This is a genomic window from Saliphagus sp. GCM10025334, from assembly GCF_042663485.1.
Lineage (GTDB): Archaea > Halobacteriota > Halobacteria > Halobacteriales > Natrialbaceae > Natronosalvus.
Window position 1 is genome coordinate 1 of record NZ_JBHTAF010000007.1, and the last position, 114,018, is coordinate 114,018.

Consider the following 114,018-nt stretch of genomic DNA (forward strand, 5'->3'; position numbering starts at 1 on the left):
GAGGAAGACGATCACGCCGATTTGACCGAGGGTTGTGGCGACGAACTCCTCAATCTGCGTGAGTGAGTTGTTGATTTCGTTTTGTTGGGCGGCAGCGACGCCTGTACTTGCGGTGAACACGATCAGGGCGACCAGGGATCGTGCGATACCTTGTCGATAGTGCATGATTCATCCATCTTACCGACGGTACTAATAACCTTAGATAATCTTATTGAAGTATTTCTCTTGGATGCTAGATAGCGGTTTTAATACATAGGAATAGTAAGGAAATTGTATTCAGGCGAGTATTCTGACGCAAGACAGTATCATCTATCCAGTGGTATTCAGACGGTAGCAAAGAGGCCGCGCGCCAGAAACAGGAAACTCGATCGACGCCGCGAGGAGACTGTTTCATCACTCTAATCGAATCGGTTGGAAGGTCCTGACACAATGACTCTAACGCCTCTGTTGAAATCTTTGACCAATGGTGGTGTCTGTGACCGTGCTGAACTCACAGCGCGAATGTGGCACGAGCTGAGAGGCAATCAGTGTGGGAGAGTGAATGCTCGGTGCATAGCGTGTACTGCTCACTAATTGGCCAACCAGCGGTAGATCGATCCCCTGTTCAGATCAGACAATCTTCTACCAGAAATGAACACACGTAAATGAACACACGCGTTTCTTTCTTGTATGCGACCCATACCCTCTCTTATCCGTTACATACTGTTTGAAGGATAGCAATTTAGCCGCTGTTTTTCACTTGCATCTTCCGGGCAAAGCGTACTGTCTATAGGAGCTATTCTATTGTTTGATGTCAAGAAAGCCAGATATGCCGTCCCCACACGGCGGGACGCCCAGACACGAAGAGAGAACGCACGGCGGGACGCCCAGACACGAAGAGCGAGCGACGAGCGATGAGGAGAGAAAGACCACTGATGAGGGGAGATCTCGTCCCCGGCTAATTGATGCAGTCACTCTCATCGGCCTTGGGTACGTGCTCCGAGATTGGGTTGGTCCAGTGAAAGAAAAGTTCAGTTCTGAGGGCGACGATTCCTTGAAACAGGGCCATGGAGTCACTGCCACGATCAAAGGTCGGACGTGGGGGATGACCCACAGCGCGGCCGATCAAGTCCAGCAGAGTGGTCAAAAAGTAGCACAAAAGACGGAGGCGACAACAGAGAACGTCGCCAATCGAATCAGAGAGTCCAGTGAGGGATTCAACGATCAGCTCGAAGAGGGAAGCAAACAGATCGGTGAGATGGTCGAAGAACGCGGTGAACAGGCCGGCGAGGTGCTCGAAGAGGCGGGTGAGATGGTCGAAAAACGCGGTGAAGAGGCCGGCGAGATGGTCGAAGAAGCCGGTGAAATGCTCGAAGAACGTAGTGAAGAGACGGGTGAGATGGTCGAAGAACGCGGTGAAGAGGCGGGTGAGATGGTCGAAGAACGCGGTAAAGAGGCCGGCGAGATAGTCGAAGAGGGTGGTGAAGAGGCCGGCGAGATGGTCGAAGAACGGAGTGAAGAAACCGGCGAGATGCTTGAAGAGGGTGGTGAGATGGTCGAAGACCGTGAAGAGGGTGATGAGATGGTCGACGAACCTCGTGAAGAAGTAGGCGGGATGTTCGGAGAAGGCGGTGAGGCGACTGGCGAAATGAACGAAGAGGGAGAAGACGATGAGTGGGACTCGAAAGAAAAGATGGGGGATGGCGGGACAGAAACAGTCGAAATGACTGATGAGGAAAAAATCGTAGAACGTATCCGTCAGACTCTATCAAAATAGGAAAGTCCTGAGATCCCGAGATTGAATGTGCGCAGTAAGCAGTCGCATGTAGCGGTTGGTTTCGGCCCACACATATGGAATAAATGAGAGTACCGTGCTAAACTCATCCTCTGTATGCAGCAGCCCCGAACTGACAGTGTCACGGTAGTCTGCTAAACTGGTGCTGCATACACAGCGCGAACCTTGCACCGTTGAACGGTTTGTAAACGGTGATGACGGGGTACGCTATGTAACAGCCTTCGGGGGGTACCAAAGTTTCGCTTTCTACGCACCAGTTCTCGTGTAGGTCACGTCGAAATCTACCTGCCAGTCAGCCCCGTCGTCCGAGTATTCCCACGTACCCTCGATCACGTTGCCGTCATCGTCGATGTTGCTCGTGAAGCGTTGTGAGAACTCAGGTGCATCCCTCCACAGTCTCCAGACCTCATCGCTCAAACTCATCTTGTACATCCGGAAGACGTCGCGTGAATCGGCGTAGAGCATCCGAAATTGCTCGCTCGTATCGTCCAAACCGATAATTGAGACGGTAGAGCGCGGCGCGTTCTCGACCCACCCAGGAGGCAATGTCGAAAGATCACTTACCTCCGAACGTTGTACGAGGAACGCTCCGTCTTCTAGCCATTCGAATGTCACGTGTCCACCCTGTACGTTTGCCCATCCAGAGACACCTCGAGTTCCCATTCCCCGATGAGCCGGTTGAGTCGTTCGAGGTCCGGATTTCGACTCGGCGTTCGACCGTTCGCTTCTTCGTTTGACATGGTACTCGTAGTTCGCGAGCGATTTACCTAACTATTGTCCGCGATGGACGATTGGGAAATTGATCTCACCAGTAGGATATTCCGCAGTGTTGCACTCATCTTCTGTATTCAGCAGGCACCTCCTGTCAATTTCTAAGGGCTTCAACAGAGCCACTCTGACCCAAAGCAGAGACAACGAAAATATATAGTGAAACGAAGAATCTCAGCAAATCGCTTTGCTTTATCTATGCGAGACATGATAACTATCGAGTCCAATCTGGATTGAAGCATAGAATTTTAAGCATTGGTACTAGGATGGAAGCATATGGCTGATTCAAATCCACCAGACGAGGAGGGGGCAAGCGGCCGGAACCTTCCATCGACTGGTTCAATTGAATTTTCGACGTATAATATTCCGACAGACCTTACCGCCTTCCAGACCCATCTCCTCTGTCTCATCCACCGATTCGGCCCCGTCGAAGGAGTAAGCCTCCAGAACGCCCTCGAAGACCTCTACCCGGAAGACATCAATCATGGACGGTTGTACCCGAGCCTCGACCGGATGGTCGAGTCTGGACTGATCACCAAGCAAACGAAGGAAAAAGACAAGCGCCGGAAGGAGTACACCCTCACTGGTCGAGGCGAGTGGGTTGCAGAGGAGTATCACCAGTTCGTACGGGAGATGATTACTCCTCCTGCTGAATGAACAACCTGTGAATCCAATTTGTTTGGAGACGCGATAGTCAGGCCATTATTTTCGAATTTCAGTTTCAGTGCATAAAACCAGGGAGTTCTTGGTCGCCAGCCGTGTCGAGGTCGAGTCCCCACTCTTCGAGATCTTCGTCGGTAACCGGATCGCCACCGCCCTCATACAACTCAAGCGCGTCCGCGAGCATGGTTAGTGCTTCGGGCTTCGAATCGCCGAAGGAAGCGATACCCGTCTCGAGGTCGACAGCGGTGATGCTGCCGTCATCCTCGTGAATGAACTTCACCCCCTCTGATCCATTGTCGTGTGTCGCGGTGGCCATCTGGTCCAAAATAGGAGGAAGACGCTGATATGCGTTCGGTCAGTCTTCTCGGACTTGAGCTGATTTACGTCGAGATCAACGTCGCTATTTGCGAGGGCGTTGTTAGAAGTACGAGGACACAATCTGAAGGGAAAACGATGATCGACTCATCACTCATTGAAGGCGATCGAAACGGTGCAGTTCTCAGCGCCGACGGCGTCTACCGCTATCGCCTGTGGCGAACGTGGGACGCCTCGAAGCCGACACTGGCGTTTCTCATGCTCAACCCGAGTACGGCCGACGCGACTGAGGACGATCCGACGATTCGCCGCTGTCTCGGTTTCGCGAAAGAGTGGGGATACGGCTCGCTCGTCGTGGTGAATCTGTTCGCACTTCGAAGCCCCAACCCCGACGCTCTTCGCGAGAACGACGATCCCGTGGGCCCGGAGAACGGCGAACACCTTCAGATCGTCTGGAGGAAGCCGAGATGGTCGTCGCCGCCTGGGGTGCAAATGGCTCGCACCAGGGGCGGGCCAGCGAGGTCGCTGGACTCCTCGAGGGCGATTTCCACGCGCTCGATACGACGAAAGCTGGCCATCCAGTACATCCGTTGTACCAGCCGGCCGATGCTGATCTGATCCCGTGGAGTGCGGACGATCTCGAATCGTGAACCGCCCCAGTATCCACGCTGGCACTCGAGTGCAAGTTCTCGATGGCGGCCTCGGCGCGTCGGCTCGAATGCCGATCGTCGGCCACGATTGGCCTCATGAAACAAGGTCTGGAGGCGCGAATGTCGCACTTGATCCGATTCAGTTTGCGTAGGGTGTTGGTCGGTCAGTACAGAGTTGCTATTGATCACTCTGCAAGTTTCCAGCCGATCGAAAAACCCTGGCGTCGGACAGGGTTTTGCAGGCGATGCCTCAGTACGTCACTGGAGAGCCGTTGGATCGTATGCAGGATGCCACGGCGAGTCTCCAGGACAGGTATTGATACCAGCCCAAATCCGTATAAACCTACATGCTATGTCAAATATTACCACACTTGCGCCAAAAGTTCTGCATTCAGCGGGCAGTATATCTCTGTATTCAGCAGTCAACTCTTGTTATCTACTGGGGGTTTCAACAGAGCGTATTCGCTATACACAAGTGTTTTGGCGTTTCATGGAGTCCTTAAGTTTTTCTCTTCAGAATAGCCTATCGTCGCCGACCAGTGGGATGTATTCCTATTCCTGTATCCTCATTTGTCAGAGTAAGGCCCGTGGCTACTCTATTAGGTTGTTACTCTGAGCTCTCCATCGACCTCATAGAAATACCCACGTTCAAGAAGTCAAGTGAGTGCATGAGACTGTCTCGAAATCCAGTCTATACGGTGCGCAATCGATGTAGAACGAGGGTTCGATCGCCACGCTAACTGCGACGATACATCGTGATACCCACAGCTATTGCCCACAGGTAGAGTACTGGGAGTAACAGCGTCGCAACATCGAAAATCACGTGTCCCTCCGAGCCACCGCCGACGGCAGAGAGGAGCGGATAGAGCGCGGTGATGACCGTGAGCACGCCGAGCCCGACTCCCACCCCAACGACGTACCTAGAGACGAGTTCCGTCCGGCGGAGCGCCCATCCGAACAGCGCGATCCCAGTCCCCAAGATGATCGCGTACATGAGCAAGTGCCCGGCTCCGAAGGGGACGACGATCGAATCGAGAATCAGTTCGCCGCGTTCGGCCTCGCGTGCGCCACGCACGTCCACATACGCCCAGGTCACCCACTGGAGCCCGTTGAGAACGCCCAGTCCGAGGACACCGGCGCTCAGGTAGCCTGCCAACCCCCGTCTGAGCTCGGGAATCGCCCGGAGCAGGGCTACCACCCCGAAGGCGAGAATCGTGATCCCGAGTGCCCAGAATGCGTGGCTAAGCATCCCGAGCAGCGGGGCGCCCGAGGGTGGTGTCTCTGCCTCTATAACGAGTATCCCGCCGACGAAAAACGGAACGCCGGCGAGGATTAGCGCCGCGATCCCGAGCCTCGGATCAGACCCGCCCTCGTCGCTGGGCGGGGCAAACGTGGCCGTAGCCTTTTCGGACATGACTAGTGTTTGAACTCGCCGACCAATTATTGTATCGATTACACGTCTGCCAATCGCCTCTGATATGGATTCGGACGACACGAAATCAAGCAACAGGGCACGGGTGAAGAGTAATTATCGACTGGTAACGGTCTTCAAGCCGACACTGCTTATCTCGAAGTTGCTTTCAGCCTCGGTATCCGAGTCAGAGGTATGGAGATCACCTTCCTCGGAACGAGTGGAGCAGTTCCGACGACACAGCGGAACCCGAGCGCGATCCTGTTACGTCGGAAAGGGGAACGATTTCTCTTCGATGTCGGGGAAGGGACACAGCGACAGATGATGCGCTTCTCTACTGGCTTCGGAATCTCCACTATCTGTCTCACGCATCTTCATGGCGATCACGTTCTCGGTCTTCCCGGACTGCTACAGACGTTAGATTTCAATGAACGAGCTACGCCCCTAGATATCTACACACCAGCAGGCACCTCAGGGGATATCGAAGATTTCCTCGATGCCTCGGGGACGACACCGGACTTCCGCGTCCAGATACATGACGCACCCCCCGGTAATTCGGTCATCGAGCACGAGGAGTACACGATCCGAACTTTCGAAACAGACCATCGAACGCGCTCCGTCGGTTACGCCCTCATCGAAGACGAGCGGAAAGGCCGATTCCATCGTGAGCGAGCTGAGAAACTCGGTGTTCCAGTCGGCCCGAAATTTCAACAGCTCCATGAAGGATCTTCCGTCGAACTCGAGGATGGAACCGTCGTTCGTCCCGAGCAAGTGGTTGGTGAGCCCCGTCCCGGACGTCGCGTCGTCTATACCGGCGATACTCAGCCGACGGACGCTGTCATTTCAGCTTCAGCAGATGCTGATTTACTCATCCATGATGCGATGTTCACACACGACCGGTCTGACCGAGCACAGCAAACGGGCCATGCGACGGCCCAGCAGGCCGCTACCGTGGCCTCTCGTGCCGGTGCTAAACGATTGGCCTTGACGCATATCTCCTCGCGATACGCAAGCAACGTGACGCCTCTCGAGAATGAAGCAATTGAAACGTTCGGTGATGATGCATTCCTCCCCGATGATGGAGATACGATTACGATTCCCTACCCTGAGACAGATATCGAATGATTCGGCACTCGTTTGCTGTCCGAAATTGTTCTCGTAATTGCCTCATGAACCGACGTGGATCGTCATCTGAGTTTTAGACGTTGTTGAAATTCTTATGAAATCATGTGTTTTAGCAGTCATGCTGCAGTCAGCATGAGAAGTTCCCTGAAATCCACGACGGATCGGAAGTTAACACATATATTCGACAATCGTGTGTTCCTCCTTTAGATGCAATTCTGTGACGAATGTGGTTCGATGATGCACACGGAGGACGACACGTGGGTGTGTCGCTCCTGTGAGAACGAGGTGCCGCGGGACTCGCAAGCAGAAGCGGCGATGGCGACCCAGGATGGACAGCGGGACGACGGGGCACCTGCCGTGGTCGACGCGACCCAGGGCTCCACCGAGACGATGCAAGAGCCCTGTCCGGCGGACGACTGCGACAGCGACCGGGCCTACTACGAGATGATGCCGAAACCGGGCGGCTCCTACGAGTTTCGGCTGTTCACCTGCGTCGAGTGCGACCGCAAGTGGCGCGAGTCCTGACGGCGTATTTCGCGAACCCCGCCGCTTACATATGCACAGACCGCCACATCAGACTCTCAACTCTTGGAGGATACTTGGTCTCAAGTGGAGCCAGACATCGACTCCAAACCAACTTCCGCAACGTTCTTGAGGCTATTAACAACCTCTGTCACAAGAGCCTTTGTTGGGATGTTCATTCCCCCCGATTATCGGTGCGGAAATCGTTGGAACACTCCATCTCCAGAAACGGAACCGAAGACAGGGCAGTGTTTGAACTCTTTGGTAACTCAAAACACTCAATTCACAGGCTCAGTGAGCAGCTGATTCCACGTCTCCAGTACGAAGGAAACAACCCTGCCGTGCTGCATGGAACTCTGTATGCAGCACACCCAAAACATCAATTCACAAAGATTTCGACAGAGCCGGATTTTACTATTATGCCACCCTACGTCCTAGTATGAAGTTCACCGTCATCCAGGGAGATATCGCGAACCAAGAGGCAGATGCACTGGTGAACGCAGCTGGGACGAGCCTGCAGATGGGGAGCGGTGTCGCTGGCGCACTTCGGCGGGGTGCAAACGGACCAATCAACGAGGAAGCCGTCTCGAAGGGCCCAGTTGATCTCGGTGGCGTAGCCGTTACCGACGCCTACGACCTCGATGCCGAGTACGTGATCCATGCGGCGGCGATGCCTCATTACGGGGGCGGCCGGGCGACCTCCGAGAGCATTCGCGACGCAACACGAAATACACTCGAGAAAGCCGATGAACTCGGCTGTGAATCCCTCGTCATTCCGATTCTCGGGACAGGAGCGGCCGGCTTCGACTTCGAGTCGGGTGCGCAACTCGTCTGTGAAGAAGTCTGGCTGTACGAACCCACGTCACTCACCGATGTTCGTGTGATCGCGTACTCGGAATCAGAGTATCAGACTGTTACCGAACTCGCAGACCGACTCCACTCGTCGTAGTCAGACTAATCTACCCTCGATGGTTGCGAGATACGTATCTTTTCTAATGGTGAAATCATCTGTGATGCGCTCACGGATCAATAAGATACCATGGAATTCAACCCAGTAGGTCTAATCGTTCCAGTCGGCGTATGATGACAGCAATACTGTCTTCAATTTCTTCTCTCGTTGTCACGCCCGTAATTAGGAGCTTTCCACTCGTGAACAGCAATACAACAGAGTCGGGTTCGTTAAGTCGATAGAGTAATCCTGGAAATTGTTCGGGTTCGTATTCGACAGCTTCGAGTCCAAGGCCGATCGCGATTGCGTTCAAATTCAACTGTTGGTTGAGGTCCGCATTGCTCACGAGATTCTGGATAGTAATCTCCTGATCAGTGGGAATTTCGATCCCGAGATCGTGTAGCGTTTCAAAAACAAGTCGAAGCGCTGTGTCTGCGTTCTCCGCGCTAGTTGCGCCTGTACACACTATTTTTCCGGTTCGAAACAGTAGAACAGTTGCTTTTGGTTCTTGGAGTCGATAGATTAGTCCCGGGAAATGATCCGGATCGTACTGTACGTTATCCAAATCCTGCCCAAGAGCATCAAGTTCTATCTCTTGTCCAATTCCGGTCGATGCAACCACGTTTTGAATTTCGATGGTTTCGACCGCCTTTGTCATTGCAAGACGGTTTCTGTGTATCGTATAAAAACACGAGCATGCTGGCTTAACGATCGTACGATTCGAGAAACTATATCCGCGCCTGTAGTACTTCGGACTATTTGACAGTATGACAGCAGCGCGGACTTTATCGAAGGTACATTGTATTTGGACGATTAGTCGGACATCAGCGAGTGCTTCTCAATCTCTCATCCCCTACATCACAACGACCCGCAAACATCATCCAACAGTATCATTTCTATCTTAAGTGCTGGTAGATGACCGATCATTGCCGTCGTGCATAACTACGCTCAGACAGCTACAGTACCGTTCGTGCGTACAAGGCTAAATCTGATCATAACTCAATTGGGAATTCAAGAGCAGGATCGGCATTAATGATGGCCGATAGATAAGGTTGTAACTGGTCAAACTGATCGGTTGGTCCCGCCAGTTGTCTCTTCGAGTTGTATTCGATGACTCCGGTCTCCTCCATCCTCGGGATATGTGCGTGCTTTAGCTCGATCCCAATCTGTGTCAGGACCTCGGCAGAAACTTCAGTGATAGACTCGTGATGATCGTGTTTGACGATAGCCTTTATGAGGTCGTTCACTGTCAATGACCGCTGTTGATCCGCGAATAGCGCGAGAACGATGCGACGACGTCGGCTCTGACACAGGTCGAGAACTGTGTCAAACTCAATAGTTCTGTTGATCATGATACCGCCCATATCAACACCAGTTGACCCCTCGGCTATACTTAATCCGAGAATTGCAACTGTGGCTGCACAGTGACGTAAGCAGTGATAGTGTACCGCCCTATAAGAGGGCATCTATAGCTCACGCGACTTTTTTGGATGATTTTCCCGACCACCCAAAATTTGTCGTGGCTGAAAGCAGTACTCGCTCAGGACAGGTTTTGTTCCTCGGCGAATCCGGTTTGAGATGATCTAGTGAGAAATATCAAGCTCGTCAGGAAGTTCGCTCATGCTTGATTCGGCGTATCGAAGTCCCTTTCTGATATCCCAGGATGAGTGCCTCTCGCTGTTCCTGCGAATAGGACGAACAGGTAACAGATGGAATCAATGCCTTCCGCGGCAATCTCATCTGTTTTGTTGTCTTTTGCAGCTAAAATCATCTTGGTTATTGTGTTCGATGTCTCACTCGCACATAGTGCAAGTCGGTTTCGTGATTCGGTACAGACTCTGGCGAGCGTCTCGAAAATACGTTTCTTCTTCGATTGCACCAACCGATTCTAGTCGCTCTAACGCAAAACGCACCGTACGCGGAGACAGAAGAGTTTCATCGATGAGCTGTTTCTGGGTCAGTTCTCCTTCTAATTCAAGCACCTTGTAGACGAGTTTAGCGCTCGGAGGCAGGTCTGATAGTTCTGTGTTCGACATTTGATAACCGTACACGATATTCTCTAGCGCGAACCAGCAAATCACCTATGATCCGCTTTTAGTTGAGTGATTAGCTAAACTAGGAAGAACTCATAACTCCTTTCAACTACTGATGAATAGTACTCACATGCGAGTTACTGATGTCGAGACGTTCGTCGTCGATGCGGATTGGCGTAACTGGTTCTTTGTCCAAGTCAAAACAGACGAGGGAATTACTGGCGTCGGTGAAGCGCTCAGTGGAGAAGGATTGACCGCAGCGCTTGAAGCGACTGCTGATGCACATAAGCACTACCTCATCGGAGAGGATCCGCTAAACCGAAAGCAAATCAGCCGGAAATTGCGTCGCTATCCATTTGCGTGGCGCGCAGGAAAACTGATTAACGCCGTTGCGTCTGCGTTCGATATCGCACTCTGGGATATCGCCGGGAAGTACTACGGTGAACCTGTCTGGAAATTGCTCGGTGGCAAAGTTCATGACGAAATCCCAGTGTATGCAAATGGCTGGCATATCGGAAAACGGACACCAGAGAATTACGCCCACCACGCGAAAAAAGCGGTCGAAAAGCAAGGTTATCCGGCGCTGAAATGCGACCCGTTCGCTCACTATGAGTATTCACTGACTAATGATCAGATCGACGAAGTCGCCGAACTACTTGAAGCTGTTCGGGAGGCGGTCGGTTGGGATGTCGGAATTGCTCTCGACTGCCACGGACGATTTTCACGTCGTGGGGCGATTGAGGTCGCAAATGCTCTCGAAGAATATGACATCATGTTCCTTGAAGAGCCCGTCGAGCTCGAAGATCGAGATGTGATGGCCGACGTGGCTCACCACGTCAGTATGCCCGTCGCAACCGGCGAACGCATCTATAATAATGAGACGATGGAAGAGATTGTTCGCAAACAAGCCTGTGACATCGTCCAACCCGACCTAACGAACTACGGAAGCTTACAGGAACTCCAGCACGCGGCAGCCATTGCCAAATCGAGGTACATGACGTTCGCACCCCACAATCCCAACGCTGGTGTGAGTACGGCCGCTGGTTTACACCTCTGTGCCGGGGTCGAAAATCTTGAAGTGCTCGAACATATGAGTCGAGACGTCAAATGGGGCGACGAAATCGTCAAACACGATTTCGAAGTCGAAGACGGGGCGATCGAAGTACCTGACGAACCTGGTCTTGGTGTTGAATTCGACGCAGAGGCTGCACGCCAATACCCTGGAGAAGCGAAAGATAGCCACAGTCTCTTTGACAGCGATGGTGCGCTCAAGCGGCCATAGGGCTGTTTAGTAACGTATTTATTCCGACATAACGGATTTCAGCCTCATTGAAATCCTAAAGCAGTGATATGTTTCGCTGGTCGTGCTGAATATAGAGGATGGATGCAGCATGGAGGCGCTATTCATTTCACGCACTCAGAACGGAACCAACCGCTACATACGGCTGCGAGTGTAACGTCATTACCCGATAACGAAGAACCCCGTCGTGAGGAACGAGGCGACAACCGCGGCGGTGAACACGCCCACCGTTATCCCCAGCGCACGTTGGCGGTCATATTGGCGAACGGCCACAGATGCTGGGAGAGCAGTCATCAGCACAGCGGGCACCACCGAATAAATCACTACACTAGGGACGTATTGATCAAGGCCTGTGGTATCGAAGACGACCAACGAGACGAATTGCCCGAACAGTATTGCGGCGATCGACACGACGCACAGGAGACCGAAGCCGACATCACGCACCCTAATTACGGGGGTTTCGGAGGGGGTTTCCACACGCACATCTCATCAGCGGCCCAATAAATACTTTCCCCGATGCTATGTCTCCGTCAACCGGTAGTTGAACACTCTGTGCTGAGCGACCATCACTTTCGCAAGTCGGCCAAATCTTGTGCAGCATTCGCGCTGTGTATTCAGCAAACCAGTTGTGTCCGTTTCCAATGATTTTAACAGAACCCGGATTTCCTTTTTTGGGACCCGGAGGTACTTACGTTTGGAGCATCAAAGTTCACTCAACCGAAAGAGGCGCTGTCCTTGGCACAGTTGGGACGGAACGTTCGATTAGGCTAGACCGCCAAGGACGTGATCGACGTAATTGCTCACGTTGCCGAACGTTCGTGTTCCTCCACACGATGGCCATTCTAGCTCATATCTGTGCCGTAGGACTGCTATGATCGGGTCTACCAATGGAAATTGAAATTGCGACAATTGGCGGATACGAAGAAGTCGGCCGACAGATGACTGCTGTCCGTGCCGGTGACGACATTGTGATTTTCGATATGGGACTCAACCTATCGAAGGTCCTTATTCACGACAATATCCAAACAGAAGGGATGCACAGTCTCGACCTGATCGACATGGGCGCCATCCCCGACGACCGGGTGATGAGCGACCTCGATGGCGACGTACAAGCGATCGTTCCGACCCACGGGCACCTCGATCATATTGGGGCGATCAGCAAGCTGGCTCATCGGTACGACGCACCTGTCATCGCCACACCATTCACCCTCGAACTGGTCAGAGCGGAACTCGAAGACGAGCAAAAATTCGGCTCTGAAAACGATCTGATCACGATGGACGCGGGCGAAACGATGCGTATCGGCGATCAGGGTTGTGAGCTTGAGTTCGTCAACGTCACCCACTCAATCGTTCAGGCGATTAATCCGGTTCTTCACACGCCAGAGGGCGCGATCGTCTATGGATTGGACAAGCGCATGGATCACACACCGGTCATCGGTGAGCCAATCGATATGAAGCGATTCCGTGAGATTGGCCGCGAGGGTAACGGTGTCCTCTGTTACATTGAGGACTGTACCAACGCAAACAAAAAAGGACGTACGCCCTCCGAAAACGTTGCTCGAGAACATCTTCGTGATACGCTCTATAGTATGGAAGATTACGACGGTGGAATCGTTGCAACGACTTTTTCAAGTCACATCGCTCGAGTAAAATCCCTCGTCGAATTTGCCCGCGAGATCGGTCGCCAACCGATACTACTCGGTCGATCGATGGACCACTACTCTGGGACCGCACAACAGGTGGGTATCGACTTCCCATCGGACGTTCCGATGTACGGATATCGGCATGCCATTGATGAGACGTTCGAACGGATTATGAACGACGGAAAAGAGAACTTCCTTCCTCTTGTGACAGGTCATCAGGGGGAACCGCGCGCGATGCTCACGCGAATGGCTCGAGGCGAGACGTCATACGAACTCGATGACGGCGACAAGGTCGTCTTCTCTGCCCGCGTCATCCCTGAACCGACCAACGAAGGGCAGCGCTACCAGGCCGAAAAACTACTCGGTATGCAGGGTGCTCGCGTATATTCCGATATCCACGTGTCGGGTCACCTCTGTCAGGAAGGTCACTACCAAATGCTTGACGCGCTCCAGCCCCAGCACGTGATCCCTGCCCACCAGGATCTCAAGGGCTTCTCAGGGTACGTTGACCTCGCTTCGAATCAGGGCTACGCGCTCGGTCGTGATCTCCATCCGACGTCGAACGGAAATATTATTCAGCTCGTTTGAATTGAGGCGTAACCCCCACTTGGTCGAGTGATAGTACCTCTGATTTGTGGGGCACCTCTCCTGTGTGGATTACTCGTCGTCCTGTGCTTTTTTTGCTTTGATATCTTCGAGTTGACCGAGTAGATCGTCCGTTGAGCCACCAGTTTCGACAGTAATCGTTCCTTCGTGTTCGTGCTCGTGGACACTCACAGCTGCATCTTCATCGTCTTCTGTATCCTTATTTTGATGCTGTTGCTCAGACTCGTCGTAGCTTCCAAAACCCATAGTAGTAACACTGGGGCCCAGCGGTATAGTTCCAGCGGTTCAACTATCTCGGTATAAAGAGATGTCGTAAGTGAACGAAACCTACTTACGTACCACTAAAAAACTAGAATTCAGCTTCAGTGCGGCTACGTATCTTCACCCTTCATAGCTAGCCTCTATCGGATCTGATCGATCGGGCCGCACATTTGCTTGAAACCGCTTCATGCTCTCACCCCTGAGCGGTTACCATACACGCCCGTGAATCATGACCGTAGAATACGATCTTCCCTGTTCAGCATGCGGGGAGAGGTTCGAAGAAGCGACGGTTGACCCGTTGGAAGCAGGGGATTCAGTGACAACGACTGATTCGATCGTTGTCGCCGTATGCCAATCGTGCGGTGAACGGTACTATCCCGAACAGACACTCCGTACGCTCGATCAGTCATCGACTCCAGAATCGAACAGCTAGCGAACAACCTCAACTTGAAACAGATACCTATGCCAACGCCCGATTCCGAAAAACCACTCCGAGCAATCGATTTCGAGGAACTCCCGAACAGTCTCACCGAGGATTCAGTAATTCTCGTTGCAAAACCTGCGCCACTGGATGAGTACGCCGTCTCGCTACGGATTTTGGATCGTTTTACGTCTCCCGCAGAACGCCGAATTATCGTCACGACGGCTGTTTCTGCTGAACGAACGATCCAACAACAAATATTTCTCGCATCACCAGAATCTGGCCGATTCGGGGTTGTCGATGCGACTCCGCAAAATCACCCCTCTTCTCCATTCCAGAAGTATCCAGTCGTCTCGTTACCGCACTCGGTCGAATTGACTCGGCTCGTACTCGCACTCTGGGAGCTAGAAGCCTCGATGGCGAGCGATAGCCAGAAGACCCATTTTGGGATTCGATCACTCACGCCGCTACTCGCAGACGACGGTCTGGAACGCACCATCAGTGTCCTTAAACACCTCATCGAGGGGCGGACTGACTCGGGGCTCGTCGTCCTTGGTTTCGAGTACACCAAACACGATGAGGACACGCTCTCTGCACTGAAAGAGATCGTCGATGGAATCGTCTGGATCGAAGAACAAACAGTCGGTTCAATTTCAGCGGAGCACCGGCGAGTACACGCACATCTGGATGGCATATGATTGCGTTTTTCGAGCTTTGTTGAAACCCAATTCCCCACACGTATTTTAGAACGAAATAAATGCCCCAATACGAGCGCTTATTGAACATAGTCTTATAGTTAGGGCGATACAGCTAAAGCGGTAGGAATGTCGGTGTCAGAGGCACATCCTACCGTATGTTTCCACAATGGCATGAACAAACAAAGGTCTTTTTCAAATGTCTTGTATATTTCTGGTTTTTAGAGATTAAGCGCGTTTCCTGTGATCACCTATGCTGATGACTGAGGTATTAAACCTATCATCAATTGAGGTGGTCAAGAGGGCTGCTTTCTCCAAGCTGCCACACAGTCGAATGCAGAATCATCTCACGAAACTCCTACAAAACTTTTGCGTGAGCCAACGATAAACTCGAATCGGTTCCTGTTGCTCACCACTTCATGAGCGCACTTCGTCCATGAAAACGTACGAGAATGACGAAAAATGTCGTCACGCCAGTCAGCGCAAACGCACCCCCGACGTAGAAGACCGACGCCATACTCACCTCGACCATCAGCCAGCCGCCGAGCAAGGGAGCGATCACGCTTCCTGGACGCCAGACGAGCTCGCGGATACCGAAACTCGAGGCGACACCGCCTTCTTCGGTGCCTTCGTCGGCGAACAACGCCATGCTCGCTGGTTCGCGGAAACTATCGGCGATGCCGAGGAGTCCGGAGAGGAAAACGAGCGGGAAAAATGCCGGAGATACCTCGCCAATCAAGACGAGTTGATCGCCGGTCGAGTTGTATGGCAGCCACGCAGGGAGCGTGCTCCCAGCGAGTACAGCGGGAATTGCCACGACGAGTTCAGAGGGAAACCCGAGGGCCGCCCCTACCAACGGTGAAAGCGGGACAGCCAACGCGATGAGCCCGTAAGCTGCTCCACCTGCAAAGACGAACAGCGCCCGTCCATATCCGTCCGAGAGCCGTCCGGTAAACGGTTGACAGCACATATTGGTGAACTTTTCAGCAACGACCGTCAGCGCGACAGCGAAGCCGCCGTATGCAAGACCGCCTTCAGCGGCAGAGACGCCAGCGAAAATCGGCACCCACGTCCGAACGAGGGTTACAGAGAACGCGTACTGGAAGCGAAACGTCGAGAGCGTCAAGATGCGCCGATTGAGTGCCAACCCCGAAAACGGGAACCCTTCGATCCGCGTCTCGTCCGGGTTCAGAAACCAGAAGGTTCCGACCCAGGCGACGACCATGATACAGACGATGACGAGGAAAATCGGACCGAACCCGAACGCGTCGTAGAGCGTGCCCGCACTGATGCTGCCGAGAATCGACGCCCCGAAGCTCGCCGCGTTTGCCTTCCCGATGTAGTTTGCTCGCGTTCCCACATCGGCGATCTGACCGACCAACGACAGCGTCATCAGGCCAGTGCCCGTGACGGCGACGCCCTGGAGCGCGCGGATCGCGATGAACGAGGCGCTTGAGTCGACGACTGGGAACAGCGCGTAGACGCCAACGCCGACACCGAGCACGATAAGCAAGACGAGCCGCTTATCGAAGCGATCACCTGCCCAAGCAAGAGGGACGACGGCGACGGTTTGGGCGAGGGTGAACCCGGTCGTATACAGTCCGATGATGAGACCGGCGCTGATCGTTACGCCGAGAACGGTCGTACTCGAGGGATCGAGCGTATTGATGTAGTACGGCAGCAGCGTGATCAAGGTGATAAAGCCAAACCCTTCTGCGAAACGTGTGAGATAAAGTACCCAAAATTGGACTCGTTTGTCGTCCACACTCTGGTTTTTGACGATCCGAGTAAAGATATTTCGATTATCTCAGAGAGCGGAATCCACCGCTGCGAGAGAGCAGCTCGCGAGTACACACTGTTGCCAACGCGTGGGAAGCGGGTGGGTGCTATATTGTGCGGGCCGAAGTGGTATCGACTGATGCCCGAAGAAGAACTTTTCAAAACGGAGGAATCACGATCCCGAGCGGAGATTGCCGAGGTCCTCATTGCCGCTGCCGAACAGATCAAAACCGGCTCTGTCCACCTGGAGAGTGAGACAGAGGAAGAGCGCGTGACGATTCCCGACAGGACGACGTTCGAGATCGAACTCGAGCGACTCACCGACTCCGAAACCGGCGAGAAGCGGTACGAACTCGAGTACGAAATCCGATGGACAGAGTAACGTCGTCATCCTCGGTCAATTGCCACGAGCAAGCGTTCGCATGATGGCGAACGACCGCCCCGTTGCCAGAGATCCGCTAGTGCCCCCTCACTCGAGAACGGGTGTCAGGGAAACCGGAACGTCTCCAAATTCTTCGGCTGATACGTCCTGACGTTGTGATTCTGGTACAGTGCGGAGGAGAGTTGATCTGTCGCCTGTTCGTCGCCGTGAACGCAGAGAATCGTCTCCGGTCGGGGGTTCATCTCGTCGACGTACTGTTCGAGGCTGGCTCGGTCGGCGTGGCCGGAGAAACCGCTCACCGATTCGATCCTGAGTTCGAGCGTCAGGCGATTCGCGCGATCAGCCCGTCCAGGGAGGGAGATTTCCACGTTCCCGCCCTGAATTCTGCGCCCGAGGGTCCCCTCGGCCTGGTACCCGACGAACAGGAGGGTGTTCGTCTGATTCGGTCCGAGCAGTTCGAGCCAGGACATGATCGGCCCGCCGGTCACCATCCCCGACGTCGAGAGGATCACGCAAGGGTCGCCGCTCGCGATCTCCTCGCGCATCTCCTGTCCGCCGTCTACTTGCCGGAACTGGTCTGCGATGAACGGATTCTCGTCTTCATGGAGGATACGCTGTTGTAGCCCATCCCTGAGGTAATCGGGGTACGCCGTGTGAATCGCGGTCGCTTCCCGAATCATGCCGTCCAGATAGACCGGCATCGTCGGAATCGTTCCCTCTCGCATCGCCTCCTCCAGGACCAACATCAGTTCCTGGGAGCGACCGACTGCGAACGCGGGGATGACGACGATCCCGTCCTCCTCGTACGTCTCCCTGATGATTTCGTGGACCTTCGCTTCGCTCTCCTCGGTGTCCGTCTGATAGTCGCCACGGCGACCGTACGTCGACTCCATGACCATCGCCTCCGCGCGAGGGAAATCGTTCACGGCGCCGTTGAACAGCCGCGTCGGCTCGTAGTGAACGTCGCCCGAGAAGAGGATGTTGTAGAACCCGCTTCCGATGTGAAAGTGAGCGGACGCACTTCCCAGGATGTGCCCCGCATTGTGCATCGTCAGTTTGACGTCAGGTGCGATGTCGGTGACGTTACCATACTCGACTGGAATCGTGTGCTTGATCGCCTGTCGGACCTGCTCGCTTGAGTACGGCGGCGTTCGACCCTCCTTCGAGGCCACGGTCAGATAGTCCAACTGCAACAGCCCCATCAGATCACGCGTCGGTTCAGTCGTGTAAACCGGTCCGTCGTATCCGTACTTGAACAACAGCGGAAGCAACGCACTGTGGTCGAGGTGAGCGTGGGTCAGCACCACGGCGTCGATACCCGTCAATGGCATCGCCTCGGGCGCATGAAGGTAGGGAACTTCCCCCTCGGCACCCGGTTTGTCGCCGCAGTCAATGAGAATCCTCGTATTTGGGGTGTGAAGCACGAAACTCGCGCGACCGACTTCGCGACAACAACCCAGCGTCGTGATCCGCACCCACTCGAGGTCCTTTGCGGGTTCGCCGTGTATCTTCTCGCCGACCTTTGCGAGGAAGTCGCGTCGTTCTCCGCGTTCCTGGGTCAGGAAGTTCCTGACGCTGTCGACGGTCGAGGACTCCATCGGCGGCGTTCGAACCACTTCCAGGTTCCAGCCGATCTCTCGGGTGATCTCGCGGAGCGTACTCCCTCGCTGTCCGATGACAAGCCCCGGCTTCTCAGCTTCGACAATCACTTCTCCGATCGTCGGATAGAACTCGAGATCCTGAATGTGGGCCTCATCAGGAGCAATGTCGCGAATTTTCGTTTCTGCGTCCGACGGACTCGACTGTGCCCCCGGCGCTGGCCGTATCGTCACCCGTTTTTGGAGTGACCGTGCGAGGTCCCCGATGAGATCGCTGTTTTCAGCGAACTTGCGAGGGGTCTCGGTGTAGATGACGAGGTCTGGTCCCTCGTACTGGACTTCGGTAACGTCCAGATGTGAGGGCACCTGCGTGACAATGCGTTCGTGTAAGTCTGAGTGGGTCGTATCGTCGCTCATAGAGAGGGGATCGCTGTCTCGTTACAATCTGACCGAGATCGGTTGTTGTGGTCTACGTCGGTGGCGTACTCGGTATCGAGAGACCGACTGGCCAGAATCTCTCGGAAGAATCGGTCAATCGAGTACCGAGCGCTCGGTCAAAGCTGTCGAGAGACGCGATGAACTGGTACCAGTATCTTCGCAACGAGGGTTAAAAACCTTCCCACTGTGCAGCAGGTTATGTTTAGTTTGCCTCATTGCGCCGGTGTGAAGGTTTGTAGCAATGATTCATCGGTTTCTGGTTCAACGTGACTGAAGCAGTTCGAGGGCGACGAGGTTCAGCGTTTGAGTTCTCAGAAAGTTCGTTCGACAGCGTTTCGATTTCCGTGACGATGCATCAGAATCGGAGGCTGGCTCGTTGAAGCGTGGTTTGGAGGGGCATCACCTCATGAACGAGAAACACGGTAGTTTCGATGTGGTGCTTCTGCTGAAGTCCAGTGAGAGGCATCTTGGTGAGTGCGGCGGTTGTCGTCGAAAACAGCCGGGCACGGAGCTGGTCGTTTGTTTAGGGGCAGCAGCGACGTACAGTCGGAGGCTGGTCGTTGATCCGAATCACTGGTTCGTCAAGAGCAATCTGATGCGTGCTCGCCCAGATTCTATCTGTAGATCGGCTTGTTGCACCCAATTGTAGGCTGCTTTCCGACTGCGGTTGATACCCTAGCAACCGAGCAATCCGACGATATTCGGTAGTGGCAACCTGAAACATAGGGTTAAATATCCAGCTCCATTGCTAGCCCAGGTGTCCGCTTGCACTCCACAAATGCTAACTCAATCCGGTCTACATTGCCGCTGAAGTGGGAGGTCTCTGCTATCAATCAGCAAGAATTTCTCCCGTCTTACGCATGACTAAACGTCGGCCATCGTACGAGAGTCCTGTTTACGGGGTGTACTCTGGCGATTGGGACTCGATTGTATCTGCGACATTATCCAATTGCTCACCTATTGTCGCGACGAGGTCATCAAGAGTGACAATTCCTGTGAGACTCCCATTCTCATCAACAACCGGGAAGCGACGAACATTGTTTTCCTTGATCGCCCGGGAGATTTCCATTGCCTCTTCATCCTCTCGTAGCGTCGCTGGATCTTCTGACATCACTTCCTGTACTGAGATGTCTGCAACATCGTCGTGCTGGTGGATTGCCAGAGCAGCATCACGGTCAGTTACGATTCCGGCCGGCGACTCATCTTCTGTGAGTACAATCGCGCCCACGTTTTCGGAGTCCAGCAGCTCAGTGATTTCTCCAAGCGTACTTTCTGGACTTGCCGTTACGACATCGCTTGGTCCGAGGTTGCCAACGGTCATGATTCAAGGTAGCGTACCACACGAGAACTCTTCAAGATGAGGCTTTCAATATGTTCAAAAACATCGTCTTTTTCGTAGTCTGTTAGTATATTATCAATTGATGTTATATAGAAGTAATATGACCAACTGAGGTTTTTAGCTAAAGCACTATTAGCCGCTCTATTGCTGTATAGACAGCATTCGGAACGAGACCGGTTCATAATTTGATTTCTTAGCTAACGGAGAGCAATTATGATGAGTGGGGTATGAATGAGTGTGTATCTCATTCGCAGAGGATATGCCATTCACTGGCGAGCATGCGTATAATGCCCAAATTGAACTTGACGAGGAGACTCTACGCGGCTCGACGTCCTCCATTTCGGCGGTGACGGAATATAAGTAATCTGCTGAAGCAGCGATGCCCTCTTTACAATGGATAGATAAGAGATTCCTGTGCCAACCACGTGTCCCAAATGCGAGAATTTCGTATCAAGATCAGTTGGCAGAGGTCGAGATAAGAACGGAAATCAAATCCTTCGGTTCAAGTGCAAAGAATGTGGCCATGAATGGCAGGTCAATCTCAACTGAGACGTTACTAATACAGTCTCAAAGCTATCGTCCGCACTCGATTGGGCTGATTGGTGTGGAATTGATGGTATAGAAGGTCTCAAGGCAATGAAGCCGTTTTCCAGAAGTGGCGACTCGGCTTCCCGCGTCATCACAAGGGGCTCAGTGGGGTAACCATTCGTCATCGCCGCCGTTCTATAGTAGTATACTCATCCGTATCAAAGGATTGTTTCGTCGGTCGTAGACAACAGAAACGCGGCTAGATCGTTGTGACCGCGTTACGTATCAACACGTCCCGAGAACAACTTCAAACTCCTCGCGGATGGCGTCAACAATCGCCTCTCGGTCATATTCACCGGCAGTTGCGCTCACTAACGCGATTTCTTCTTCATCAATAGGGATCCAAATCTGGAGGAATCCCTGAGCCCCGTCCATATAGTCAACTCGTGAGACAGGTTTCTGCCAGAGGTCAGCCTCTTCGCCCGTGTATTGCGGATGGATACCTTTGGGAAGCTCTTTCGTTGTTTCCAACGTAAATCCTCTGTCCTGTTGAAGAATATCGCGGATCTCCCCAGAAATCGTATGCCGATCTGCTTCCTCTTCGATTTCTGTCTGGAGGGTCTGTACGGTAGAAGTGATGAACTTTTCAAATGTCCTGTCTGGCACGATTTTATCCATATCATCGAAAATCTCTTGCTCTTGCCGTCGTGGGATTCCACTCACGCCAGAGACAATTCGATCGTCAAGAGGATTGTGGCAGATTCCGATGTTGGCCCGCGGTCGTTCACCCATTTGAGGAAGATACGTGTCACGAATTTCGAGTAGAACTGTATTGTTGAGGTCGGTGTATGTCTCGTAATTCTGTTGAAGAAATGATTTGAATAGTGGCATTTCTTCTTTCGCAGGCGATGTGAGAAGTAGCCGTTGAACAAACTCTACATTGGGTTCCTCGTCATGGTAGAAAAACGTGTGATTCTCATACCCCTCAAGCGAAATCCACACGAGATAGTCGACAGGCCCACCGTCAACGAAAATTGCTTCTTCAATAGATCGTCGCTCTATTTTGGAGAAACGATTCTGGAAACGATCAGCGAGACGTTTAATGAACTCGTCTGGATCGAGTCCATATTCAGAAATGAATTCCTGAGCCATGTGAGAGACTACTTTTCCCACTCGATAAAAGTAGTCTGCATAATGCGATTCAATATATGTTCCTGAGAAATCACAATTCGCTTGAGTGGCCAATCTTGATGTGTGTGCGACTAAGTCCCCGATGTGGCCTTCTGATCGCACTTCTTCAGTAGCAGACTATGGGAATGAATCCTTATAGCAGGATATTCAATACAAACTCGATGAATGACGAAATGGCGACTAGTACACTCAATGCCGCAACGCTTCAGGAAGCTGTTGATACAATCGTTCAAATGCTCGACCATCCATCCGATATTTCGATTTCTTATTCATTTAATGGAGAAACCAAGACAACGCTATTCCAGGTTGGAGGGCCAGAGGAAGCGAGCTACGAGTTGGTATATGAGGGGGAAGTCGATGAAAATGAACCGACTATTCAACAAATCGAGTGAGAGGCCTATTTAAATCAGTCAGCAGGGAAGAAAACAGGTTCCTACGTACTTCTCAAGCAGTATCCTCTATGTAGGAGACCTATAAGGCCTTCCGAATATTGTATTCTTTTCCTCTATATCCTTGGTCAAAAAGGCCATTTATAGGATTTCTATAGTTCTTTCCCTCTGTTAATCATTCATCCTGATATTCAGGTTATCGCTGATTGTCTCCTAATTACTGGCCAAATTATAATAAACGGTCCGTTGAAATCTTTTATCAATGATTGATTCTTATCAGGTGTGCTGACTGCAGAGTATGGATGCAGTACATTGACCTCGTTTATTTCAATCACACCGGGTAGAACCAACCGGTACATACGGATGCATACTTATCGACTGATGTACTCAGCGATTCAGCTACCGACCGGACCACTCATCGAATCCCAACGTGCTGAGGTGGTAGTCTACTACGTTGAGAAAGGGTGGCTCCAGTGAACTCGATTCTAATAGGCGTATCGGATGTCATACAACGGTTCTCATACCAGTCCTCTGCTCTCTCGGCTCAAACAGGGAATCGATAGAACGGTTCTCTTGGTGGCTACGACGCTGTTCCAGTGTATTTCAGAACCGTTGGCATCAATAATCCCTGAATCCCGACGCTCAGGACGGCGACACCGAACACCATCGCTCGAATCTCCTCCCTGAACTGCATGGCGTCGGAGAGGCTCAACGCGAGTGCAACAGGGATGACCGTATGGAGACTCCCCCAGACGATGACGTGCTGATACTTCCTCGGTACTGGCCTCGTGAGCACTCGGTTCGCAGCGCTCATCAGGGGATACACCACGACCCCCCGCGCTACGAGAACGAGTACGACTGCACCGCTCACGAGTACAGCGTTATCCAGCAGGAGACCAGGCGCGACGAGTTCACCGATCAAGATGTAGAGGAGAGTGTTGACTAGGAAGACTGCCGTCTGCCAGACTTCCTTCATGAACTCGACCGTCCGCGTCGGCTCCTCGTCCCAGCCACCCGTATGACCGATAACCAGGCCTGCCGTCACGGCTGCAAGGACGCCACTGATCCCGATCACCTGGGAGGCGATGAGGTAGCTGCCGTAGGCAGCGATGACCGTAATCAACAGCGTCGCTTGCCGGTCACGCACCCAGCGAATCGCGGCATTCCCCACAAACCCAACGAGGAGACCGACAAAGAGGCCACCGCCACCAACGACGAGCATCTCGACGAGGAGTCGTCGAATCGTCGCCAGTCCCGTGAGCTCCGTGACCGTCTGGCCTGTCCCTTCCTGTGTTTCCACGAGATCTACGAGAACGGTGAAGAGGACGATGGCGACGAAGTCGTTGAAGACGCTCTCGCCTTTGATGATTGATTCAAGGTCTTCAGGCGCGTCGAGTTGTTGAAAGATTGCTAGGACAGCGGCTGGGTCAGTCGGGACGATAATCGCCCCGAAGAGCAGGCCAACGAGCAGCGGTAGCTCGAGCAAATATGCGACTGAGCCGCCAAGGATGGCGGCGGTCAAGGGTAACCCCGGAATCACCAACAGGAGCGGTGGCAGCGCCGTCTCACGGAGCTGGTCGAGGTCGAGTTCGGCGGCACCTTGGAACAGGATGATTGGCAACAGCCCGATCATGATGATGTCTCGGGAGAGCCGGATACCGAGTTCGAACGGCGTGATGGCAACGATGAGACCGACGAGAACGAGCGCGACGGGATAGACGACCTGTTCGCTCCGCACCGCGAAGATCCGGACGGCCAACCCGAGACAGAAGACCGCTAACACCCGGATGACCAGCGCGGCAACGTCGGACATTGAAATTACTGGAAGGCGGTGTTAGCGTGTTGCGTTACTGGCCGTCGTCGGGTGGTGCGTCAGTTGTCGCTCGATTCTCTGCTTGTACGTACCGAGTGCGTGCTCGATAGAAGAGATAGCTGAACAGAAGAACAAGGGTGCTGCCAAGGGCAAGTCGGCTTACCTCGAGGATGTCGGTGACGGGCTCTCGCAACCCCCAGAAGACGGTGAGCGTTCCCATGAAGATGGCGCCGACGAAGTACAGGACGGGGCGCCAGTACGGCGTGAAATAGAGGCCCAGCCCGGCGAGGAGGGTGAATGCGATCCCAAAGTTGTGCATCGAGGTCGGATCTTGAATGACCCCTGCCGTCAGGCCGCGATACAATTGTACTACTACGAGGGCGAGAACGAGCAAAAGTGTGACTCCATCGACGGCAGACCGATACTGCTCCACTGGTTGAGATTTCCGGCTCGTCTTTCTCACACCAGTAATAGAGTCAGGAGACAGAGAAAAATCTGTCCCTAGGTTTAGAACAGAACCTGAAGTGAAGGTATCGACGACTGCTAGTTCTGTTCGGGTCACCACCATTTTCCGCGTCCGCGTTGTACGACTAGCTAAGATGTGTGAGAGCTTCATATTCACTATGGGTGCGCTCTCTATCGGGAATTGGCTGACCGATATACCCCTGCAATTATCGGCGTCGATGCGGCTGGTATACTTGGTTCTCGGGGCGGCGTTGCTCGTCGCCGCGATCATCGACATTCTGTGGACCACCCTGTGGGTCGACGGTGGGTCTGGCCCGCTCTCCGCGCGATTGACGTCCTGGGTGTGGCGAGGCCTCCGTCGCTCCGGGAGCGAACGGTCGCGACTGCTGGGTCTCGCCGGCCCGATCATTCTCACATTGACGCTCGTGATGTGGGTGGGGTTCATCTGGGCAGGCTGGACGCTCCTCTTCGCCGGCGGCGAAAACGCGCTCATCGCCGCCCGTTCGGATGTCCCCGTAACATGGACAGGGCGGATCTACTTCGTCGCATACACGATGTTCACGATGGGGAACGGCGACTTCTACCCGCCAGCTGGCATCTGGCAGATCGCCACCTCACTCACGACCGCCAGCGGAATGCTCTTCGTCACGATGGGTGTCTCGTACGTCCTCTCGGTCCTCGGTGCTGTCGCCGAGAAGCGGTCGTTCGCCAGCAGTGTGAACGGACTCGGCACGCGGGGCGAAGAGATCGTCGAGAGCAGCTGGAACGGTGAGGACTTCGAGGGATTTGATCTGCCGTTGAACTCGCTCACCTCCCAGCTTGATCTACTCTCGAACCAACACAAGGCCTACCCGATCCTCCATTACTATCACAGCGAACAGTCCCAGGACGCCTCGGCGATGGCTGTCGCCGTCTTCGACGAGGCGCTCACGCTGTTCCGGTTCGGTGTCACGGACGACGCGCAGCCGTACTCGGTGTTGCTAAAGAACGCTCGATCAGCCAGCGATAACTACCTGAAAACGCTCGACAAGGCGTTCATCGACCCTGCCGACGATGTACCGCCACCACCTGATCTCGATCGGCTCGGTGGCGAGGGAATCCCCACCGTCTCCGATGAGGAGTTTGCGGACGCCCTCGACGACCTGGCGGAACGGCGTCGGAAACTCCTCGGCGTCGTGGAAGCAGATGCCTGGCACTGGCCACCGACTGACCAATGACGAGTATCAATTTCTTCTTCGCTGGCTGGGCACCGATCGTTCGAATCGTCGTCGTTTGGATTGCCATGTACGTCGCGCTGATCTTCTTTCTGCGTATCTCGGGGAGTCGAACGTTGTAGAGTATGAACGCGTTCGACTTCATCGTGACCGTCGCCATCGACTCAGTATTCGGGCAGGCGTTGACGGCCAAGAGCGTCGCGCTTGCCGAGGCACTTGTCGCATTCGGGCTGCTCGTCGCGATTCAGTAGATGGTGACGTGGATACAGATCCGGTGGCCGTTTTTCAGCCGCGTCGTTACGAGCCCGCCATCGTTGCTGTATTTCCGCGGAAAGTTCATCGACGAGTCGATGCGCCGCCAGCGAGTGACAAAGTCCGAAGTGCAGATGACTGTTCGCAAGAAAAAGTTCGGCTCGCTCGATGAGGTCGAGACGGTCGTGCTCGAATCGAGTGGAGATTCTCTGTCATCGGGTCTGCCGTGAATGGGATAGTGTTTGGCGAAACACTCGACACGAAGCGGCTGATCGGCTCCACGAGCTGGGCTCCATCGACATCCAGCACACGACGCCGCGAAAATTCACCGTGATATCCGAGGAGACGATCATCCGTATGCTCAAGATGAGACGCGAAAATACGATTACCGAACTTGCGGAGTGTCTGGAGGGGATCGGGCCGGCCCAACCACAACGCGAACAGTTCGGCGTCTGGACGGTGACCGGACGGGAAGCGGTCGCATCTCGTGTCGACGAGTTCATCGCCGAGGCAGACGAGCAAATCGTCTACATGACCATCGATGAACTACTCACCGACGACCATCTCGATCAGCTTCAGGCCGCCAATGACCGGGGGGGGGGGTAGACATCTATCTCGCGGGAATTTCAGACGAGGTCCAAGATCAGATTCAGGAAATGGTTCCGTCAGCCGAGCTGTTCGAAACCTTGTGGGAGTGGCAAGATACATCGGCCGGGAACCTGTTGATCACTGATGAAGAGACGGCACTCGTGAGTGCGCTTATGAACGGTTCCGACGGCGGTGATGAGATCAAAGAAACGGCAATCTGGGGCGCAGGCGATCGAAATAGCCTCGTCGTCGTCCTCCGAGCAATCTTTTCGTGGCGACTCGACGAAGAGCAAGCAGCCTGAACCCACAACGATATTCACTCGAAAAATCATAGTAAGTTTATGAGAGCCATTAGCATAGGCTGGCTATGAGTGAAGACGCCCAGGCGAGCGACGAGTGCAGGTCTGATTCAATCACTATTCACTTCTACAGAGCGTACGAACCGTTGAAACTAAGATCCTCTTTTTGATAAGTTCCCCAGTGCATGGAGGAATCGATGTTGTTTAGCGAGAATAATTCCTTGCTGCTTGATATTCAAACTCAAGGTCGTGGTCAGATCCCTGTGTAACCCAAAGAATCCCATCGACGTGATGCGATAACTCTGCGATCGTTTGCTTATCGTGTTCCGTATAATTGAGACCGAAGAATCCGATTCCGGTTCCGGTTCGCAATCCTGTAATTCGTTGTAGAACTCGACAGACTCGTTTTGACGGTGAACTGCGAAGCAACGGCGTGAGTGAGCGAATAACAAGATGGCGAGTCTCTGTAGTAGGAAGCTTACTTTCGGTTAAATCTGAAAGTGCAATCACGATTCGTTCGAGATCAGCTGATGATGGCGTATAGACCGTAGGTGAGTCTCTATAAAACGAAGACACGTACTGTCTTTCGGAGGTCGTATCAACAAGGCCGATCAGGGGGCGGTCCGTCGAACAGACTCTCTCATAAGCACTGCATGTTTGATCGGCACTTTCGATAGTAGTCACAACGAGAGCAGACTCACTATCGTGGCCATACTGACAAAGAGCCCGAAGTCCAAGCGCATAGTGAGATGGATCAACAGTCCCTGCAACGAGAACTGTTGATCCACTTCCTAGAGTCTCTGGAAACGAAGGAAGAGACATTGAACTGAGGTCTGCCGCTGCATGTGAGAAATCATTCATGGTTACTCAATTATCGCTCCAAGAGTGTGAATCGCTCATCACGTCCCTCAGTTTTGAGAGCGTTTCTTCTGGGTAGTACCGAGCACCACACTTCGGGCACTCAGCAACCACAACAGTTCCTTGCCAATTTGTTGGTATCTCTAACTCTGTTACGTGTGCGGTTTGCTCAACAAGCCTCGTGTCGCAGTCCGAACATGGGAGATCTGTTTCGTGAATCATGATCAGGAGAACGGCTTGGTCCCGCAGGAAGCACCATGTGAAGGGTGCGTGGCTGGGCATGCTATGAGCAATGCCCTATCACCACTTGTTGCAGTGGTGAACCGTGGCGAATAGAGAAAACACGGGACAAAGCCCTATATCCAGCAAAATTTGGAGGTGCATTCACAAATAAGTTTCGCTCGGTGAACTACCAGAAGAGCATATCTTGATATGGACACTGAGTGTGAACAGTTTCTCCCTATACTAGTCAGCCGTTTCGAGATCGCGCAGTGCATACGTTCGAAAATTGAATTGTTGGTAGAGTCTCGATCACACCAGACCCTGCTGAAGCCCTGAAAGCCGATTTTGAGAGGTCATACTGGGTATGGTTTACTCAGCGGATGGTAAACAGATGAAACCGTTCGCTAAAAATAGATCATCCTATATAAATGAATCTGAGCGTAACGACTTATACTCTATTTCATAATGTACTGGACAAATCCAAATTGTTAAGCCCATCGGCTGGTTACTTGTACATGAGATCAGGATATGGGCGTGGGAGGTTCACTCTCTATCCTCACAGGAATCGGCCCGATGAGGCCATTCGGCTGAGGGAATAGTCCGCGGCGTCAGACGCATACGTCTTCCTAGTGGACTCGGGTTCGCCATGCCCGAGGCGGACTAACTTTGTTGTTTCGCCTTTTTTCAACGAGAAATTGACGGTTCGAGGAGTCGATTCTAGATGAAAGCTTAGACCGAACACACGATAGCAACAGCACAATCAGCGTTGCGAATTACGTACTCGGCCCGGTGCCCGAAGAATGCTCGTTGAGAGACCGGACGAAGGCTCGCTCCCATGATGATTAGATCATCCTCGTTCTCACGGGCGAGCTCGACGATCTCGTCTTCCGGCTCCTGTTCTGAGACAATGACGCTTGTCGTAACTTCGGCACCGAGTTGTCGTCCGAGGTCAGCCTCGCCATCGACGATCTCCTCGCCGAGTTGTCGAGCCTGTTCAATGTCGGGCTCTTCGATAAACCGATCACTGACTTGTGATTTATTGACAACGTGGATGATCTCCACGAGCGCATTTTCAGTCTGGGCAATCGAAAATGCGACCTCGGCTGCGTGACGATTGTATTCGGCCCCGACCGTTGGGAGCAAGATTCGTGAGATCCCCTCTCGTTGGAGGACGACACCGTCAGGTTTGGCATTTGCATGGACAACCGTGACCGGGCATGGACTGTCTCGAATGATGCTGTCGATGAGGTCTCCGAATGGAGGATCGTTAGGCCGTGCACCTCGTTCTGCGCTTCCCAGAACGAGCATATCGTAGTCTTCACGAGCTTCTGAAAGAACCGTCTCTTTGAGACTGTCCGTTTCCTGTCGCAGCATCGTTCGAGCAGTTCGATCGCCAGATGGATCGAACTGTTCTTGCATTACGTTAAGACACTGGGTGCCCTCGTTGAGAAGCCCTGGATCATCGGTCTGTACTGACCTACTTGACGGATTTTCTGTATCTTGTCCTCTCTCTCCTGTCGAAGATATCTTCGAGAGCAACAATTGGCGAGTACGGGAACCAAGCGATTGTGACTGAGTTGATGGTGGTCCACTCGGCTGATCAATGTACATATGAGTGACGTCAATCTCGTGTTCGTGCGTAAGTGAACCGAGCATCTGTGCGGCGTATTGCGAGTCAATCCCGCAGCGAGTTGGAAGAAGGACTGTGGTCATCCGACCGAGAAAGCTCTCAGCTTCCTGTTCTTCACGCTCGAGGCGTGTTCGTTCTTCTTCCGACATCGGGACGTGCGGGAGACTCCACCGCAACAACGGCGGAGCCATGAGTGAGGTGACGACGGCTATCACTACAATAATACTATACATCTCGATCGTCAGAACACCAAGCCCGAGGCCGATCATCGCAACGATGATTTCCATGGCTCCTCGAGCGTTCAGTCCGGCACCCAGCGTTACCCCTTCCCAGTGGGACAACCCCGCGACTTTCGCCCCAACGTACGACCCGACGAATTTACCCGCAACTGCGATTCCTAATGCAGCTGTAGCGACGGCTAGTACGGTCGGATCTGCGAGCGTTCTTAAATCGACGCGAAGCCCCGCAGTGGCGAAGAAAATCGGTGCGAACACGCCAATCGTGATCATTTCGAACGTGTGTTCCGTCTCGTAGTCAAACCGTTTGACTTGTCCAACGAGAATGCCCACGACGAATGCTCCGAGTACCGCTTCGAGATGGAGGTAGTGCGTGAACGATCCAACCCCGAGTGAAAGCGCCATCAACGTTGTGAGCTTCGCCACTTGACCTCCGATCGTATCGTCCACGACGCGAATAATCCACGCAACAGCCCGCTGGCCGAGCGTTAGCCCGACCCCGAGAAAGACTGCGAGGTAGAGGATCGTCAGTGCGGTTTCACCGAGTTCAATTTGTCCTGTTCTAGCGAGTCCCGCAACGAGTGCGAGTAGAATCCATCCAACGGTGTCGTTGATCATCCCCACAGCGAGTGAGATCTGGCCGAAGTCACGACGGATTGCACCCATATCCATCAGAATCTTCGCAATGACTGGAATCGCAGAGATGCTGAGTGCTGTGCCGACAAAGAGACTAAAGACAAGTCGCTGACCAGGTCCGGCGATGAACCGATCAGGAAGGTACCAGGCGAAGGCGAATCCCATCACGAACGGAACCACGATGCTCGCAACCGAGATGATCGTCGCATCCACGCCTCGACTGATAATGAGATCGAGATCGGTTTCCAATCCAGTAAGGATGATGAGCATAAGGAGCCCCAGCCACGAAACGACTTCTATGAGATGAAACTGCGGATCGATCGGCGTCTCGGGAGAGAAGACGGAACGGAAGACGATTGAGGTGGCGTCAATTACCGATGGACCGAGCAAGATGCCGGCAGAGAGTTCACCGACGACAGCAGGCAAATCAAAATATTTCGCAACTTCGCCCAGTCCTCGAGCAACAACGAGAAGCACGGTGAGCATGAGAAATAGCCAAAGCAGCTGCTCGTGAGCGATTGGCTCAATGACCTCGGCTTCCGTATTCTGAATGAGGATCATGAATCAGTCTGCGCCATGGAAATCCAGTAGGTCTCGACCCGCGTAGTCAGCTGGACCGAATCCGCGGCCGTTTCACCTCGAAGACGAAATGTCTCTCCTTGTGTATTCACGGTATTAGAGCCTGTTGTGCAGTCAAAAATAAAGGCTGTGGTTGTGTTTGCCCCTACATAGATAATCGTGTCCAATAATATAGCGGTTAAGGAAAAGGTCCTTACGTATATCAGAGTGTTATTGGACATAAGTAAAAATTCCCGTTTGCCAGTTCGTATCAATTTGTGATAATATCCAACCTCGTGTGCGGTGTGCAGCTCTAATGAGAATCTATAGTCCGAACATGCCGTCGTCTCAGTGGTCTAAATTGTTGTTGGGTAAGTACCTCTACGGCCGTTCGTCACGAAATGACCTTCAGGAATGCGTGAGCCAAAGCGCTGAGTGGTGAGTAACTGGTCATCGCGGACGGAGTAAAACTACGAACAACGGGAGCTGGCCACTCAGAAGTCAATATTGAGCGCATCGGTGCTGCGATGTTCTCTAATGTTGTAGGGAGATACGGCCATCGAAAATCCGCCACGTGCCTTCAATCGGATCACAAGGGAAAAGGAGTTACCTCCCAGTCGTGACAAGTCACCATAATCAATCTGCGCGATGCGTACCCAGGGGTTCCGAAATAACAACTGGTATCCCGGGTCTGCGGTATCAGATAAATATGGAAGAAGACCGTCTAGATGTCGAGCTTGATTTCGGTGAGGACGAACTGATTCCCGCGATTGCACAGGACATCGAAACAGGCGACGTCTTGATGCTCGCGTACGTTTCCCCGGAAGCGCTCGCCACGACCCAGAACACGGGGCTCGCTCACTATTACTCTCGAAGTCGTGACGAACTCTGGCAGAAGGGCGGCTCCAGCGGACACGTCCAAGAGGTCAAAGAGATCCGCGTCGACTGTGATGGTGATGCATTGCTCTACCGAATCAATCAGGAAGGTGGGGCGTGCCACACGGGCTATCGGTCCTGCTTCTATCGGACGGTCAAAGGCGAGACCGTCGGCGAGAAGGTATTTGATCCAGACGAGGTCTATGAGTAGCGGAAATAGTGTCTAGACAATAGCGGGAGGCGGACTTGGACCACCGATTTCCTGTTCGCTATCCTGGTTTATCGGCTGGCTATATCCATCGCCAGGTGACCCTGCCGGATGTAGTCGTACATCCTTTGTGATGTGAAATCCGTTGCGCCCCATCCGATTCAAGGGACCATATTTCAAAACGATATTTCGAACCTCGTCGGTGACCTGCCCTTGATCGATGATCGCGGCGTACTCGTCCTTTGTGCTGTCCGCGAGTGGGCGTCACCCATAGGCTAACTAGTGGACTCAGCCTCAAGTGGATTTTACCCAGCGGATTTCTCTCACCGGTTGACGTACGTCGACTAAACCATTTTTACAATTGTGACTCTTCCCACCATATTCTCAGCAAGCTAGATGCTCGAAGTGCCGTATTGCTAAACGCCATGAGTGGCGTGGAGTACGAATCGAGTACTGAGTTGAGGCGTATGTTTTTCAACTGTGTGTTCTATAATCTAACCAATGGCTATGGAAGTGGCGAATTATAAGCCGGTGATCCCTATATCGCCAGTTATCGGTTTCGGTCTCGCCATAGTAATTACACTTACGTCAGCGATTGCTATCGCCTTCTTCTCAGTATTATTTATCTCCTGAGATTATTTACTGGCAGTGGATATTTTCTCCATATTGGTTCGACGCTATTTGATAACGGTCAAAAGGGGGGGGGGACAATCAGGTCCAGAACAGGCGAAGTGCCGAGACAACGTGAGTGACAGGCGACGTCTACGCCGTCGAGGTGAGTATGTCCCTCACTAAACTCGCTGTGCTAGGACTGTACGCTCTTGCAGCGGCGAACTCCGGCCTAGTCCAGAAGAAGTGGTTACTCCAGCGTCTTCAGTGAGTGAGAGCGGCCACCTCAGGGGGGAGAGAGGTGGCCAGATTTCGATCATCAACGGGTGAGCTCCAAACGGTCTGTGTCCTCTAACGCTCGAGGTCCCAGACCAGTTTGAAAGTCACCGATAGTAACAAAAAAAGTTGACCTGTCGTATTCAGGCCGGCCAGATCTTGCGAGGAAGAGGCGCCGTGGAAGCCGGTGACTCGAGAGGTCCAGTACGTAGCTCGGTGACGGAAAGCGGCCACCTAGGGAGTGGCCGGGTTATGATGGTGCGACTCGTCCGCTTCGATGCCTAACGGTCTGTATCCTCTGGCATGGGAGGGGATCAGACCAGGCTGACCTCCACCGATGAGTGAAAAGGTTGTTGGCCCGTCGTATTCATGCACCGCTCGCTCATGGTGTCAGGCCCTCGATTTCAGTACGGAGACTCAGTTTTACTCATGGAGCTGACGCTCACTGCACGCCGAGCCATAGGAGCGACACTGATTCCGGAAGTGTTCGGAGTGGTGGACTGGACCATCGAAGCCGGTCTTCACTTCTGGGCTGGGAGACCGTCATCTCGAGTTTTAGTCGAGGTCGAGTTCATGTGTCGACTGCCCAATAACACGTCGGTAGTCGCAGAAGTGGACGACACATGCGTCACCCGCCTTCCACAGTAGCCAGGCCTCCCTACAACAAGTGTCGTTAAGGGCCAAGGTGATCTTGTGGTGCAAAGAACGCACGCCACGCTCAAGAGCCGGTTGATTGATTGAAAACGGGCGTTTCGTACCCTCATCCCTCCTGTTGATGGTAGTGGAACCGTGATAACGGAGAGTGGTGAGTTTGGATAAGACGGGCCGACGCGGCCAATACGGTTACGTTCACTGAGACCAAATCTCTAACAGCGCGGGGGAGGGGGTTAGTCGTTGCCAACGTCGTCCTCATAGCCAACCAGCTACCACATCGTTATTTCCTCCGCGCTATTCCTATCCATTCGAACTCCACGACCTGTCTATGAGCAGGGCTGAGCAATACGAGTTAGTGCTGATACGAAAAGGAAAGGGTGGGGATTCCCTTCCGGTGGTAGGTGGGTGCTTAGCCCCGAAGAATCGTAATTGAACCTTCAGGGGCGTTTTCTCATACCATGCGGAACTTGATAGTGACACACACTCACACCCAATATTGCCGAAGAAATGTACGTTTGTTCGAGGCCAACGAAACGATCAAGATCATCCTTCACACGATTGATCGGCCCGTTGCAAAGGCTGCGGTCGTCGTCGTTCCTGAATACACATATCACGAAATAAAGGCCGAATACACACCACCAAATCAGGTACCCGAGAAAACGGCGAAGAATTTCACGTGCGAGTAAGCCCTGCCACTCGGTCGACGAAGATGGGGCATCGATGACGCTTCCGAGAGTATTATCTGATGGAGTTTGATGAATCGCCAAACAGCGCCGACCACGCCACAACTGACGTCACGGAACGACGTCCGAAGGCGCATACCGCCCGAAACGACCCTACCGCTATAGATCTGATCACACCCTTCACATCGCCATAATTCGGGCCAGTATGGTCTCCTACCGTTGCCCGTTACCTCCACTTTCGTTCCGAGGCGGACTGTTTCTATCCAGGACAACGAACGAGCGTGCATGCTTTCGTGCGAGTGGCGTGACTGCGACCGGACCTCCGACTACCGGTTCAACGTCAAAAACCGCCGACGGGTTACCCAGCACGTCGAGTACTTCTGTGAGCGTCACGCTCTTGACCGGATCGAGGAGGCCAATCGAGACGCGTGGCTCGAGATTATGTCGTCGACGAAGCAGTAGGATAGCTTATTATCTGGCGTTATCATGTGTAGATCGAAGTATGAGCGACAAACTCGAACAACTCAAGAAGAGGTTTCAGGAAGAACAGGAGCGAGCATTTGAAACGAGTAGCGAGTTCGAAACAGACTCGAAAAGATGGCACTATTTCGAAGGAAGCAGACGGTTTTATCGATGCGGAGAAGTTTATCAATGACCTACTCGAAGAATAGTCCTGAAATCATGTCTCCACGATCTTCTCTTTGTCCATCACCGGACTGTTCGCACTCGACTGGCGGCGCTGCCGAGCTAGCCGAGTACGTCAACACTGAACATCCAGGCGAGTTCCGACGCAAGGACTGGCCGGCGACCGAAGCGGGCCGAGGGACGCGGACTCGAGGCCTGGCCGAAGACGAGGAGGAGTGATGGACGTAGACCTCTACTGGATCGGATTCGTAATAGCGGTACTCGTCCTACTAAGGGCGATCGTTGAAGCACTGTAGAACAACCCAAACGGGCTATCGCAACTCAAGGTCGTCGACGGCGTTTGCGAACTCGTCAGCGCTCATGTTCTCGATAGCGTCGACGCCGTGCTTCACGGCGATCGGGTAGTAGTGCTTGTTCTTCTTCGGTTTCCAGTCCAACTCACGTCCGCATTCGTAGACGAGTCGATCGTACTCGGAGTCAAACGTGGAATCGATCGTATCGGGGAGGTACATGTACCGGCCCATCCAATATATAACCTGACAGCGCTCGTAAATCGGTCACCAGACGGCGTTACTCCAGATCGTGTACTAACATACCGATTCGGAATATTGCTCTGAGTCGGCGAATCCTTCCGTACTCAGTTGTGATGCTACATCCGGGTGCAAGGCTTCATTCTCCGGTAGATCACGCTCGTGCTGGGTGGTGGAAAGCCAACCCTGTTGCGTGTGATATGGGTCGCCAGGAGCGTGCTCACCATTGATCTCGCCGACAACGTTGTGCAACAGTTCGTGTGTGATTATCCAAACTCGAGAATTATATTCACTCGTGGAATACGTTACCCTCTCATCACTGACGTACGTCGCATAACCACCCACATCACCCCATCCAGCTACATTTGCTGACTCTGCGTTTTTGATCTCACCCATCGCTACGAGATGATAGACGCCACATCCTTCATCGATATATTCGTTATAGAGTCCATCGAGATTGCTCGTTTCATTCAAGTCGCCGGAGTAGGTTTTCGAGAACCGATGTTGGGCCCGTTGTTCCTCGACGATATGCAGGTTGATCCCTGTCTCGCCATTCGGGTTCGAGACATTCATTGACGCCCATATCGTGCGTAACTGCTGCTTTTCGGTGTCAGAGAGTCGTTCCGAATCGTTGCTGTAAAGAATAGAGACGTACAAATTCATTTGGTTCGGATCCGAATTGTCGATTGTTGCGCCATTTACTTCTGATTTGTTCTCGGCAGCGTCTGGGATTCGATCACCATCGGAGTCGACTGCTGCCCCTATTACGAGTACGTTCGAGCTCATTACAGAGAAAACAACTACGAAGGCGATTAGACAAACACTCAAATATCCTATAGAAGAGACCTTCCGGAACTGTTTAGCTGGTACTGACTGGGTAATCCACCGGAGCGCGGGCCAGCCAGGCCGCCATCCACAGCGTCGGCACTGTAGTATCCAGTCCCCTCGATATCGACGGATATACTGGTTGCAATTAGAACATTGCGTGCCCTCTCTTCCTTGTTGACCTATCGAGTACCGAGTAAAAACCGCTGCAGTAATTGTCCATCGAACGACGAAATACGTAGGAATGGCCACGAACCCCGCCAATAGCCATCCGCTCTCGAAGTAACTTAGATAGCCAATGCCAGTGGCTATTATGAATGCCGGGATCGCGTGTCGCCAGATCATTACATCTGTCCTGACGTACTATCTACAAGAAATTATCGGGGTCGCCATGATTGAGTGTGGTCGGTCTGTAGCCATGATGACGTCAATAATCGTTTCGAGGCCGCCCCGAATAGGGCCTCACGATGAGCGCGCGGCGTTTCAAACGGGAAATCGGGTTTAGCACCAACACTTATTTCTCTATTGATGCGAAAACAGTGGACTGCCGTTTCACCACGAAGTGGCTACTCTAATCATGCATTCGAGGCCGTGTTGAGGGCCCGGTCTCAAGCAGAGCACTGATTAGAGTCAGAAAGTGTTGGAGTCTATCCCGGCGGACATCATATACCTTTCTTTCAGTACCTGAGACCGAGTAGACAGTAGTGACCCATCTAGCCCTAGAACAATCATTAATGCAGATGCTGAATCGGTAGCTGTCCTTCAAGTGAGTGGCGCGGTCTGAGAAACCACAGAATGCCGCCGTTATCGCCTACGACAGCGGTGTTCACCACTCCAGTGGCATCTGGGACTGTTTAGCCGCGCACTGCGCCAACCCCGCCGTGGGGGTTTGAGTACCGAAATCCGGGGGGCATGCAATCTATTCTATGCATCCACAATCGTCGTGAAACTCTTCAGCCGGGACTCGCTCTAAGTCGTCCAGTTTGGGGAGTGGGTACTGTTCGTAATCGGGCTCGGGGTAGCTCCTCGAAAGAAATCCATTCCCAATCCGCTAGCCGATCGGGGTCGCCGTCGGTCATACTCGAAAGGCTATCGCCTGGATAATCAGTTTGAGGGATTACAGCGATTCCCGGAGTGCCTTGAGTTCATCGACTGTGAGCGCCTCATTTTCCTCCAGATAATCTTCGACACGGGTTGCTGTGAGTTTTCGAAGAACGTTGGCCTTTTGGCACGCTCTGGCGTCGAACTTGCCGAGATTTCGATATCGATGTTTCTTCACTGCAAAGACCCAGAGAACGTTGTACTCGGGAACGTACGTGGCCAGCAGAACATAGAGCCGGAGATCTCCCTGACGCAACTGCTGGAGTTCTTTGCAGGTTTCGTACGTTTTCTCAATAACAGATTCTGGAACGTCGTTCTCCAGGCAGTTGATCATCGCAGTCAGTGCATCCCGAGCCTGGGTGTTATCGAGTTTCCGAATCTCGGATTCGACTTTCGGGTGGAAGATCGCGACGCCATCGTCAGGATTGGAGAGAGAATGCCAGCGCACAGATACTCGATGGCAGGTGCTCAGGGGTCATAAACGTTCAGTAACTAAGTAATTCAATTAGAGGAGAGGAAGGCGTCTTTGATGTCGTCTGCCTTTGCGACATCACCATTGATCGCACCATCGATGCGATCCTCAAGTTCGTCTGCCAGCGTCCCTTCATCCCTATCATCTACGGGGTTCTTGGGGTATCTGACGGGCGTTCCTGCGTATTGGAATATCTTTTTCCGGGCAGGTCTCCCTTCTTCTCGATCAATTTCGCTTTCGTCTCTTTTTCTCTCTTCCAATGTCATGTACACCTCGGGGTTGGTTACCCGTTCTCTATCACAGGTCTTTATTTCGGACTGCCTAGACCAACGTATGCAGTGCTTAACCTGTGCTCGTGCCTACTACTACTACCACAAGGACATAAGTCTTCACCCTGAGCTATTCAGACGTTTCCAGCCTTCCCCCTACTGATTTCAGAGGGGCTTTAAGGCTAATTCGGAAGATGACCTTCCGGAGACGCACCCCCAAACCGTTTAATACGATGTCGAACGCGAAACGTACGAAACCGGACTCTATCAATTTCCGACAGTCACGCCCACCAAGGGGTATGATCGTCACAGACGGGTCGGTTCGCAACCGTGAGGTTCTCGAGGACGACACCCAGTTGGAGGATATCTTGTACCGCGATGGTGAAGGTCAACCACCTCATCTCACTGCTCTCACCGCTCATGATCGGCGGCAGCGCCTTGGGTGCGTTCGTCTACTGTCCGCCAGGAACGGCCAATACTGTCACTCACCGGTAGATTCTCCAAGACCTACACGACGAGGCCGGCGTCGCGACTGTCGAGGTTGACTGCTAGGCGGACCACTCCCGGCGCCGAGCGCTGTTGGCGATCCTCAATGGCCTCGACGCGAAAGGCATCAACGCCAAGAACACGGCTCCCGGCGCTCTTCTCCAGCACATTCGGGACGTCGTCGACGGGCCTACTGTAGTCATGCTCGACGAGACTGACCAACTCGAGGATTTCACCGTGCTCCGAGACGTCTACCAGCTACCTGACGTCACCATGCTTCTCATCGCGAACAAGAGTACTCCGTGTTCGGCCACCTCGAGCCCGGTCTCTATCCCGGATCGGCACGATGCATCAGGTCAAGTTCGATCCCTACCACGACGAACAACTTGTTGAGATCCTTCGCGAGCGCGTCCGCATAGGTGTCTGAGATGGCGTCGTCAACGACGGTTTCCTGGAGGAGATCGCCGACGCCGCAGCTCGCGATGCGCGAATGGTGATCAATATCCTCCGAGTGAGTCTCGATCTGGCGACCGCACGCGAAGCGGAGTCGCTCTCAGAAGCGATTATCGACGACGCAATTCTGATCGCTCAGGGGATATTGCGAAGGCACGGGTCAGTACGATTACACGTGAACAACGCCAGTTGCTCAAGGCGCTCCTCAAGATCGAGCCGACGAAGATCGGCGATATCTACGTGGTCTATGAAGCCGAAATCGGTAATAAGACCGAACGAACAATAGGGAACTGGCTCCGGGATAAGTTCTCGCAGTACAATTTGGTCCGGAAGGACGCGACCTCGAACCCGACCGAGTTCGAGTTCACCCAGCGCGCAGGACGTGTTGGATTAGTCCCCGAATTAGTCGGTATCGTGCTCGACCATCTCACTGAGTGCCTCTAGTCCCGGATTGACGTTGCCTGTGCTACGAGTAGGGCTATGAGAGTGGCTATCGAACAAGTTGCATGACGTACCCAACCCATCTTCACGTCTGTGACAACTGCCAAGTCGCCTATGGAACGAGTTCGGTTTCTTCACCAGATATGTGTGCTGTGTGCGGAGAAGAGACGTTCACGGAGTTCGATCCGGACGATTTACTCGATCGGTGAATCGAAGTCGATGATCAGCAGCCCGGGAGTAAATAGAATATCGATATTGAAGATACATCGCTCGTTTAATCGCGGTTATTCTCGCCAGCACGCTCAGCAATTGCGTCAATATCGAGCTGGTGGATAGGGATATCTTCGCCAATCGTGTACTCCGACATTTGGCCGCACTCGTAGCATTCTAGAACGATATCGGTCCGATAGGCCATCATCTTCACATCATCCCGTTCATCACAGACCGGACACGATAGCCACTTCCAGAATGAGTACGTCATGCCACTCAATGGTACCCGCTTGTTATAGTGATTGGGATAAAGTGACAATCCTCCCCCTTCGAGGAGTTCTCGAACAACAGCTTCTGAGTTCAAACCCGGAGTTCAAGGCCTATCGTCGACGGAGAGATGGCCGATAGACTCACAGTAGGCATTCTCACAGTACTATAAGCGGGGCGTTGTCTGTCGTTGCCGACAGATCCGACCAACCCACTTCATCGCCCCGCTTTTCATTGCATCGATTGTGCTCGGTAATAGATGCCAGAAAGTCGTAACGAGGGACTCTCACGCACGTTTTGGCCGGTAGAATAACGTAGATCTGGACAAGAGGGTCAACTGCGCGGGGCGGGGGAGATCGCCTACCCAGGTGTTAGCTTATCCTCCAGTCACCAACCATCATCATTCCCCGCGTTTTGACACACCTGCTGACACCACCAACGTCTCGGCCTTCATGGCCGATTCGACTATTGGAAGGTGTCGCACTACACTTTGGCTTACGCGCTACTGGGTTCGACGACGTCCGCACACTCACACACTAGCTCGCGAACATCGTCAGCAGTGCCTGCATCGATCGAGGCGACGATGCCTTCAGTTTCGTCGATGACGAAGTGGAGTTCTGTCGCGTGTTTGAAAAATCGAGCGGTCGCGATCAAATTGCCGTGATTATACAGTGACTCCTGGTGTGGGGTATCGAGCGCTTCCAATCGGTGATCGCGAAATACGCGCTGGAGTTGGCCACAATCGTAGGCTGACTCGACATCTTTACGGGCGTAGAGAAACTCGCTATCTTCCGGCGTGTAATAGCCGACACTGCGGACATCATCACCGAACTGCTCATCCAGAAAATCGGTCAATTGGGCTGCAGTCTCTTGAACCATCATAGAGAGAATGACAGGCGCTGATGATAATATTATAGGCCGACTCGAACCGTTTTCCCTTACATTTTGAGGATCTCGAGTTTCGAGACCAAACTGAGAGAAAGCCCTGAAATCAAAACCAGGAGCAGAAGAGGGACCACGATCGAGAGTGACGTTCCCAGGAGAGGACCAAACGTCACCTCAGCATCCGCCAGTATCTGTCGAACGATATGCCGGCCGATGAAGTAGAACAGGATACCGAATCCAATCCCGAGTGCGATAAAGATTGGCAAGATGCGACGTTTCATATCCGAGGATCAAACGCACCAGTATAGAACCCTGTGGCCACTCGCCAATTGAATGTCAACAAATAGTGGATGAGACCCCCTCACTCGCGTTAGTTGGAGACGCGCACGACGTAGTAGGTTACTCGTTATCCTCACTGCCGTTCGTATTGATGGGCAGAGTCAGGATAGTTCTCGGTGAAGTTGATGAATTAAGTTGCTTACAGTCGGTGCTCGAGGTCTTCACCTTTGTCCCAGTCGGTGCTCGAGGGCTTCAGCGCCGGCCCTGTCCCACAATCGGCGAATCAGCGTCTTTCCACCAGAGCGCCTACTTAGCTCTGGGCTCAACTCGCAACTATGGCCCGCGTGTACACGTTCGGTCACTCCTCACGCTCGATCGAGGAATTCGTCTCGGCGCTCTGTATCTACGATATTACCGTCGTGGTCGATATCCGTCGGTTTCCTGGCTCGCGGCGGAATCCACAGTTCGGAGCTGACGCACTGGCCGCGACGCTCAATAAACAGGGGATCAGATATCGTCATCTTGAGGCACTCGGGGGCCGACGTTCAGAGTCACGAACAGATTCACCGAACGACGAGTGGGAGAACGACTCGTTCCAGGCCTATGCCGATTACGCGCTCACTGACGAGTTCCAGACCGCACTCGATGAGTTGGTCGCACTCGCAGAGGACGAGGTGCCCGTGATCGTCTGTGCGGAGGCCGTCTACTGGCGCTGTCACCGCCGGATTGTCGCCGACTGGCTCCTTGCTCGTGGCTGCGAAGTCCTCAATATTTTCGATGCTGACCGCGCTGACGAGCACGAGTTAACGCGATTCGCGGAGGTATCCGATGGGTGTGTCACCTACCCGGCTGACGAATCGTAGTCCTCCACTTTCGATCAGATGAATTGCGACGCTTACTCTCAATCCTCGAGTTCGCCAACCCGAGGGTGGGGTCACCGTTTCCAGCCGCTCATCCTGGACTTGAGCTCGGCGCGCGTTCTGCGCACAGCAAGATTACCCTATTCCCATAGGAGCATCGAATCGAATATAGAGTTTCAGACGAGGTGTAGATATGAAAGAATGAATAGGAGAAGAATTCTGAAGAGGCTTAAATTGATAGGTAGGGCTGGTTCATCAAAAGTCCATGAAGCGTCTTATCTATTAATGGCAGGTATTGCTGGGGCAGCAGTTTCGGACGTAGAATCGTACTCGGTTGTTGCTACAGTTTTCTACATGGCTGTCATATTGCTTATTATCAGTATCAGTCTGGGAGCGCTTGACGTGTTCTATAATAGACCTCACCCGGAATCGAAAGAACTGAATTTTGAAGAATATTGGCGAGAAGATTGGAAAGATGAGAGATTAGACCAAGTTGCCTCGTAGGAGGCACTAGTAGAGACTGCTGTTTTGTGAGCAATAACTCGAGATACGTTTGCGGAGGCCGTGACTGCGTCGTAATTTTTGATTTTGTTCCCTTATATCGAGTGACAATTTGGGATCTAGTTCTGGGGCTATATTGAAGTATATTGAATAGTAACGAATCAATAACAAATGCAGTTGCGTGAACTTATTGATAGAAACTGGAACAGCTACGAGCGCAAACGCTTCATCAAGGACGATACAAAGACCAAGACCGACGACTTCGACCCGGAAGCGTTCAAACACGATGGTTTCGACGACCGAGAGAAATACCTAGAGACGTACGCTCCAGCACTTGCCGCTGAGGAACGCCTCGAGCAGGAACTCGACAACTTCACGCCTCCGAGACTGAGTGAAATTAACAACTCTCCCTACCAGGCCCTCGTCATCCGATACGGGATTCTTCGCCAGCTCATCCAACAGTCCGACTACAATATGGAGAAGTCGGAACTAATCGATGCTGTCCAGAACTGGCAACGAGATTTCATTGAAGCTCACGACGAAGACTCCTTCCCTAAAACCGATGATCTTCTCCACATCGCACAAGCCGCTGTCGACTACAAGAACCAGATCGATGATTCTGAACTCCATATGGTGTTCAGTTACTTCGAACTTCACAACAACGCCCACGACAGCAGGCACGAGTACTACACGTGGCTTGATTTCTTTCAGCGACTTTCTGCGCTAGATCGATTTCCGAAGGTCACGCGGTCCGACAGCCCTGAACATGCCTATGACACCATCGAGAAAGGAGTTTGGTCACTTCAATAGCAAGCACTCGTCTATGAGGTCGATGATCCCGATTACAAAGAACTCGTCGGCATTCCTGAAGACTACATCGACAAGATCCGGGACTGGCTCTATTGCGAAATGTCCGACGAGAACTATCGCCAAATGCTCGAAACGCTCGAAATCTTCGACCGTCAGTCCGTGCTGATTGAAGCCCGCGAACGCTTCGGTGTGACTGGGAAAAATTACGGCAAAAACGAGAACCGCCGAGAGAACATTGTCCAGGCGGGAGTTTACCCGAGCGAGTTACTGAATGAAGTCGTCCCAAAGGATGCCCTCAAGGAGGTCGTCGACAGATATGGGCTCGACGCCCACAAACTGATGACTGAGGAAATGGTGTCGGCAATTATTGAGTACTTCGAGCTGTCCCAGAAGTCTGTTGAGGAGGGACAACCAGCAGTTGAGCTGTATTTGGATGCCTACGAAGATATCGCGGATGGTGCGGTCACTGACGTCCCGCCACAGCTCCAGGACCTCGTCGATGCGGACAACCCTTCAGAGAAACTGGACGTACTCTTTGAGGATGCGACCGGAGAGATCTTTCAGGAAGTGTTTAATCTCAAGGGGACAAACCAACTCGGCCAACAGGCAACTGGTGTGGTCGCAGATGGCGAAATCGAACAGAACGGCCAGTGGCTTCTCTGGGATAATAAACGACGCCGCCAAGAGTTCCGGCTTGGAAGTGATACACGCAGTAAGATTAAGAACTACATCGATACGAAGGGCGAACAGCACGATGTAGAGTGGTTTCTCATCATCGCCCCTGACTTCACTGATCAGGCGGCATCGAATGCGTTACAGTTGGAGATGCAAATTGGGACGGATATCCGGTTAGTGAGAGCGGAGGACTTGAAAACGCTGGCGGAGTTATGGCGAGAGAATTACGCGGCGGACGGACGTGAATTACCGTTGTCAGTCTTCACTGGTTCGGAAATTTTCGGAGTAGAGACCGCGGCTGGTTGGCTCAAAACCCAGTTCTCGTAGTTCCACACGAGGTTCGGAGTTAGAAGTACCGCGTTCGCGCCCTTCATCGTCCTCATCGTTCTCGATCTCGTCGGCGTCGATCCCGATCATGGAGACCCCCACATCCCATGGCCCATAGCCCATGGATTTATTACATTTTGCTACTCTCTAGACTGTTAGATAAAATGAGTTTTCAATACACCACATTGATGTGGAGGGGTTTGATGGGAGTGGATCGGGCGTGAGAAAGGTGCTTCTCATTTTCGGGTGTATACTCTTGATCGTCGGTGGTTCAGCGGCTGCCAGCGATCAGAGCCTCTCCCAAGAAGTGACGGGAGTTTCAATTGGGCCTATTGGCGGTCACCCTGGTTTCGCGGGAGAAGTAGAAGAATTCGAAGACATCGCTTCAGAGTATGTGGTTGACGTGCCCAGCGAGGTTTCGATGATCGCAGTTGATGCTGACGAGACGTACGTCGTCTTTAGCGATGAGCCCATTCCTGCTGGCGAAGTGATCGCTGAAGGGAACGTGATTCCACATCCGGATCCCAGTGTCGGTATCCTCATCGCGAGTAATTTCGAGGTTGACCAAAGTGGAGACCGAATCTCGTTTGAGGAGCTTCGGTCGAATCCAGAACGGTACAGCTACGAAGTGGTCGAACTGGAAGCCAGTACCAGTACGGCAGCATTCGTGACCAGGCCAGGATCGGGAGTGGCTGGGGAAAGCAATATCATCGCCTTCAATGAGCGCGGTTCAGGCTTCCATGGTCCGCTCGAGTTACCGCCTGGGGCTCAGGGGCGATGGGCGACACTCAACGTCTCTCCAAATGAACTTGGTTCGTATAACGAAGAACAGTCGCGCCTTCCCGAAAACGCATATCGCGGATTCTCCCTCGAACGCCAGTTCTGGGGCCACGGTGAAGGGACAATTACAGCGGTCGCGATGCCCACTTACTTCGGGATGGATGGGGACATGGAATTCTCTGGGCTCGAGTTCTGGGTCGTGGATGTCAACTACGATGCCCAGCGGATCTCCGGCGCCTCTGAGATTGAAGAGCGTGGTTCGGAACTTGAGGGCAAGACCGTCACCCTCGAAACCGATGTCGTGGGGACGACTACCTCGAGCCAGAACTTTCTCACCTCCGTCGTCTCGTGTGGTGACCAAACCGTGTGGATTCCGACGACTCCAGTGTGTGTTCCCGTCTCGACGGACACTGTAATCCACTCTGGCGGTCTCGTCGATGGAACCACCGTTGTCCCTTACGCTGGATTCTCGAGCACAATTCAGAACACGGTCGTCGAGCCCGAAGAGGGACGGTACGAGATCACCGGTGAAGTAGTGAGCGCGAGTGAGCTCGAGGCTGATGTGCCAGGGCAATACGCACTCGTCGCCTACGATATGGAGCGAACAGGGGACGTAGCTCTATCTGGAGCAGTCAAGAGCGAAGCCACCCAGATGGCTGACGAACTCCAATCGAATATCGAAGACCAGCTACGTCAGGCGCTAGAGGGCGAGGCCGAAAGTGTCGATGGGTCCGGGTCCGGTTCGATTGTGGTTGATAGCCCACCAGTAGAGGATGGAACGATCAATAGCACGGAGGAGAACACGGACGAACATTCCGACGAGACACCTAACCAGAATACAGAAGTTCCCGAGGCAACAGTCGTATCAGCTTCCGTCGAAACCACTTCCGAGCAAACTGACGTCCCCGTCGAAATCGCAGCGACGCTCGAAAATCCTAGTAACGAGACGGTCGAGAAACGGCTCCGGGTGTATGCTAACGGCAATCTAACCGAACTCGAAACCGTGACTGTGCCGAGTGGCACCAAACAAATCACACTCGAAACTCAATTTGCATTCCCTGGAGAGTATCAGATTGAAGTCGAAAACGTGTCTGCGGGACAGGTTTCGATTACCGAGCCGCCAACCACAGACCCCGTCGACAACACAAATACGGACGAGGAGGCGGGCTTCCTCGAGTCTGTTGCATCGTCGGTTTCGGGTATGTCGACGCCAATCGGGCTGTTCATGTTTTACTCCGGCGTGTTGCTCTTCCTCGGTGTGACGGTGGTTGAGTTGATGCGGACGTACAAAGAGCATTTTTCCGACTCAGAGGTCAAGACCTCGAACAAGCCTGGCTTGATTGCCCTAGTGATTTCCGTCGTCGCGATTGCCTCGGGCGGAGTACTGTCCGGTGGCGGGTATCTGGCTTTTGGAATGCTCATCTTCGTCATTGGGTTGCTCTCTGCGTGGGTTCTATTGCTTTATGAGCTTCTGAAGCATCTGTATCAGCGACTATAGCAAGAAGGGAGGATTCAATCAGTCCTCGAGTTCGTATGTCTCCAGTACCTGGTTAAGCCGCTCGAGCTGTTCTTCCGTCGGGAGCGGGTCGGGGACTGTCAGGTCGTGCACTTGTCCCCTACAGCCTTGAAGAACGATTCGCCCCAACGTTTCGGATGACGATATATCGGCTACATCTTCATCAACGTGGACCGCGTGAGGCGAGCTCAGAGATTGTCTCCCCACGTTCGACTTTCGCAATACCGTCGCCCTGATCGCCGATGATTTCGATTGTCAGGTCGCGGACTTCGCCTTCATCGACAAGAGGTTCTGACGGGGCGCGGTTCACGGACTCCCGAGAGGGGCGTTGCTGTGGCCCCTGTTGTATCGATGACTCCGCCGAGGTGGGAGACTCAAAAATCGCTACGCGATACGTTTCGTCCGCTGTCACCGCCCCATATTCAACTTCACTTGAAGGTACTTCAATAATATACGTCCCATCTTGTTCTTCAATTGGAGCGCTGAACAGAGAGCGAAGGGAACTGGGGATCTCGATCATTGAGTTTCTAGTGCTCAGGATCCACGGACCAAGTAAGTTTAACCCAGAAGGTTGGCGAGTTCGTGGAGATTCTCTTTGAGGTTGCGGTTGTACTCAGTTGAGACGGTAATAAATTCGTCGTCATCGCTGTTCTCCTTGTACTTTCCCAACGAAAGAGCGATCTCCCCACTTGGGGTTGCAACGAGCTTGAAAATAACTGAAGTGCTCTGCAAACCGGTTTCGAGCCATGCCTTTTCGATATCTGCCCATTCGCCGGCGGAGGTGTCTGCTGAATCCACCTCGTAAGCCAAGCTGTGAACCTTACCGCGATTCCGAGAGTGTCCAGTCTGAACCGGAGCGAGAACGTGTTCAGTACCGCGGACCTGCTTCCCGAGTTGAAGCATCGTCCGACCGTCAGGCGTCTCGGTTAGTTTGAACCACTTCTGGTACGGGCCATACGATGCACTCAACCACCAGAATCCGAGATCGTTCCAATCCGATTTACCTCCCTGATCGAACTTCCCGTACTCCCACGCCCGACGGAGACTCTCGCTGTGTTCAACTAGATATTCTCGCGGGAGGACAACGTCTATCGGGGAATTTGCTGGTTTCGGTTGTCGCAACCAGTGTATGACGCCATGATATCCGTCGTTGAAGTCGTGTTGCACCGCGTGAGGCCACGTCGAGAGGATGCCAGAAAGATCGACGTTGAATCCGGAGAAGTCCTCTTGGTCCAACCAGAGAACGCTATACTCCTCGGCGAGATACTCCGCCGTAACAGTGTCGACGTCCTTGTCTTCATGCTTGTGCTGCACCTCCACACCGATGCCACGTCCTTCAGGGAACCGTGGCGTTGGAAATTCAACGAGAATATCAGCACGCCGATCACCGAGCGGTTGCTCTAGCCCTATTGCAGCATCAGGATACTCTGTCTTGAGCTTCGAGTACGCGATCAACTTCATCCGCAAATGGGGTGGAGATTCACCGCCACAGTCAGTCTCCTCTTCAACAGCATGGTAGAAATGTCGCGCGACGAACGACCCCTTACGACGATGAGAGTCGCGAATTTTCAATTGATCGCCGCACTTCGGGCACTCGAGGGAATCCCCTTTCTGCACCTGATTCGGAATGACCTCGGTACCGTCGTGGAGGGCCAAGAACGGCATACTAGTTGTCGGAGTTTAACACTCCACCATAGAATAATACCCCGATTGCGACCCTCGCTTGAGAAGAATGTCTGGTACCAGTTTCCCTACAAATTTTATAATTGCTCTCGAAACAGCGTGAGTATGTATATCGCGGCGTTGACAGAACCCGGAAACCGGCACCATGATCATCGAATCATCTGGTATTCGTCTTGCCAAACGCTGAGTCACACGGTCTATTACGAATCCAGACAGAACCATATACCTGCGAGTGCGGTGAAACGTTGACTGCCGAGGTACTCGACGAAGGGGATAAGTCGAAGACGTCCTGGCCGAATTGCAAATCATGGCGTGACGATGGTCGAAAGAAGTGCCCTGAGTGTGACGAATATCCCTTAATTGAACGCGAACAGTACATCCGCGCTCGAGGGTACGAACCAACACCGATAGACGATATCAAGAACGTCACACAACATCAGCGGGAAGAAGCACTCGAGGAACACGATGGACAGTGCCTCACGTGCAGTAACGAAGCGGAGTATGTGAAGCGGATGGTGCCGCCGAGGTACGGCGGCTCTCGGGAGCTAAAAAATCTCGCCCCGCTCTGTGATCATCACTACGAGGATTTTGGCCACATGTTCGCCGACCTACTACAGCCGGCGGAGTGGTACCAGATTCACGGCATTTCGTGGCGTGAGGTAGCCGAGTCGATGCGGGATCAGTATACCGACCAAGGAGCTGATTCCTTCGTCGAGACGTAGGACGAACTTCTCGATCGCGGGCAACCTGAGAACCCCTACCCCTATATCGATGCCTGAGATCTCCGACCCGCGCTAAAGCATCAGTCCGGCTTTTCCACTCGAAGGGACAGTATCAACCTTCGAGAACTTCATCAACGGCTGGAATCAATTCAGACCAATAGCCAGTAGTCGCAAGGAACTCCTGGATATACTCAAACTCCTGCTCTCTCTCTGGAAGGTTCGTCAGGAGTAGTTCTTCGATCACCTGCTCCCCGTCATCGCAAAGATCTACAGATTGGGAGAGAGGAGTGGCTTCGAGTGGATCTCGTCGCTCGTCAACCAGAATAGGCTGCCATCCATCCTGATACTGGTACCGATAGAGGGAGATTGTACGGACGGTATCGTCGTCGACGAAGAAACTCGTTCGTTCACGGCGTGGAGCAATAGCGAATTCACTGCCATCAATCCCCTCTGCCAATGAGTCGAATTTGTGAAACTCTGCAGGAACAGGACTGTCGACGACGTGAGTGATGACTCCCGGCCAAGTGAACCCGTAGATCTGCTCGAAGAAGTTAACCGAACGACTCTCATCGGATTCAAAGACCATTAGGAGATCTCCGGGCTTGATTTCTCTCTCGTCAACTCGGATATGGGAAGAGTAAGAATAAGCATCACCGTCGTCCAGAACATCGATGTCGGGCTTAGACATATCCCTGAGTTGAGTGTGTAGTGGTATGTCGTTTTCCTTGGCATTCAGAGAAGATACGGATTATCTTTGTATCGACAGATAGCGACAGGTATGGTAGCAACACGAGAAAGGGCTCTTAGCGAACGCGAGTTCGAACTATTGTTAGAAGGGGCTGGACGGATAACAGATACGCAAAGACGTCTTGAAACACGAGCGGCTATTCTCCTCGGGGGGCGTCTGGGACTTCGACCAGGAGAAACGACGCACCTGTCTACGTCGTGGATTGACCTAGAGCGTCAGATGATTCAAATTCCCAAACAAGAAGATTGTACAAAGGGACGTGACGGCGGTATCTGCGGCTACTGTCGGCAAGCGGTGAAACAACGAATGGACCACAACCCCAAGGAGGACTTCCAAAGTTTTGCAGATCGCTATTGGCTCCCGAAAACAGAGGCCGCATCTCGAACAGTTCCGTACCACTTTTCGTATCGAGTCCGAATCGCGATCGAATTACTACTTGACGAACACGGCGGTTGGCCATATTCGTTCTCAACCTTACAACGACGTCTGGAAACAGCCCTTGAACTGTCTCCAGAACTGTCCAATAACGCAACCTCGTTACACGGACTACGTGCCACAGCAGCGTCGTACCATGCAGGAAGAGGCTTGGATCTTCCCGCACTCCGAGCAATGTTCGGTTGGGAGGACATCACGACTGCACGTCAATATCTGAATGTCGATGGGGCTATGACCCGGCGAGCGCTGGACAGTATTCATCAGTAAAGCTGAACCCACTGATGTTCAGAAACCAGGCGTAGCGCTAATTCAGTAGTTACTCCATTGGCCCTACATCTCCAAGATGAATGTATTTCTCAGCGACCTTCTGGAAGTACGCTTCCGTCATAATTCGAGGATTCGACACCCGATGGAAGTCATCAAGAACGAACTGCATTTCCCCCGTATCGAGTCCGTAGGCATGGAAGGCAGCAGCATCAATTTCTGCCTGAAGCTGACGACGTTCTGCTTTCTCTTTGGCGGGATCAATTCCGCTAAGTCGATCGCGCATTTCCTGAAATTCTTCACCATAGCAGTTGAGTCGGGCTGCCCGCTCAGAAATATAGTGGAACCAGTCGTCGCCCTCTGTGAGACGCGGGACCTGTGATTCTTCTAGTTTGAACCGAACAATGTGTGAATCGACCTTCGTCCGCATTAGGTAATCGAACGGAATGCTGTTCAGTAGACCGGTGATGACGAACAGTTCCTCGTCATCGTATGCCCGTTCATAGATTGAGCGCAACGGGAACTCTGAGAGATCGTCCTGCTCCGGATTGACTTCATATGGCGAAAATGTTTGGAGTGTGTGAACACAAACGATCCCTTTCGGTAACACGGTCGAAATCATTGTTCGCTCGTCTGTAGGTCGAGCGATATCCCGGTAGATAATCCGGTATTCCGTGAAGTCTGGAAGAAGATCATTCATACAGAGGTCTTGTCCACGGTGCTCCTGAAGGAGATCGTTGACGAATCCTTTCTGTGATTTACTGGTCTTTGGTCCACCAAACGCCTCGTATATATCCTTTTTCGGTGTTCCACCGTTGTACGCCCGTTCCCGAACACGGTATTTAGCACTCAGATTAGGCCGATCTTCATCGACACTCCATAGTGAAGGAGAATTAAGAGTCGAATCGAAGGTGTTGTCGTGCTGGAACTGGTGAATGTTTGCTCCACCGTACACGGGGTAATCACCTTCGTTTTCCTCTTCGACGAAGCGGTCAGACGCCCGTGACCGATCCAGTTCACGGTGCGGAGTGACGTTCCATTTCTCTTCAATTTCTTCTCCCAACGGTGGGTGTGAGACAATACTCTCCAAAATACCCACTTCCTCAGGATGAGTGATATTGGGGAATATCCGTGCTTTCAGTGAATATTGCGAAAGCACTTCTCGAGGAATATTAATTGCCATCTCATCAAAGTGACGGAGGACAGAAACATCACGCTGGTCAAATACACCCTCTATCTGATCCGTTTTACCACTATTCTTGAAAGAGAGAATGACGAATTGGTATCGATTGTCAATCTCCTCAAAAATGCCATGATTTTCGAAACCCACTAACGTCTTGATCTCTGCGTCATCAAGTAATTTTAACCGGAGGTCCTTCGAGAATGAGCCATTGAAGATAACTCCAGGGAGAACTTGCGCTACGTACCCTTGTTTGCTCACAAGGTCAAATAATCTCTCAAAGAAGAGAGCAGCAAGGTTGTTTTCGTTCGGATCCTTGCGGCCGTCTATAACTGGCTTCTGGAGAGTGTATTCAGAACCGTCGGTGAAATACCGCATTTGCTTCTCTATCTGATCTTGATACTCCTCCCATCCCTCTGCAATCTCCTCGTCTTCTAGTAGTTCTTCCTGCATCTGGTCCTTATCCGAGGGCATCCGAGATCGAAATTGTTCATCAAACTTGACGAAGTAATCGTCACGGCTTGCTCGAAGCTGGTCCCAGGGAGGATTCCCGATAATGAGATCAAAACCTCCCTGGTCGTAGACTAGCGCGAATTCGAGAATCCAATGAAAGGGGTGGAATTCTTGAACTTGATTCAGAGTGTTTTCAGCGCCGGCACTGTGGAACTCATCTAGCACCTTGTTGTCCAGATTCTGACTGTAGCTGGTGATGAGCGACTCTGCCTGACGGCGGGCGTTGGTTGCTTCTTTTGAGGAATTTGCTCTCTTGTGTTTCCGCTGAGCGTGGATTACGTCCTCGTAATACTCGCTAACCGGTGTTTCTTCACCGATTCCATAATTTGTGAGTGACGCATCACCCTCTTCGTTGACGGTTTCGATGAGGTCTGTAAATCCAATTAGACTGTTCCCCTGCCGGATGTTAAAATCAATATTCGGGAGCGGTTCGACCTCCCTTGGCTCGTCTTCGATGTCCGCTACCATCGAGAGCCACAAACGAAGTTTACAGATCTCCACAGCGCCCTCGTCGATATCCACCCCGTAGAGGTTATCCAGAATAATCGAGCGTTTGGCGTATAGCGACTCCCCACCATGCCCACCCTCGATACTTTCTAATTCCTCGCGACTACGACTCTCCAGCTCCCATCCTTGCCCTTCGGATTCGAGCCGTTGGAAATACTCAATGCATTGCATCAACTGAGCGTCTCGCTATTGGCTGTTTTCGACTTGATCTACGAATGCTGGTGAAATACGAACTGTTTCTTACACTCTATTCAACAAGTGTATTGACCAGTTCAGTCGAAAGTCATCTTCGTATCCATCATTTTCATATGAGTAAAGCAACTTTCAGGTGGTATGACTCTCCAGCAGATCACTGCATCCGATATCGCGGGCTGGGACTCTTTACAGGATATAGCGAACTCCTTTGAAAAACGCGGGCTCAAACCACGCCCGAAACTAGGGGGCGATAACGAACTCGTAGTCCAGCTTGATGATGACGAATTCATCGTCATTGTCAACGCGGGCCCCGGCGAGACAGCCACAGACTTCAAACCGGAAAATCGCTCACGGCACACCAACCTCGTTGCCACCAACGATTTCGAGACCTTCACCTTCATTACGCGAGTCCGAAGCTGGGAGGGACAGCAGCACGGTCGAATTAAGCATCAAAAGATTTCGTTCTCGAAGGAGCAGTTCACGCGGGACAGCGGAGAGAAGAACACTATTCTCCAGAAACTGAACTCGATCGAGTACGGTTCCTCCGCTGCGATATACGATACGCTCTACGACACCCAACAGGTCGTCAAGGAGTTCTATGAACAGTTCGAAGAACTCCGGACAGATCTCATTCAAGAGGTCACGGGCATTCCCGACGATCGTGGTGATGCGAAGCAACGATATGTGCAGGTCATTCTTGACCGGATGATCTTCCTATACTTCATCCAAGAAAAGCGCCTCCTTGATCGGAACCCGAATTACCTTCACGAACAGCCGAATGAAGTCGTTGACGAGGGTGGCGACCACTACGAAGAGTTCTACGAACCGCTCTTCTTCGAATACCTGGCAGAAGACAAGCAGAACCCTGACTTCGGTAGTCTTCCGTACCTGAACGGTGGATTATTCGCAAAGAATCCCGTCGAAGAAGAGTTTGAGGACGCGAAGTTAGGTGGCCCTGCCGAGGAAACGAACGAGCTCTTCAACGATATCCTTGACTTCCTCTCCGACTGGAACTGGAACGTAGACGAGCGACTCGACATCATCGATCCCAAGAACCTTTCCCCGGCGATCTTGGGCCACATCTTCGAGCAAACGGTCAATCAGAAGGAGATGGGGGCGTACTACACACCGGAAGAGATCACGGGGTTCATGGCCCGCCGGACGATCCATCCGTATCTGCTCGATCAACTCAACGAGGCTGTGGACGCAGACTACGACGAGATCGACAATGTGTTCGGATTCCCCGTGCCCGAGGCAGATAGTAGCGCAGAAGCTGTTGCCGATGGCGGAACCATAACTCAGCAAGTTCCAACGGAAAACGTCCAGACCAGCCATGTGGAGACTCTCTACCACGATATTCTGAAGGAAGCGCACATTCTCGATCCCGCCGTAGGAAGTGGCGCCTTCCTGCTCGCCGCACAGGAGGTGCTGATGGACCTATATATGCAATGCATTGAGTATTTCCAACGGCTCGAATCCGAAGGGCAAGGCTGGGAGTTAGAATCTAGAACGCGAGAAGAGAGAGAGGAAATCGAGTCTGGAAAAGGCTCATCATCACTCTACGCAAAGCGAACAGCCATCCTCAACAATTTGTACGGAGTCGATATCGACGAAGGTGCTGTTGAGATTTGCAAGCTCAGACTCTGGTTGTCGATGGTCGCTGATATCGAGGATGAACCGAGCGAGGTGGAGCCACTCCCCAACATCGATTTCAACGTACGGCAGGGGAACAGCCTGATCGGTCAACTCGATACGGATATCGAGAGTAACGAAGACGGAGACAGCGATCTCGATTCTTGGGAGGTGAAAACTCGTTTTGAGGACGTAAAAGAGGCCATCAAGAAGCACAAGAAAGCGGAGACCAGTGTTGAAGCCCAAGAATGGCGGAAAGAGGCAGAAGACAGAATAGAGGAACACCGGGACAAATTTGACGAAATCCTTCGGCGAGAATTCCAAGACGCTGGCTTTGACGACATAACAATCGAGGAAATTCGGGAGTGGTCCCCCTTCCATTGGCCGCTGGAGTTCGTCGACGTCTTCGAGAAAGGTGGATTCGACGTGTTCATCGGGAACCCACCGTGGGACATGCTCTACGCGAATCGCGACGACTTCTTCATCCGCTACGATGAACAGTTCCGTAGCTATCCGTCGGAGGAAAAGGACGGTGTGATGGAAGACCTCCTCTCAAACCCTGAAGTTGCCTGGGAATGGGAGGACTACAAGGAATCGATGGAAACTCAGGCAGACTTCTTCACGCAGGGAGATGTCTATAAGCTCCAATCTCCGGTGGTGGGCGGTCGGACGATGCCGACAAAGAATGAACTTTCGGCTCTTTTTCTAGAGCGAGTCTTCAAACTCTCCAGAGACGGCGTGAAGGTGAGTCTGCTCCTCCCCGGTACTATCTTCGGAGGAGTAATGGGGAAAGACCTCCGAATGCATCTGCTGGACCACACGGACGTGGAGAATCTCATCGGGTTCGAGAACAAGGGTATCTTCGAGGCTATCGACGATAGATACCGGTTCGCGATTCTGACGTTCGAATATGGGGGGGAGACATCAGCTCTTCGAGGAATATTCAACCAACGTGATATGGATGTAGTCTACCGAATCGAAAATGAGGCAGTCAACATTCCGCGCGACGTGCTCGTCAGTTATTCTCCAGAGGGGAGGATCTTCCCATCCATCACCTCGCAGATCGAAGTAAGCGTCTTGGAGAAGGTAGTTGAGCAGCCTTCCTTGGGTGGAGATTTAGAGGAGGCTTGGACAGTTGATATGCTCACTAAGGAGTTCGTTGAATCGACTGATAAGGATAGGCTCCAGACATCGCCGGAGGAAGCCGACTATCCCATCTACGGCGGCAAAAATATCCACCAGTTCCAGTACGATAATACCCATACAGATGGGTTAGATGGACCTCAGTACTGGAGTCGGGGGATGTACGATCCATCGAATAGTGCTCAGTTCCGTGTCCGAGAGAAGAAATTCAACAGGGGTAATCTCAAACGGGCAATCTACGACGCCTTTGGAGGTTCAGAGACGAGCAAGCCTCAAGTTCAATTCGTAGATGAACTACTTGAAGAACACCGTGGCCACGGACTTGAGGAAGAAGACGTGCTGCTCGATTGTACTGAGTACCGAATTGGGATTCGGGACGTTTCTCGATCCCGGGACGAGCGGACAATCATAGCGACTGTACTTTCGAAGGACATCATCTGTCTCCACACCATTAACACGTTCAAGCCGTTCGCTATTGAACCTCAAGAGGAACACCTCACAGAGTCCCCACTTCGATCACCCTACGTCCGCCGATTCACGGATCAGGAACTCTTCGTGGCAACGGGACTCCTGAACAGCATTGCGTTCGATTTCCTGATGCGGACCAAAGTCGAGACGCACATCGTCAAGCGGGAGCTATTGGAATCCCAGCTACCACGCCTCACCGACGGAGATGACTGGTTCCACTACATCGCTGAACGAGCTGCCCGATTGAACTGTTACGGGGAAGAATTCAAAGAAATGCGTGAGCGCCTCGGCGGAATCGAGGTAGCGACAGAAGACCAAGAACGCAGAGAATTACAGGCTGAAATCGACGCGGCCGCATTCCACGCGTATGGCCTGGAACGTCGTGACGTGAAGTTTGTTCTCGACGACTTCCATCGCGTTGAGAATCCGAAGCTGATGGACGAGATGTACTTCGATCTGGTCTTGGAGAAATATGATCTGCTGGATCAGAAGGGGCCCCTACCGTAGCTCCCGAATCACTGACCGACAACCCCCCAGCATACGAGCTTCGCTTGTACATCACTCTCTCCCATCAGTTTGGTCTGGTATTCAGTAGAGGCTTCGACGTTCTCTTCCAAGAACTCCTCAAGCTGACTGAGGAACTCCACGGTCGGCCACTCTGGAAAGGAGTCATACTGTTCGTTCTGGCGAAAGATCTCCCGTAGAATTCGGTCTTCATCCGTGTTCGCCAGCTTTACCTCCTTCAACCGCTCTTCGATGTCGTTAGCCCATTCTCCTATCGTTTCAAACTCTTCGACAGGAGCCGGCTCATCGCCGTAATTCGGCTGAACGTAGTGGCTGATGAAATCGAGGATCGTCTCCTGTTCCTTCGAGAAGGCCTCTCCCTGTTTGAAAGCACCCTCAACTTGGCCTTCTCGAATCACCTCCAGACGCTCGTCAAGCACTGCTTGAATCTCACCACGGTTCGATAACACCGTATCTGGATTTCCGGTGATCGGTTCGCCGTCAACTGAAGGGTCAATGTTGAGCGTGCTCACGGGCCGCTCTTTGACCTCGTCGGCGAAGGGCTTGTAGTAGAAAGCACGACGGACGCGACCAAGCGGGGACATGTGGTCATCATCGTCGAACCAGAGGTGGGCAAGGGCGAACACGCCCGGACGGGGACCGGCATCGTGGTCAGTTACATTCGTGTAGAGGAATTCCCGTTCTTCGGGCGGGTCATCGAAGAAGTCCTCAGCGTACTCGAAGTCTTCCGCAGTCAGGTCGTAATCCTCGTTCAGTCTTCGCTTCAGAAGGTACCGTTCGAACGCAGCGTGTTCATTGCTCCCAGCATTACGGAGGAGCGGATTCTTGCTCGTGTCGTCGAGTTCATTCACATCGTCAATTTCACGGGACTTCTGGAGGGAGTCCTCAATCTCGTCCACCTGTAATTCTCCGATTGTCTTCTCCGTGTCTACACCTGTCTTTTCGAGAATCTGGTCTTCGTTCGGATCGAGGATGTTGTTCTCCTTTCCGACGATGAGCGCGATATCGTTGATCTTTGCTTGCAGGCGTTTCAGGAGCTTGATCGCCGCCTCGATGTCGCCGTCCGGGTAGAAGTTGTGGACGTGTTTCTCGGCGGTACTGCCAATCCGGTCGACCCGCCCGACACGTTGGACAATCCGCATCGGGTTCCACGGCAGGTCGTAATTGACCACCACATGAACATCCTGGAGATTAACCCCTTCACTCAGTGTGTCAGTGGCCACTACGTACTGTAGCTCTGAATCCCTCGACTCGGAGAGCGTTTGCTGGTAGCCTGACGCCTCGGGGGCAAAGCGTTGAATGATGTCCTGTTTATTCTCGTCGCCACCCTTGACGACGGCACTGTTCGCCTCGGTGAGTGGTGAGTCCTCGTTGTCACAGAGGGTTCGATGGACGTAGTCTGCAGTTGCCCGATACTGAGTGAAGATGAGCACTTTCTGGTCGTGATCAGTGAGGACATATGCAAGCCGATCGATCTTCGGGTCGCGGAATTCGCGGAGTGAAAAGACGGCCTCGTAAAAGTCGCGTGTTGCGGGGTCGACTTCGCTCAGGTCACTATTCGGGTAGAGAATCGGATTAGTTTCTTCTTCAGGTATATCTGGGAGGATACCAGCGTCGTGTTCAGCAAGCCATTGGCGCGTGGAGACTGCATAATCGCTCACATCACCCGCATCACGGGCGACATCACCGATGAACTGCGAGAGGAAGTACGAGAGAAGGGTGAGGTCCTCCCTAATGTACGTCTTCACCTCGCCGACGGTGGCGTCTGCCAGTTCATCTCCCTCGGTATCTGCTCCTTCTTCCGCTTGAATAGCGGTGGTATCGAAACCGAATTCTTCGAGTGTTTGTTCGAGATCTTCAGCAGCGTCCGCTCCTTCGACAAAGTCACCGAGTTCAGAGTCATCCCCCTTCTGAATAGTTCGGAGCATATCGATGTCTACGTCCTCGGGGAGTTCGCCGAGAAGTCCGAGAAGCTGGCGTTCGCTCTGATGCAGTGTCTCTATCGACTGGACGAACGCGTACGTTGATGACTCGAGTCGTTTGAGGAGGTTCAGCTTGTAGAGGGCTTTCAGCGTGCTCCCCGCTTTCGGGTTTTTGACTGTGATGTGGGGAAGATGGAGGGCGTCCATCACGTCGGGAAGCATCCGATATACTGGCTGGTAGGCCGCCGGCAGGGAGTACTGTTGCTTGTTGAGTTTTGGCGGCTTGAAGCTCATCTCGAAGTCCTCCGTGTCCTGAATCTGGTCTTTGACGTGCTTGCGCGTCCGAAGAACCATCACTTCGTTCAGGATATTCGAAATCTCAGAGGAGTGCCGCTGGAGCTGTTCAGTGATTTTCTGCTGTTCGTCGTCGCCAACCTCCTCTTTCCCGGCTGCGATGCGTTTTCGTGTCTCCGAGAGTTCGATGTATTCGTCGAACGCATCAAAGTCGAGTGATGCCTTGTTCCGAAGTTCCTCCGGGCTGGTGAACAAGCTGATGAGGTTCTTCAGGTCGGTGGCGCTGTTATTGATCGGGGTCGCGGTAAGCATAATCATCGTCTTACCTCGGAATTGCCTGAGATTCGCGTGTCGTCGCGTCCCCTTGTAGTCGTCATCGTGGTCCGGGTTCGGTCGCCACTTCCCGTAGTTCCGGAACCGGTGAGCCTCGTCGATAACCAGGACGTCGAACTCGTCTTTAAGGTCCTGCACCTCATCGTAGGATAGATTCTGGAACTTGCTGATACTCATCACGTCAAGGTGCGTGCCGTCCACCTCTAACCCGAAGTACGGATTGCCGTCTTCGTCGGTGTCGTTCTGGAGCAGATCTTCCCACTGATCAGTCAGGTTGGCCGGGACAATGAGGAGACAGTGGTCACCACGTTGACGGTAGTCGTGGAGGAGTTCACCGCCAATAAATGATTTCCCCAGGCCGACCGAATCGGAGACGATGCACCCATTAAACTGGGAGAGCTTTTCCTTTGCACTCTCGTACCCGAGCTTCTGGAAGTAGTACAGTGGGCTGTCACGGATGTTGACGTTCCCACTCAGTTCGTCGTAGGCGAGCAGTTTGTAGAGCTCGAACGGTTCCAGATAGGTTCCCAACTCCTTGGATGACGTCTCCTTGTCGGACTTGTCCTCCTGCTGTTCCTTCCAGTCCTGGTACTCCTCGCTGTTCTCGATGATTCGGATGATCTCCTCACTGAATTCCTCGGCATTGACCCACTGGTTGTCGTACCACGCCTCGAACGCTTCTGCTTTGTGTCGATCCTGACTCGTGAGATTTAGTTCAATGTTGTTCTGATGGCCGCTCTTGGTGAAGTTCGAAGAGCCGACAACTGTAGCGCATGGACGCGTGTCTTCATCCTCGTCTTGTCCCCAGTCTTCGTCGTCTTCGAGTGGCGCTCGAAATGATGCACCCTTTGCGTGGAAATAGCCATTTTCAGGATTTCGCACACGGACGCTCACCTCGCCTTCGGCGATAAAGTCACGTAGGCGGTCTAGTCGCCCGATCTGAGCATTATTCAGTTCCGAAATGCTCTCTCTCACCTCTCGTTTGAGCTCATCCTTTAGATTCTGCCCCTCACCGATTTCGTCAGCGGTTCCTCTATTCGTCTGACGGCCCATCAAGATCCGAAGCGGAGCGTGTCCGAGTTCATCGGGGTCCGCCAAGTTCTCTAGGTCTTCTCGGTAGAGGTCGAATCCTGAGAGATAAAAGTATCCAGTTGCGATACGGCCCTCTTCGATTTGAGGGATAATCCGCTTGTAAGCGTCTTCTAATGTTCTGTTGGCGTTATCGACAAGCGGAGGAAGCGAGAGCATCGTAACGCCGAGGTGTATTCAGTACACTTACTTAGTGTTTAGTGGCCATGAACTATCAGATCTTACTAAGGTCCTATCGGGTCAATTAGACTGGTCGGATATCACGCCAGCGTACGTCGACAGTTTCACCACTGGTCATTTCGATACGGAAAAATACCACTCTCGTTCATCGCCAGTCACGGTACTCGCATCATCTGATATGAGTTCCACAATAGTTCCTTGATGACCATGAAGACGCTCGTGATCCGGATTCGTCTCGTCTGGGATATCGATTCGGACAGAATCCCCGATATCGAATCGTCTCATACCATAGCGAGCGATTTCGAACCCCTATAGATTTGTTTCTGGATGTTTCCGGAAACACCTTGGAAGAACTCGAAGGGCGGTCGGGAGCCCTGAAATGGATACTCGTCGCCTGCTTCGGGTACCAAGGATTTAACAATGCGAAATATGGGAGAATTGAGTGTCATGAGGCGATCAACGCATTCGCTCGCGAAATTCTGTTGACGGCGAAGCAACGTCTCGAAGCTGGTGGCTGGCGTGTCGTCCACGGCATTGTCGATTCGATTTGGGTGACACCGGATCCGGACGTCGACGACGACCAGCGAGAGAATATAGACGCGCTTGCGACCGAGATCACCGAAGCAGTCGACATTCGTCTCGAGTACGAAGCCCACTACGATTGGGTAGCGTTCGTGCCCCAACGCGAGAGTGACGCCGGTGCGTTGACGAAGTATTTCGGAAAGGTCGCTGGCGAAGACGAGTTCAAAATCCGTGGCATCGAAGCCCGACAGCGGTCGACACCGCCGTTCATCGAGTAGGTCCAGCGAGAGTGTCTCGAACGGCTCGACACAACTCGATCCCCAAGAGCCGTCCTTGGTTGCCTCAAACGGGCAATCAAAACACTCCAGGCGGGTGAGGTGCCGATAGAGGAGCTCGTCGAGCGGAACCGAGTCTCCAAACCCCTCGAGGGCTATACACAGAACACCCAAAACGTCGCGGCCCTGAAGCGTGCTCGCGACCAGGACCTCGCAGTTCATCCTGGCCAAGATATCAAGTACGTAGTCGTCAACGACAAGAAAACCTCGCGGGAGCGTGTCGTCCTCGCCCACGAAGAGTTCAATGCGTACGACTCGTCGTACTACGAAACTCAGCTCATCCGTGCTGTTGAAAGCATTCTCTCCCCGCTCGGGTGGGATCGAATAGATATCTGGCGGGAACTCGCCGAAACACAGGAATTGGAGCTGACAGAGTTCACAGGTGCTAAGTCTAAATGACCAGTCATCGGAAAAGGTTCCACTCTCTTTCAAACAAGCGGGAGGATTTGTGCCGACATTGTGATCCAGGGGGACACCCCCCTATGTCCGCATAATTTCCCGAAGAGCAGTTACAGACATTGAAGAAAAAGAGCCCTCACCCCCCACCATGTCCGCATAAATCACTCGGAGATGTTTGAGACGACGTTCCGTTACCCCCCACCACGTCCGCATAATTAGGCCGCAAGAGCGTCAGACGCTCTGTCTTGCGTCGATTTCTCACTAGATATGACTCATCCATTCACAAAAAACTAACTACTACGGACTAAATATCCCTCGGAACACTTAGTTCTTTCCTTTGCCAATGTCCTTTGCCGGATCCCTGCAAGGGAGCAGTTTCGTGGTCCACCATTATGCGGACGCAGTGGGGGGAGGGGGTATAAACTAATCCGGCTATGCGGACACACTGGACGCTCCGGACAAGGGGGTTTTATTAGACTTCCATACTATTGGTGTCGCATAACATGGCCGGTGATGAAACGAACTCAGAGAATCCCTACAAGACACTTGATAGCAATCCCTACGGCACGTCAATTGAGATCTTCGCCGATGAAAGTGTCTTGAAAGAAGATTGGCAACCTGAGAAGCTCCCCGAGAGAGAACCTGAGCTCGAGGAGATTAGGAACGCACTCGCCCCCGCAACAAGAGGGGTGAATGCACACAATCTATTCCTCTACGGGAAAACCGGCCAAGGAAAAACCGTTGCTATCGACCACGAAATCGAGTTGCTCCAAGAGTACGCCGACAGTAGTGATGAACTCAATCTAAGTGTCATCAAGACGAGCGCGAACAATCAAACAACGAGCTATCAACTCTGTGCGCATCTCATTAAGGAGATCCGTGGGGGGACGAAGAAGCCGAGTGGTATCGACCAGCAATCGATGTTCGACCTTCTCTATCAAGAAATCAGCAATCTTGAAGACACCGTCATCATCGTCATCGACGAGATCGATGCAATCGGGAGTAACGACGAACTCCTGTATGAGCTCCCGAGAGCGCGGAAAAACGGCCACATTGAGGATCAATGGGTGAGTGTGATCGGGATTAGCAACAATCTCCAATTCCGTGATAATCTTTCGCCGAAGGTCAAAGACTCCCTCTACGATTCTGAAATCGAATTTGCTCCGTACAACGCCAATCAGTTGACGACAATTCTAGAGCGGCGTGCAGAACGTGCTTTCGTTGATGGTGTTCTCGATGGCGAGGTTATTCCGTTGTGTTCAGCATTCGCTGCCCAAGACGAAGGCAGCGCTCGGCAGGCAATTCGTCTCTTGTATAAAGCGGGCGAATTAGCGCTCAACCGTGATGATGAGGGCGTAGTTGAACAACACGTACGCGAAGCTCGCGATATCCTCGAACGGAAACGAATTGAGGAAGGGATGCGAAGTCTGACAACACAGGATCAGTTCGCCCTTCTCTCTGTCGTGGCACTCGAGATTGACGAAGAGACGCCGGCCCGGACGCGCCAAGTATTCCAGAAGTACAAATCAATCGTCGACCGTCTAGATGGGAATCAACTCGTTGAGCGTCGCGTCCGTGACCATCTTCAAAGTCTCGGAATGCAGGGATTCCTCCTCGCTGAAACTCGAAACACGGGTATTCAGGGTGGGTCTCACTACCGATTCGAGCTGAAAACAGATCTCGAAGCTACTCTCGATATCCTCGGTGAAGACGACCGCATTGATGATGTCGTTGAGGACCTAGTTGAAATTGCGTCTGCGAAGCGGCTAATGTAATATCGCTGTTTTCTCAACTCAGTACTGTAATCGGTCAGATGAACTAGCTAACCAACAACCGGCTGGTATTGATTCTCTGTTGGTTACTTCGGGTGGTCACATCTCCCGATCGATCTCGAGCTTCCGCATGGCTCGTTCGAACACGTCGGGATGTCGATGCGCGAGATTCTCGAGATGATTCCGAATAGACTGCGCCGGGTCGACGTCGATATCATCCGTATCCTGGAGTTCACGCCAGAACTGATGCATCTCTTCGCTCACGGAAACACCTATTGTGTGATCCTTTACCCCAGTGTTGAGGGCGTCATAGTAGGGTTCGGTATCGAAATCCGACGAACCTTGTTGGTCCACTCGATTCTTTTCCTCCGCTGCGTCATCCATCGCCTCGCCGAACGGATTATCGTTGCTCATATGCCCTTATTCTTAAGCTTAATATTAAAGATATTCGTCTAGCGTCTCATTCGTGATTTCGACGTCTTGTTCGGCTGCGAACTGCTGTGCACCAGCCCGGAATGCGTGATAGCACTTCTGTCGAGTATCCCGTGGGGTTCCATCGCTGACCTCGACGACCGTGTCGATGGCACTCGCCGTGTAGGGGTCGGACGGGTATCCAGAATCGTACTCTTCCTCACGGGCCCAGGCAAGCCACCTGGCGATGAGTTCCTCAGTTTCTGTAAACCCAAACCGTTCCAGCGTCCGATCCTTCGCGACGAGCCGAGAACTGAGTGTCTCACGCAGTTCGTCGATTCGACCACCCGCACGTTCCGTTCCGAACAGGAAGAGAATGAATACGGGTTCACTTTCTCCGAGGTCACCGACGCTCTGCAACGCAGCCAGTAACTGCTCGAAGGTTCGCGTATTCCGAGCTGCATCCTCGAGCTGGTCGACCTGAATAATACACGCGATATTGAGGGCCTCGAGCTGGTCGGCAACCTCCTCGACGATCTGTCGAACTTCATCTGTAGCGTGGGGGTATGACTCTGGAATCTCGAGGTCATCGTACTCACTGAGTTCGTCGAGAAGACGCGTATAGAAGCGACGTGTTGTAATTGACTCGACCTCGCGTATTCGAGCGACTCGGAACTCCTCACTCCGCGGGCCCTCTGAAAGAGCATCGTACACGAGGTCACGGAAGTGAGATTTCCCGGCGCCCCGTTCATCGATAATCGAGATATGACCCGCTCGATTCAGGATGTGGCTCGCGACTTCATTGAGTAGATCTTGATTCGCACGTACCGCAATACTCGCGTCAGGAAGTGTTTCAGCCGTGAATGGAATCCGCTCTGGCTTGATGCCGAGTTGATTCGCATAGTCTTCCTGTGTCTTCTCTGTTTGATCGAGGGCCTCCGTGAATTGGTCGCTCATAGTGGCTCCACATACTGAACCAACTTAAATCTAATTTGAATATTAATCTTAAGATTAACATCCGGTGGTTCGGCCACTCTCGAAATCGAGAATCTCTCGAGATCTGATTCGCTCGAAAACGGGAAAGACATCCATCATACTGCAAGAAATGGATACTGGTACCTGTGGCAAGAAGACGATGTGGTTAACCAACAGTCACGCCAGCAACCCCTGACTGTTGGTTAATCCTTACGAACTCGGATTCACTGGACCCTTGTATTGAGATTTGATTTTGTCACCCTCTCGCCACTGCCAGTAGTAATACCGATTCCCGTTGATTTCCTTCTCCGTCAGTGTGGCTTTCGTAGGGACGTCTTCAGGCAGGCCCTCAGGACGTTCTTGAGAATCGTCTTTATCATCAGCCTCGTTCAATCGCGCCTCTCGCTCTCGATATTCTGCGAGTGCATCAGCATACTTGGCAATAGACCGGAGCGTTTCCGCATTACACTCCTCGAGTGAGGACGCTACTTCTTCGGGTATCTCGGGTGGGATCGTTGGTTGTGAGTACGACATGGAATCGGCTTAACCAACAAACGGGCTCAATGGCTTAGGTTTGTTGGTTAAACTAGACTCTCGATTAAGACTGACTTCTACTTCCCGACGCTCTTCTTTCCACACATAGGAGATTGTGGTATAGCAACCGACCTGTCCCTATTCGACACCCTGTGATAACCAACAATTACACATTTGGCGATAGTTATATGACTTATTGGCTGAGTTGTTGTTGCCGTGCCAGTTACGCGGGCAAAATCATTTGAGTCCCTCTACGACGAAGTCCGTGACTATGACCTCGTCATCGTTCCTGATGCACCGCTTGCCAGTGGGTTGAACCGACGTCTTGATCGGGCTCATCTCGGTGTATTTGCCATCACGCCACGTCGACTCGCAGCGGGCCGCCGCGAACGCGCCGAGGACCGGAGCGCCTTTCTCGAACTCGTAACGACTACCGACCTCGAGTGGAAGCAGGCTGCATACGCGATAGGCAACACGCTCCAATGTTGGGAGCATCAGGGCAGCATTGACGCTGTTCTCGACTACGACGCCTACACCGACGCCGCGACGGAGACTACCGTCGAACAGCTCTCAACGCTCGACACGACCTCCCGCCGACTCGGCGAGTACCAGATCGACGACAGCAAAGACGTCGCTGTCGTCGGCCACGACCAACTCACGACCCTCGAACGATCGATTCTCCCCGCGCAGTACGATACGTTCGATCCGTTCACCGATGCCGCATTCGACCGACCGCCGTTCCACATTTTCGACTCAAGTACAGCAATCGTTGATGCTGTACTCGACATCGTTTCCGCTGACAACGCAGAAGACGTTGCCGTCGTCGTGGATCGCGGCAGTGAATACCCAACACTCGTCGAGAGTGCGCTCGAAGCCGCCGACATTCCGTTTATCGGTGGCCCTGGATTCGCCGACGAACAGCACCACCGCGGATTCGTCCAGTTCCTTCGCGCCGTCACTCGCGGGACGGAGACGCGCGTGAGAACAATTCGTTCCGTCCTCTCCCAGCTCGGGATCGTTGTCGACATCGAACACGACGACAAACGGCTACAGGATGTCGACGCCGACAGTCTCAGGTGGTTCCAGGAGTTCAGCGCGAAGATCGGCGAGATCACGTTCGCTGGAGCACTTACAGTGTACGAACGACAGGCCGAAATCAGCCTCGATGCGTTCCGAGATGAACTCGAGGCGCTCGGGATCGCGACTGACGCGGTCACCAGACAGGACATCGATCGGCTTGAATTCTACCTCCAGAGCTACGAAGTCCCTGTCGACCGCGAACACGAAGGGGTTCTCCTGGCCGACGCAAAATCCGCGGCCTACGTGGACCGCCCCGTCGTATTCTATCTCGGCCTCGACGAAACGTGGACTCACTCTCCACCTCGTCGCCCGTGGGTCGACCGTGACGCCGAATTCACTCGGAACCTGACGCAGTTTCAGCTTCTCCTCCAGAACGGCACCGAACAGTATTATCTCGTTCAGGACACCATCGGTGGGTCGCCCGCGACGCCGTGTCTCTACTTCGAGGATCTCATCGAGGACGACTTCGAACGCTTCAGCGATCTCGCCTCAGTGACTCTCGGACGGGCCTTCAGTGCGGCACGAAACGGGTTCGAGAAAGAATCGCTTGACGTCTCAACGACGCAGATCGATACCGTCAGCCAGTCCAGTCTGAGTACGTACGTCAACAGCCCCCGTGATTACCTCTTCAGCCGGCTTGTCGACGGCCCTGATAAAGACTACTTCAAGGAGGGGAATCTCTTCCACGACTTCGCCGAGTTCTATGTCAACCATCCCGATTTGATCGACGAGGAGACCATCGAAGACCTTGTGGACGTGATTCTCGAGGAGGCGGGATCATTCGTTCGGCGCGTCGACCGTCCAACGCGCCGTACCAGGTACCGGATCGGACTCGAAACCATCGTCGAGCTACTCGACGAACGCACCCCGGAGGGCGACGACCTGCTCACTCCGAATAGCGGGTGGGGGCAGAATTTCTTCGCGGACCATTTTGGCAGAGCAGTCGATTCACCGTTCACGGAGCGCTGGTTCGAAAACGAACATCTCGGACTGAAAGGCAAGATCGACCTCGTTCATGGTCCGACTCACCTCCTCGACTACAAGAGTGGGCGTCGGAAACGGGCGTCCCGCGTCGTCAAGAACTCCGCGCTCGATCCACCAAGCGATACGCCGAACTTCCAGGCACTTCTCTATCTCGCCCACCGCCGTAGCGAGCGCCCAGGAGAGCGCCTGCAGTTCACGTTCTTCCACTTTCTCGAGACGCTCGACGACGTCGTCGCCGGCGAGGCGGACTTAGATGAGACGCTGACCACCATCGAATATCACCCGACCCCGTTCGAGGAGCACGCCCGGTCGCGGGCCATGTTCGGAGCGCTTCGCGATGATGGGGCGAAGAACTGCCAGAAGACGCTCTCGAAGATGGAGTACGCTGATTACCAGTCCGCGTTCGAGACGGCCCCGCTACCGGCGACACGCGACAGTGACGAACTCATCGACTCCGAGTTCGGGCAGGCGATGCAAACCCGACTGCAGGAGTGTGTCGGCGAGTACAAATACGTCTCGTCGGGCTGTAAACAGCTACTTCGCCAGCTGGCACGAGTTCGGAGTCGAAACTACTTCGAAGAGGATCTCGACGCCTTCGAGACGTTCGTCACCGAGCGTATAACGGAACTGAATCAGCGACGGGCTGGCGAAGAACGCTTCCCTGTGAACGGGCTCGCCGGTGAACCGAACTACCGTCGCGTGGACAACCGCGACCTCCTTCTTGACCATGACTGAACCGAATCCACAACAGCAGGACCTCATCGACAGCACCGACGGTTTATACCTCGTCGACGCCGGCGCGGGAACGGGCAAGACGTTCACCATCACGCGCCGCTATGCCAACATCGTCGACGAGGACGACGTCGCCCCTGAGGACGTGCTGCTGGTGACGTTCACGAACAACGCTGCAACCGAGATGAAGGACCGGATCGTCGGCCACTGCGAGTACGGGATGCGCGATATCGCAGACGCGCCGATCCAGACGTTCCACGCGCTCTGCCACGATCTCCTCCAGGAGCACGGCTATGCCGCGCCGACGCACCTCGGGCTCGACGACCGCATCACGGGCTCGACGCGCATCGTCGAGAACGACCTTGTCGAGGAAGCCCTGTTCGGGGAGTTCATCGGCCGGTTCAGCGACGACCATCCCGAGTACGATGACTACTTCCGTATCGTCTCGAATCCGACTGAACTCCTCGGTCTCGTCTCACAACTCGCCTCAAAGGGCGTGTTCCCGACAGCCGACGGCTGGTATCGGAACGGCGAACGGTATCTCGACGGCGACTTTGAGGCGTTCAAATCGCTGTTCGACGAGGTAAATGAGCCACAGAATGGCGGGAGCAAGCAGTCACGGCTTCGCTCGAAGCTCAACCGCTATGAGAAGAACAAATGCTACCTGCCAGACGCCCCTGAGAAAACCGAGATTCGCGGACAGGGCACGAAGAGCGTCCCCGATCCTGTTGCTCGGATGGTGTTCGATACTGACCGGGAGGGTCTCAAGGCATTCGTCCACGACGTCTACTACGAGTACCTCGAATTCGCGCTCGGCCGGAACTACCTCAACTTCGGCTTCCTCCAACTGTTCGCGTTCGTTCTGCTCTGTGAGGACCACGCACTTCGTGAGTCCATTGCGTTCGACTACGCGATGGTTGACGAGTTCCAGGACTCCAGCGAGATCCAGTTCAAACTGACACTGCTGCTCGCGGGCACGAACAACCTTTGTGTCGTCGGCGACTGGAAGCAAAGTATCTACGGCTTCCAGTACGCCGAAGTTGAGAACATCACTGCCTTCGAGGACCGGCTCAATCGGTTCGTCGACGAACTGAACGCCGACCACGAACGGGTCACCTTCGACACCCGGCCGATTCACACCATCGAGCTTATCGAGAATTATCGGTCTACCCAGGAGATCCTTGACTTCTCGGAGCACGGACTACTCGTTCCGGCGGCGAACCGGGACGACGTCGATGTCGAGGCCGTCCAGGATCGAATCGTCTCACTCTCGACGAACGCCGAGCACGAGAACACACAGATCGAAGCGATCGCGAGCCCGGAGGAACACGAGTCGGTGGTCGCAAAGATACAGGAGATCGTCAGCAACGACGCCTACCAGGTTGAGGCCGATGACGGGTCGCTCCGGACACCCGAGTTTCGAGACGTCGCTGTTCTTACGCGAACACGAGAGTTCGGCCGCGACCTGCTGCAGACCGCCGAGGAATACGGACTGCCGATGGCGTACGAGGGTGGGATCGAGCTGTTCCGAACCCCTCAGGCGAAACTACTGCTGGCGTGGCTCCGCATCCTCGAATCCGACACCGACCGTGGCTGGGCGGTCGTCCTCGAGGAAGCAGGCTACACACTCGACGAGATCAAACACGTCCTGGAGACCGAGGCATATCCCGAGAACATGCGCTCGTTCCGCAAGAAGCTGGCAGAACTGGAAACGCTCGGTGGGGTGGCAGAACGCGTCTTCTCGCGGCACGGGTACGACGGTGCCACGGCCGACGTCGTCCTCCACACGATTCAGTCAGTACACACCGCGACGACGCTAACCCGGGGAGACCTTATCCGGTTCATCGAGCGCGGCATCGAAGCCGGGAGCACCCACGACGTCCACGCGAACGCCGGTGCGAACTCGGTCACAGTCCAGACGATTCACGCAGCGAAGGGGCTCGAACATCCGATCGTCGTTCTCGCGAACATGAACAGCGGGCGATTCCCGCCATCGGGCGGAGGGAGTGGAACGATCACGTTTCAGGATCCGGTCGGACTCCGACAGCGGAAACGCTACGCCGAGGCTGATGGCCTCCCCCACGTGTACGATGACTGGCGGACTGACGTCCTCCGTCGGTGTCTGCCTCGAGAGTACGACGAAGAACGCCGACTGCTATACGTGGCAATTACGCGCGCTGAGAGCCACGTGATATTCTCGGCCGGGGAGGATCCGAACACGTTCCTCGAAGAACTCCCAGTCGACATCGAAGCGTGGGACACTGAACCCGATGCAGACACCCTCGACGAAACTGAGCAGACAGAGTTGCTGATTACGGTACCGACACCGGAGGGACCGGTCGGACACTCACCGCATTCACTGATGCGTGAAGACGTCTTCAAGGACGTCGACGATGGTATGGGGAAGGCGTTCGGCACCGACGTCCACGACTTCGCGGAAGCGTACGCGCGAGGTGAGGAAGTCGAACTGGAACCTGACGACCCTGGCTGGGACGACAAACAGCACGTCATGTCATTCCTCGATAGCCTATCGGGTGACCTGCTCGTCGAGGAAGACGCCTATCTTCCACTCAATGTCGACGGGACTCGCGTGATGATCTCCGGGATCATCGACCTCATCCACGTTCGGCCTGACCGCGTCGAAGTAGTCGACTACAAGACTGATCGTGGTCGACACGCGGAAGCCGAGTATCGGAAACAACTCAGTATCTACTATCACGTGCTCCGGGAGCTGTATCCTGAGCACGAGATTTCTGCGTCGATCTTCTACACCGCCGATGGCGTTCGCGAAGAGATCAATCCACTCTCACAGGGAGACCTCGTCGATGTCGTGAAGGCGGTGTCTGATGCGGAATCACTCCAAGCCACTTCTCAGTAGGAAGTACCCGTTAAGTCGAATAGTGGAACGAAAATCGTCACTCAAGACTATTGATAATGGGTTCGGTGTTGGTTTAATCTTAAAGTTAAGATTAATCGCGCTTTTGTTCTGAACGGACGGCGCCGTTTCAATGGGGACCTGGTATTAGCGCAAATCCTCATACTTTCCAACGTAGCTGGTCACTGAGATGTTGAAATAGGCGTGCTGCATAAAGAGGATGAGTTCAGCGCGGTGATCGAGTTTGGTGCCTGGTTAGTCTAATGAATCAGCCGTTCAGTAGAGATGCTTACTGATTGTGTCACCCAATCAAATCTGGGTTGTGAATTATGCCCGTTGATCAACACTATTGCGGGAGACTGATTGGGGGTTGACGGCCCTCGAGAGAGAGATTCTTCAGCGAAGCGAGCTACGGGTAAATCATCGTCGCCCACTCGAGCCATCCTTCAACGTGGTCAATTTTCGCGGGATCGCATCGTGGGTAGGGGAAGTAGACTGTTTGTGTGTCTCCTAAAGCAAGATCGACACTTGTTTCTGTACTTTGGCCAGCGTAGGCCACCGTCGTTTCGTCGAGATACGCCTTCATGCGGGGGAACAGTCTAACGTCCTCTGTGTGATCGTTAGTAACTGTCCCAGCGTATCCATACACCGGAGCGTCATCGTACGTTCCAATCTGCCCCCACTCCCCATCGATCGTCACGTACTCCTTGGAGGCGATCCCGATATCGTCTACCCCACCTCCTTCGACGGTGAGCGTGTACCCGTCTATCGCGTCAGGATCTCCCTCAGAACTCACCACTGTGAACAGGTACGTCTCTCCTTCGTCGAGCCCGTAACCTCGATCCCAATCGAACGAACCGTCGGAAAACTCTGCTGTAACCTTCGGAATATTTCCACTATCCCAAGTCGAGACTCGACCCCGAACACCGTACCGACCGCTCTCGACATCTCTGAAAAATTCGTGGTCAGTAACAAGCTCCGCGTAAAATCCCTCGACATCCGATTCGAGCGATTCACCTTCGGCACAGATCGGGGTGAAATCGTCGTCGAACGTCTCCGCGGCAACCGTCTTGACGTCCCGGTCATCCTCGGGGGTCAAATCAGATCCATCATCCGGTATTGAATCACGTGAAAGACACCCCGCTACGCCAGCAGTTGGCACCGTGATCAATCCATGTAGATACCGTCGTCGTCTCATTTGTTAAGTTATTGAAACCCTGTCGGAAATAGTTATTTGGGGAACTAAAAGAGGGGTTGTAGGTACACCTGTGAGATGCATAGTCTTGACTGAACGAAGCACTTTCATACTAATGCTCGAGGAGAGCCACCGGCGCGCAGTACCGCCGTTGTCTATCAGGAGTCGTCCTGCCCTTCGAGTGCGTAGATTCCTTCGTCCGTCGCCACAAACACGGATTCGCCAACTAGATAGTTCCGAATCATCCCATCAACGGTCCCCTCCCACGTTCGCTCACCGCCCGAATCAACACCGATTAGTCGATTCGCCCCAGCACGGACGAACACAGTGTGATCTCCTGCACCTTTCGCTTCGACGATGGTCATTGCTCGGATCGGGCCACCATCGACCGTCACACTCCAGTGTTCGTGGCCGGTCGCCGCCTCGAGGGCACGGAATCGGTCCGTGCCGACGTACACCACTCCGTCGTGGACGTCCACGAACGGATCTGACTCCTCGTCCGGGTGCTCGAGCGATTCCAACACCAGGTCTCGCTCGCCGGTCGCAACGTCGAACGCATACAGACGCGACTCGTGTCGATCGGTGTTAGTGAGCACGAACAACCGGTTCGATGCGATTCCCGCAATTTCCGTCTGCACATCGTCCGCTTCGAAAGGCTGACGCCACACCTCGTTGCCGTCGACGACCGCGACAACATACTCTCCGGTCACGACGTACGCGACGCCGTTCGAAACCGCCGCATCGATGATCTGCGCGTCTCCATTATCGGGCTGGTATCGCCAGCGCGTACTCCCCTCGTCCCGCTCGATCACGACGAGAGCAGCGTTTTTCTCGACGTAGACGGCGTCGGCGATGTCGACGATTCTGGAACCACTAGTGGTCTCGTCCGATTCGTCGATCCCGTCGGTCCACAGGCCCTCACCAGTTTTCGCGTCGAATGCTCGCACGACGCCGACATCACTGGCGACGTAGACGGTTCCGTCGACGACGAACGGGCTGGTGCGCCCGGTCCCCACCGTGTCGGCACGCCACCGCTCTTCGCCATCCGTATCGAGCCCATACAGGCCGATACAGTCGTCGTCGGTGCAGTAGCCGAAGTAGATGCCCGTTTCCGTAACGGCGAGTTCCGAGTAGGCGTCCATCCCTCCTGCTTCCCCGTAGACCCACCGGCGCTCGCCAGTCGTGGCATCGAGTGCGACGATCTGCCCGTTGGAACGCTCCCGAGCGAATACTACGCCCTGCGATACGGCATCGAGTTCCCCGCCTGTGTCGTAGCGCCACTGGTACCCGGTATCGGAACCATTGTCGGTGAACCCACCGAGGCATCCACCCAGCACCGAACTCCCGATCACGCCCGTCACACCGAGCGCCGTCCGTCGATCCATGATTGGGTTTATCTAGTTAAGATATGAATATCTTGTGTGGCACATGTCGGATTTCTTTAACTCCGAGATATGGTTTGTGATCCAGCACTGTTCAGACAAAACCGATCAATCGCACGTGTAGTGAACGGCAATTCCACAGAGGGGGTATCTACAAGAGAGGAGTCTAATGAAAGAACTATTCCTTCTTGACTTGTTAGTAGGCTATTGGTTTACCGTAATCTACATCCTGAAACGGTGTGCAGCACAACAAAGTCGCTCGTTCTACTCACTCAGTGCGGAACCAACTGATCCGTACGAATGTGAATTGTTCAAAAGCATTCGAGGAGCGTACCACTTTCAACGGGGTCGGGCATCTCCTCTTCGCTAACACTGTATCTGGCTTCTGTACGGACGATGCCCGTTTCGTCGATGCCATACCCGGCAGCGCCAGCACCATCACCAACAGAAGGGGTGGTGCCATCGCTGAGAGTGCTTGTACTGGTAAAGAACCGGATATAGACGAGAGTTATGGCGTTCTCGGTCTGTTTGATTCGCGTCTCGTCCTCCTCGACGCGGATTCCGGCACCTCGTAGCTCGTCCCGGTACTTTTCCACCATCGAATTGTGGAAGTACGCGTTCTCGTACTCGGACACGTACGATACAAGCGTTTCCTCGTCAAACGATGATGGCGGCTCCGGGTACGGTTCGATGCCAGCACTGTGAATCGTACGTTCTTCACCGCTGATCACGGGAGTGAAGGTCGTACATACCTCTCCAGTCGGCTCTGGACGCCGGGTACTCGAACAATCGTGGCGGCCTGCGATCGATGCCGGGTCAGGGTCCTCTGGGGTTGCATTTCCACCGTCACTCCACGTCTCTTTTTGCGTGCAGCCCGGTACGCTATTCCCGTCTCCGCTGTCATCAGACGTTTCATCAAGAAACGAAGTGTCTGTCTCGAGACAGCCACCAACCCCGAGAAGAGCACCTGTGCTGATTCCGGTCAGGACTTTCCGGCGATTCATTATTTGGATTCTAATTAGCATATTTATAGATCTTCCCCCAGCAGAATTGTGAATTCTTATCCTCTCAAAACCTTCCTGCTCGATACTGAGCGATTCACGACTCCCCCTGGATGCAGCAAAACAGAGTCGTTCATTTCATTCATGCGTGTGGAAGCAATTGATACAATTGAAGAGATACGCGTGGAACGGCATTCAGCATTTCAAGTCCGGCTGACCTCCACCATCGAACACCTGGATGTGAAAGTCAGAATGCCCACCGAAAGTAACCCAGATATGGTTACACCCCTGTCTGTCGATTGTGTCTTCAACATCATCTGGAATTGAAATCATACCCAATTCGCCATCAGCAGCATATAGAAGCGTATACTCGGCTGGTTCCGTTGACCAGGACGGGTCGATGATCTCATGGTCGTCTTCAGCGACCAGTATCTCGCTATCATAGACTATTTCGCTCTCGCGTTGCAGTTGGAGGAGCACAGTTTGGGATTCGTCGGTTACGTTATCAACGAGGAGACTCCCAATGCGAGTCCCCGTCTCTGAAGCGAACGGGATCGAATCTAAACACCCCGTCGTAGAAACTCCGCCAATCGTGGCAAGCACGTGACGCCGAGATACTGAGAGCGAATTCATACAAGAAATAACCATTACCGAGTTACATATATTCTTCCTTGACGGTATCTGTGGGACTGTACTGATCATTTGGCTGTTCGAGATCGACAGCGTCTCGGATTAACGAAACCGATGACACCAATCTCTTAGCGTACCTGCGAACGGAGTAGGTCAAACAGTTCTTTGACCATACGAAGGGTCTATAACTTAACATCTATACTTATTGTTATGGATCGACGTGAATATCTCGGGCGGTCCACAGTTGTACTGTCCACTCTAGTAGGTGGGTGTTTGAGTAGTGAAACTGAGCCGAGTGCTCCAGAGGGTATGACTGTTGAAACAGAACATTGGCCAAAGGATATTCTTGAGAAGGGGCTATGGTATCAGCATAGGGAACGTGAGGAACCTCCCTCCAATTACTATACGATCATCACTGAGAAGAAAGCGGTCGGCAAGAAAATAGTCGAAGATGATGATGCTGTAGAGGAATTCACTCACAAAACTGATTTTGACCAATCGTATCTTCTGGTTGTCCAGAACATGATGCAGAGTGCACGGTGGTTAGAACTCCAGCGGATTAACCAGAGAGGAGAGAGCGTTGAGGTTGATGTCGTAACCGAATCGCCAGATGAAGACTATGTCGATGATGCAACCGTTCACTCACTCTTGATTCGAGTAACTGACCCAAAAGGTGTTCCTACTGAACTGAACGTAACAATTGATTCAGACCCGATCGATGCATGAATACACTGTAATGATTGTCTGATCAGCCAAATTCATCACCTATTCAAGCAAATTAATATAATGATGTTAATGGCCAGTACGGATGTCTATGAGTCGCTCTATGCTGTCTACTAATGAAAAGGAGAAGTTGGTTCAAGCTAAATGGTTGTCAGTGACTCTACAACGGCTGTTCGGATATCGGTACGGCAAGAGTTCTGTTTTCAACTCCGTTAACGCATCCCCCAGCTACGCTATACCAGACCGCCAATAACTAGTTATATATCCACCACTTTACTAGCACTATGAAACGCCGTGCTCTCCTCTCGATAGCTTCCGTCGTGTGCTCCGGTGGCTGTCTAGCCCTTAATATTGATCCACAGACCAGTTCTCAACGAATCAAAAATCACACGTTTACTATCTATGAACCAGAAAGTGAAGGCTTCGAGCGGATGCCCGGTCCAACTGAGCATCCAGTTGTTTCGTTCGACTTGGATTCATTGAAGATCACTGTCCGGGGGGCTCTCTACGTCGGGTCAAGTGAGTGCAATCAAGTCAGTTTGAAAGATATCTCCTACGACGTAGACGCAGAGCGCCTTACTGTGAGCGTTGGGAGTAGTGACACTGCTCGCTCTCAGAATAATTGTTCACTCGACGAGAGTGTCGATGCTTATCGTTTGGTGGTCACAATGAGAGAGCGATTACCAAAATCGGTGACTGTCAATCAATCTGGTGACCCGTCTGCGAAGTCGGTAACAGTAAGTGGGCCGAACGAACCATGATTAAAATCGGCGCCGAAACCTACGGACAACGTCCTATACGCCATATCTGCTAGTCAGTTACTCAATTTCTGCTGCACATCGACCAAATCAGCGTTTCAGTTAGCCCAAATTATATGTGACTGGTCAACTGATAATCAATATGAATCGACGTTCGTTTCTTTACGGAGTTGGATCGGCCTCTGTCGTGAGCGTTTCTGGGTGTCTTGGCCAGATACCCGCTGCTTCCGGGAGTGGAACTTCTCAACGGGAAGTGAGTATTCACGACCAGGATTCGACTCCGGCTGACTCTCACGTTTCGATCGATGTTGAACTTCTCGAGGAGAGAACTACAGATTCACAACCAGTACAGCTGCAAATTCACATTACGAACGAAGGGTCAGAGCGAGCCTTCTCCGTTGGAGACGGTAGTTGTAGTCTCTTTAATCGATCGAAAGGCGGAAGCGATACCCCCGAAGGGCTCTGGCTCTATTCACCTGGACACGCCGATCGAATTGAGCGGGACGAAGGGAAATGGACGGAAGATCGAAGCGCCGATGAGTACCGTGGGTTTTCCAACCAGGGATGCCCACCACGGCCATTTGAGCCCGATGAATCACTCACAACTCAGTACGAACTGTGGGATGATTACCGTGTCGGGGGCTACTTTGAGACTGGCACCTATCGATGGGAACAACAAGTTTCCGTCTGGAATGATCCCGACACAAAGAGTAGTTCAACTGCCGCCGATTTGTTGTTTGACTGGGGGTTCGAGATAGCCGTTGCAGAACCCTGACTCCTCCACCGGATTCCTTCGGACTTTTTGCTACCATTCTAACCCTAGCGTCAAAGAGTTCGAGCGTGACTCATGCGTGCTCACCACAGATGCTTATTAAGTGGGTTCGAGCTTTGCTAGAAGAAAGCGACAATTGAGAACAGAACGAATTCAAATGGAGCCCGGTTGCTGGTCAGTCGCCTTATTGCTCTGTGGTTAGTGTCCTCGTATTTCCATCCTCATTTTGAATGCGAAGCTCCGCTCGCTGTAGAGTCTCATCTACACTAACTGTGATGATGAACGAATAATAGGTTTCCTGCTGCCCACCCCCTCCAAGTCTGTAGTTGCAACCATACGCCCGAAATTCCTCGTCGTTGGGCCTGGCAACGCCGAGAAACTCGACGTGGTCAGTGGTGATTCGTTCGCTCGTCTCCCAGATGAGAACCACATGTTCGTCGAAACGAATGTCCTCGAAAATGGTGTCAACGTCTCCGTCTTCCCGCTGTTCGGGATCAATCCTCGATTCTAGCTGGTCACGTGCAGTAACGAGGGTCAACGGTGCATATTGCTCTCGGAGGAAATGAAATCTGGTTCTGGTAACGTTGTGACTCACCTGATCGGTTTCGTCGGGTGCGTGCGAGCAGGCTCGACGGCGAATATCCCCATCGGTCTCCGCGTTAGTTTCCTCGTCAGATTGGACGAGACACCCGACGAGAGCACTCGAGACAGACAGTCCAACGCCAGCGAGAACGGAACGTCTGTTCATTACACTGAGATCATCTGCACTGGTGTATATACGTTCTCCCGAGTAAACGCATGATCTGTATGTGGTCTATCGCCACCCCTATCTAACAGCTGGTTCATTGAGAGGGAAGGCGAAAACAATCCTGTGAGGACGGTGCTATAACGCGCTCACCAACAACCAACAGTCACGGTGAGGAGACCAGTCTGTGAAATCCGTCAGCCGCTTGTACGTACACGGTTTCGTCGCCCGGGGTCAGTCCGGTAACGAACTGCGAGACCGTGTCTGATCCCCGCACCTCGTCGGTCGTGTACGTCCAGAGACGGTCTCCGCTCTCGGCGTCGTAGGCGTACACTCGCCCATCTTTCGTCGCGTAGAGGACGTCTCCGGCGCGAGCGACTGGGACGCCGCTGCCGAACCTCGTCGCCACCGTGCCGTCGGCGTGATCAAGCGCCACGAGTTCCTCGTCCGTGGTGGCGTAAACGAGTTTTCCGGCCACGACTGGTGCGCTTCCGGAACGCGCCATTCCGTCTGCGGCAGCCGTCCGCCAGCGAACCGTTCCGTCTGCCGTCTCGACTGCGATAAGTTCCTCCTCGTGGTCGTGATCCGCCGTCACTACGTACACGAGGTCCGCCGTGGCGGCTGGCGACGACCAGTCCGAAATAGGCTCAGGGACGACGAACCGTTCGTCCCCTGATTCGGCGTCGATGGCATGCAACCCGTCCTGGCCGCTGACGTACACTGTCCCGTCGACGACTGCCGGTGTCGATCGACCGTCCGCATCGTACTGCCAGCGTTCGTCCCCCGAAGCGACGTCGAACGCACGAACGCGAGTTCCATCGTAATCGTTGGCCCCGCCACCGTGGACTACGAACACCGTTTCTCCGTCGACGGTCGGAGACCCACCGAAGATTCCCTCCACCTTCTCGCTTTCCCACACGACCTCTTCAGCGTCAGCCGTGAGGCAGTATAGATATCTGATATCCGTGACGAACACGTAGTCGTCGGTGACGGTCGGCTGTCCCTGTACAGCTAGTTCCAGGGAGACTGACGACTGGACCGTCCCTGTTTCGGGGTCGCGGCGGCTACCGTTGAGATACATCTCTCCGTCAGCAAGACCCGGCGTTCCGCGTATATCGTGCGTCCAATCGTGCTCTACGTCCCGAATCCCGTTGCTGTCGGGGTTGTAGCCACTATTCCGCGAGTCGAACCGATACGTCGGCCACTCGCCCGCCATCTCGGTCGAATTACCCTCAGTCGCTTCAAGTTGGCCGAGACAGCCAGCGAGAGCCGACGTTCCGAGTGCGCTTGCAACGAGGACCGCTCGCCTACTGACTGTCGGTCGAACATCTGGAGAGGGCGACATGTATATCTGATTAATCTTTTGACCAATAAATATTCGGTAGGCTTCCAGTATCGGATCGTAACTGGACTCCCTGTGTTGAGCAATCGCTACTTTGGAGATCGGGGAGAATCTCACTCAACATACGCGCTGTGAGCTTATCACGAAACCCTCTCGGTATGGGCAAACCCGTCTAGTTCTATATAATCAGTTCCCGTGTTCACCTGAACGTTCGTCACCACAAAGGGTACTCCCCGACCACAGACTAACCTCTCCAGTGCGGTCACCGGAGACAGTTCCAATTTGGATATTCAATGCAAAACAGGAACCATCATACTCACTGAAGTCGGACCGTTTCCAGTCCGATTGGGGTTGGTCGTCTCGCCATGCATAGAGCACATAGGCCCCCGATTCAGCCGAATAGCCTTCAAAACCCCCTCCTCCGATATGATTTGAATCGGGATCGGCGGCTTCTACGTCCATTGCGCCCCAAAACACTGGCTCATCGTCGTCAACTATTAAAGCGTAAACCGTGTGTGCTTCGAAGTCGTGATTCGAAACGGTGAGCCTCGTTAAGCGGGGTTCCTTTGGCGATCCAACCCCAAGCGATGTACAACCACTAGCCCCGAGAACGAAGGGAACACCACCCCACTGGAGAATTTTCCGGCGCGTCAGCGAAGCCATATAACCACCTGTATGAAAGTTAATAAAAATCTTCTGCTCGACTGTACGAGCCTTCTCCTTCGGCACGTGTATGAAAATATTTTCGAAGGGAACTGATCAAACCCAAAACGAACTGAGCGCTATAATTGGTAACTCCGCCTGGGCGCAGCAAAACGAAGTCGTTCATTTCACTCACGAGTGTGGAATCAACCGATACACACAACTGCTTATTGAACGATCACTTCAACATTTGCCCCACGGTGGGCTATCGTCTCTGAAAACGATATCAGTCAGGTCTGCTCGGCAGTGAATCTGAATGTCGATACAGTCTCCATTTGCACTTTCCACATCTTCTGGAAGAGACAAATTGTAGATTCGTCCTTCCGCCTCCGTCGAATACATAATAGTATACTCACCGGGGTCAGCATCCCATGACTGCTCGATGAGGTTTTCCCCATCATCATCGATCTCGATAGCCTCTTCAAAGACTGTACTTCCCTCTCGATCAAGACGGAGCGTAATAGTGACCGGATCATCTCGCCAGTTACCGATCATAATGTTCCCGATTTGGATTCCGGATTCGGAGCTGGAGGCTGTACAGCCCGCGAAAGCTGAAAGAGCCACAGTTCCGATGATATGCCGGCGAGACAAATGAGGTGTATCCATATACCATCCAATCGTAATCGCATTGATAAATGTTTTATGGACAAGCACTATGTCCAGTTCCTTTACTGATCATTTGACCGTTCGAGATCGACAGGGTCTCGACCGAACGAATCCGATGATACAAATATCTCCGCTTACCTGCGGACTGTGCAATTGAGTTAGGTCAAAGGCTAGTTTGACCGTAGAGAACACATTTAACGATAGCCTGCATCGATATTGACATGAAGCGTCGGAAATTCCTTGCTACAACGGGAACCACCTTCTCTATCTCTCTCGTTGGGTGTCTCAGTGCTCCAACTAGTGAAGGCAACCTTCGTTCTCCTGAAAACTTCACTGGAACCGAAGTAGCGACAGCTACGTTTGATGAGTCCGAGACACCAATTTGCGCTTCGGGGGGAACTATTGATTCGACTATCGAAGGGGATAGCGAGTTGGGAACGATTACGAACCACGAGTTTTTCCAGGATGACACGGGTCGATACGGTGTTCGTGGCCGGTATGAAGGGGGCTATTTCCAGTGGATAGATGCGACGTTCTTTTCTGGAACAGGCGTACTCACTGAGACGCGGCACAACATCTATGGATTCTCTGGCGAGCCCTACGAGTTCATGATCGTGACCTCCGAGGGGGACTCATCTGAGATAGACAACTACCAATTGACCTTACCGGATGGTGCTAATAGCGGCCCTGGCCCCTCGACCAAAGAAGGGCTTGAACTCCTCGAGAAGGGATGGGGAGTTCTCGGCACAAGCGGTAATAACGAGGTCTATGGCTTCGCTGCGACGATTCAAAACACGGAGGCTGAAAGTGTTAGACAGATCTACATGCGGGTCAAATCACACATTGACGATAACACACTGGTACACACCGACCAAGGTTTTGTGAGAGAACTGGAGCCAATGGAGACGTATACTTTCTACTCCCCGTATCTTCGATGCGACCCCGGTGATGTATCCGAAGTGGATTTTCAATATTTTCGACTACAAGACGCGTAGGTCCCGGCGAGTGATGTGTGCGTATTCTGCGCTGATTATTTGACCATTCGAGATCAACAGGGTCTCAGGTGAACGAATCCGATGAAACCAATCTCTCAGTTTACCCGTCTATTGAGTACACGAGCAGAGATAGTGAGCGAAACTATTTACCTCTGTATTGATAAATAAATAACTAATGGCCGAACTGCCCGCAACACCCTCTACTCATACTGAAAGCGTTTCTCGGCGAAAAATACTTGCTTTGACGGGAGTCATAGCCTCGACCTCAGTTTCGGGATGTAACGATCTCGTCTTAACTAATGATACGGGAGGAGAAGGCGACTCAATTGAAATTATGGTTGAGAATCAAACGGGAGAACTCGCAATGATAGGTGTTCGGGTAGAAGATGATGAGGGAGAACTGTTGTTTAGTCGGGTATACGAACTTGACCCCGATCATCTTGATTCAACTGCTGCTATCGAAACGACTCCGTCAACGGTGGCGGTTTTCACTCCAGAAGGTAACTCCGCTACGTGGGAGTATGCACCTGATTTGGACATTGACTGTGATGGCGAAGATATCGGAATTACATTACAATCAGATCACTCGATCGATTCGTGGTACGCCTGCTAAGGACACCCTCTGTACTGATAGTTGATCGTTCGAGATCGACAGTACCTCCGACGAACAAAATTGATGAAACCAATCTCTCCGCTTACCTTTGAACTGACCGATGAAGTGGTTAGTTGACCAGTGAGTCCACAGGAGCCGTTACCGTTCAGTTTGTGCCAGATTCATGGCGATTGAACACAGTAGTCAAATAGATGTTTTAGCTAAGCTAAGATATATGTGAGTGGTTAGCAAACCATCAGTATGAACCGACGCTCGTTGTTACGAGGGATCGGGCTTGCTTCTGTTGGGAGTATTTCTGGCTGCCTTTCACGAGCCAAAGACAATTCGAGCGGGCATACCCTGGAAACCGAACCTGAAGCACTAAGCGAAGAAGGTGAGTGCGAATATCCGGATGCATCTATGGAATTGCATGAGCCTGTTACTGAGACTCGCCCTAACTCAGTAGTGGTTGACTATTCTGCCCTTCATGAGTTGTCGAAAACACTTTTCGATTTTTATGATGCAAGAGGGAGTGCAGTCGCTTGTGAAGACACGAAGCATTTCCGTAAAATGTTCCGCGATCTAAGAGATATTGGTGGATATCCATACTCCGATGGATCGGACTCTCGCTACTCAAGACTATATATTAGCTCAAACATCGGCTACGTTGAACTAGATGAATTGATTCTGTATGATCAGGTTCTGAGTTGACTCTCTTTATTGGCGTAACCGACTCAAAGGGTGAGTTCAGCTCAACGGTTTCGTTTTCCACATGGGAAGCCAGTGAACCAGCTATTGAGTAGATTTGAATTGGGTAGATCACAAAGGTGAAAGACATGATTGAGCTTCTAGAAGACTTATATTGTTCTGAAATTTGAATTATGTATGAAACGACGAGCGTTGCTTGCCGGGGCGGGTATCTCGTTCTCGGCTTTCGCAGGGTGTCTAAGCGAGGGTAGTGCCACAGACGACGATGGACGTTCTGATCAACCATGTGGCGCTATCGAGGATGATGTTGAGGTCGAAAACGAGCCGGGAGAGAGTTTCCCCACCGTGACACTCGAAGCCGAAGAGTCGGGTGTAGATCACGTGAAGGTCTCTGTCGATCTCCTTCGACACTTCGGCGACGAAGCGCCCGCGAGATTTCGGATCACCGTGATGAACGACAGTGATGAAGAGCAGACACTGACCTTCCTCATGCTGCAACCGTTTCCGCCAGTAGCCGGTCACCACACCGAAATCGACTCGATGCTGTTTATTGATCCAGATGAGTATTCCGGGATGGACGTTCCAGACGACCCACAAAATGGCTGCTGGGAAGTGGAGGGGGGATATGATATTTCAGACGTAGAAGACGTTGTAACGGTAGAACCGTGCGAAGAAATCTCTAGAGAGTACGATGTGTATTCCTCGCTTGGCAATTCTGAGTGTCTTGAGGAAGGAGAATATCGGTTTGAGACTCAGGATATGGGCGAGCAAGGCAACGACTGGGGTTTTTCTCTGTTTCTCTCCTATCGCTGACCCTCTTTTCACCTTTGTGTATGTGGCGTAGCAGGTAGCTGGCCCTCTTTCCTGCTCTGAGGAGCACCTACCCTCGATGACCGGTTTCCATCCCGCAGCGTGTCATAGAAACGCTCACAACCCTCGTTGCCGTTCTCGATGATCGATTAGTTCAGGGGAAGCAGTGATCGTGCCTAAATATTCAGAAAGCCACTGAAACCAGTATTTGAGTCTGGAGAAAGCACTTATATCGTTCCCACTTATAATCTGATATGAACCGACGTAGACTTCTCGCGGTGTCCGGTGGTGGTTTCGTTGCCCCATTTGCTGGGTGTCTCAGTGACTCTAACGAAACTCCCAACACAGATGAAGAAGATTCTCATAACCAGACTGGCCCTGAGGAAACAGATAACCAGACTAATACTGAGGAGAACGCGTCAGAGAGCGATTCACAAGACGAGAATGATGATTGCGCCGGCTCGCTCGAGCCTAAATCAGGGTACGGAAAGGCCGATCCAATCGAGGAAACTATTAAAGTAGATGAAATTAAGGATGCAGAGCAGGAATGCGAGCAAATCGCTCTTGTTACTATATTCACGCAAGTGGAAGAAGAGACGGATTTAGATGATGTCAATGACGAAAAGAACTGGCTTTCATCCAGTGTGTCTGAAGGACGTATAACATTGATAATCCGATCCGAAACAAACCAAAGTGGGACTCTCGTCAGGTGTCCCCCTACTGAGTATCAATACGAAGACGTAGCGGCCTCCCTTCCGAGCAAAATCACAATTATACTCCAATCAGATGATGATTCGTTCGATTGGTCTCGGAAGGTTATTATAGAACAGCGTCACACCAGTCTCGATTAAAAATTTCAACAAACTCTCCGTGTTCCGCTTGTAGAACCATCCCCACGTGACCCTTCGTCGCTCACTAAGCATATTCACTGAGCGACTGATTCATCCTGACTTGAGGGTGAAAGCAATATCCTGGGAGTGTTTCTATGATAGACTCTCCCGTGCACCAGTCGCGACCTCCATCCAGTATATCCCTCGGAACCGATCCTCGCTTAAGTGTTCTACCACTACCAACGCTGTCTTTCTCAAATTATCAATCTAAAAGCTGAAACTGCTATTTGTCTCTCGAAAATGTATTTATTTGTGAACAGTGTACTGACTCGCACGCGATGTCCCCCTCACAACCTCCCTCCACACGACGCGGGTTCCTCAAAACAACTGCCGGAGTCTCGGCGATTGCGATTGCTGGATGTCTCGGTAGCGCTCCGTCGAAAGACCCCCAGTCTCGTGCCGGCACACCACAGTCCGATGGGAACAGTCCTGAAGCCGCCAACTCCCTCGATGATACGTGGCCTCAGTTCGGTGCCAATCCCCGGAACACCGGATACGTCTCGACAGTTGCCGGGCCAGGCACAGACGAGCCGGAACTCGCGTGGCGATACACTGCCGGGACGCCCACGATGAATACCTCTCCAATCGTCGGGGATGGTACGGTCTACGTACCCGGCAGCGGCAACCCAGGGTTGATTCACGCGATCGACATCGAAACCGGTGACAACGTCTGGCAGTTCGAGCCGGCTGGATACGCGTCATCCGCCCTTGCGCTTGGGGACGGCATGCTCTTTGTCGGCACGTGGGGCAAACAGTTCTACGCACTCGACGCCGAATCCGGTGATGAACTCTGGAGCCAGGAGATAGGACATCGGTTCGGCTCTTCGTCCCCAGTTATCGTTGACGACACAATCTATGTCGGGACAATCGGTGACGGCCCGTTGGTCGTGAGGGGTCCCGAAGACGAAGAGACGTTCGAAGCCTGTGCGTTTCTCGCGTTGGATGCAGAGACGGGCGAACGAAAGTGGCAGTACCGCGAATTCAGCGAGAAAGAGAACATTAGTTCTTCGCCCGCCGTTGCCGATGGGCGGGTCTACTTTGGCGGGGAGAGCGGGGTGTACGCGTTGGATAGTGAAACGGGAGAGGAAGTCTGGACGCGAGACATTCCGACCCACCCCGACTCCTCGCCAGCCGTCGTCGACGACGTCGTCTACTATGGCGCACCCACCACCAGTGATTCGGGTCCGCCCGCAGAGGTCTGGGCGCTTGATGGATCGACTGGAGAGACACGGTGGTCCGTTGGGATCGACGACGTAAGTCTTCGAACGTCGCCAGCCGTTGCTGATGGGGTGGTCTACGTGGCAGCATCGTCGGTGCGGACCTGTCTTACTGTTGGAGGTGGTGAGTCTGAGTGTTCTGGCGTGACCCGCGGACAGTTATACGCGCTCGACGCAGCAAGCGGTGAGCGACAGTGGACGGCTGAGCTCGAGACCGACACCCGTTCGTCCCCAGCGGTTGCGGACGGAGTCATCTATGTGGGATGCCGGGATGGCCTCTCGGCTGTTACCACTGCTGGCGAGAATGCGTGGCGGGTGACGTTTGAAAGCGATCGTGGAGATGGCCCCTACGTGAAATCATCACCAGCGGTCGCTAATGGGTACGTCTTCATCGGTGCCTCCGATGGGCGGCTTCGAGCGTTCAGCGCGGCAGAGTCAACATAGCGCGGTTCTCATCGATATTAACAGAACTGAGGATCTATCAGGCTTGCTCCTTGCCTGAGAGCGAACGGCTAGTGACAGACTTGCGTTCTGTATTTAGCATGCTGCATCTACCAACCACTGTTGAGGTTTCGCACAAAACTATGGTTTGCACCGAAAATATCTATCAGAGGGAAATCCGGATTCTCTCTCGGACAGGATGACTTTCGATTGGGGGCGCTACTGCCGATCAACAACGGAAACCTGCTCTTAAGATTAGAATTAATATTAAAACCAACCTCACCGCTGTTCCCACCCTGGTCTCGGTGATCCTGGAAGATCATCTGTAGCGTCGAGTAACTCTTCCTCAGTCGTCCAGGGACAACATCGCCCGTGGAGTTCGAAGAGACGGAAGTCGTTCAGATGCACCCAGCTGTACGATGGAACCTCGATATCGTGTTCCTCAAGCTTGGTCCTCACCGCATCGACCGAGATGTCGATTCCAGCTTGGTTTGCTCGTTCGACGAGCGCCTCGAGTTCTGCAGTCTCTGTCTCGCCATCGATGTCGGTGGCAGCTCTGATCTGCGCAGCAGCAGCGACTACATCACGTTCGTCAGTAAGGTGATCTTCCGTTTCCCACTGGTATGCGCGTGGGAAGGCGTACGCCTTTTCGAAGTACTCGGTTTCGCCCAGTTTGCCGAGTTCGTTGATCTCACCGCCCGCATCTTGCTCGAACACAGCAGCCACGTAATCACAGAGTGTCGCCGTGATATGGAACTTCACGCGGAACTCCGGAAGTCGAGGGAGGTCGATGTCTGAGAGGTCTCCAATGAGGAAGGCATATGTTCCGTATCGGCGGTTTAGCCGGTCGTTGACTGCCCGTACGCGTCGGAGATACGGATCACGGTAGCTCCCGAGGACGAGATACGCGGTTTGATCACGGTCGTAGATTGCCGGCGTCTCTTTGTTTGCCCACGAAAGGATTTGCACAGCCTCCGCCGATCCGACATCGAGCCCTCGTAAGGCCTGCTGCACAGCCCTCATAATCTCGCCCGAGTTCGGGGGAACTGACGGAGCACTCATAAGCGGGAACAGTACTGGCTGGGTAAAAGGCGTTTCTAACTGACTCAGTGTTTTGGCGATTTAATTGACTTGTTCAACCCAAACCGTTATGCAGTCGAGTCCACTACTCTACAGTATGAGCGATACGGCCCCCGAAGGGTTCGAGGATTCCTTCGCAGAGCAGCAGCGAATGCGTGAGCTGCTCTCCCAGGAGACGCGCCACCTCATCTTGCAGTTGATCCTCGGTCACCCAGCACACCTCGCGTCGTTGGCCGAACTCGACTACATGATTCCGAAGAACGAGGCGGCCATCCTCGACCAACTCGAGACGCTCCAAGAGGCAGGAATCCTTGACGTCTTCGTGCACGAACCCAACGTGTCGACGCGAGATCTCCCGTCAAAGTTCTGGGGACCGACCGAGCGCGGGGTTGAGATCCTCTACGAACATAATTTCCTGCGGGGCGTCCCTATTGCACGCGCTGTCTACGAGGAAACGAAAAAATCCGAGCGGGTGCAGCGCCACGAGGACGCACCGCGACCCACGCTTCCCAAAGCCGTGAGAGAGGCACTCGAATTCGACGAACCGGATATGGAAGAGGCTGAGGTCCCCTAGCGGTCTGTTAGGTGGGTCTCGAAGAGAGTGATTTTTCGCTGCCTTCAGGTTGGCTGGCACTTCGAGCGCCACATCCGTCACTGCGACTGTTGGAAGCGATGGTGAATGGCTGCGAGCGCCTTTTCACCTAAGTTGGTATTCATGGTGTCTTCCCGGATGACTGTTCTCTCTGAGCTACCATGGTCGCTCTAAGCTACCGTTATCTCGACGCCTTGCTGTGAGACTATGAATGGGCTGTGTTGTCCTTAATTCTAATATTAACATTAAACATTTCTGAGGGGCTCATAGAAACAAGTATGGTGCTGGGGTTGGCTCTGTTGATACCATAAATGACTAACACAAATTTTCCACGAAATACAAGGCTGTCGCAAGAAGAGAAAGGAGAGCGATTAGCGTAGTCCGATTCATCACGAGGGAAGAATTAACCGGGTTCTATGTAACTACTGGACAGGCAGCTGGTCAGAATCCCGAACTGTGAATCTTGACTCGGAGGCCAACTGCCGCAAGTGCGAGACCTCCGTAAATCAGTATGTCAAGTGGACTCAATAACCCTGCTTCGAGGAAGATTGGGATAGCGAGATAGATTCCGATACAGACGCCTGCGAGGTAGCCGAACGACCAGTATCGGGACGCATCTACAGTCATTACCGCACTCACAATTGAAACAGGAATCACCCACCAGAAGATACCTGATGGGAGCATACCTTGCTCAACCAGCAAAGGAACGAGTTCACTAATCAGGAGGGCAACAACGACGGTCTCGACAATCATCCCGAAACCTCGTTTGACACCGTGGTCCATACCTGGCATCTTGCCAGAGTATCATTGGTGTGAGAAATAGATATTTCGCTGTATTTAGCGATATAGTCACCAGGCACATCGTCCCGCCTTCGTACCCGATAGCGCTCTACGTTCAGCACGACTCCGGCAACCTTTCAGACCTCAAGTGTTCAACAAAGCTTGGGAGTTCTCACGCTTCCATCCGTAACCAATGATAGCTGAGTCACTACAGCTGACCGGTTGTTTCTAGAATTAATCTTAATATTAGGATTAATACATGGTCAGGAGACTCCCCTTCTGCTTTAACCAACAGTCTCGATACAATTGGAATAGTGTTGGTTAATTCAGTCCTTGAGGAGATCGTCGACTTGCTTCGCGGTTTCAGCTGCTTGGATGTCGGAGTACGACTCGTGGGTCGTCTCGATGCTCGCGTGTCGGAGTGCTGATTGGGCGAGTTCGGCGTGGCCGCTCGCGTAGAGCTCGTGACCAAGCCCTCGACGGGCACCGTGTGGCTTCAGGTAGTCACCGTCGACATCGAGGTCAGCACTATCACACAGCCGCTTCATCAAGTTGCGAGCACTGTTCGTCGATAGCGCTGGTGGAATGACCTCATATTCTCGGAGCACTGTATCGATATCGTTGCGTTCGAGGATGGTCTCGATCTCGCCGTCCGAAATTCCCTCGTGGGCCAGCTGCTCGCGAACGGCGCGATATTTCGACGGGGCGTGTCCACTGGGAAAGACCGGCCATTCATCGGTTGGGGGATCTAGGACAGTCCTGTACCGCTCTAATGTCGTTGCGGCCCGCTCGGGAAGCTGGGCATACTCGTATTCTCGTGACTTCCCGAGGACGCGGACAGCGCCGGCGTTGAGTTGGACGTCTCCCCAGGTGATGCCGTTCCGCTTGTCGTCTGAGGGTTCAGCGAACACCTCCGCGCCGCGAACACCAGAGAGTCCCAGGAGATAGACGACTGCTCGGTCGCGAAAGGCCCGCTCACGACTCACGTCCGCTTCTTCGTCAAGAGCGTGGTCGACACGATCGTCGACGTAGCGCATGATCGCCTGCCGCTCCTTTTCCCGCCAGAACTGCCGGTCGGCGTCACCGAGGTCCTCGGGGAGCTCGTCGGTGGCGCGCTTGGCCTTCGCCGGATTCGTATCGAGGAGTTCGTCGGCGACACAGAACGTGAGGAATGCGCGGACGTACGCGTAGTAGGTAGTTGCGGTACTCGCTTTTAGATCGCCGTCGCGGGCCCGTTTCTTGAGGTGCCGTGCGTATCGGCGGCAATCGAGGACGTTCAGATCCTCGAGGTTCGTCACACCGCGCTCCTCGCGCAGCCAGGTGCGCCACGTCGCGAGGGTCGACGCGAAGTTCTTCCGGGAGTTGCCAGCCTCGACGCTGTCGAGGTACTGCTGGATCGCCGTCTCGACCGGTGTTTCCCCGGGTGTAGCGTCGCCCTCGTCGGGTTCCATGGTTCGTGCTCGACCGACGGCGGCGACCCTAGTAAAGTTACTGTGTCAAACTCGTCTAAGAAATAGTATATTATTTGTTATGATCGGGTAGCCGGTGGAGTAGTGGGGTATTACTTGAGTTCAAATGTACACCCGAAAGTCCATGAGATCCAGGTCGCAACGAACGGACGCAATGGCAGAAAACAGTTCTCTCACCGCAACTCTAGCCGATAACCCACGACTAATGGGCGTATTGTTTACGATATGCCTCCTCCTGTCCCAGGCAGGCACCGTAGCCGCCGGCAACGGGTCCACTATCGGCTAAGGAAGGTCGGCAGAAGTGACATCAGTTGACCAGTGAAACTCGTCGTCCACAATCGCTGGAACTCTCTCAAGAGAGAGGAGATTGACGATTTCTGGCAGCGATAGCCTGATTGGCGGAAGTTCACCACCGACGAGAAAATGTTGGTCAACGCTGGGAACATAGGGCGTGTAACAGGCACCCATTGCCGGCCCAAGCGTTGGATACGTCGCTATCCGAAGCTCATATCCCTCGTCGTCCGGTGGCCGGACGACCCGCAAGAGATTCGGTGTCCCGTTCTCGGATTGCGCGACCTGGACGCCACCATCACCGATAACGGTATAGCGCCCTTCGACGGTATAGCGATGCCCCACAACTGTAAGAGCCGATCTAAGTGAATAGCCGGCATTGAGTAGCCCCGCAACGAGCTGGCCGATGGCAGTCGCGTTTGTGTTATCGACTGCGCCGTGGGTTACGATCCCACCGATGCTTCCCCCTTCGATGAGAGCCAATCCCTGATTGTAGGACCGGCACCCATTCAAGAAGAACGTATCGACACCCACGGTAGCAAGATCGGATGCGTTGAGCACCCCATCGCGACAGACGAATCCGCCATGCTCCACGTGGCCGATATAATGGAGGAAATCGAGATCTGTTGCGAGTAGGGCCCGTAGATCATCGCGGGCGAGACTCCTGTGGACGGTCACTGTAAATGGAAGTTCCTCGCGGTCACCGTAGAGATCGCCATCGCCCACCTCGGCACCCATTTGATCATCATTACAAACAACGCCGATATTGATGGGGTCACCGGTTGCTTGAGAGTCAAATCGGTTCCGGACACCGCCTAAGTGCAGATCGTTCGCATTCACAGAACGCCCCTCGCCGAACCAAGCGCGTTCGAGTGTATCGGTGGCTGAAACCCGAACATATGATAATTCCGGCGACGAATTGGCTGTGTCAGTCGGCGATATTGTAGACCTGACGAATTCCTCATATCCTGGTGGAGAGATTGGGTGGGGGTCGATCGGTTCCCGTTGCTCAACGCTGATGGTCGACAATGCGTTCGCCGCATACGGGAGAAATTCCGTCGAAGCCGGTGCTGGCGACAGATGCGTCGACAAGTACCACGTCGGAACCAGATCCAGTACCGATTCAGAGGGGATGTCCAGATAACGAGTGACGCGCTCAGAGATCGGCGCGTCATAGAGGTCTCGAAGCGGGATATCCACTCGTTCTGTGAGTTCCCGACGTTCGTGGAGGTCTAACGGATACCGCCCTACTGTCCGGACGACACAATCGAGCAAGAACATCTGCTGTAATGTTTCAGTGACGGCTCCCTGGAGACCGTCTGGCCCCTCCAGAGATCGGACGGTAGTGTCATCGGCAAGCAGGCGGGCAGTCTCACCTGGTACGACGCGAGCGCCGAGATAGTGAGCCAATGTCGCGACGGAGTACACGGCTGAGCGGGTAGGGGGTACCTCGATTTGCAAGCCTGTTTCGGGTGGAGCGACTGCCTCTGGAATTGACAGTGATTCACCAAGCTCGATCGCGGGGGGATGTCCCCGAAGGGACGGAAACGATCGCTCCGGACTGGTCGTCTTGAGCGCCGATCCAAACGTCGAAATAGCCGCCATCAGATCTTCGGGAGCAGCTGTTGTTGTGACCGTCGCCGCTGGCTGATCGTGGTACGATCGGGCTGCCAGGTCAACCGAAGTCACTTCACCGAACGAGAGATACATTGTATCGCTCGACGAGCGTATGGTCACTTGCCCCGACACCCGCAGATAGAGCTTGATTGGGGCTGCGATCTCGATTTCATATTCGGCATCAGGCAGTTCTTCCCAAGCGAAGTCGTGACACTCGGCCACCATCTCCCCGCTCGCATCACGAACTAGGACTGCTACTACATACGGCAGCTCGAGTTCCTCGACCTGACATGAAACAGCATCGTCAATTGGAGCCCGAAACCGGTTCTCCGAGCCCATTTCTAGCGTGACCGCCGGCTGAATCGACAGCGAAAACCGTCGGCCTTCAATGTGGTCGATGACGCTGATCCCAGACTTCTCGTCGCACTCGCGAATCTCGACTGTCATCCAAGAGAGAACCAGGGCGTCTCATACCCGGTCGCTGTGAGCCGCCACTGCTGCTCAATGCCGACGTCACCCATACGAAGTTCGACGACCGCATCGAATATCGGTGCGAGCGCTTCAACTTCGTCGCTGTCTGCCTCGATCGGGAGCAGGAAGTGGCCTACTCCGTTGTGATCATGAACCATATGACTGATCTCTTTGAGAACCCCGCTGGTTTGCTTGAGGTCACTTGAACCGAGCATGGCGCGGACGGAATCAACGCTAACTCTCAGTTCTCCTGGCACGCTTGGGTTAATCGCCGAAATGGTTTCGTGAACAATATCAGGAAAGGCTTTTATTCCGCCCGAAACTGGGACAATCGTCAGCCCGTGACCGCCATCGGTATTGGGCCCGTCAGAGGCTGCTGCTGTTCCTGCCCTCGCAGTTGATTGATCAACTAAGGCCGTGGCATTTGACGCAGCCAGACCCGTCATCGACAGGCGACGGCGGGCGGTCTCGAGATCTTGTCCATGGTGGATGAACACGGGAGCGCGAGCAGCATCAGGGTCGCCGAGCAACGTCGCAGCGGCTCGGTCCAACTCCTGTTCAGGAACGGTACCAACAACGAGGAGTGTCGCCCCTGCCCGCTTGAGGGCTGCGAGTGATGGCTCGACAACGATCTTCCCATCAGGACCGATCACGGCCTCGTGTCCATCGACCGAGAGGAAAAGACGACTGTCGTGACGCTCTGTTTCATCGAAAAGTGGTTGAAGAAGGCGATCGAGGGCGTCCGGATCAAGCCACTTCCGAAGCAGCTCACTGATCTCAGCTGGGGACTTAGCCGATTTGGTCGCGATTGCCTGACTAACCGACCAGAGGAGGGAACTCCTCCCCTGCCAGTCATGCTTGAGCGTTACCGCAGCTTCTCTGTGGTCCGACGATTGATCGGTCGGGTATTCTTCTATGTGTCCATCATCACGAACTAACACGGAGGCACCGTCCCACGACACCTCGATTGCTATTCGAACACCCGACTGCGAATCGGTTGGAAAGTTTGCGAGAATACGATCAACACTATCCGGGTCGATCCGATCGTTCAATGTAGATATGGTGAATGGATCAGCTCCCATTGCCGCCGCAGCTGGCGGGACGAGCACAGTGGCTGCACGTTCTACGTCAGGGTCAAAGGGCTGCGACGGGAGTGACCGCCCAGCGGTCAAAAACGGCCAACGCATCCCCCGCTTTTCGGTATCCATGCAAAGTAATCGCGATCAAGAGTTGAGTATCATTCGGTCAGTTCACACGAAGCTCATTGGCTGCCCGATGTCCTCTGATTTATAGTCGGTGACGGCGTTTTACCCCCAATGGATAACGATAGAGGAGGTTCACCATCCGCGAGTGATGAAACCCGCCGTCAGCTCGACAAACTCCTCGCCGTTCTCTCCAACCAACGTAGGCGAGATCTCCTTTATCATCTTCTCGCGGTCGAAGTTACCGATGTAGAGACTCTTGCGATAGAAATGTCAGCAGAAATTGAGAGCGTCCCGACCACCGAAGTCTCCAACGAGATTCGAGAACAGATGCAAATAAACTTGGTTCATACTGATCTTCCGAAACTAGTTGAGATCGGCGCCATCGAGTTTGATCGGCGGACTGGTGATATTCGCAGCCGAAACTTTTCGCCACTACTCGACCAGATCGTGGAAACTTGTCAGAATATCGAAATAGATGGCTAATTGGCCGAGCCGAGACAATAACATCCCACTACTATTACCAATATGCCAGATGGCTGGCTTGCAATTCAAACCGGAGAGGTCACTGAGGACCTCGATATTCATCGAAATTCGGCTCGGTATCTATTGAATAAACTTGAGGAGGACGGTCGCATTCGGAAAGAGGAGTTTCAAGTCGCATCTGAATGCCTTCCCGAGAGATCAAGCCTCGCTCGAGACAATTTCGAATCCAACTAATCCGAATCAATCTGCCTTTCGGCGGTTTTGATCGGCTGTTTCTTATTGGTCCCATTAACAGATCCAAGCAGTTCTCATCGGGCGATGTTTTACCCATGAGTTCGCCGCAAGCTGATGAATCGCCAAACAGCGCCAACCACCGGCTACGACTGACGGCACGGGACGACACCCGAAGGTGCATAACCGCCCGAAACGACCCTACCGCCATAGATCTGATCACACCCTTCACACCGCCATAATTCGGGCCAGTATGGTTTCCCACCGTTGCCTGCTACTTCCACTTTCGCACCGAGGTGGACTGTTTCTATCCAGTACAGTGAACGAGCGCGTATGCTCTCGTGCGAGTGGCGTGACTGCGACCGGATCTCGGGCTACCGGTTCAACGTCAAAAACCGACGTCGGGTCACCCAGGGCATCGAGTACTACTGCGAGCGCCACGCCCTCGAGCGGATCGAGGAGGCCAGTCGAGACCCGTGGCTCGAGATTATGTCGTCGACGAAGCGGTAGGATAGCTTATTCTCTGACGTTAGTATGTGTAGATCGAAGCATGAGCGACAACTCGAGCAACTCAAGGAGAAGCTTCAGGAAGAGAGAGAGAATTGGCATCTAAAACGAGTAGCGAGTTCGAGACAGATTCGAAAAGATGGCACTATTTCGAAGGGAAAGCAGACGGCTTTATTGACGCGGAGAAGTTTGTCGATGAACTACTCGAGCAGTAGCTAATTCGTGACTCCACGATCGTTCGTCTGCCCGTCAACGGACTGCTCGCACTCGACTGGCGGCGCTGCCGAGCTGGCCGAGCACGTCAACACCGAACATCCTGGTGAGTTCCGACGGAAAGACTGGCCTGCGACCGAAGCGGGAAGTAAAGCGCGGACTCGAGAGCAGGACGAAGAGGAGGGGTAGTTCGGCAGGAATTATCGGACTAGTTTTATTAGATATCCGAATATACTATTATCAATGTCATTCTATGAATGTGGGACAGCCGCTGGAACGGACATCTGGGCACTAATCGGTTGCTATACCCCTTACATCCCTATGGCGCTAATCATAGTATTTTTAGCGGTTCTTGTGTTCGTAATAGCACGAATGCGTTAACTTGGGATATTACTGGCCAGTTCGAAAAGATCGACGCAAAACAACGAACTCGAAATCAGTAGTCCAAACCGTCCAGTAGGTCACGTACCTCTTGTACGTCCAAACCGTCCAAACCGTCCAAACCGTGCTCGATGACCAGCGGGTAGAAGTGACGGTTCTTCTCGAGTTCTTTACCGAACTCGCGCTCGTACTCCGCGCTTAGAATCTTGTACTGGAGGCCCATCTCCTTTTTCTGCGCTTCCGGGAGGTACAGATACGTCCCAACCTGTTCGTCTTTGATAGACGGTTTGTCCGTCTCGCCCGTCTCTTCCATCTCGCCTGGTTTGTCTGTCTGTGACGGTTTGGACGGTTTTGATTGTTTTGACGGCCGTGGCGTTTCGGACGGTTCGTCCGTCTTGTCCGCTTTGGACTGGACGGCCTCTTTGGATTTGTTTCGGCGCTCTCGAAGCCGGTTGGCTCGATCGCTCATGCTCGCACCTCTGTTTCTTCAAAACCGAATTGGCTATCCAAACCGTCCGCGATATCCAAAAAGACGTCGCACATATCGCTCTCTGGATTGTACTCGAGAAGGGACACGCCCTCCTCGAGCGCGTACTGGACGTCCGCTCGCTCACGGACGCGCCACACAGGAACATCGTCGAACGCAGCATCGATCCACTCGACCATCTCTAGTGCCTGGTTCTTTCGCACGTCGATACGGTTCGCGACGACGCCGACCTCGCTGATCTCGATCTCGTAGTCTAACTCAAGCATCTCGACGTGATCGAAGAGGAGCTCGAACGCGCGCTTACTCGTCGATTCGGCGAGTGCCGGAATCAGAATATTCTGGGTAGCGTATAGCGCATTATCGGTGAGATTCCCAAGGTTTGGAGGCGAGTCCACAATGATGTAATCGTAGTCGTCCTCGACGTATTCGAGCAGGATATCGAGTTGTTCGCCACCGCGCCTCGAGAGCGTCAGTTCGGGTTCGGCAGCCGTCATGTCGATATTCGACGGCAGGACGTCCATCTCGGGATGCTCTTGAATGATCTGGGTGACGTATTCTCGCTTCTCCGCGTCGGTGAGACAGTCGAACAGGCTCGGCGGTTCCTTATCGTACGCCTCTGGCATTCCGAGATCCTCGGTCGCGTTACCCTGTGGATCGATGTCGACGAACAGTACGTTTCTCCCGCGTGCGTTGAGTGCCCCGGCGACGTTGATCGCGACGGTCGTCTTTCCGACGCCACCCTTTTGGTTTGTCACTGCTATCTTTGCCGTCTGTGTCATACAAACTGGTTTGTACGGGCAAGATATAAAAGCTTGTCAGACAGTTCCAGTAGATTATATCCCATCGAGCGGCCAACGGCAGCGAGACATCCACAGGACGACCTCCTCGTGATCGAAGCGCACGCCGAGTATTCCCGCTCGCGTTCTGAGTCAATATTCAGCCAGAATTGCACGACGAGTGCCTCTCGTTTACAATCTGGCCGTTAGAATAATACCGACCCGGCCGAGACTGTCGATTGCGCGGGGAGGGGGACATCGCCAGCCCAGGTGTTGCTGCGGATCCTCCAACCACCAATCATCATTTCCCCGCGTTTGAACACCAACGCCCTCGATCATTGAGGCGGTTTTGAAGATACTACCGCAGTCCGCAGCAGTGTCGTCACTCGATACCGACATCAACGACGTCGGCACACTCACTCACTAGCTCACGGATATCGTCAGCGGCCCCCGCATCGATTGCAGCGACAATTCCCTCGGTTTCGCCAACGACGAAGTGAAGCTCTGTTGCATCTTTGAAAAAGCGGGTGATTGCGAGTAATCGTCCATGCGCATACAGCGACTCCTGGTGTGGCGTATCCAGTGCTTCTAATCGGTTATCGCGGAAGACTCGCTGGAGATCGCCACAGTCGTATGCTGACTCGACATCATCCCGGGCGAACAGGAAGTCGGTCTCTTCGGGCGTATAGTATCCAACGCTCCGCAGATCGTCGTCAAACTCCTCCTCCAGGTAGCCGAGGAGTTCGCCCGCCGTTTCTTGTGCCATATCGAGTGAATTAACAGCCTTTGATAATAAGAATGTAGGCTACCGCTGAGTGATGCCTCTACCATTTTGAGCTGCTGAATCCTCAAGAAATCGCATATCACTACCTTGTAAATGGTGTTGACATATGTGATGGCAAATATCGTCACTCAGCCAGAACAGTTGGGAGCAATCGGTCTCCCCGGCGAATACATTGCTGCGCTCAGGATTGCGACGAGTAATGTTCTACAGCGAGCTCAAGGAGCGCCTGAAGGGCGCGAGTAGGTCGGGGTAGTTCACGTTTCGTCTCCCTCTTCTGGCTCTTCGATTATTTTTGCGATAGTGAGAAGGGCGTCAAATTCCTCGGGCGAACCCTGTGCCTGAATAACCCCTTGTTCTTTGTCATACTGGATGAACTCAACTTCAGCAGATTTTGGAAGGTGTACGTGTTTCAGGTCAATGGCGATTTTTTCGAACCGATCAATACTCCCATCTGTCTCCGACGGGTCGTCTTCCCATTTCTCTATTTTTTTTCACCAGTTCAGAAACGGCTACTGGTCCGTCTTTTTCGTAGAGACAATACAAAGCATATCGCCGTCTTTGATCTTCCAACAATTCAAAGACTTCGTCTAATGCAACCATATGCAATATTTGCCGTGTTAGCATTTAACGCTCCCTATCGCCACGTTCTCACGTCATTCTCGTATAAGTACATGCGATAGCTCCGCCCCGCTGAACCAACTATTCGCTAGGCGTCGAACGGTCAAAGAGAACATTAGGGGTCTATTCATCACTGACTACGATCTCGTCTCCCTCAATCTGGACTTCGTAATCGTCGACAGAGAAGGCGACCGAAACGTGGTCAGAAGAGGAGACGAGTGCATCGAGAGCGTCCGGATCGACTTGATCAAACAATGTTGTATCGAGAGCGTCCGAAACGTCGGTTATTTCGACGTCTTCAGCATGCGCAACGGCGTCGATTACGGCAATGCTCGGTCTCGTAACCGAGCAGTCGTATTCCTCCCGTACCGAACCGCTATCTCCATCGTTACCCCCCATACATCTCCTTGCAACTTCAGAGGGAAATATTTGCCGCCAAATGACAGAGAGCGTGATTCTCAACCAGTCTACTACGCAGTTTCTCTATAGCACAACTATCACTGCCAGTCAAGTCTCTCGTGTTCAGACATTATTCAATCGTACAAACTTCAGACGAACGCCTGCCTGCTAAAACCGGACTCATCGAATAAACTCAATCAGCTTGCGCTGGTGATTGAAGATTCTGGCTAAGAACTGTCCACTTACCTCCAAAGGGGAACTAAGAGGTCTTTGTCGATTGGTTGAATGGCTGCTCCCTCACATTTTGTGAAGCCCAAGTTTCGTGACTGCACCGATTGAGAGTCCCGCAATCCCAAGTAAAACGATGATAGGAACCCCAATCGAGAGCGTTGTTCCCAGCAATGGACTGAACGTTATATCAGCACCCGCTAGCATCTCTCGAACGACGTGGCGGCCAACGAAATAGAACTGAATGCCGAGTCCAATACCGAGCAGTGCAAAGACCGGTAATATTCGACGTCCCATACCCTATAATCGAACACCCCACTATAGAGGCCTCTGGCCACTCTACAACCATATGTCAAGAACTATGTGGGTGACTCTCTCGCTTGATCGAGTTGCGTTCTAATATTGGGCATAAGCAATTACAACGATTCTCAGAAATTGTGCAGTCACCTTCGCAGGTGGGGTACGATCATCTAATCCGACTCTTTTTATCCAATCGGGCGGCCAACGCCGGCGATGCACCCACAGGACGACCTCCTCGTGATCGAAGCGCTCGTCGAGTATTCCCGAACCCGTCGCGACCACGCACCCGACCGGAGCGAGCGCGCCTACGCGATCGCCGACACGATGGCCGCCGAGCACGGGCTGGGGCTCGAAGATGCGATACGGCAGATCGAGTAATTGAACCCCCCAGAACTAGTAGTGGGCCAACATATTTATGTAACGAACAGTCCTCTGTGCGGTTATGTTCCGACGAAAACTATTGGCAACTGGTGGGACTCTCCTCTCGCTTACGATTGCGGGCTGTGCCTCAAGCGACGACGGCAACGGTGACCGAGAGGAAGGGGCAACTGACGACGGCAACGGAAACGGGAATGGAAACGGAGAGGATTCGGGCAACGGAAACGGCGACGATAGCAGTCAGGAGAGTAGCGACGATGATGGCAGTGCCGAAGAGGAGAAGCAGGTCGAAGTTCTCGAACATGAATGGTACAACAATGGTTCCTACGACGCGGGTGTGAAGGGCCGTCTGGAGAACGTTTCTGGCGAGGAGCTCTCCTATGTCGGCATCGAGGTGTTCTTCCTCGATGAGGAAGGGACCCAAATCGGAGAAGGACTGGATAACACGACCGATCTTGCTGAAGGCCGGGTGTGGGAGTTTGATGCGGGCTATCTCGATGATGACCCCCAGCGCGTGGACAGTTACGAGATAAAGCCCGATGTAATGAATTACTGAGCTCCATCATCGACGAGTTATCGCCTTAGTTCAAGGTATATATACCATCCGTGACTTTTTACTCTCGGAGAAATATCAGAATCCATGGCAAACTACGATGAACACGCACGGTGGGGGAAGTATGCTGCAATCGGTGCAGGCCTCCTCGCTTGTGCACTTGTATACAGGAGCACGAGAGATCCAAGATGGGCAATCGGTCTCGGTGGAATAGTCTCCTTCTTAGTATTCGTGTTCTCAATCTTCCCCGATACCGATCACCCCCAATCGATTCCATACCGGCGAGCGGTAATTCTCGCAAAAATCGGAATTCTTGGTGTAGGCGGTTATTTCGTCTATATCGGGTTCGACAAGGTGTTGGCGTACGTTTCGGCGACGGTTGCAAATCTCGTCCCAGATGTTTCGCCTGCTGCATTGACTATCGGAATTATCGCGCTTACCATGCTTGTTGCGATGGCGCTTGTCCCCGACTTCATAAATCGGGCAACGGGCTCTCACCGGGAGTGGACACACAGCTGGTCTGCTGGCGTGGTAATAGCACTGAGTCTCGCCTCGACAGGTGTCGTCGGCTTATCACAATATGGGGTTGAAACGCCCTTCCCGATCGAATACCTCGGAATTGCAATTGTCGCAGCGGTGTTATTTGGACTCGCAATCCACTTCTACCGGGATGGAATCCTATTCGGAAAGTAGCGTAAGTACCCCCTCCGTTTCCTATCCGTCCGCTAACAGGCGTCAGACGTTGATATCTTGGGTATTAGCATCTAGGAGTAGAGACGCGCAAAGATATAGCGGCATACGGTACATGACGGCCTACAAACACCCCAATTCCAACGATTTCTGGACTCTCACAGCCTGAAACCATATTTCGATTAACCCCAACAGTACACAGCACATTAGACCAATAGTCTGCGGTGGATTTACTAGGGTTGCCGCTGTCTGGTAAGCTAAGTCGATGGAAACCAGCAATTCAGGGCCTACACCCCAGGGAAAACGGCTCGAGGACGCAAAGGCAGAGTTCCTTGAGCGCCAGTCGGGGAACTACGCGAAGAATCTCGACCGCGTGCTCGAGAAGTGGATCGACTGGTGTGACGATCGTGGCGTCACCACACTCGAGGGCGTGAGTAAACGCACGATGGGGAACTACGCCGCCCACCTCGATCGGCGCGTCGAAGCGGGCCAGTCCGACCACGTCGACGGCGGCATCGCGGCGTCGACGGCGTGGACCTACTACAACCAAGTGTCGGCGTTCCTCTCCTGGGCGGTCAAATACGACTACCTCGCGGAGAACCCGGCTGAGAAACAGGTCGCGAAAGACGACATGCCGCCCCGCCCATCCTCGAACAGCGGCGACCAACAGTTCTGGAGCGTCGAGCAGCGCCGGGCGATCGTGGACTACGTCGACGAACGAGCTCGGGACGCGATCGACGAGAAAGGATCGGACGCTATCGAAGAAGTTCGTGACCGGGCGCTCATCACGGTTCTCGCGTACTCGGGCGTACGCGGCGCCGAGGTCCTTGCCGATTCGAACGACGCCCGTCGGAACGGTCTGCGCTGGCAGAGCGTCGACCTCGAGGCCGGGACGATCACGGTCCTGGGGAAGAACCAGCAACGCGAGGAGACGCCGCTCACCTCGAAAGCGGTCGCACCTCTCGAGCGGCTGTACCAAATCGTCGACCCGCCGGCCGACGGCTGGCCGGTGTTCCCCTCGAGGCATCCGCCGTCGCTGTACGGGGCGATCGAGGACGCCGACCACGATCGGCCCGACGGAAACCCGTGGGCGTACGTCCTCGAGCACGGCATCGAACCGCCGTCGCTCTCGACGTCAGGTGTACGCACGCTATTGAAACGCTTCTCCGAAGAAGCAAACATCCCCGATCTCGAGGATGGTGAGTATCTGACGTTGCACGGGGCTCGCCGGGGTGTCGGTGAAACACTCTTTCGCGAGCGCGGCGCCGCGACCGCTCAACGGATGCTCCGGCACGCCGATCCGAAGACGACTTCGCAGATGTACTCCCACATCGAAGCGAGCGAGCTGGGCGAAGACGTCAGTGAGGTGTTCAACGGTGAATAGAACTCTCTAACAGTATCCCTAAGCGCCCCTAAATTCAACATGACAGTGTCTCGTTCACACGATCAAGCAGAGCGTGAAACAGTGAAATTAACTACTTACTGGCAATTCATCAGTGCCATTCTTCAAACTTTGTCGAAAATTCTATGCAAACCGGGACAAAAAGCCCTTGTATACCTTGTTCGAACTGTCTTCTGACTCACCAATATTGCTATTTTCAATATTTAATCAATAGAATACAAATATTTAACCCAAATCTTTATATGCATATTTGGCATAGAATTAATATGAATCGTCGTTCAGTCCTCCAAGCGACCGCATTGATTGGAACGACCTCTATAGCAGGATGCCTTTCTAACTCTGTATGGAACGCAGACGACCCCGAAGCGCTTCCCTCCGCTTCTACTCATCGACCACCAAATGGTACCCCAACTGAACTCATTAGAGCAGATTACACAGATAATTCTCACGATGAAGCGATCCCATTAACTGAATTTGAATCTTCCGCCCAGCGTGAACTTGCAATCGCCATCACCCGTCTCTCTTATTCTGGCTCTGGTGAATCAGATCTTCCGTTTGGCTTAGGCGACTCAGATTTTGCACTATCTGATACAGACCTCTCTTCCTCGGTAGTTGAATGGCATGGTGAGTATTTTCGAGTAAGAATGCCGGTTGGTGAACCGGAACCTAACGGGGTTGAATTAGTAGACCCATTTGAGCTCGAATTAGCGCTTGAAGATGATAGACTTACGGTTGAAGTTGTGAACAGGAGCGAGAAACCATACGAGGTTAATCACTACGGAAGACCGTACCACGGGATACTGGTTGCATGGGACGGTGAACCGCATATTCTCAAAAACGATTATTATACAGATAATGAAGCGATAAACGTAAAGGGAGATTTTGTCTATCCCGACCATTATCGAAAACATGATGATCTTCCTGGGATCCTTGAATTGAAGCCTGAAGAATCAATCAAAGAAAGATATACAGTACCAAATAATCTTGATGCTGAGACAACGATCTGGATGGACACAGATTTCCGCGAAAGTCAAACATCAGAGGATACTAAACGAAAATTTCAAACCTATGTTTGGGATATATATGTAAAATAGGTTTCGAAGGTCGTGTTTAGAAAAGAATGAGGGTCAAACTAGGTGAATTCAGTTGTTCCGTGAGAAAGCGCCTGTTTTAGTGGTTGTAGGAGCTAGGACGGTTAGATTTTGTGAAGCTAGATTGTGCTGTACCGGGCTATGGATTTCGATGACAGTGGCTAGTTAGGTCCGTTTGATGAGCGAACAGGCTGTGGAGCGTGATCAGAATAAATTTGTAGTCTAACACAATCTCTGCGAGTCTGTGTTACTCGCTGATAACTATAGCTATCTGACTGCAACCTTGTTAGGAGATTGAGTGGTTAATTCGGTTACATCGGTCGAAACTGATCGGAAAGTGGGTATGAGACGTTGAATACGCAGATTAATAACCTCCACAACTCTTGGGTGGGTGATCGGGCCAATGTTAAACGGCGTATTTTTCGCTCTGCAAAACTCCAAGGCTTGTTACCTCGTCAACCCTTGAATCATGGCTGCCATCCTGTTTTATCACATGATGGATAATATTTTAATATTATCAAAAACTAATTTATGTGGCCATCAACTTTATACTCTGTACAATATGCTGGTCGATCAACTCTTTCATCTTTACCATTTGTTCCGTCATTATAGCAACCGTATTCAACTGCACCAATATCATTCCAACTCGACATCACTGTGGCTTTATCATTCGCAAATATCGCTGCATCCCGGTGTTCTCCATTATATAGATGAATCAGTTCGTGGAAAGATATGTTGTCTATTGGCGACCAAGAAAGATCTCCTTCGTAAGCATAATCAACAATTCCTACTCTATCATCGCAATAAATTGCACTCCCTATTGTTGATACCCATCCTTGATGTCCTTCTTGATCCGCATGGTCTAATATAATAACTGCATCAGTAGAATCCCACCAATAAGGACCATCATCATTGAACCATTCAACTGCCTCGTCTAACCGATCCGAGAGGGGTTGTTCACTATAACGATTGAACTCAAGATCCAATCTATCATTCGTCTGTGTATAGAAGTACGCGTCCTCAGAATCACTTAAGAAATTTTCCCACTGAGTAGAACAATGATCTGCTGCTCGATCTAAGGTACTCTCTGGATTACCTGAATAATACTGGTAAAATCGTTCTGTCATAACAAAATCCTGGATTACAGTCATACGTTTTCACCTTTTTTAGAAGCTACAACAAGATTACCCTTGCTTTTTGCACTTTCTTTCATATTTCTATAGTGCTTTGATAAAAGATGATCTGATTTTCTAGGAACCACAATTTTGTCTTCCGCTCCAAAGAACTCTACTACACCATGGTGCCGAGCAATTAGTGTTGGCTTTATTTCCATTTCGACCGGGTCAGGTTTTATAAACCGTTCTTTTGTTATGGTTTTATCATTCATCCTTGATTTGATTTCAACTTCCTCTGTTTCATTTGGCTTGGGAATTATGTGGACTTTCTCTTTCTCCAACGATATTTCTTCCATGTCACCATTATCTAGATGGATGTTTTTATCACCAAAATTCAAATCAACCCCTTTATTTGCTGCAGTAATCTTTGGACAATACTGGGAATAGGGGTTAGATAATCTAACATAGCTAATACCATGCCCTTGGAAAGTTCCATCAACAGGCAACACGTGTGTTTTAGTTCTATTTTTAAAATATGAAGGAGAGCGAATTTTGCCTTTATATCCAATGGCTATGTTTTTTGGACTCTTATTTCTTTCAGATGTTCTTAGAAGTGTTACTACCCCATCAGATGTTAAATATTCTAAGCCACCACAACCTACAGTAGTTGTTTGATTGCTCACTCCTCTATACTCTACGCTTAATTCTGTGAATTTACACGTGCCCAATAAGAGATCCTCGGCTGCTGCAGTACTTGTGGCTGATAACCCAGTTGTACTTAATGCTGTAATCATACTTGCCTGCTTCATTATTTCTCTTCTTGATTTTTCCATACTTCAAACACCAAAATGACATTATAGACAACCAATTATAAATCTTTCTGAGTTTTACATTTTTTGAAAGTTGGTGTGATGAATCGACATATGAAATTGGATTTGTTTAACTCACTGTACAATAGATAATGTAGATGACATAAATCATGACGTTTAACGGAACTCATAATAACAGCTTCACGTAGACATACCATCGCCAACTGTGCGCCATATATAAATGAGAAGTCCGTTTCAGACAGCACTCGAGTACGCCGATCGACGCGTCAAGACGGCTCGGGAGGGGATGCTCGACGTCCCGCTCGAGGACCTGTTCATTCCGCCCAATCGCGTGCTCGACCTCGGTCCCGGTCCCGACCGCGACGAGCTGGTCGCCGCCCTCGAGTTGGGGTGTGTCGAGCGCAACGTCTCTATCCCGCACATGTTTTCCTTCGGCGCTGGCGACGCTAGCGAGTGGGACGACTGTACCGAGTGCGGTCACCCGGTACCGGTTCGCTACGACGAGCGCTGTCGGATGTGCACCGACGGTGAGTGGACCGACCGGATGACCAGCGCGATCGAGGCGCTAGCCCGTGGCGCTCGCGAACGGAACAGCTCGTTCGCTCATCGCCTCCCGACGCAACTCTCGCCGACCGAACCCGGCGCGGCCCCGCTTCCGGGAGCAATCCTCTGGCGGCGTCACAACGCCGAGGGGACGTCGAAACTCGTCGAGGTCACCCAGCGCCTCGAAGACGCCGACGACGGTCACTTCGAGTACGTGTTGATGGACCCGACCCACACTGACCGCTGGCAGTACCACGAGGACGACCTCGAGGATTGCTTCTGGGATACGGGTCTCCGGAATGAGGAGATAAAGCCGATCATGGACGACCGGATTCGCGAGGTCTTCCAGCGGGTTCACCCCCATCTCTTCCGGACGGTTCACGACTCGGAGACGCTCGAACCTGCCGGCGAGCAGTGTATCGGGTGCCGAAAACGGAGAGACGAATGATCGACCGATTCGCTGCGAACTCATTCTTTCTCATCTAGGAAATATTCTGGATCAGACAGACGTTCAATGGCAAGCTCGCCCCGCGCAATAACAAACCAGACCACCCAGATAAAGCTAAACCCAATCGTAGCTGCGACAACATTGACCCACGTCACATCAGGATGCGTTAGAGCAAGATAAACCGCCCAAGCTGAACAGAACACGAAAACGAAGGTGAATCCCCTCTGATATCGGGACAACGCATTCCACATCTGGAGGAGGAAGGAAATTCTGGACATCATCTATTCCTCCGATCCCTCGCACCGGTGCCAGCCCTTCTCGTCGGTGTGGTGAAGGACGTACTCGGTGTCGTCTTTCTCCAAAATGAGGTACTCGTTATGCACGCTGGGCGTATCGAGGGTCATCACGCTATCGAACGCGTTCTGGGACTGGAGGTCCTGAAACTCGTCGAACGTGAGTGGCCGGTCCGGAAGGACATCTTTCAGCGCCATACGTGGGTACTCGAGTCAATCTACTTGAGTGTTCGCTGGCCCTGACGGTTGTCTCGAGCTCCCCTGAATACGACGGGAAAATAGTCTTCGCTCTCACTGGCGGAGTCCAAAATGGTCTGTTACCCCCAGGGATACAGACCGTTAGGCATTGTAGCGGACGAGTCGCACCATCATAACCCGGCCACCCCTCAGACCCAGTGGCCGTTTCCGCTACCGATCGACGTACTGGGACCTGTTTTCGAGGACTGACTACTCGTACAGATAGGAGAGGATATACGCAAGACCAAACGAAAGCAATGCCACCCCCACGGGAATCGGGTGGAGACCATCTGTCGCGAGAAGAACGAACCCAGACACCGTGACACCAATAGCAGCAAGTGCCACCTGAAGGGCGACGATCGTGGTGACGAGGTGCCTTTCAAACCGGCCTCCAGCGACCCGAAGCTGAAGATCGGGAGGGGCATCCTGACCAGCAACCATAGGTGAGATTGTGAGCGGGGCTGCAATAGGTGTTGGGGCTCTTACTGATCGACGGACCGGAACCCCCAAGTCAGGACCTTACTCGTACAACTTCCCGAGGAGATACACAGTGGCGGCCATCACGAAAATAGCCGGAAGCCATCCGAAAAGGTAGGTGACTGGCCGGGACCCAAACACGGAGTTCGCGGTAATGAGCGTCCAGATCAAAAGCGTCAAAATGAGTGCAATAGCGGTGAGCCCCCGAACGAGAAGAATCAACAACAACACGTTCTCTTCATACCCTTTCGCATCGAACCGGAGCTCGGCATCTGGGAGTTCGATCCGATCTGTGTCTGGCTCACTCATGCCCGTGCTGGTAATCGACCTGTAAACGGTTTAAGTGTTATCGGTAGATTGGTACAAACTACGAATCCACGTACCGAAACCCGCGAGTTACGGGCTTACACGGCACCGCTTCCTCGCAGGGCTCGAGTGGCTCGAACCAGAGGTGGCCGTGGTCGACATCGATTGTCTCCAGAAACTTTCGTGAAAAGTGAGGACCCTGGTGAATCAACCGAAACTCCCGAGTCCTGATTGACCGATTCTTTCGTTCGCTTTCTCCCAGAGCCTCTCTTGATTCATGATATCTTCCATGATTCCCCTTGCAGTCTTATTTTCGCACGTAAAGGCAAGATCAAACCGGTGCCGGGCGTCATGAGGCGAGACTAGCGCTTTCGTTTTCACCGGGCGAATCTCGGGATTTTCTTCGAGCTTTTCTTTATACAAATTGACATACTCATCAGCGCTGGCAGCGTTCGGCCAATCGCTATCACCCATCGTTCGCTCTACAGCACCGTGTGCGTGTTCAGCTCCTTCTGCAGCGCTCCGCAGAACGCCGGTCGTTTGGTAGTTAATCAGAATATCCATATTTGACCTACCAATGAGGGTGTCCAACGTCGATTTCTTCGCCGTGAGGCCTTTTGGATCGACGAAAGTGAACCAGTGACTAGATGTATTTACATCGGCAAGGAAACTAACTCCCCGATTGGAATCCATTTGCATTACTCTAATATATGGGTCATCACACCGTGCAACGAGGAAATCTTCACCTTCTACACCTGCTGGACTCACGTCGAACTCAAGGCCCAACCGGTCTGATATAGTTTCATGAAGCTTGTGGAAATGTGCCTCGGAGAGTTCGTAAAAGTAGAATCTGTCAAACGAGTCTTGGTGATTCTCGAGTGCAATGATGGCAGAACCATCGATTGTAACCCCGTTATCATCGATCACTGTCCGACCCGTCCCTGAGTGTGTATCGACGTACCATTTATCCTGTCGCCAGTTCGAATCCATTATCGTGGTGTACACGTCGAGGTATTCCTCGAGAATTACAAGCTTCGCCGATGTTTTCAAGTCCCCCCCGTCGAAGTGGTCAGTCATAGTTATTGACCAAAAGATGATGACTAATTCCGCATAAGTGTTACTGCTAGTACAGGTCTTCAGGAGAAGGGTCTATGATAACCGCGAGGGGATCTCCGGCATTGGTTCGTTTGGGATTTCCCGATCTGCAAACTCTTCGGGTGACTGCCTGTCTTTCCACTGCTGTAACCACTCGGAAACGTCGCTATTAGCGTGGTTTATCTGGTGTTTGTCTGGCCACAGGTGTACTGGTAAATCAAGTTCTTCGCCGATTTCTTGAACCGCTTTGAACTGCTCGAGGGAATACGAAAGCCACGTTTCTCGATCACGCAACGAGTCGAGTTGTCGGGCGAGTTCCGTTTCACCGGCGTCACGGGCGGCTTCGACGGTCATCTCGAAGTTCCCGCCTCGCGGGTTGATTGGTTCGTGGAAAATCACAGCGGGGTCGCATTCAGCAATCTGCTCTAGATGAGCTCGGAGATCGGAACGGGATTGGGTCGGATACGTCGGGCTCATACTTACGAAGGTTTGTACGCCAGCCTCTGAGAACTCTCGCAGCCCCCGGAGCCGATGTTCCGGTGATGGCGCCCGCGGCTCGATCGACGCAACTTCCGCAGCGTCCATCGTCGGGATTGACGAACCGATTGTCACATAGTCGCCAGCCTGTTTGAACGTCTCGAGATCTTGTAGTGCAAGGATCGGATTCCGGGTGAGAACTCGTGCGTACTGCCCGTGCTTTGCGAGGAGCCGGACGACCTCTCGGGTGATCTTACCCGCACGACCGTCCATATAGCAATCAGTCGCGAAAGAAATACCGACGACACCACATCCCTGATCGGTTTCATTCCACTTTTGCTTCCGCTTGAGTATTCCGTCTAGGTGGTCTGGGATTTCGTCTCGGTACAGTACGTAACTCCCCCATTCGAGTTGTGGGTTGTCCACGTCGGCGTGGTCTTTGAGCATATCCGGTCTGGTCCGGACAGCCGGAGTGCTCGGAACGTAGCAGAACTTACACCCGTGGCGGCACCCGGTCGCGACGTTGATAACGTAGTCACACAGGTGTTTGCTGTCTAACCCGGATTCGCTCAGTATCGCTTGCGTAGGGTCCTTCCCTGTTGTCACTCCCCCGGAACCTATCGACATATTAGACTTACTATGCTGGCTAGCAATAATTCTTCGGCCGACCGGCTCTGATTCACTGTTTGATCCCGACTGAGACGGTCGCTGGCTCATACTGTACCTATCTGACTACAGCCCAATAAGTAATAGTGAACAATTCTGTTTTACCGACACTGATTTTAAATACATCAGTGTGGCTATCTCACTGCCCCGGACACAACGCCTCGGCCACCATCGAATACGTTCGTCCGCAGTTCTCCCCCAGCACACTCGACGAGAGAAGGAATCACGAGGTGTTTGCTATCGGTGCTAAGGAACCATCTGCTTGTGTGATTTCGTATCATGATCTGAAGTTAGTGTATCCGTTTGAGCACTGCCTCGACCGTCCCCTCTCCAACCCCGTGCACGGACTCGAGTCGCTCTCGATCGGCGCCGCGCAACTCCTCGAAACTCGCGAACTCGCGGGCGATCGCCTTCGACGTCTTCGGGCCGACGCCGTTGACGTCCTCGACGAACGCGCGGATCTGGTCGTTTCTATCGTCGAGGTCGAACTCCAGGCGCCGTTCGAGTTCGTCGGTGTCAATCTCATTTTGCAGCTCGAACATCCCATGGCCCATAGCCTATGGATTTATTACATTTTGCCACTCGCTAGACTGTTAGATAAAATGAGTTTTCAATACACCACATTGATGTGGAGGGGTTTGATGGGAGTGGATCGTGCGTGAGAAAGGTGCTTCTCATTTTCGGGTGTGTACTCTTGATCGTCGGTGGTTCAGCGACTGCCAGCGGCCAGAGCCTCTCCCAGGAAGTGACGGGAGTTTCAATTGGGCCTATCGGTGGTCACCCTGGTTTCGCAGGAGAAGTAGAAGAATTCGAAGACACCGCTTCGGAGTATGTGGTCGACGTGCCCAGCGAGGTTTCGATAATCGCCGTTGATGCTGACGAGACGTACGTCGTCTTTAGCGATGAACCCATTCCTGCTGGCGAAGTGATCGCTGAAGGGAACGTGATTCCACATCCAGATCCCAGTTTCGATATCCTCATCGCGAGTGATTTCGAGGTTGACCAGAGCGGAGACCGAATCTCGTTTGAGGAGCTTCGGTCGAATCCAGAACAGTACAGCTACGAAGTGATCGAACTGGAAGCCAGTACCAGTACGGCAGCATTCGTGGCCAGACCAGCATCGGGAGTGGCTGGGGAAAGCAATATCATCGCCTTCAATGAACCCGGGTCGGGCTTCCCTGATCCGCTCGAGTTACCGCCTGGAGCCCAGGGGAGATGGGCGACACTCAACGTCTCTCCAAATGAACTTGGTTCGCATAACGAAGAACAGTCGCGCCTTCCTGAAGACGCGTATCATGGATTCTCCCTCGAACGCCAGTTCTGGGGCCACGGTGAAGGGACGATTACAGCCGTCGCGATGCCCACTTACTTTGGGATGGATGGGGACATGGAATTCTCTGGTCTCGAGTTCTGGGTCGTGGATGTCAACTACGATGCCCAGCGGATCTCCGGCGCCTCTGAGATTGAAGAGCGTGGTTCGGAACTTGAGGGCAAGACCGTCATCCTCGAAACCGATGTCGTGGGGACGACTACCTCGAGCCAGAACTTTCTCACCTCCGTCGTCTCGTGTGGTGACCAAACCGTGTGGATTCCGACGACTCCAGTGTGTGTTCCCGTCTCGACGGACACTGTAATCCACTCTGGCGGTCTCGTCGATGGAACCACCGTTGTTCCTTACGCTGGGTTCTCGAGTACGATTCAGAACACGGTCGTCGAGCCCGAAGAGGGACGGTACGAGATCACTGGTGAAGTAGTGAGCGCGAGTGAGCTCGAGGCAGATGTGCCAGGGAAATACGCACTCGTCGCCTACGATATGGAGCGAACAGGGGACGTAGCTCTATCTGGAGCAGTCAAAAGCGAAGCCAACCAGATGGCTGACAAACTCCAATCGAATATCGAAGACCAGCTACGTCAGGCGATAGAGGGCGAGGCCGAAAGTGTCGATGGGTCCGGGTCCGGTTCGATTGTGGTTGATAGTCCGCCAGTAGAGGATGGAACGATCAATAGCACCGAGGAGAACACGGACGAACATTCCGACGCAACACCTAACCAGAATACAGAAGTTCCCGAGGCAACAGTCGTATCAGCTTCCGTCGAAACCAATTCCGAGCAAACTGACGTCCACGTCGAGATTGCAGCGACGCTCGAAAATCCTAGTAATGAGACGGTCGAGAAACGGCTCCGGGTATATGCTAACGGAAATCTAACCGAACTCGAAACCGTGACCGTGCCGAGTGGCACCAAACAAATCACGCTCGAAACTCAATTTGCATTCCCTGGAGAGTATCAAATTGAAGTCGGAAACGTGTCTGCGGGGCAGGTTTCGATTACCGAGCCACCGACCACAGACCCCGTCGACAACACAGATACTGACGAGGAGACGAGCTTCCTGGAATCTGTTGCATCGTCGGTTGCGGGTATGTCGACGCCGATCGGGCTGTTCATGTTTTACTCCGGTGTGTTGCTCTTCCTCGGTGTGGCGGTCGTTGAGCTGATGCGGACGTACAAAGAGTATTTTTCCGAGTCAGAGGTCAAGACCTCGAACAAGCCTGGCTTGATTGCCCTAGTGATCTCCGTCGTCGCGATCGCCTCAGGTGGGGTACTGTCCGGTGGTGGGTATCTGGCTTTTGGAATGCTCATCTTCGTCGTTGGGTTGCTCTCTGCGTGGGTTCTATTGCTCTATGAGCTTCTGAAGCAGCTGTATCAGCGACTATAACAAGAGAAGAGGAGTTAGCCAGTCCTCGGGTTCGTATGTCTCCAAAATCTGGTTAAGCCGCTCGAGCTGTTCTTCCGTCGGGAGCGGTCGGGGACTATCAGGTCGTGTACTGGTCCCCCATAGCTGGCGGAGGCAGACGGATCCGGATTGTCTTAACCAACAAAATTATGGATTGTTGTTCCGTGTTGGTTAACACGAGAGTTGCCGATGTCCTATGAACCACCGCCCCACCGGCACACCTCTCGACGGAGATAGTCAACAGCCTCAACGAGTCTACACTGGACCAACTCCGAGACATTGCCCGCTACGCCAATGAGCTGGCCGAACACAAGAAGTGTGAGGGGCCCTCACTCACGAAGGGGCGAGATCTACGACTCCTCGTACTACGAAACGCAGCTCGTCCAAGTTGTCGAAAGCATACTTTCTCCTTTTGGTTGGGATCGCAAGGACATTCGACGAAAGCTCAATGGAACACGGGTAGTCGGTATCACGGACTGGACCTGACGAACCCCCTCCCCCCTTTTTCGAGTTGTAAATTCGTGACGGTGGGGAAGGGATGAACAGCAAAAAAGGTGATCAGACAGCCAATTGTACTGGATACACGAAATAGAAGGTCTGAAAACTAGATTCTACAATATA

108 protein-coding genes and 4 pseudogenes are annotated in these 114,018 nt (G+C 52.9%); 49 read left to right on the forward strand and 63 right to left on the reverse strand.

Going from position 1 to position 114,018, the window contains the following annotated elements:
* Positions 1-790 precede the first annotated feature (790 nt).
* Entirely contained in the window at positions 791-1,756 is a 966-nt protein-coding gene (locus ACFQO4_RS19065) for a hypothetical protein (RefSeq protein ID WP_312912661.1), read from the forward strand.
* A gap of 264 nt (positions 1,757-2,020) precedes the next feature.
* On the opposite strand, the gene ACFQO4_RS19070 is transcribed toward ACFQO4_RS19065, so the two are convergent.
* Together ACFQO4_RS19070 and ACFQO4_RS19075 are read right to left on the reverse strand one after the other, a co-directional pair.
* Positions 2,021-2,389: a hypothetical protein gene (locus tag ACFQO4_RS19070; protein WP_500262435.1), complete on the reverse strand. Its 369-nt coding sequence runs from the start codon at positions 2,387-2,389 to the stop codon at positions 2,021-2,023.
* Positions 2,386-2,514 (reverse strand): hypothetical protein, encoded by a 129-nt coding sequence (locus ACFQO4_RS19075; protein ID WP_500262436.1) that lies wholly within the window; start codon positions 2,512-2,514, stop codon positions 2,386-2,388. Before ACFQO4_RS19075 ends, ACFQO4_RS19070 begins: the two co-directional genes overlap by 4 nt.
* A gap of 304 nt (positions 2,515-2,818) precedes the next feature.
* Between ACFQO4_RS19075 and ACFQO4_RS19080 the strand changes: the two genes are divergently transcribed.
* On the forward strand, positions 2,819-3,199 hold the full coding sequence (locus ACFQO4_RS19080) for a PadR family transcriptional regulator (protein WP_312912659.1): 381 nt from the start codon (positions 2,819-2,821) through the stop codon (positions 3,197-3,199).
* Positions 3,200-3,263: 64 nt separating this feature from the next.
* Here ACFQO4_RS19080 and ACFQO4_RS19085 read toward each other — a convergent pair whose 3' ends face one another.
* The gene (locus ACFQO4_RS19085) at positions 3,264-3,521 is read right to left on the reverse strand and encodes a type II toxin-antitoxin system HicB family antitoxin (protein WP_312912658.1); all 258 of its coding nucleotides are present in this window, start codon (positions 3,519-3,521) and stop codon (positions 3,264-3,266) included.
* Between the two features lie 257 nt (positions 3,522-3,778).
* Here ACFQO4_RS19085 and ACFQO4_RS19090 point away from each other — a divergent pair.
* Positions 3,779-4,170 (forward strand): annotated as a pseudogene (locus tag ACFQO4_RS19090) (DUF1643 domain-containing protein).
* 736 nt (positions 4,171-4,906) lie between these two features.
* Here the strand turns inward: ACFQO4_RS19090 and ACFQO4_RS19095 are convergent.
* Positions 4,907-5,584 carry a hypothetical protein gene (locus ACFQO4_RS19095; protein WP_500262437.1) on the reverse strand — a complete coding sequence of 226 codons (678 nt, stop codon included), beginning with the start codon at positions 5,582-5,584 and terminating at the stop codon, positions 4,907-4,909.
* Positions 5,585-5,776: 192 nt separating this feature from the next.
* On the opposite strand from ACFQO4_RS19095, the gene rnz reads away from it, so the two are divergent.
* The 3 genes from rnz to ACFQO4_RS19110 all read left to right on the forward strand — a co-directional run bounded on the left by rnz (position 5,777) and on the right by ACFQO4_RS19110 (position 8,177).
* A complete protein-coding gene (rnz, locus tag ACFQO4_RS19100; protein ID WP_500262438.1) occupies positions 5,777-6,706 on the forward strand; it encodes a ribonuclease Z in 930 nt (309 codons plus the stop codon).
* Between the two features lie 207 nt (positions 6,707-6,913).
* Complete coding sequence (locus ACFQO4_RS19105) at positions 6,914-7,231, forward strand: RPA12/RPB9/RPC11 RNA polymerase family protein (RefSeq protein WP_500262439.1); 318 nt, start codon at positions 6,914-6,916, stop codon at positions 7,229-7,231.
* A gap of 436 nt (positions 7,232-7,667) precedes the next feature.
* A complete protein-coding gene (locus ACFQO4_RS19110; RefSeq protein ID WP_500262440.1) occupies positions 7,668-8,177 on the forward strand; it encodes a macro domain-containing protein in 510 nt (169 codons plus the stop codon).
* A gap of 97 nt (positions 8,178-8,274) precedes the next feature.
* On the opposite strand, the gene ACFQO4_RS19115 is transcribed toward ACFQO4_RS19110, so the two are convergent.
* The 3 genes from ACFQO4_RS19115 to ACFQO4_RS19125 form a co-directional block, all read right to left on the reverse strand.
* Positions 8,275-8,835: a TATA-box-binding protein gene (locus tag ACFQO4_RS19115; protein WP_500262441.1), complete on the reverse strand. Its 561-nt coding sequence runs from the start codon at positions 8,833-8,835 to the stop codon at positions 8,275-8,277.
* Between the two features lie 334 nt (positions 8,836-9,169).
* Positions 9,170-9,643, reverse strand: coding sequence for a DUF7344 domain-containing protein (locus ACFQO4_RS19120; protein ID WP_500262442.1), 474 nt, complete (start codon positions 9,641-9,643; stop codon positions 9,170-9,172).
* Between the two features lie 327 nt (positions 9,644-9,970).
* Positions 9,971-10,213: a winged helix-turn-helix transcriptional regulator gene (locus ACFQO4_RS19125; RefSeq protein WP_500262443.1), complete on the reverse strand. Its 243-nt coding sequence runs from the start codon at positions 10,211-10,213 to the stop codon at positions 9,971-9,973.
* A 127-nt stretch (positions 10,214-10,340) separates the two neighbouring features.
* Here ACFQO4_RS19125 and ACFQO4_RS19130 point away from each other — a divergent pair, with 127 nt between their 5' ends.
* On the forward strand, positions 10,341-11,492 hold the full coding sequence (locus ACFQO4_RS19130) for a mandelate racemase/muconate lactonizing enzyme family protein (protein WP_500262444.1): 1,152 nt from the start codon (positions 10,341-10,343) through the stop codon (positions 11,490-11,492).
* A 180-nt stretch (positions 11,493-11,672) separates the two neighbouring features.
* Here ACFQO4_RS19130 and ACFQO4_RS19135 read toward each other — a convergent pair whose 3' ends face one another.
* Positions 11,673-11,987 (reverse strand): hypothetical protein, encoded by a 315-nt coding sequence (locus ACFQO4_RS19135; RefSeq protein ID WP_500262445.1) that lies wholly within the window; start codon positions 11,985-11,987, stop codon positions 11,673-11,675.
* A gap of 410 nt (positions 11,988-12,397) precedes the next feature.
* On the opposite strand from ACFQO4_RS19135, the gene ACFQO4_RS19140 reads away from it, so the two are divergent.
* Positions 12,398-13,741 carry an RNase J family beta-CASP ribonuclease gene (locus tag ACFQO4_RS19140; protein ID WP_312912646.1) on the forward strand — a complete coding sequence of 448 codons (1,344 nt, stop codon included), beginning with the start codon at positions 12,398-12,400 and terminating at the stop codon, positions 13,739-13,741.
* Between the two features lie 69 nt (positions 13,742-13,810).
* On the opposite strand, the gene ACFQO4_RS19145 is transcribed toward ACFQO4_RS19140, so the two are convergent.
* Entirely contained in the window at positions 13,811-14,005 is a 195-nt protein-coding gene (locus ACFQO4_RS19145; protein WP_312912645.1) for a DUF5786 family protein, read from the reverse strand.
* A gap of 477 nt (positions 14,006-14,482) precedes the next feature.
* Here ACFQO4_RS19145 and ACFQO4_RS19150 point away from each other — a divergent pair, with 477 nt between their 5' ends.
* Positions 14,483-15,139 (forward strand): DUF7504 family protein, encoded by a 657-nt coding sequence (locus ACFQO4_RS19150; protein WP_312912644.1) that lies wholly within the window; start codon positions 14,483-14,485, stop codon positions 15,137-15,139.
* Positions 15,140-15,545: 406 nt separating this feature from the next.
* Here ACFQO4_RS19150 and ACFQO4_RS19155 read toward each other — a convergent pair whose 3' ends face one another.
* Complete coding sequence (locus ACFQO4_RS19155; protein ID WP_312912643.1) at positions 15,546-16,901, reverse strand: MFS transporter; 1,356 nt, start codon at positions 16,899-16,901, stop codon at positions 15,546-15,548.
* A gap of 153 nt (positions 16,902-17,054) precedes the next feature.
* On the opposite strand from ACFQO4_RS19155, the gene ACFQO4_RS19160 reads away from it, so the two are divergent.
* Complete coding sequence (locus tag ACFQO4_RS19160; RefSeq protein WP_312912642.1) at positions 17,055-17,297, forward strand: amphi-Trp domain-containing protein; 243 nt, start codon at positions 17,055-17,057, stop codon at positions 17,295-17,297.
* A gap of 104 nt (positions 17,298-17,401) precedes the next feature.
* On the opposite strand, the gene ACFQO4_RS19165 is transcribed toward ACFQO4_RS19160, so the two are convergent.
* The 4 genes and pseudogenes from ACFQO4_RS19165 to ACFQO4_RS19180 form a co-directional block, all read right to left on the reverse strand.
* On the reverse strand, positions 17,402-19,312 hold the full coding sequence (locus tag ACFQO4_RS19165; protein ID WP_312912866.1) for a beta-CASP ribonuclease aCPSF1: 1,911 nt from the start codon (positions 19,310-19,312) through the stop codon (positions 17,402-17,404).
* A 233-nt stretch (positions 19,313-19,545) separates the two neighbouring features.
* Positions 19,546-20,163, reverse strand: a pseudogene (locus ACFQO4_RS19170) (transposase domain-containing protein).
* Positions 20,164-20,228: 65 nt separating this feature from the next.
* Complete coding sequence (locus ACFQO4_RS19175) at positions 20,229-20,654, reverse strand: CBS domain-containing protein (protein ID WP_312912864.1); 426 nt, start codon at positions 20,652-20,654, stop codon at positions 20,229-20,231.
* An 831-nt stretch (positions 20,655-21,485) separates the two neighbouring features.
* On the reverse strand, positions 21,486-22,352 hold the full coding sequence (locus ACFQO4_RS19180; RefSeq protein WP_500262446.1) for a hypothetical protein: 867 nt from the start codon (positions 22,350-22,352) through the stop codon (positions 21,486-21,488).
* A 200-nt stretch (positions 22,353-22,552) separates the two neighbouring features.
* Here ACFQO4_RS19180 and ACFQO4_RS19185 point away from each other — a divergent pair, with 200 nt between their 5' ends.
* Positions 22,553-22,783 (forward strand): hypothetical protein, encoded by a 231-nt coding sequence (locus ACFQO4_RS19185; protein ID WP_312912860.1) that lies wholly within the window; start codon positions 22,553-22,555, stop codon positions 22,781-22,783.
* 577 nt (positions 22,784-23,360) lie between these two features.
* On the opposite strand, the gene ACFQO4_RS19190 is transcribed toward ACFQO4_RS19185, so the two are convergent.
* Positions 23,361-24,593: a cation:proton antiporter gene (locus ACFQO4_RS19190; RefSeq protein ID WP_500262447.1), complete on the reverse strand. Its 1,233-nt coding sequence runs from the start codon at positions 24,591-24,593 to the stop codon at positions 23,361-23,363.
* 34 nt (positions 24,594-24,627) lie between these two features.
* Positions 24,628-24,912 carry a hypothetical protein gene (locus ACFQO4_RS19195; protein WP_312912857.1) on the reverse strand — a complete coding sequence of 95 codons (285 nt, stop codon included), beginning with the start codon at positions 24,910-24,912 and terminating at the stop codon, positions 24,628-24,630.
* Between the two features lie 364 nt (positions 24,913-25,276).
* On the opposite strand from ACFQO4_RS19195, the gene ACFQO4_RS19200 reads away from it, so the two are divergent.
* The 5 genes from ACFQO4_RS19200 (at position 25,277) to ACFQO4_RS19220 (ending at position 27,414) form a co-directional block, all read left to right on the forward strand.
* A complete protein-coding gene (locus ACFQO4_RS19200; RefSeq protein WP_312912871.1) occupies positions 25,277-26,275 on the forward strand; it encodes an ion channel in 999 nt (332 codons plus the stop codon).
* 122 nt (positions 26,276-26,397) lie between these two features.
* Positions 26,398-26,523, forward strand: coding sequence for a hypothetical protein (locus ACFQO4_RS19205; RefSeq protein ID WP_500262448.1), 126 nt, complete (start codon positions 26,398-26,400; stop codon positions 26,521-26,523).
* Entirely contained in the window at positions 26,524-26,754 is a 231-nt protein-coding gene (locus ACFQO4_RS19210; protein ID WP_500262449.1) for a YetF domain-containing protein, read from the forward strand.
* A gap of 136 nt (positions 26,755-26,890) precedes the next feature.
* Positions 26,891-27,130, forward strand: coding sequence for a hypothetical protein (locus tag ACFQO4_RS19215; protein WP_500262450.1), 240 nt, complete (start codon positions 26,891-26,893; stop codon positions 27,128-27,130).
* Between the two features lie 155 nt (positions 27,131-27,285).
* A complete protein-coding gene (locus ACFQO4_RS19220) occupies positions 27,286-27,414 on the forward strand; it encodes a hypothetical protein (protein WP_500262451.1) in 129 nt (42 codons plus the stop codon).
* 201 nt (positions 27,415-27,615) lie between these two features.
* On the opposite strand, the gene ACFQO4_RS19225 is transcribed toward ACFQO4_RS19220, so the two are convergent.
* Entirely contained in the window at positions 27,616-28,272 is a 657-nt protein-coding gene (locus ACFQO4_RS19225) for a DUF7504 family protein (protein ID WP_500262452.1), read from the reverse strand.
* Positions 28,273-29,220: 948 nt separating this feature from the next.
* A complete protein-coding gene (locus ACFQO4_RS19230) occupies positions 29,221-31,554 on the reverse strand; it encodes a cation:proton antiporter domain-containing protein (protein WP_312912848.1) in 2,334 nt (777 codons plus the stop codon).
* 706 nt (positions 31,555-32,260) lie between these two features.
* On the opposite strand from ACFQO4_RS19230, the gene hisI reads away from it, so the two are divergent.
* Together hisI and ACFQO4_RS19240 are read left to right on the forward strand one after the other, a co-directional pair.
* A complete protein-coding gene (gene hisI, locus ACFQO4_RS19235) occupies positions 32,261-32,638 on the forward strand; it encodes a phosphoribosyl-AMP cyclohydrolase (protein WP_500262453.1) in 378 nt (125 codons plus the stop codon).
* Positions 32,639-35,142: 2,504 nt separating this feature from the next.
* A complete protein-coding gene (locus tag ACFQO4_RS19240) occupies positions 35,143-35,319 on the forward strand; it encodes a hypothetical protein (protein ID WP_500262454.1) in 177 nt (58 codons plus the stop codon).
* Positions 35,320-35,813: 494 nt separating this feature from the next.
* Here ACFQO4_RS19240 and ACFQO4_RS19245 read toward each other — a convergent pair whose 3' ends face one another.
* From ACFQO4_RS19245 to ACFQO4_RS19265, 5 genes are all read right to left on the reverse strand, one after another.
* Positions 35,814-36,026, reverse strand: a complete 213-nt coding sequence (locus tag ACFQO4_RS19245; protein ID WP_500262455.1) for a DUF8160 family protein — start codon at positions 36,024-36,026, stop codon at positions 35,814-35,816.
* 63 nt (positions 36,027-36,089) lie between these two features.
* A complete protein-coding gene (locus ACFQO4_RS19250; RefSeq protein ID WP_500262456.1) occupies positions 36,090-36,818 on the reverse strand; it encodes a hypothetical protein in 729 nt (242 codons plus the stop codon).
* 1,156 nt (positions 36,819-37,974) lie between these two features.
* Positions 37,975-38,406: a hypothetical protein gene (locus ACFQO4_RS19255; protein WP_500262457.1), complete on the reverse strand. Its 432-nt coding sequence runs from the start codon at positions 38,404-38,406 to the stop codon at positions 37,975-37,977.
* A gap of 53 nt (positions 38,407-38,459) precedes the next feature.
* Positions 38,460-38,696, reverse strand: coding sequence for a hypothetical protein (locus ACFQO4_RS19260; protein WP_500262458.1), 237 nt, complete (start codon positions 38,694-38,696; stop codon positions 38,460-38,462).
* Between the two features lie 510 nt (positions 38,697-39,206).
* On the reverse strand, positions 39,207-39,407 hold the full coding sequence (locus ACFQO4_RS19265; protein WP_500262459.1) for a hypothetical protein: 201 nt from the start codon (positions 39,405-39,407) through the stop codon (positions 39,207-39,209).
* Between the two features lie 420 nt (positions 39,408-39,827).
* On the opposite strand from ACFQO4_RS19265, the gene ACFQO4_RS19270 reads away from it, so the two are divergent.
* A complete protein-coding gene (locus tag ACFQO4_RS19270) occupies positions 39,828-40,082 on the forward strand; it encodes a hypothetical protein (protein ID WP_500262460.1) in 255 nt (84 codons plus the stop codon).
* A gap of 271 nt (positions 40,083-40,353) precedes the next feature.
* Here the strand turns inward: ACFQO4_RS19270 and ACFQO4_RS19275 are convergent, their stop codons facing one another.
* The 3 genes from ACFQO4_RS19275 to ACFQO4_RS19285 all read right to left on the reverse strand — a co-directional run bounded on the left by ACFQO4_RS19275 (position 40,354) and on the right by ACFQO4_RS19285 (position 41,722).
* Positions 40,354-40,560, reverse strand: a complete 207-nt coding sequence (locus ACFQO4_RS19275; protein WP_500262461.1) for a hypothetical protein — start codon at positions 40,558-40,560, stop codon at positions 40,354-40,356.
* Between the two features lie 491 nt (positions 40,561-41,051).
* A complete protein-coding gene (locus tag ACFQO4_RS19280; protein WP_500262462.1) occupies positions 41,052-41,435 on the reverse strand; it encodes a DUF7522 family protein in 384 nt (127 codons plus the stop codon).
* A gap of 59 nt (positions 41,436-41,494) precedes the next feature.
* Positions 41,495-41,722 (reverse strand): hypothetical protein, encoded by a 228-nt coding sequence (locus ACFQO4_RS19285; protein WP_500262463.1) that lies wholly within the window; start codon positions 41,720-41,722, stop codon positions 41,495-41,497.
* Between the two features lie 333 nt (positions 41,723-42,055).
* On the opposite strand from ACFQO4_RS19285, the gene ACFQO4_RS19290 reads away from it, so the two are divergent.
* The 5 genes from ACFQO4_RS19290 to ACFQO4_RS19310 all read left to right on the forward strand — a co-directional run bounded on the left by ACFQO4_RS19290 (position 42,056) and on the right by ACFQO4_RS19310 (position 47,171).
* Positions 42,056-42,583: a DUF488 domain-containing protein gene (locus ACFQO4_RS19290; protein ID WP_500262464.1), complete on the forward strand. Its 528-nt coding sequence runs from the start codon at positions 42,056-42,058 to the stop codon at positions 42,581-42,583.
* Between the two features lie 198 nt (positions 42,584-42,781).
* Positions 42,782-43,084, forward strand: coding sequence for a hypothetical protein (locus ACFQO4_RS19295; protein ID WP_500262465.1), 303 nt, complete (start codon positions 42,782-42,784; stop codon positions 43,082-43,084).
* Between the two features lie 168 nt (positions 43,085-43,252).
* Positions 43,253-43,891: a hypothetical protein gene (locus ACFQO4_RS19300; protein ID WP_500262466.1), complete on the forward strand. Its 639-nt coding sequence runs from the start codon at positions 43,253-43,255 to the stop codon at positions 43,889-43,891.
* Between the two features lie 123 nt (positions 43,892-44,014).
* Positions 44,015-44,893: a restriction endonuclease FokI C-terminal domain-containing protein gene (locus ACFQO4_RS19305; protein ID WP_500262467.1), complete on the forward strand. Its 879-nt coding sequence runs from the start codon at positions 44,015-44,017 to the stop codon at positions 44,891-44,893.
* A 190-nt stretch (positions 44,894-45,083) separates the two neighbouring features.
* Positions 45,084-47,171: a hypothetical protein gene (locus tag ACFQO4_RS19310; protein ID WP_500262468.1), complete on the forward strand. Its 2,088-nt coding sequence runs from the start codon at positions 45,084-45,086 to the stop codon at positions 47,169-47,171.
* Positions 47,172-47,352: 181 nt separating this feature from the next.
* On the opposite strand, the gene ACFQO4_RS19315 is transcribed toward ACFQO4_RS19310, so the two are convergent.
* Both ACFQO4_RS19315 and ACFQO4_RS19320 read right to left on the reverse strand, forming a co-directional pair.
* Positions 47,353-47,709 (reverse strand): TRAM domain-containing protein, encoded by a 357-nt coding sequence (locus ACFQO4_RS19315; protein ID WP_500262469.1) that lies wholly within the window; start codon positions 47,707-47,709, stop codon positions 47,353-47,355.
* 38 nt (positions 47,710-47,747) lie between these two features.
* Complete coding sequence (locus tag ACFQO4_RS19320; protein WP_500262470.1) at positions 47,748-48,854, reverse strand: competence protein CoiA family protein; 1,107 nt, start codon at positions 48,852-48,854, stop codon at positions 47,748-47,750.
* Positions 48,855-49,117: 263 nt separating this feature from the next.
* Between ACFQO4_RS19320 and ACFQO4_RS19325 the strand changes: the two genes are divergently transcribed.
* A complete protein-coding gene (locus tag ACFQO4_RS19325; RefSeq protein ID WP_500262471.1) occupies positions 49,118-49,594 on the forward strand; it encodes a hypothetical protein in 477 nt (158 codons plus the stop codon).
* Positions 49,595-49,706: 112 nt separating this feature from the next.
* Here ACFQO4_RS19325 and ACFQO4_RS19330 read toward each other — a convergent pair whose 3' ends face one another.
* The gene (locus ACFQO4_RS19330) at positions 49,707-50,282 is read right to left on the reverse strand and encodes a hypothetical protein (protein WP_500262472.1); all 576 of its coding nucleotides are present in this window, start codon (positions 50,280-50,282) and stop codon (positions 49,707-49,709) included.
* A gap of 90 nt (positions 50,283-50,372) precedes the next feature.
* On the opposite strand from ACFQO4_RS19330, the gene ACFQO4_RS19335 reads away from it, so the two are divergent.
* Positions 50,373-51,044 carry a tyrosine-type recombinase/integrase gene (locus ACFQO4_RS19335; protein ID WP_500262473.1) on the forward strand — a complete coding sequence of 224 codons (672 nt, stop codon included), beginning with the start codon at positions 50,373-50,375 and terminating at the stop codon, positions 51,042-51,044.
* Between the two features lie 49 nt (positions 51,045-51,093).
* Here the strand turns inward: ACFQO4_RS19335 and ACFQO4_RS19340 are convergent, their stop codons facing one another.
* Positions 51,094-53,412: an Eco57I restriction-modification methylase domain-containing protein gene (locus ACFQO4_RS19340; RefSeq protein ID WP_500262474.1), complete on the reverse strand. Its 2,319-nt coding sequence runs from the start codon at positions 53,410-53,412 to the stop codon at positions 51,094-51,096.
* 162 nt (positions 53,413-53,574) lie between these two features.
* Between ACFQO4_RS19340 and ACFQO4_RS19345 the strand changes: the two genes are divergently transcribed.
* On the forward strand, positions 53,575-57,186 hold the full coding sequence (locus ACFQO4_RS19345) for an Eco57I restriction-modification methylase domain-containing protein (protein WP_500262475.1): 3,612 nt from the start codon (positions 53,575-53,577) through the stop codon (positions 57,184-57,186).
* An 8-nt stretch (positions 57,187-57,194) separates the two neighbouring features.
* On the opposite strand, the gene ACFQO4_RS19350 is transcribed toward ACFQO4_RS19345, so the two are convergent.
* Both ACFQO4_RS19350 and ACFQO4_RS19355 read right to left on the reverse strand, forming a co-directional pair.
* Entirely contained in the window at positions 57,195-61,001 is a 3,807-nt protein-coding gene (locus ACFQO4_RS19350) for a helicase-related protein (RefSeq protein ID WP_500262476.1), read from the reverse strand.
* 85 nt (positions 61,002-61,086) lie between these two features.
* Positions 61,087-61,307: pseudogene (locus ACFQO4_RS19355) on the reverse strand (DUF8139 family protein).
* A gap of 59 nt (positions 61,308-61,366) precedes the next feature.
* On the opposite strand from ACFQO4_RS19355, the pseudogene ACFQO4_RS19360 reads away from it, so the two are divergent.
* Positions 61,367-62,278 (forward strand): annotated as a pseudogene (locus ACFQO4_RS19360) (DNA polymerase domain-containing protein); the annotation flags it as partial.
* Between the two features lie 503 nt (positions 62,279-62,781).
* Entirely contained in the window at positions 62,782-64,053 is a 1,272-nt protein-coding gene (locus ACFQO4_RS19365) for a Cdc6/Cdc18 family protein (protein WP_312912777.1), read from the forward strand.
* A 96-nt stretch (positions 64,054-64,149) separates the two neighbouring features.
* Here the strand turns inward: ACFQO4_RS19365 and ACFQO4_RS19370 are convergent, their stop codons facing one another.
* The 3 genes from ACFQO4_RS19370 to ACFQO4_RS19380 all read right to left on the reverse strand — a co-directional run bounded on the left by ACFQO4_RS19370 (position 64,150) and on the right by ACFQO4_RS19380 (position 65,970).
* Positions 64,150-64,464 (reverse strand): hypothetical protein, encoded by a 315-nt coding sequence (locus tag ACFQO4_RS19370; protein WP_312912775.1) that lies wholly within the window; start codon positions 64,462-64,464, stop codon positions 64,150-64,152.
* 24 nt (positions 64,465-64,488) lie between these two features.
* Positions 64,489-65,418 carry a hypothetical protein gene (locus ACFQO4_RS19375; RefSeq protein WP_500262477.1) on the reverse strand — a complete coding sequence of 310 codons (930 nt, stop codon included), beginning with the start codon at positions 65,416-65,418 and terminating at the stop codon, positions 64,489-64,491.
* Positions 65,419-65,646: 228 nt separating this feature from the next.
* The gene (locus tag ACFQO4_RS19380; RefSeq protein ID WP_312912773.1) at positions 65,647-65,970 is read right to left on the reverse strand and encodes a DUF6788 family protein; all 324 of its coding nucleotides are present in this window, start codon (positions 65,968-65,970) and stop codon (positions 65,647-65,649) included.
* Between the two features lie 216 nt (positions 65,971-66,186).
* On the opposite strand from ACFQO4_RS19380, the gene ACFQO4_RS19385 reads away from it, so the two are divergent.
* Both ACFQO4_RS19385 and ACFQO4_RS19390 read left to right on the forward strand, forming a co-directional pair.
* The gene (locus ACFQO4_RS19385) at positions 66,187-68,769 is read left to right on the forward strand and encodes a PD-(D/E)XK nuclease family protein (protein WP_500262478.1); all 2,583 of its coding nucleotides are present in this window, start codon (positions 66,187-66,189) and stop codon (positions 68,767-68,769) included.
* On the forward strand, positions 68,762-71,644 hold the full coding sequence (locus ACFQO4_RS19390) for a UvrD-helicase domain-containing protein (protein ID WP_500262479.1): 2,883 nt from the start codon (positions 68,762-68,764) through the stop codon (positions 71,642-71,644). Before ACFQO4_RS19385 ends, ACFQO4_RS19390 begins: the two co-directional genes overlap by 8 nt.
* A 406-nt stretch (positions 71,645-72,050) precedes the next feature.
* Here the strand turns inward: ACFQO4_RS19390 and ACFQO4_RS19395 are convergent, their stop codons facing one another.
* The 4 genes from ACFQO4_RS19395 to ACFQO4_RS19410 all read right to left on the reverse strand — a co-directional run bounded on the left by ACFQO4_RS19395 (position 72,051) and on the right by ACFQO4_RS19410 (position 75,852).
* Positions 72,051-72,839: a hypothetical protein gene (locus ACFQO4_RS19395; RefSeq protein ID WP_312912770.1), complete on the reverse strand. Its 789-nt coding sequence runs from the start codon at positions 72,837-72,839 to the stop codon at positions 72,051-72,053.
* A gap of 155 nt (positions 72,840-72,994) precedes the next feature.
* On the reverse strand, positions 72,995-74,221 hold the full coding sequence (locus ACFQO4_RS19400; RefSeq protein WP_312912769.1) for an outer membrane protein assembly factor BamB family protein: 1,227 nt from the start codon (positions 74,219-74,221) through the stop codon (positions 72,995-72,997).
* 308 nt (positions 74,222-74,529) lie between these two features.
* Positions 74,530-75,222, reverse strand: coding sequence for a hypothetical protein (locus ACFQO4_RS19405; RefSeq protein WP_312912768.1), 693 nt, complete (start codon positions 75,220-75,222; stop codon positions 74,530-74,532).
* Between the two features lie 192 nt (positions 75,223-75,414).
* Positions 75,415-75,852 carry a hypothetical protein gene (locus ACFQO4_RS19410; protein ID WP_500262480.1) on the reverse strand — a complete coding sequence of 146 codons (438 nt, stop codon included), beginning with the start codon at positions 75,850-75,852 and terminating at the stop codon, positions 75,415-75,417.
* 207 nt (positions 75,853-76,059) lie between these two features.
* On the opposite strand from ACFQO4_RS19410, the gene ACFQO4_RS19415 reads away from it, so the two are divergent.
* Entirely contained in the window at positions 76,060-76,575 is a 516-nt protein-coding gene (locus ACFQO4_RS19415; protein ID WP_312912766.1) for a hypothetical protein, read from the forward strand.
* Positions 76,576-78,286: 1,711 nt separating this feature from the next.
* Here ACFQO4_RS19415 and ACFQO4_RS19420 read toward each other — a convergent pair.
* The 4 genes from ACFQO4_RS19420 to ACFQO4_RS19435 all read right to left on the reverse strand — a co-directional run bounded on the left by ACFQO4_RS19420 (position 78,287) and on the right by ACFQO4_RS19435 (position 81,497).
* On the reverse strand, positions 78,287-78,850 hold the full coding sequence (locus ACFQO4_RS19420; RefSeq protein ID WP_312912765.1) for a hypothetical protein: 564 nt from the start codon (positions 78,848-78,850) through the stop codon (positions 78,287-78,289).
* A 163-nt stretch (positions 78,851-79,013) separates the two neighbouring features.
* A complete protein-coding gene (locus tag ACFQO4_RS19425; protein ID WP_312912764.1) occupies positions 79,014-80,192 on the reverse strand; it encodes a PQQ-binding-like beta-propeller repeat protein in 1,179 nt (392 codons plus the stop codon).
* Positions 80,193-80,375: 183 nt separating this feature from the next.
* Positions 80,376-80,852 carry a hypothetical protein gene (locus ACFQO4_RS19430; RefSeq protein WP_312912763.1) on the reverse strand — a complete coding sequence of 159 codons (477 nt, stop codon included), beginning with the start codon at positions 80,850-80,852 and terminating at the stop codon, positions 80,376-80,378.
* Between the two features lie 222 nt (positions 80,853-81,074).
* A complete protein-coding gene (locus tag ACFQO4_RS19435; RefSeq protein ID WP_312912762.1) occupies positions 81,075-81,497 on the reverse strand; it encodes a hypothetical protein in 423 nt (140 codons plus the stop codon).
* Positions 81,498-81,718: 221 nt separating this feature from the next.
* On the opposite strand from ACFQO4_RS19435, the gene ACFQO4_RS19440 reads away from it, so the two are divergent.
* The 6 genes from ACFQO4_RS19440 (at position 81,719) to ACFQO4_RS19465 (ending at position 87,153) form a co-directional block, all read left to right on the forward strand.
* Positions 81,719-82,492: a hypothetical protein gene (locus tag ACFQO4_RS19440; protein ID WP_500262481.1), complete on the forward strand. Its 774-nt coding sequence runs from the start codon at positions 81,719-81,721 to the stop codon at positions 82,490-82,492.
* 175 nt (positions 82,493-82,667) lie between these two features.
* Positions 82,668-83,105, forward strand: coding sequence for a hypothetical protein (locus tag ACFQO4_RS19445; protein WP_312912760.1), 438 nt, complete (start codon positions 82,668-82,670; stop codon positions 83,103-83,105).
* 240 nt (positions 83,106-83,345) lie between these two features.
* Positions 83,346-83,795: a hypothetical protein gene (locus tag ACFQO4_RS19450; RefSeq protein ID WP_312912759.1), complete on the forward strand. Its 450-nt coding sequence runs from the start codon at positions 83,346-83,348 to the stop codon at positions 83,793-83,795.
* A gap of 174 nt (positions 83,796-83,969) precedes the next feature.
* Entirely contained in the window at positions 83,970-84,605 is a 636-nt protein-coding gene (locus tag ACFQO4_RS19455; protein ID WP_312912758.1) for a hypothetical protein, read from the forward strand.
* A 251-nt stretch (positions 84,606-84,856) separates the two neighbouring features.
* Positions 84,857-85,453: a hypothetical protein gene (locus ACFQO4_RS19460; protein WP_312912757.1), complete on the forward strand. Its 597-nt coding sequence runs from the start codon at positions 84,857-84,859 to the stop codon at positions 85,451-85,453.
* Between the two features lie 608 nt (positions 85,454-86,061).
* Complete coding sequence (locus tag ACFQO4_RS19465; protein ID WP_484551603.1) at positions 86,062-87,153, forward strand: outer membrane protein assembly factor BamB family protein; 1,092 nt, start codon at positions 86,062-86,064, stop codon at positions 87,151-87,153.
* A gap of 276 nt (positions 87,154-87,429) precedes the next feature.
* Here the strand turns inward: ACFQO4_RS19465 and ACFQO4_RS19470 are convergent, their stop codons facing one another.
* A complete protein-coding gene (locus tag ACFQO4_RS19470) occupies positions 87,430-88,212 on the reverse strand; it encodes a DUF8170 family protein (RefSeq protein ID WP_312912755.1) in 783 nt (260 codons plus the stop codon).
* 115 nt (positions 88,213-88,327) lie between these two features.
* On the opposite strand from ACFQO4_RS19470, the gene ACFQO4_RS19475 reads away from it, so the two are divergent.
* Positions 88,328-88,804: an ArsR family transcriptional regulator gene (locus tag ACFQO4_RS19475; RefSeq protein WP_312912754.1), complete on the forward strand. Its 477-nt coding sequence runs from the start codon at positions 88,328-88,330 to the stop codon at positions 88,802-88,804.
* 459 nt (positions 88,805-89,263) lie between these two features.
* On the opposite strand, the gene ACFQO4_RS19480 is transcribed toward ACFQO4_RS19475, so the two are convergent.
* Complete coding sequence (locus ACFQO4_RS19480; protein ID WP_254538597.1) at positions 89,264-89,575, reverse strand: hypothetical protein; 312 nt, start codon at positions 89,573-89,575, stop codon at positions 89,264-89,266.
* Between the two features lie 353 nt (positions 89,576-89,928).
* Positions 89,929-91,053, reverse strand: a complete 1,125-nt coding sequence (locus ACFQO4_RS19485) for a tyrosine-type recombinase/integrase (RefSeq protein WP_312912753.1) — start codon at positions 91,051-91,053, stop codon at positions 89,929-89,931.
* A gap of 172 nt (positions 91,054-91,225) precedes the next feature.
* Between ACFQO4_RS19485 and ACFQO4_RS19490 the strand changes: the two genes are divergently transcribed.
* Complete coding sequence (locus ACFQO4_RS19490; RefSeq protein WP_425499366.1) at positions 91,226-91,357, forward strand: DUF7503 family protein; 132 nt, start codon at positions 91,226-91,228, stop codon at positions 91,355-91,357.
* Here the strand turns inward: ACFQO4_RS19490 and ACFQO4_RS19495 are convergent.
* Positions 91,354-93,426, reverse strand: a complete 2,073-nt coding sequence (locus ACFQO4_RS19495; RefSeq protein ID WP_312912752.1) for a hypothetical protein — start codon at positions 93,424-93,426, stop codon at positions 91,354-91,356. The two genes, ACFQO4_RS19490 and ACFQO4_RS19495, sit on opposite strands and share 4 nt — an antisense overlap.
* The gene (locus tag ACFQO4_RS19500) at positions 93,423-94,658 is read right to left on the reverse strand and encodes a DUF7504 family protein (RefSeq protein ID WP_500262482.1); all 1,236 of its coding nucleotides are present in this window, start codon (positions 94,656-94,658) and stop codon (positions 93,423-93,425) included. The genes ACFQO4_RS19495 and ACFQO4_RS19500 overlap by 4 nt, the downstream gene beginning before the upstream one ends.
* A 108-nt stretch (positions 94,659-94,766) precedes the next feature.
* Between ACFQO4_RS19500 and ACFQO4_RS19505 the strand changes: the two genes are divergently transcribed.
* Together ACFQO4_RS19505 and ACFQO4_RS19510 are read left to right on the forward strand one after the other, a co-directional pair.
* Entirely contained in the window at positions 94,767-95,138 is a 372-nt protein-coding gene (locus ACFQO4_RS19505) for a DUF7344 domain-containing protein (RefSeq protein ID WP_312912750.1), read from the forward strand.
* Positions 95,139-95,702: 564 nt separating this feature from the next.
* Positions 95,703-95,879 (forward strand): hypothetical protein, encoded by a 177-nt coding sequence (locus ACFQO4_RS19510; protein ID WP_312912749.1) that lies wholly within the window; start codon positions 95,703-95,705, stop codon positions 95,877-95,879.
* 646 nt (positions 95,880-96,525) lie between these two features.
* On the opposite strand, the gene ACFQO4_RS19515 is transcribed toward ACFQO4_RS19510, so the two are convergent.
* The 6 genes from ACFQO4_RS19515 to ACFQO4_RS19540 form a co-directional block, all read right to left on the reverse strand.
* Positions 96,526-96,939: a DUF8160 family protein gene (locus tag ACFQO4_RS19515; protein ID WP_312912747.1), complete on the reverse strand. Its 414-nt coding sequence runs from the start codon at positions 96,937-96,939 to the stop codon at positions 96,526-96,528.
* Positions 96,936-97,736 (reverse strand): ParA family protein, encoded by an 801-nt coding sequence (locus ACFQO4_RS19520; protein WP_312912746.1) that lies wholly within the window; start codon positions 97,734-97,736, stop codon positions 96,936-96,938. Before ACFQO4_RS19520 ends, ACFQO4_RS19515 begins: the two co-directional genes overlap by 4 nt.
* Positions 97,737-98,115: 379 nt before the next feature.
* On the reverse strand, positions 98,116-98,499 hold the full coding sequence (locus ACFQO4_RS19525; protein WP_312912745.1) for a DUF7522 family protein: 384 nt from the start codon (positions 98,497-98,499) through the stop codon (positions 98,116-98,118).
* A gap of 272 nt (positions 98,500-98,771) precedes the next feature.
* Positions 98,772-99,002, reverse strand: a complete 231-nt coding sequence (locus ACFQO4_RS19530) for a DUF7344 domain-containing protein (protein WP_500262491.1) — start codon at positions 99,000-99,002, stop codon at positions 98,772-98,774.
* Entirely contained in the window at positions 98,956-99,141 is a 186-nt protein-coding gene (locus ACFQO4_RS19535; protein WP_500262483.1) for a DUF7344 domain-containing protein, read from the reverse strand. The genes ACFQO4_RS19530 and ACFQO4_RS19535 overlap by 47 nt, the downstream gene beginning before the upstream one ends.
* Before the next feature lie 117 nt (positions 99,142-99,258).
* Complete coding sequence (locus ACFQO4_RS19540) at positions 99,259-99,534, reverse strand: HalOD1 output domain-containing protein (protein WP_500262484.1); 276 nt, start codon at positions 99,532-99,534, stop codon at positions 99,259-99,261.
* Positions 99,535-100,275: 741 nt separating this feature from the next.
* Here ACFQO4_RS19540 and ACFQO4_RS19545 point away from each other — a divergent pair.
* The 5 genes from ACFQO4_RS19545 (at position 100,276) to ACFQO4_RS19565 (ending at position 104,179) form a co-directional block, all read left to right on the forward strand.
* Positions 100,276-100,440 carry a hypothetical protein gene (locus ACFQO4_RS19545; protein WP_312912744.1) on the forward strand — a complete coding sequence of 55 codons (165 nt, stop codon included), beginning with the start codon at positions 100,276-100,278 and terminating at the stop codon, positions 100,438-100,440.
* 64 nt (positions 100,441-100,504) lie between these two features.
* Positions 100,505-100,996 (forward strand): FxLYD domain-containing protein, encoded by a 492-nt coding sequence (locus ACFQO4_RS19550; protein ID WP_312912743.1) that lies wholly within the window; start codon positions 100,505-100,507, stop codon positions 100,994-100,996.
* A gap of 84 nt (positions 100,997-101,080) precedes the next feature.
* Positions 101,081-101,686 (forward strand): hypothetical protein, encoded by a 606-nt coding sequence (locus ACFQO4_RS19555; RefSeq protein WP_312912742.1) that lies wholly within the window; start codon positions 101,081-101,083, stop codon positions 101,684-101,686.
* 262 nt (positions 101,687-101,948) lie between these two features.
* Positions 101,949-103,067: a tyrosine-type recombinase/integrase gene (locus tag ACFQO4_RS19560; protein WP_312912741.1), complete on the forward strand. Its 1,119-nt coding sequence runs from the start codon at positions 101,949-101,951 to the stop codon at positions 103,065-103,067.
* Between the two features lie 284 nt (positions 103,068-103,351).
* On the forward strand, positions 103,352-104,179 hold the full coding sequence (locus ACFQO4_RS19565) for a hypothetical protein (RefSeq protein ID WP_312912740.1): 828 nt from the start codon (positions 103,352-103,354) through the stop codon (positions 104,177-104,179).
* Positions 104,180-104,700: 521 nt separating this feature from the next.
* On the opposite strand, the gene ACFQO4_RS19570 is transcribed toward ACFQO4_RS19565, so the two are convergent.
* Both ACFQO4_RS19570 and ACFQO4_RS19575 read right to left on the reverse strand, forming a co-directional pair.
* Positions 104,701-105,327 (reverse strand): hypothetical protein, encoded by a 627-nt coding sequence (locus ACFQO4_RS19570; RefSeq protein ID WP_312912739.1) that lies wholly within the window; start codon positions 105,325-105,327, stop codon positions 104,701-104,703.
* Positions 105,324-106,124 (reverse strand): hypothetical protein, encoded by an 801-nt coding sequence (locus tag ACFQO4_RS19575; RefSeq protein ID WP_312912738.1) that lies wholly within the window; start codon positions 106,122-106,124, stop codon positions 105,324-105,326. The genes ACFQO4_RS19570 and ACFQO4_RS19575 overlap by 4 nt, the downstream gene beginning before the upstream one ends.
* A gap of 217 nt (positions 106,125-106,341) precedes the next feature.
* On the opposite strand from ACFQO4_RS19575, the gene ACFQO4_RS19580 reads away from it, so the two are divergent.
* Positions 106,342-107,112, forward strand: coding sequence for a hypothetical protein (locus tag ACFQO4_RS19580; protein ID WP_312912737.1), 771 nt, complete (start codon positions 106,342-106,344; stop codon positions 107,110-107,112).
* Between the two features lie 20 nt (positions 107,113-107,132).
* Here ACFQO4_RS19580 and ACFQO4_RS19585 read toward each other — a convergent pair whose 3' ends face one another.
* From ACFQO4_RS19585 to ACFQO4_RS19615, 7 genes are all read right to left on the reverse strand, one after another.
* Positions 107,133-107,393 (reverse strand): hypothetical protein, encoded by a 261-nt coding sequence (locus ACFQO4_RS19585; RefSeq protein WP_312912736.1) that lies wholly within the window; start codon positions 107,391-107,393, stop codon positions 107,133-107,135.
* A complete protein-coding gene (locus ACFQO4_RS19590; protein WP_312912735.1) occupies positions 107,394-107,603 on the reverse strand; it encodes a DUF7964 domain-containing protein in 210 nt (69 codons plus the stop codon). It abuts the gene before it with no gap.
* A 249-nt stretch (positions 107,604-107,852) separates the two neighbouring features.
* Positions 107,853-108,083: a hypothetical protein gene (locus ACFQO4_RS19595; protein ID WP_312912734.1), complete on the reverse strand. Its 231-nt coding sequence runs from the start codon at positions 108,081-108,083 to the stop codon at positions 107,853-107,855.
* A gap of 78 nt (positions 108,084-108,161) precedes the next feature.
* Positions 108,162-108,428: a hypothetical protein gene (locus tag ACFQO4_RS19600; protein ID WP_312912733.1), complete on the reverse strand. Its 267-nt coding sequence runs from the start codon at positions 108,426-108,428 to the stop codon at positions 108,162-108,164.
* A gap of 204 nt (positions 108,429-108,632) precedes the next feature.
* On the reverse strand, positions 108,633-109,502 hold the full coding sequence (gene tcmP / locus ACFQO4_RS19605) for a three-Cys-motif partner protein TcmP (RefSeq protein WP_312912732.1): 870 nt from the start codon (positions 109,500-109,502) through the stop codon (positions 108,633-108,635).
* Between the two features lie 72 nt (positions 109,503-109,574).
* A complete protein-coding gene (locus ACFQO4_RS19610) occupies positions 109,575-110,624 on the reverse strand; it encodes an SPL family radical SAM protein (protein WP_312912731.1) in 1,050 nt (349 codons plus the stop codon).
* Between the two features lie 329 nt (positions 110,625-110,953).
* Positions 110,954-111,205, reverse strand: coding sequence for a helix-hairpin-helix domain-containing protein (locus ACFQO4_RS19615; RefSeq protein WP_312912730.1), 252 nt, complete (start codon positions 111,203-111,205; stop codon positions 110,954-110,956).
* 116 nt (positions 111,206-111,321) lie between these two features.
* On the opposite strand from ACFQO4_RS19615, the gene ACFQO4_RS19620 reads away from it, so the two are divergent.
* Complete coding sequence (locus ACFQO4_RS19620; RefSeq protein ID WP_500262485.1) at positions 111,322-113,379, forward strand: hypothetical protein; 2,058 nt, start codon at positions 111,322-111,324, stop codon at positions 113,377-113,379.
* Positions 113,380-114,018 lie beyond the last annotated feature (639 nt).

Excerpts from the sequence above, each read along its gene's own strand:
- ACFQO4_RS19065 (WP_312912661.1), top strand. The coding sequence starts at position 791 with ATGTCAAGAAAGCCAGATATGCCGTCCCCACACGGCGGGACGCCCAGA.
- ACFQO4_RS19075 (WP_500262436.1), bottom strand. The coding sequence starts at position 2,514 with ATGTCAAACGAAGAAGCGAACGGTCGAACGCCGAGTCGAAATCCGGAC.
- ACFQO4_RS19080 (WP_312912659.1), top strand. The coding sequence starts at position 2,819 with ATGGCTGATTCAAATCCACCAGACGAGGAGGGGGCAAGCGGCCGGAAC.
- ACFQO4_RS19085 (WP_312912658.1), bottom strand. The coding sequence starts at position 3,521 with ATGGCCACCGCGACACACGACAATGGATCAGAGGGGGTGAAGTTCATT.
- ACFQO4_RS19095 (WP_500262437.1), bottom strand. The coding sequence starts at position 5,584 with ATGTCCGAAAAGGCTACGGCCACGTTTGCCCCGCCCAGCGACGAGGGC.
- rnz (WP_500262438.1), top strand. The coding sequence starts at position 5,777 with ATGGAGATCACCTTCCTCGGAACGAGTGGAGCAGTTCCGACGACACAG.
- ACFQO4_RS19105 (WP_500262439.1), top strand. The coding sequence starts at position 6,914 with ATGCAATTCTGTGACGAATGTGGTTCGATGATGCACACGGAGGACGAC.
- ACFQO4_RS19110 (WP_500262440.1), top strand. The coding sequence starts at position 7,668 with ATGAAGTTCACCGTCATCCAGGGAGATATCGCGAACCAAGAGGCAGAT.
- ACFQO4_RS19115 (WP_500262441.1), bottom strand. The coding sequence starts at position 8,835 with ATGACAAAGGCGGTCGAAACCATCGAAATTCAAAACGTGGTTGCATCG.
- ACFQO4_RS19120 (WP_500262442.1), bottom strand. The coding sequence starts at position 9,643 with ATGCCCTCTTATAGGGCGGTACACTATCACTGCTTACGTCACTGTGCA.
- ACFQO4_RS19125 (WP_500262443.1), bottom strand. The coding sequence starts at position 10,213 with ATGTCGAACACAGAACTATCAGACCTGCCTCCGAGCGCTAAACTCGTC.
- ACFQO4_RS19130 (WP_500262444.1), top strand. The coding sequence starts at position 10,341 with ATGCGAGTTACTGATGTCGAGACGTTCGTCGTCGATGCGGATTGGCGT.
- ACFQO4_RS19140 (WP_312912646.1), top strand. The coding sequence starts at position 12,398 with ATGGAAATTGAAATTGCGACAATTGGCGGATACGAAGAAGTCGGCCGA.
- ACFQO4_RS19145 (WP_312912645.1), bottom strand. The coding sequence starts at position 14,005 with ATGGGTTTTGGAAGCTACGACGAGTCTGAGCAACAGCATCAAAATAAG.
- ACFQO4_RS19150 (WP_312912644.1), top strand. The coding sequence starts at position 14,483 with ATGCCAACGCCCGATTCCGAAAAACCACTCCGAGCAATCGATTTCGAG.
- ACFQO4_RS19160 (WP_312912642.1), top strand. The coding sequence starts at position 17,055 with ATGCCCGAAGAAGAACTTTTCAAAACGGAGGAATCACGATCCCGAGCG.
- ACFQO4_RS19165 (WP_312912866.1), bottom strand. The coding sequence starts at position 19,312 with ATGAGCGACGATACGACCCACTCAGACTTACACGAACGCATTGTCACG.
- ACFQO4_RS19175 (WP_312912864.1), bottom strand. The coding sequence starts at position 20,654 with ATGACCGTTGGCAACCTCGGACCAAGCGATGTCGTAACGGCAAGTCCA.
- ACFQO4_RS19180 (WP_500262446.1), bottom strand. The coding sequence starts at position 22,352 with ATGGCTCAGGAATTCATTTCTGAATATGGACTCGATCCAGACGAGTTC.
- ACFQO4_RS19185 (WP_312912860.1), top strand. The coding sequence starts at position 22,553 with ATGAATGACGAAATGGCGACTAGTACACTCAATGCCGCAACGCTTCAG.
- ACFQO4_RS19190 (WP_500262447.1), bottom strand. The coding sequence starts at position 24,593 with ATGTCCGACGTTGCCGCGCTGGTCATCCGGGTGTTAGCGGTCTTCTGT.
- ACFQO4_RS19195 (WP_312912857.1), bottom strand. The coding sequence starts at position 24,912 with ATGCACAACTTTGGGATCGCATTCACCCTCCTCGCCGGGCTGGGCCTC.
- ACFQO4_RS19200 (WP_312912871.1), top strand. The coding sequence starts at position 25,277 with ATGCGGCTGGTATACTTGGTTCTCGGGGCGGCGTTGCTCGTCGCCGCG.
- ACFQO4_RS19205 (WP_500262448.1), top strand. The coding sequence starts at position 26,398 with ATGAACGCGTTCGACTTCATCGTGACCGTCGCCATCGACTCAGTATTC.
- ACFQO4_RS19210 (WP_500262449.1), top strand. The coding sequence starts at position 26,524 with ATGGTGACGTGGATACAGATCCGGTGGCCGTTTTTCAGCCGCGTCGTT.
- ACFQO4_RS19215 (WP_500262450.1), top strand. The coding sequence starts at position 26,891 with ATGAGACGCGAAAATACGATTACCGAACTTGCGGAGTGTCTGGAGGGG.
- ACFQO4_RS19220 (WP_500262451.1), top strand. The coding sequence starts at position 27,286 with ATGAACGGTTCCGACGGCGGTGATGAGATCAAAGAAACGGCAATCTGG.
- ACFQO4_RS19225 (WP_500262452.1), bottom strand. The coding sequence starts at position 28,272 with ATGAATGATTTCTCACATGCAGCGGCAGACCTCAGTTCAATGTCTCTT.
- ACFQO4_RS19230 (WP_312912848.1), bottom strand. The coding sequence starts at position 31,554 with ATGATCCTCATTCAGAATACGGAAGCCGAGGTCATTGAGCCAATCGCT.
- hisI (WP_500262453.1), top strand. The coding sequence starts at position 32,261 with ATGGAAGAAGACCGTCTAGATGTCGAGCTTGATTTCGGTGAGGACGAA.
- ACFQO4_RS19240 (WP_500262454.1), top strand. The coding sequence starts at position 35,143 with ATGCTTTCGTGCGAGTGGCGTGACTGCGACCGGACCTCCGACTACCGG.
- ACFQO4_RS19245 (WP_500262455.1), bottom strand. The coding sequence starts at position 36,026 with ATGGGCCGGTACATGTACCTCCCCGATACGATCGATTCCACGTTTGAC.
- ACFQO4_RS19250 (WP_500262456.1), bottom strand. The coding sequence starts at position 36,818 with ATGAGCTCGAACGTACTCGTAATAGGGGCAGCAGTCGACTCCGATGGT.
- ACFQO4_RS19260 (WP_500262458.1), bottom strand. The coding sequence starts at position 38,696 with ATGACATTGGAAGAGAGAAAAAGAGACGAAAGCGAAATTGATCGAGAA.
- ACFQO4_RS19275 (WP_500262461.1), bottom strand. The coding sequence starts at position 40,560 with ATGACGTACTCATTCTGGAAGTGGCTATCGTGTCCGGTCTGTGATGAA.
- ACFQO4_RS19280 (WP_500262462.1), bottom strand. The coding sequence starts at position 41,435 with ATGGTTCAAGAGACTGCAGCCCAATTGACCGATTTTCTGGATGAGCAG.
- ACFQO4_RS19285 (WP_500262463.1), bottom strand. The coding sequence starts at position 41,722 with ATGAAACGTCGCATCTTGCCAATCTTTATCGCACTCGGGATTGGATTC.
- ACFQO4_RS19290 (WP_500262464.1), top strand. The coding sequence starts at position 42,056 with ATGGCCCGCGTGTACACGTTCGGTCACTCCTCACGCTCGATCGAGGAA.
- ACFQO4_RS19295 (WP_500262465.1), top strand. The coding sequence starts at position 42,782 with ATGAATAGGAGAAGAATTCTGAAGAGGCTTAAATTGATAGGTAGGGCT.
- ACFQO4_RS19300 (WP_500262466.1), top strand. The coding sequence starts at position 43,253 with ATGCAGTTGCGTGAACTTATTGATAGAAACTGGAACAGCTACGAGCGC.
- ACFQO4_RS19305 (WP_500262467.1), top strand. The coding sequence starts at position 44,015 with ATGCTCGAAACGCTCGAAATCTTCGACCGTCAGTCCGTGCTGATTGAA.
- ACFQO4_RS19315 (WP_500262469.1), bottom strand. The coding sequence starts at position 47,709 with ATGATCGAGATCCCCAGTTCCCTTCGCTCTCTGTTCAGCGCTCCAATT.
- ACFQO4_RS19320 (WP_500262470.1), bottom strand. The coding sequence starts at position 48,854 with ATGCCGTTCTTGGCCCTCCACGACGGTACCGAGGTCATTCCGAATCAG.
- ACFQO4_RS19330 (WP_500262472.1), bottom strand. The coding sequence starts at position 50,282 with ATGTCTAAGCCCGACATCGATGTTCTGGACGACGGTGATGCTTATTCT.
- ACFQO4_RS19335 (WP_500262473.1), top strand. The coding sequence starts at position 50,373 with ATGGTAGCAACACGAGAAAGGGCTCTTAGCGAACGCGAGTTCGAACTA.
- ACFQO4_RS19340 (WP_500262474.1), bottom strand. The coding sequence starts at position 53,412 with ATGCAATGCATTGAGTATTTCCAACGGCTCGAATCCGAAGGGCAAGGA.
- ACFQO4_RS19345 (WP_500262475.1), top strand. The coding sequence starts at position 53,575 with ATGACTCTCCAGCAGATCACTGCATCCGATATCGCGGGCTGGGACTCT.
- ACFQO4_RS19350 (WP_500262476.1), bottom strand. The coding sequence starts at position 61,001 with ATGCTCTCGCTTCCTCCGCTTGTCGATAACGCCAACAGAACATTAGAA.
- ACFQO4_RS19365 (WP_312912777.1), top strand. The coding sequence starts at position 62,782 with ATGGCCGGTGATGAAACGAACTCAGAGAATCCCTACAAGACACTTGAT.
- ACFQO4_RS19370 (WP_312912775.1), bottom strand. The coding sequence starts at position 64,464 with ATGAGCAACGATAATCCGTTCGGCGAGGCGATGGATGACGCAGCGGAG.
- ACFQO4_RS19375 (WP_500262477.1), bottom strand. The coding sequence starts at position 65,418 with ATGAGCGACCAATTCACGGAGGCCCTCGATCAAACAGAGAAGACACAG.
- ACFQO4_RS19380 (WP_312912773.1), bottom strand. The coding sequence starts at position 65,970 with ATGTCGTACTCACAACCAACGATCCCACCCGAGATACCCGAAGAAGTA.
- ACFQO4_RS19390 (WP_500262479.1), top strand. The coding sequence starts at position 68,762 with ATGACTGAACCGAATCCACAACAGCAGGACCTCATCGACAGCACCGAC.
- ACFQO4_RS19395 (WP_312912770.1), bottom strand. The coding sequence starts at position 72,839 with ATGAGACGACGACGGTATCTACATGGATTGATCACGGTGCCAACTGCT.
- ACFQO4_RS19400 (WP_312912769.1), bottom strand. The coding sequence starts at position 74,221 with ATGGATCGACGGACGGCGCTCGGTGTGACGGGCGTGATCGGGAGTTCG.
- ACFQO4_RS19405 (WP_312912768.1), bottom strand. The coding sequence starts at position 75,222 with ATGAATCGCCGGAAAGTCCTGACCGGAATCAGCACAGGTGCTCTTCTC.
- ACFQO4_RS19410 (WP_500262480.1), bottom strand. The coding sequence starts at position 75,852 with ATGAATTCGCTCTCAGTATCTCGGCGTCACGTGCTTGCCACGATTGGC.
- ACFQO4_RS19415 (WP_312912766.1), top strand. The coding sequence starts at position 76,060 with ATGGATCGACGTGAATATCTCGGGCGGTCCACAGTTGTACTGTCCACT.
- ACFQO4_RS19420 (WP_312912765.1), bottom strand. The coding sequence starts at position 78,850 with ATGAACAGACGTTCCGTTCTCGCTGGCGTTGGACTGTCTGTCTCGAGT.
- ACFQO4_RS19425 (WP_312912764.1), bottom strand. The coding sequence starts at position 80,192 with ATGTCGCCCTCTCCAGATGTTCGACCGACAGTCAGTAGGCGAGCGGTC.
- ACFQO4_RS19430 (WP_312912763.1), bottom strand. The coding sequence starts at position 80,852 with ATGGCTTCGCTGACGCGCCGGAAAATTCTCCAGTGGGGTGGTGTTCCC.
- ACFQO4_RS19435 (WP_312912762.1), bottom strand. The coding sequence starts at position 81,497 with ATGGATACACCTCATTTGTCTCGCCGGCATATCATCGGAACTGTGGCT.
- ACFQO4_RS19440 (WP_500262481.1), top strand. The coding sequence starts at position 81,719 with ATGAAGCGTCGGAAATTCCTTGCTACAACGGGAACCACCTTCTCTATC.
- ACFQO4_RS19445 (WP_312912760.1), top strand. The coding sequence starts at position 82,668 with ATGGCCGAACTGCCCGCAACACCCTCTACTCATACTGAAAGCGTTTCT.
- ACFQO4_RS19450 (WP_312912759.1), top strand. The coding sequence starts at position 83,346 with ATGAACCGACGCTCGTTGTTACGAGGGATCGGGCTTGCTTCTGTTGGG.
- ACFQO4_RS19455 (WP_312912758.1), top strand. The coding sequence starts at position 83,970 with ATGAAACGACGAGCGTTGCTTGCCGGGGCGGGTATCTCGTTCTCGGCT.
- ACFQO4_RS19460 (WP_312912757.1), top strand. The coding sequence starts at position 84,857 with ATGAACCGACGTAGACTTCTCGCGGTGTCCGGTGGTGGTTTCGTTGCC.
- ACFQO4_RS19465 (WP_484551603.1), top strand. The coding sequence starts at position 86,062 with ATGAATACCTCTCCAATCGTCGGGGATGGTACGGTCTACGTACCCGGC.
- ACFQO4_RS19470 (WP_312912755.1), bottom strand. The coding sequence starts at position 88,212 with ATGAGTGCTCCGTCAGTTCCCCCGAACTCGGGCGAGATTATGAGGGCT.
- ACFQO4_RS19475 (WP_312912754.1), top strand. The coding sequence starts at position 88,328 with ATGAGCGATACGGCCCCCGAAGGGTTCGAGGATTCCTTCGCAGAGCAG.
- ACFQO4_RS19480 (WP_254538597.1), bottom strand. The coding sequence starts at position 89,575 with ATGATTGTCGAGACCGTCGTTGTTGCCCTCCTGATTAGTGAACTCGTT.
- ACFQO4_RS19485 (WP_312912753.1), bottom strand. The coding sequence starts at position 91,053 with ATGGAACCCGACGAGGGCGACGCTACACCCGGGGAAACACCGGTCGAG.
- ACFQO4_RS19490 (WP_425499366.1), top strand. The coding sequence starts at position 91,226 with ATGGCAGAAAACAGTTCTCTCACCGCAACTCTAGCCGATAACCCACGA.
- ACFQO4_RS19495 (WP_312912752.1), bottom strand. The coding sequence starts at position 93,426 with ATGACAGTCGAGATTCGCGAGTGCGACGAGAAGTCTGGGATCAGCGTC.
- ACFQO4_RS19500 (WP_500262482.1), bottom strand. The coding sequence starts at position 94,658 with ATGGATACCGAAAAGCGGGGGATGCGTTGGCCGTTTTTGACCGCTGGG.
- ACFQO4_RS19505 (WP_312912750.1), top strand. The coding sequence starts at position 94,767 with ATGGATAACGATAGAGGAGGTTCACCATCCGCGAGTGATGAAACCCGC.
- ACFQO4_RS19510 (WP_312912749.1), top strand. The coding sequence starts at position 95,703 with ATGCTCTCGTGCGAGTGGCGTGACTGCGACCGGATCTCGGGCTACCGG.
- ACFQO4_RS19515 (WP_312912747.1), bottom strand. The coding sequence starts at position 96,939 with ATGAGCGATCGAGCCAACCGGCTTCGAGAGCGCCGAAACAAATCCAAA.
- ACFQO4_RS19520 (WP_312912746.1), bottom strand. The coding sequence starts at position 97,736 with ATGACACAGACGGCAAAGATAGCAGTGACAAACCAAAAGGGTGGCGTC.
- ACFQO4_RS19525 (WP_312912745.1), bottom strand. The coding sequence starts at position 98,499 with ATGGCACAAGAAACGGCGGGCGAACTCCTCGGCTACCTGGAGGAGGAG.
- ACFQO4_RS19535 (WP_500262483.1), bottom strand. The coding sequence starts at position 99,141 with ATGCTAACACGGCAAATATTGCATATGGTTGCATTAGACGAAGTCTTT.
- ACFQO4_RS19540 (WP_500262484.1), bottom strand. The coding sequence starts at position 99,534 with ATGGGGGGTAACGATGGAGATAGCGGTTCGGTACGGGAGGAATACGAC.
- ACFQO4_RS19545 (WP_312912744.1), top strand. The coding sequence starts at position 100,276 with ATGCACCCACAGGACGACCTCCTCGTGATCGAAGCGCTCGTCGAGTAT.
- ACFQO4_RS19550 (WP_312912743.1), top strand. The coding sequence starts at position 100,505 with ATGTTCCGACGAAAACTATTGGCAACTGGTGGGACTCTCCTCTCGCTT.
- ACFQO4_RS19555 (WP_312912742.1), top strand. The coding sequence starts at position 101,081 with ATGGCAAACTACGATGAACACGCACGGTGGGGGAAGTATGCTGCAATC.
- ACFQO4_RS19560 (WP_312912741.1), top strand. The coding sequence starts at position 101,949 with ATGGAAACCAGCAATTCAGGGCCTACACCCCAGGGAAAACGGCTCGAG.
- ACFQO4_RS19565 (WP_312912740.1), top strand. The coding sequence starts at position 103,352 with ATGAATCGTCGTTCAGTCCTCCAAGCGACCGCATTGATTGGAACGACC.
- ACFQO4_RS19570 (WP_312912739.1), bottom strand. The coding sequence starts at position 105,327 with ATGACTGTAATCCAGGATTTTGTTATGACAGAACGATTTTACCAGTAT.
- ACFQO4_RS19575 (WP_312912738.1), bottom strand. The coding sequence starts at position 106,124 with ATGGAAAAATCAAGAAGAGAAATAATGAAGCAGGCAAGTATGATTACA.
- ACFQO4_RS19580 (WP_312912737.1), top strand. The coding sequence starts at position 106,342 with ATGAGAAGTCCGTTTCAGACAGCACTCGAGTACGCCGATCGACGCGTC.
- ACFQO4_RS19585 (WP_312912736.1), bottom strand. The coding sequence starts at position 107,393 with ATGATGTCCAGAATTTCCTTCCTCCTCCAGATGTGGAATGCGTTGTCC.
- ACFQO4_RS19590 (WP_312912735.1), bottom strand. The coding sequence starts at position 107,603 with ATGGCGCTGAAAGATGTCCTTCCGGACCGGCCACTCACGTTCGACGAG.
- ACFQO4_RS19595 (WP_312912734.1), bottom strand. The coding sequence starts at position 108,083 with ATGGTTGCTGGTCAGGATGCCCCTCCCGATCTTCAGCTTCGGGTCGCT.
- ACFQO4_RS19600 (WP_312912733.1), bottom strand. The coding sequence starts at position 108,428 with ATGAGTGAGCCAGACACAGATCGGATCGAACTCCCAGATGCCGAGCTC.
- tcmP (WP_312912732.1), bottom strand. The coding sequence starts at position 109,502 with ATGACTGACCACTTCGACGGGGGGGACTTGAAAACATCGGCGAAGCTT.
- ACFQO4_RS19610 (WP_312912731.1), bottom strand. The coding sequence starts at position 110,624 with ATGTCGATAGGTTCCGGGGGAGTGACAACAGGGAAGGACCCTACGCAA.
- ACFQO4_RS19615 (WP_312912730.1), bottom strand. The coding sequence starts at position 111,205 with ATGTTCGAGCTGCAAAATGAGATTGACACCGACGAACTCGAACGGCGC.